At 57.3% G+C, this 112,980-nt stretch carries 108 protein-coding genes and 1 pseudogene (1 of these 109 running past the window's edge); 60 read left to right on the top strand and 49 right to left on the bottom strand.

The genetic code is table 11. From position 1 onward, the window contains the following. Positions 1-250: 250 nt before the first annotated feature. The gene (locus AVCG78_RS03125; protein WP_071204578.1) at positions 251-859 is read right to left on the bottom strand and encodes a glycoside hydrolase family 19 protein; all 609 of its coding nucleotides are present in this window, start codon (positions 857-859) and stop codon (positions 251-253) included. A gap of 239 nt (positions 860-1,098) precedes the next feature. Between AVCG78_RS03125 and AVCG78_RS03120 the strand changes: the two genes are divergently transcribed. Next, positions 1,099-1,242 (top strand): hypothetical protein, encoded by a 144-nt coding sequence (locus tag AVCG78_RS03120; RefSeq protein WP_174089652.1) that lies wholly within the window; start codon positions 1,099-1,101, stop codon positions 1,240-1,242. Here the strand turns inward: AVCG78_RS03120 and AVCG78_RS03115 are convergent, their stop codons facing one another. The 5 genes and pseudogenes from AVCG78_RS03115 to AVCG78_RS27445 all read right to left on the bottom strand — a co-directional run. Next, complete coding sequence (locus tag AVCG78_RS03115; protein WP_409065490.1) at positions 1,243-2,490, bottom strand: DNA-packaging protein; 1,248 nt, start codon at positions 2,488-2,490, stop codon at positions 1,243-1,245. It lies immediately after the preceding gene. A gap of 243 nt (positions 2,491-2,733) precedes the next feature. Then, positions 2,734-3,276: a hypothetical protein gene (locus AVCG78_RS03110; protein ID WP_071204579.1), complete on the bottom strand. Its 543-nt coding sequence runs from the start codon at positions 3,274-3,276 to the stop codon at positions 2,734-2,736. Between the two features lie 668 nt (positions 3,277-3,944). After that, positions 3,945-4,373 carry a Cu(I)-responsive transcriptional regulator gene (gene cueR / locus AVCG78_RS03105; RefSeq protein WP_071205405.1) on the bottom strand — a complete coding sequence of 143 codons (429 nt, stop codon included), beginning with the start codon at positions 4,371-4,373 and terminating at the stop codon, positions 3,945-3,947. Positions 4,374-4,788: 415 nt separating this feature from the next. Beyond that, positions 4,789-5,841, bottom strand: a complete 1,053-nt coding sequence (locus AVCG78_RS03100) for a hypothetical protein (RefSeq protein WP_015915370.1) — start codon at positions 5,839-5,841, stop codon at positions 4,789-4,791. A 96-nt stretch (positions 5,842-5,937) separates the two neighbouring features. Continuing rightward, positions 5,938-6,108 (bottom strand): annotated as a pseudogene (locus AVCG78_RS27445) (YcgN family cysteine cluster protein); the annotation flags it as partial. 231 nt (positions 6,109-6,339) lie between these two features. Between AVCG78_RS27445 and AVCG78_RS03095 the strand changes: the two are divergent. After that, complete coding sequence (locus tag AVCG78_RS03095; RefSeq protein WP_071205404.1) at positions 6,340-7,437, top strand: hypothetical protein; 1,098 nt, start codon at positions 6,340-6,342, stop codon at positions 7,435-7,437. A gap of 144 nt (positions 7,438-7,581) precedes the next feature. Here the strand turns inward: AVCG78_RS03095 and AVCG78_RS03090 are convergent, their stop codons facing one another. After that, positions 7,582-8,061: a YcgN family cysteine cluster protein gene (locus AVCG78_RS03090; RefSeq protein ID WP_015915368.1), complete on the bottom strand. Its 480-nt coding sequence runs from the start codon at positions 8,059-8,061 to the stop codon at positions 7,582-7,584. Between the two features lie 241 nt (positions 8,062-8,302). On the opposite strand from AVCG78_RS03090, the gene AVCG78_RS03085 reads away from it, so the two are divergent. The 7 genes from AVCG78_RS03085 (at position 8,303) to AVCG78_RS03055 (ending at position 17,224) form a co-directional block, all read left to right on the top strand. Next, complete coding sequence (locus AVCG78_RS03085; protein WP_139191495.1) at positions 8,303-10,420, top strand: transglycosylase domain-containing protein; 2,118 nt, start codon at positions 8,303-8,305, stop codon at positions 10,418-10,420. 204 nt (positions 10,421-10,624) lie between these two features. Then, on the top strand, positions 10,625-11,179 hold the full coding sequence (locus AVCG78_RS03080; protein WP_081355381.1) for a phage tail protein: 555 nt from the start codon (positions 10,625-10,627) through the stop codon (positions 11,177-11,179). Between the two features lie 4 nt (positions 11,180-11,183). Next, positions 11,184-12,845, top strand: coding sequence for a hypothetical protein (locus tag AVCG78_RS03075; RefSeq protein WP_071205406.1), 1,662 nt, complete (start codon positions 11,184-11,186; stop codon positions 12,843-12,845). Positions 12,846-13,404: 559 nt separating this feature from the next. Beyond that, a complete protein-coding gene (locus AVCG78_RS03070) occupies positions 13,405-14,430 on the top strand; it encodes a hypothetical protein (protein ID WP_174089650.1) in 1,026 nt (341 codons plus the stop codon). Positions 14,431-14,764: 334 nt separating this feature from the next. Continuing rightward, entirely contained in the window at positions 14,765-15,355 is a 591-nt protein-coding gene (locus tag AVCG78_RS03065; RefSeq protein ID WP_071205401.1) for a DUF1214 domain-containing protein, read from the top strand. Then, positions 15,348-15,899, top strand: a complete 552-nt coding sequence (locus AVCG78_RS03060) for a DUF1254 domain-containing protein (RefSeq protein ID WP_071205400.1) — start codon at positions 15,348-15,350, stop codon at positions 15,897-15,899. Before AVCG78_RS03065 ends, AVCG78_RS03060 begins: the two co-directional genes overlap by 8 nt. Positions 15,900-16,126: 227 nt before the next feature. Then, positions 16,127-17,224, top strand: coding sequence for a helix-turn-helix transcriptional regulator (locus tag AVCG78_RS03055; RefSeq protein ID WP_071202904.1), 1,098 nt, complete (start codon positions 16,127-16,129; stop codon positions 17,222-17,224). A gap of 142 nt (positions 17,225-17,366) precedes the next feature. On the opposite strand, the gene AVCG78_RS03050 is transcribed toward AVCG78_RS03055, so the two are convergent. Together AVCG78_RS03050 and AVCG78_RS03045 are read right to left on the bottom strand one after the other, a co-directional pair. After that, entirely contained in the window at positions 17,367-17,792 is a 426-nt protein-coding gene (locus AVCG78_RS03050) for an exopolysaccharide production repressor protein (RefSeq protein WP_071202901.1), read from the bottom strand. A gap of 641 nt (positions 17,793-18,433) precedes the next feature. Then, positions 18,434-18,622 carry a hypothetical protein gene (locus AVCG78_RS03045; RefSeq protein WP_071202899.1) on the bottom strand — a complete coding sequence of 63 codons (189 nt, stop codon included), beginning with the start codon at positions 18,620-18,622 and terminating at the stop codon, positions 18,434-18,436. Between the two features lie 425 nt (positions 18,623-19,047). Here AVCG78_RS03045 and AVCG78_RS03040 point away from each other — a divergent pair, with 425 nt between their 5' ends. Continuing rightward, positions 19,048-20,094, top strand: a complete 1,047-nt coding sequence (locus tag AVCG78_RS03040; RefSeq protein ID WP_071202897.1) for a hypothetical protein — start codon at positions 19,048-19,050, stop codon at positions 20,092-20,094. A gap of 71 nt (positions 20,095-20,165) precedes the next feature. Here the strand turns inward: AVCG78_RS03040 and AVCG78_RS03035 are convergent, their stop codons facing one another. After that, positions 20,166-20,522, bottom strand: coding sequence for a DUF1491 family protein (locus AVCG78_RS03035; RefSeq protein WP_071202895.1), 357 nt, complete (start codon positions 20,520-20,522; stop codon positions 20,166-20,168). 61 nt (positions 20,523-20,583) lie between these two features. After that, positions 20,584-21,216 (bottom strand): TetR/AcrR family transcriptional regulator, encoded by a 633-nt coding sequence (locus AVCG78_RS03030; protein ID WP_071202893.1) that lies wholly within the window; start codon positions 21,214-21,216, stop codon positions 20,584-20,586. Between the two features lie 179 nt (positions 21,217-21,395). On the opposite strand from AVCG78_RS03030, the gene AVCG78_RS03025 reads away from it, so the two are divergent. The 4 genes from AVCG78_RS03025 to AVCG78_RS03010 are packed head-to-tail and all read left to right on the top strand — an operon-like array spanning position 21,396 to position 28,005. Next, entirely contained in the window at positions 21,396-22,469 is a 1,074-nt protein-coding gene (locus AVCG78_RS03025; RefSeq protein WP_015915358.1) for an efflux RND transporter periplasmic adaptor subunit, read from the top strand. Between the two features lies 1 nt (position 22,470). Further along, complete coding sequence (locus tag AVCG78_RS03020; protein WP_071202891.1) at positions 22,471-23,565, top strand: efflux RND transporter periplasmic adaptor subunit; 1,095 nt, start codon at positions 22,471-22,473, stop codon at positions 23,563-23,565. Beyond that, the gene (locus AVCG78_RS03015) at positions 23,562-26,672 is read left to right on the top strand and encodes an efflux RND transporter permease subunit (RefSeq protein ID WP_071202890.1); all 3,111 of its coding nucleotides are present in this window, start codon (positions 23,562-23,564) and stop codon (positions 26,670-26,672) included. The genes AVCG78_RS03020 and AVCG78_RS03015 overlap by 4 nt, the downstream gene beginning before the upstream one ends. Before the next feature lies 1 nt (position 26,673). Beyond that, on the top strand, positions 26,674-28,005 hold the full coding sequence (locus tag AVCG78_RS03010; protein WP_081355378.1) for an alpha/beta hydrolase: 1,332 nt from the start codon (positions 26,674-26,676) through the stop codon (positions 28,003-28,005). Positions 28,006-28,071: 66 nt separating this feature from the next. Here the strand turns inward: AVCG78_RS03010 and AVCG78_RS03005 are convergent, their stop codons facing one another. Continuing rightward, positions 28,072-29,148 carry a peptidoglycan-binding domain-containing protein gene (locus AVCG78_RS03005; protein WP_234665082.1) on the bottom strand — a complete coding sequence of 359 codons (1,077 nt, stop codon included), beginning with the start codon at positions 29,146-29,148 and terminating at the stop codon, positions 28,072-28,074. Between the two features lie 37 nt (positions 29,149-29,185). Beyond that, complete coding sequence (locus AVCG78_RS03000) at positions 29,186-30,946, bottom strand: ATP-binding protein (RefSeq protein WP_234665083.1); 1,761 nt, start codon at positions 30,944-30,946, stop codon at positions 29,186-29,188. A 470-nt stretch (positions 30,947-31,416) separates the two neighbouring features. Between AVCG78_RS03000 and AVCG78_RS02995 the strand changes: the two genes are divergently transcribed. From AVCG78_RS02995 to AVCG78_RS02985, 3 genes are all read left to right on the top strand, one after another. Next, positions 31,417-31,881 carry a DUF5330 domain-containing protein gene (locus AVCG78_RS02995; RefSeq protein ID WP_071202884.1) on the top strand — a complete coding sequence of 155 codons (465 nt, stop codon included), beginning with the start codon at positions 31,417-31,419 and terminating at the stop codon, positions 31,879-31,881. Between the two features lie 124 nt (positions 31,882-32,005). Beyond that, on the top strand, positions 32,006-32,419 hold the full coding sequence (locus AVCG78_RS02990; RefSeq protein ID WP_071202882.1) for a SufE family protein: 414 nt from the start codon (positions 32,006-32,008) through the stop codon (positions 32,417-32,419). A gap of 23 nt (positions 32,420-32,442) precedes the next feature. Beyond that, a complete protein-coding gene (locus AVCG78_RS02985) occupies positions 32,443-33,540 on the top strand; it encodes a hypothetical protein (protein ID WP_071202880.1) in 1,098 nt (365 codons plus the stop codon). Between the two features lie 60 nt (positions 33,541-33,600). Here AVCG78_RS02985 and AVCG78_RS02980 read toward each other — a convergent pair whose 3' ends face one another. After that, positions 33,601-34,302, bottom strand: a complete 702-nt coding sequence (locus AVCG78_RS02980; protein ID WP_174089646.1) for a TetR/AcrR family transcriptional regulator — start codon at positions 34,300-34,302, stop codon at positions 33,601-33,603. A gap of 287 nt (positions 34,303-34,589) precedes the next feature. Here AVCG78_RS02980 and AVCG78_RS02975 point away from each other — a divergent pair, with 287 nt between their 5' ends. Continuing rightward, complete coding sequence (locus AVCG78_RS02975) at positions 34,590-36,302, top strand: CocE/NonD family hydrolase (protein WP_071584861.1); 1,713 nt, start codon at positions 34,590-34,592, stop codon at positions 36,300-36,302. Between the two features lie 97 nt (positions 36,303-36,399). Here AVCG78_RS02975 and AVCG78_RS02970 read toward each other — a convergent pair whose 3' ends face one another. From AVCG78_RS02970 to AVCG78_RS02960, 3 genes are all read right to left on the bottom strand, one after another. Next, positions 36,400-38,343, bottom strand: a complete 1,944-nt coding sequence (locus AVCG78_RS02970) for a MacB family efflux pump subunit (RefSeq protein WP_071202874.1) — start codon at positions 38,341-38,343, stop codon at positions 36,400-36,402. A gap of 3 nt (positions 38,344-38,346) precedes the next feature. Continuing rightward, a complete protein-coding gene (locus tag AVCG78_RS02965; protein ID WP_139191254.1) occupies positions 38,347-39,564 on the bottom strand; it encodes an efflux RND transporter periplasmic adaptor subunit in 1,218 nt (405 codons plus the stop codon). Between the two features lie 524 nt (positions 39,565-40,088). Beyond that, complete coding sequence (locus AVCG78_RS02960; RefSeq protein ID WP_071202870.1) at positions 40,089-40,277, bottom strand: hypothetical protein; 189 nt, start codon at positions 40,275-40,277, stop codon at positions 40,089-40,091. A 60-nt stretch (positions 40,278-40,337) separates the two neighbouring features. Between AVCG78_RS02960 and AVCG78_RS02955 the strand changes: the two genes are divergently transcribed. Continuing rightward, entirely contained in the window at positions 40,338-41,006 is a 669-nt protein-coding gene (locus AVCG78_RS02955; protein WP_071202868.1) for a hypothetical protein, read from the top strand. A gap of 84 nt (positions 41,007-41,090) precedes the next feature. Here the strand turns inward: AVCG78_RS02955 and AVCG78_RS02950 are convergent, their stop codons facing one another. The 3 genes from AVCG78_RS02950 to msrB form a co-directional block, all read right to left on the bottom strand. Beyond that, positions 41,091-41,936, bottom strand: a complete 846-nt coding sequence (locus AVCG78_RS02950; RefSeq protein ID WP_156601504.1) for a DUF6456 domain-containing protein — start codon at positions 41,934-41,936, stop codon at positions 41,091-41,093. Next, positions 41,929-42,294 carry a helix-turn-helix domain-containing protein gene (locus AVCG78_RS02945; RefSeq protein WP_071202865.1) on the bottom strand — a complete coding sequence of 122 codons (366 nt, stop codon included), beginning with the start codon at positions 42,292-42,294 and terminating at the stop codon, positions 41,929-41,931. Before AVCG78_RS02945 ends, AVCG78_RS02950 begins: the two co-directional genes overlap by 8 nt. Positions 42,295-42,814: 520 nt before the next feature. Then, a complete protein-coding gene (gene msrB / locus AVCG78_RS02940; RefSeq protein WP_015915342.1) occupies positions 42,815-43,240 on the bottom strand; it encodes a peptide-methionine (R)-S-oxide reductase MsrB in 426 nt (141 codons plus the stop codon). 425 nt (positions 43,241-43,665) lie between these two features. Here msrB and AVCG78_RS02935 point away from each other — a divergent pair, with 425 nt between their 5' ends. From AVCG78_RS02935 to AVCG78_RS02900, 8 genes are all read left to right on the top strand, one after another. Further along, complete coding sequence (locus tag AVCG78_RS02935; protein WP_071202863.1) at positions 43,666-46,044, top strand: putative monovalent cation/H+ antiporter subunit A; 2,379 nt, start codon at positions 43,666-43,668, stop codon at positions 46,042-46,044. Beyond that, positions 46,041-46,460, top strand: coding sequence for a Na+/H+ antiporter subunit B (locus tag AVCG78_RS02930; protein WP_071202861.1), 420 nt, complete (start codon positions 46,041-46,043; stop codon positions 46,458-46,460). The genes AVCG78_RS02935 and AVCG78_RS02930 overlap by 4 nt, the downstream gene beginning before the upstream one ends. Beyond that, positions 46,460-46,837, top strand: coding sequence for a Na+/H+ antiporter subunit C (locus AVCG78_RS02925; protein WP_070167786.1), 378 nt, complete (start codon positions 46,460-46,462; stop codon positions 46,835-46,837). Before AVCG78_RS02930 ends, AVCG78_RS02925 begins: the two co-directional genes overlap by 1 nt. 50 nt (positions 46,838-46,887) lie before the next feature. Next, complete coding sequence (locus tag AVCG78_RS02920; protein WP_071202859.1) at positions 46,888-48,492, top strand: Na+/H+ antiporter subunit D; 1,605 nt, start codon at positions 46,888-46,890, stop codon at positions 48,490-48,492. Next, complete coding sequence (locus tag AVCG78_RS02915; RefSeq protein ID WP_071202857.1) at positions 48,489-48,962, top strand: Na+/H+ antiporter subunit E; 474 nt, start codon at positions 48,489-48,491, stop codon at positions 48,960-48,962. Before AVCG78_RS02920 ends, AVCG78_RS02915 begins: the two co-directional genes overlap by 4 nt. Beyond that, positions 48,959-49,387 (top strand): cation:proton antiporter, encoded by a 429-nt coding sequence (locus AVCG78_RS02910; protein WP_409065469.1) that lies wholly within the window; start codon positions 48,959-48,961, stop codon positions 49,385-49,387. Before AVCG78_RS02915 ends, AVCG78_RS02910 begins: the two co-directional genes overlap by 4 nt. Beyond that, positions 49,387-49,752 (top strand): monovalent cation/H(+) antiporter subunit G, encoded by a 366-nt coding sequence (gene mnhG, locus AVCG78_RS02905; protein WP_071202853.1) that lies wholly within the window; start codon positions 49,387-49,389, stop codon positions 49,750-49,752. Before AVCG78_RS02910 ends, mnhG begins: the two co-directional genes overlap by 1 nt. 413 nt (positions 49,753-50,165) lie before the next feature. Further along, on the top strand, positions 50,166-50,597 hold the full coding sequence (locus AVCG78_RS02900) for a MucR family transcriptional regulator (RefSeq protein WP_015915334.1): 432 nt from the start codon (positions 50,166-50,168) through the stop codon (positions 50,595-50,597). Between the two features lie 228 nt (positions 50,598-50,825). On the opposite strand, the gene AVCG78_RS02895 is transcribed toward AVCG78_RS02900, so the two are convergent. Then, positions 50,826-51,905, bottom strand: coding sequence for a helix-turn-helix domain-containing protein (locus AVCG78_RS02895; RefSeq protein WP_071202851.1), 1,080 nt, complete (start codon positions 51,903-51,905; stop codon positions 50,826-50,828). Positions 51,906-52,069: 164 nt separating this feature from the next. On the opposite strand from AVCG78_RS02895, the gene AVCG78_RS02890 reads away from it, so the two are divergent. Continuing rightward, the gene (locus tag AVCG78_RS02890; RefSeq protein WP_071202849.1) at positions 52,070-52,807 is read left to right on the top strand and encodes a hypothetical protein; all 738 of its coding nucleotides are present in this window, start codon (positions 52,070-52,072) and stop codon (positions 52,805-52,807) included. Here AVCG78_RS02890 and AVCG78_RS02885 read toward each other — a convergent pair whose 3' ends face one another. Beyond that, positions 52,808-53,314, bottom strand: a complete 507-nt coding sequence (locus AVCG78_RS02885) for a GNAT family N-acetyltransferase (protein WP_071202845.1) — start codon at positions 53,312-53,314, stop codon at positions 52,808-52,810. 575 nt (positions 53,315-53,889) lie between these two features. On the opposite strand from AVCG78_RS02885, the gene AVCG78_RS02880 reads away from it, so the two are divergent. After that, positions 53,890-54,621 carry a Crp/Fnr family transcriptional regulator gene (locus tag AVCG78_RS02880; RefSeq protein WP_071202843.1) on the top strand — a complete coding sequence of 244 codons (732 nt, stop codon included), beginning with the start codon at positions 53,890-53,892 and terminating at the stop codon, positions 54,619-54,621. 101 nt (positions 54,622-54,722) lie between these two features. On the opposite strand, the gene trhA is transcribed toward AVCG78_RS02880, so the two are convergent. Then, a complete protein-coding gene (gene trhA / locus AVCG78_RS02875) occupies positions 54,723-55,373 on the bottom strand; it encodes a PAQR family membrane homeostasis protein TrhA (RefSeq protein WP_071202841.1) in 651 nt (216 codons plus the stop codon). Positions 55,374-55,744: 371 nt separating this feature from the next. Between trhA and AVCG78_RS02870 the strand changes: the two genes are divergently transcribed. Continuing rightward, a complete protein-coding gene (locus AVCG78_RS02870) occupies positions 55,745-56,122 on the top strand; it encodes an MAPEG family protein (protein WP_015915328.1) in 378 nt (125 codons plus the stop codon). Between the two features lie 27 nt (positions 56,123-56,149). On the opposite strand, the gene AVCG78_RS02865 is transcribed toward AVCG78_RS02870, so the two are convergent. Together AVCG78_RS02865 and AVCG78_RS02860 are read right to left on the bottom strand one after the other, a co-directional pair. Next, on the bottom strand, positions 56,150-56,467 hold the full coding sequence (locus AVCG78_RS02865) for a TraR/DksA family transcriptional regulator (RefSeq protein ID WP_015915327.1): 318 nt from the start codon (positions 56,465-56,467) through the stop codon (positions 56,150-56,152). A 40-nt stretch (positions 56,468-56,507) separates the two neighbouring features. Further along, a complete protein-coding gene (locus AVCG78_RS02860) occupies positions 56,508-56,918 on the bottom strand; it encodes a universal stress protein (protein ID WP_015915326.1) in 411 nt (136 codons plus the stop codon). 257 nt (positions 56,919-57,175) lie between these two features. On the opposite strand from AVCG78_RS02860, the gene AVCG78_RS02855 reads away from it, so the two are divergent. Further along, positions 57,176-58,060 (top strand): VOC family protein, encoded by an 885-nt coding sequence (locus AVCG78_RS02855; RefSeq protein WP_071202839.1) that lies wholly within the window; start codon positions 57,176-57,178, stop codon positions 58,058-58,060. A gap of 3 nt (positions 58,061-58,063) precedes the next feature. On the opposite strand, the gene AVCG78_RS02850 is transcribed toward AVCG78_RS02855, so the two are convergent. Both AVCG78_RS02850 and AVCG78_RS02845 read right to left on the bottom strand, forming a co-directional pair. Continuing rightward, entirely contained in the window at positions 58,064-58,843 is a 780-nt protein-coding gene (locus AVCG78_RS02850; RefSeq protein ID WP_071584859.1) for a polysaccharide deacetylase family protein, read from the bottom strand. A 164-nt stretch (positions 58,844-59,007) separates the two neighbouring features. Beyond that, positions 59,008-60,630 (bottom strand): FAD-dependent oxidoreductase, encoded by a 1,623-nt coding sequence (locus tag AVCG78_RS02845; protein ID WP_071202836.1) that lies wholly within the window; start codon positions 60,628-60,630, stop codon positions 59,008-59,010. Positions 60,631-61,443: 813 nt separating this feature from the next. Between AVCG78_RS02845 and AVCG78_RS02840 the strand changes: the two genes are divergently transcribed. Beyond that, entirely contained in the window at positions 61,444-62,544 is a 1,101-nt protein-coding gene (locus AVCG78_RS02840) for an AI-2E family transporter (protein WP_071584858.1), read from the top strand. A 45-nt stretch (positions 62,545-62,589) separates the two neighbouring features. Here AVCG78_RS02840 and AVCG78_RS02835 read toward each other — a convergent pair whose 3' ends face one another. Beyond that, positions 62,590-62,979, bottom strand: coding sequence for a DUF930 domain-containing protein (locus tag AVCG78_RS02835; RefSeq protein WP_015915321.1), 390 nt, complete (start codon positions 62,977-62,979; stop codon positions 62,590-62,592). A 237-nt stretch (positions 62,980-63,216) separates the two neighbouring features. On the opposite strand from AVCG78_RS02835, the gene AVCG78_RS02830 reads away from it, so the two are divergent. After that, positions 63,217-65,346 carry a S9 family peptidase gene (locus AVCG78_RS02830; RefSeq protein ID WP_409065489.1) on the top strand — a complete coding sequence of 710 codons (2,130 nt, stop codon included), beginning with the start codon at positions 63,217-63,219 and terminating at the stop codon, positions 65,344-65,346. Positions 65,347-65,635: 289 nt separating this feature from the next. Here AVCG78_RS02830 and AVCG78_RS02825 read toward each other — a convergent pair whose 3' ends face one another. Continuing rightward, positions 65,636-66,124, bottom strand: a complete 489-nt coding sequence (locus tag AVCG78_RS02825; protein ID WP_139191252.1) for a fascin domain-containing protein — start codon at positions 66,122-66,124, stop codon at positions 65,636-65,638. A gap of 305 nt (positions 66,125-66,429) precedes the next feature. Continuing rightward, on the bottom strand, positions 66,430-68,631 hold the full coding sequence (locus tag AVCG78_RS02820; protein ID WP_071202830.1) for a multicopper oxidase family protein: 2,202 nt from the start codon (positions 68,629-68,631) through the stop codon (positions 66,430-66,432). Positions 68,632-68,926: 295 nt separating this feature from the next. Between AVCG78_RS02820 and AVCG78_RS02815 the strand changes: the two genes are divergently transcribed. Beyond that, positions 68,927-69,808, top strand: a complete 882-nt coding sequence (locus AVCG78_RS02815) for a branched-chain amino acid aminotransferase (RefSeq protein WP_156582896.1) — start codon at positions 68,927-68,929, stop codon at positions 69,806-69,808. A gap of 18 nt (positions 69,809-69,826) precedes the next feature. Here the strand turns inward: AVCG78_RS02815 and AVCG78_RS02810 are convergent, their stop codons facing one another. Further along, positions 69,827-70,750: a GGDEF domain-containing protein gene (locus tag AVCG78_RS02810; protein ID WP_071202827.1), complete on the bottom strand. Its 924-nt coding sequence runs from the start codon at positions 70,748-70,750 to the stop codon at positions 69,827-69,829. A gap of 256 nt (positions 70,751-71,006) precedes the next feature. Here AVCG78_RS02810 and AVCG78_RS02805 point away from each other — a divergent pair, with 256 nt between their 5' ends. The 3 genes from AVCG78_RS02805 (at position 71,007) to AVCG78_RS02795 (ending at position 72,791) form a co-directional block, all read left to right on the top strand. After that, positions 71,007-71,360 carry a YkgJ family cysteine cluster protein gene (locus AVCG78_RS02805; protein ID WP_071202825.1) on the top strand — a complete coding sequence of 118 codons (354 nt, stop codon included), beginning with the start codon at positions 71,007-71,009 and terminating at the stop codon, positions 71,358-71,360. Positions 71,361-71,623: 263 nt separating this feature from the next. Continuing rightward, positions 71,624-72,226, top strand: coding sequence for a superoxide dismutase (locus tag AVCG78_RS02800; protein ID WP_071202823.1), 603 nt, complete (start codon positions 71,624-71,626; stop codon positions 72,224-72,226). Positions 72,227-72,320: 94 nt separating this feature from the next. Beyond that, a complete protein-coding gene (locus AVCG78_RS02795) occupies positions 72,321-72,791 on the top strand; it encodes a GNAT family N-acetyltransferase (protein ID WP_071202821.1) in 471 nt (156 codons plus the stop codon). Here the strand turns inward: AVCG78_RS02795 and AVCG78_RS02790 are convergent. Further along, on the bottom strand, positions 72,778-73,257 hold the full coding sequence (locus tag AVCG78_RS02790; RefSeq protein WP_143049399.1) for a winged helix-turn-helix transcriptional regulator: 480 nt from the start codon (positions 73,255-73,257) through the stop codon (positions 72,778-72,780). The genes AVCG78_RS02795 and AVCG78_RS02790 overlap by 14 nt on opposite strands. Positions 73,258-73,303: 46 nt before the next feature. On the opposite strand from AVCG78_RS02790, the gene AVCG78_RS02785 reads away from it, so the two are divergent. After that, positions 73,304-73,918 carry an FMN-dependent NADH-azoreductase gene (locus AVCG78_RS02785; protein ID WP_071202819.1) on the top strand — a complete coding sequence of 205 codons (615 nt, stop codon included), beginning with the start codon at positions 73,304-73,306 and terminating at the stop codon, positions 73,916-73,918. Between the two features lie 72 nt (positions 73,919-73,990). On the opposite strand, the gene AVCG78_RS02780 is transcribed toward AVCG78_RS02785, so the two are convergent. Next, positions 73,991-74,491: a GNAT family N-acetyltransferase gene (locus AVCG78_RS02780; RefSeq protein WP_071202817.1), complete on the bottom strand. Its 501-nt coding sequence runs from the start codon at positions 74,489-74,491 to the stop codon at positions 73,991-73,993. A 131-nt stretch (positions 74,492-74,622) separates the two neighbouring features. Between AVCG78_RS02780 and AVCG78_RS02775 the strand changes: the two genes are divergently transcribed. Continuing rightward, entirely contained in the window at positions 74,623-75,456 is an 834-nt protein-coding gene (locus tag AVCG78_RS02775) for a metallophosphoesterase (protein ID WP_234665084.1), read from the top strand. Positions 75,457-75,517: 61 nt separating this feature from the next. On the opposite strand, the gene AVCG78_RS02770 is transcribed toward AVCG78_RS02775, so the two are convergent. Then, the gene (locus AVCG78_RS02770) at positions 75,518-75,682 is read right to left on the bottom strand and encodes a hypothetical protein (protein ID WP_174089634.1); all 165 of its coding nucleotides are present in this window, start codon (positions 75,680-75,682) and stop codon (positions 75,518-75,520) included. Here AVCG78_RS02770 and AVCG78_RS02765 point away from each other — a divergent pair. Further along, positions 75,654-76,103, top strand: coding sequence for a c-type cytochrome (locus AVCG78_RS02765; RefSeq protein WP_060718977.1), 450 nt, complete (start codon positions 75,654-75,656; stop codon positions 76,101-76,103). The genes AVCG78_RS02770 and AVCG78_RS02765 overlap by 29 nt on opposite strands. Positions 76,104-76,173: 70 nt before the next feature. Further along, entirely contained in the window at positions 76,174-77,088 is a 915-nt protein-coding gene (locus tag AVCG78_RS02760; RefSeq protein WP_139191246.1) for a c-type cytochrome, read from the top strand. 58 nt (positions 77,089-77,146) lie between these two features. Here AVCG78_RS02760 and AVCG78_RS02755 read toward each other — a convergent pair whose 3' ends face one another. From AVCG78_RS02755 to AVCG78_RS02745, 3 genes are all read right to left on the bottom strand, one after another. After that, a complete protein-coding gene (locus tag AVCG78_RS02755; protein WP_071202813.1) occupies positions 77,147-77,638 on the bottom strand; it encodes a hypothetical protein in 492 nt (163 codons plus the stop codon). A 703-nt stretch (positions 77,639-78,341) separates the two neighbouring features. Beyond that, on the bottom strand, positions 78,342-78,614 hold the full coding sequence (locus AVCG78_RS02750) for a hypothetical protein (RefSeq protein ID WP_234665085.1): 273 nt from the start codon (positions 78,612-78,614) through the stop codon (positions 78,342-78,344). A gap of 101 nt (positions 78,615-78,715) precedes the next feature. Further along, on the bottom strand, positions 78,716-79,204 hold the full coding sequence (locus AVCG78_RS02745; RefSeq protein ID WP_071202811.1) for a GNAT family N-acetyltransferase: 489 nt from the start codon (positions 79,202-79,204) through the stop codon (positions 78,716-78,718). A 435-nt stretch (positions 79,205-79,639) separates the two neighbouring features. Here AVCG78_RS02745 and AVCG78_RS02740 point away from each other — a divergent pair, with 435 nt between their 5' ends. Then, positions 79,640-80,242 carry a hypothetical protein gene (locus AVCG78_RS02740; protein ID WP_071202807.1) on the top strand — a complete coding sequence of 201 codons (603 nt, stop codon included), beginning with the start codon at positions 79,640-79,642 and terminating at the stop codon, positions 80,240-80,242. A 30-nt stretch (positions 80,243-80,272) separates the two neighbouring features. Here the strand turns inward: AVCG78_RS02740 and AVCG78_RS02735 are convergent, their stop codons facing one another. Next, a complete protein-coding gene (locus AVCG78_RS02735) occupies positions 80,273-81,076 on the bottom strand; it encodes a class I SAM-dependent methyltransferase (RefSeq protein WP_071202805.1) in 804 nt (267 codons plus the stop codon). Between the two features lie 227 nt (positions 81,077-81,303). Between AVCG78_RS02735 and AVCG78_RS02730 the strand changes: the two genes are divergently transcribed. The 7 genes from AVCG78_RS02730 to AVCG78_RS02700 all read left to right on the top strand — a co-directional run bounded on the left by AVCG78_RS02730 (position 81,304) and on the right by AVCG78_RS02700 (position 87,068). Continuing rightward, positions 81,304-82,392 (top strand): ABC transporter substrate-binding protein, encoded by a 1,089-nt coding sequence (locus AVCG78_RS02730; RefSeq protein WP_156601510.1) that lies wholly within the window; start codon positions 81,304-81,306, stop codon positions 82,390-82,392. 163 nt (positions 82,393-82,555) lie between these two features. Beyond that, positions 82,556-83,707, top strand: a complete 1,152-nt coding sequence (locus AVCG78_RS02725) for an ABC transporter substrate-binding protein (protein WP_071202801.1) — start codon at positions 82,556-82,558, stop codon at positions 83,705-83,707. Beyond that, a complete protein-coding gene (locus AVCG78_RS02720; RefSeq protein WP_071202799.1) occupies positions 83,707-84,786 on the top strand; it encodes a FecCD family ABC transporter permease in 1,080 nt (359 codons plus the stop codon). The genes AVCG78_RS02725 and AVCG78_RS02720 overlap by 1 nt, the downstream gene beginning before the upstream one ends. Next, on the top strand, positions 84,780-85,535 hold the full coding sequence (locus AVCG78_RS02715) for an ABC transporter ATP-binding protein (RefSeq protein WP_071202797.1): 756 nt from the start codon (positions 84,780-84,782) through the stop codon (positions 85,533-85,535). Before AVCG78_RS02720 ends, AVCG78_RS02715 begins: the two co-directional genes overlap by 7 nt. Before the next feature lie 193 nt (positions 85,536-85,728). Further along, the gene (locus AVCG78_RS02710) at positions 85,729-86,220 is read left to right on the top strand and encodes a hypothetical protein (protein WP_071202795.1); all 492 of its coding nucleotides are present in this window, start codon (positions 85,729-85,731) and stop codon (positions 86,218-86,220) included. 168 nt (positions 86,221-86,388) lie between these two features. Next, a complete protein-coding gene (locus tag AVCG78_RS02705; RefSeq protein WP_041696325.1) occupies positions 86,389-86,643 on the top strand; it encodes a type II toxin-antitoxin system Phd/YefM family antitoxin in 255 nt (84 codons plus the stop codon). Beyond that, positions 86,640-87,068: a hypothetical protein gene (locus tag AVCG78_RS02700; protein WP_139191244.1), complete on the top strand. Its 429-nt coding sequence runs from the start codon at positions 86,640-86,642 to the stop codon at positions 87,066-87,068. Before AVCG78_RS02705 ends, AVCG78_RS02700 begins: the two co-directional genes overlap by 4 nt. A gap of 31 nt (positions 87,069-87,099) precedes the next feature. On the opposite strand, the gene AVCG78_RS02695 is transcribed toward AVCG78_RS02700, so the two are convergent. Then, the gene (locus AVCG78_RS02695) at positions 87,100-88,302 is read right to left on the bottom strand and encodes an ROK family transcriptional regulator (RefSeq protein ID WP_071202793.1); all 1,203 of its coding nucleotides are present in this window, start codon (positions 88,300-88,302) and stop codon (positions 87,100-87,102) included. Between the two features lie 399 nt (positions 88,303-88,701). Between AVCG78_RS02695 and xylF the strand changes: the two genes are divergently transcribed. The 3 genes from xylF to AVCG78_RS02680 all read left to right on the top strand — a co-directional run bounded on the left by xylF (position 88,702) and on the right by AVCG78_RS02680 (position 92,189). Further along, positions 88,702-89,742: a D-xylose ABC transporter substrate-binding protein gene (gene xylF, locus AVCG78_RS02690; protein WP_071584855.1), complete on the top strand. Its 1,041-nt coding sequence runs from the start codon at positions 88,702-88,704 to the stop codon at positions 89,740-89,742. Between the two features lie 330 nt (positions 89,743-90,072). Beyond that, on the top strand, positions 90,073-91,386 hold the full coding sequence (locus tag AVCG78_RS02685; protein ID WP_071202789.1) for a sugar ABC transporter permease: 1,314 nt from the start codon (positions 90,073-90,075) through the stop codon (positions 91,384-91,386). A gap of 17 nt (positions 91,387-91,403) precedes the next feature. After that, positions 91,404-92,189 carry an ATP-binding cassette domain-containing protein gene (locus AVCG78_RS02680; RefSeq protein ID WP_071202787.1) on the top strand — a complete coding sequence of 262 codons (786 nt, stop codon included), beginning with the start codon at positions 91,404-91,406 and terminating at the stop codon, positions 92,187-92,189. Between the two features lie 25 nt (positions 92,190-92,214). Here the strand turns inward: AVCG78_RS02680 and AVCG78_RS02675 are convergent, their stop codons facing one another. Next, a complete protein-coding gene (locus AVCG78_RS02675) occupies positions 92,215-93,087 on the bottom strand; it encodes an undecaprenyl-diphosphate phosphatase (protein ID WP_070149978.1) in 873 nt (290 codons plus the stop codon). A gap of 342 nt (positions 93,088-93,429) precedes the next feature. On the opposite strand from AVCG78_RS02675, the gene AVCG78_RS02670 reads away from it, so the two are divergent. Next, the gene (locus tag AVCG78_RS02670; RefSeq protein ID WP_071202785.1) at positions 93,430-95,247 is read left to right on the top strand and encodes a HAMP domain-containing methyl-accepting chemotaxis protein; all 1,818 of its coding nucleotides are present in this window, start codon (positions 93,430-93,432) and stop codon (positions 95,245-95,247) included. A 435-nt stretch (positions 95,248-95,682) separates the two neighbouring features. On the opposite strand, the gene AVCG78_RS02665 is transcribed toward AVCG78_RS02670, so the two are convergent. From AVCG78_RS02665 to AVCG78_RS02655, 3 genes are all read right to left on the bottom strand, one after another. Then, positions 95,683-96,621 carry a hypothetical protein gene (locus AVCG78_RS02665; RefSeq protein ID WP_071202784.1) on the bottom strand — a complete coding sequence of 313 codons (939 nt, stop codon included), beginning with the start codon at positions 96,619-96,621 and terminating at the stop codon, positions 95,683-95,685. Beyond that, entirely contained in the window at positions 96,614-98,065 is a 1,452-nt protein-coding gene (locus AVCG78_RS02660; protein ID WP_139191242.1) for an AAA family ATPase, read from the bottom strand. The genes AVCG78_RS02665 and AVCG78_RS02660 overlap by 8 nt, the downstream gene beginning before the upstream one ends. Before the next feature lie 386 nt (positions 98,066-98,451). Next, positions 98,452-100,035 (bottom strand): helicase HerA-like C-terminal domain-containing protein, encoded by a 1,584-nt coding sequence (locus AVCG78_RS02655; protein ID WP_071202780.1) that lies wholly within the window; start codon positions 100,033-100,035, stop codon positions 98,452-98,454. Positions 100,036-100,324: 289 nt separating this feature from the next. On the opposite strand from AVCG78_RS02655, the gene AVCG78_RS02650 reads away from it, so the two are divergent. From AVCG78_RS02650 to AVCG78_RS02625, 6 genes are all read left to right on the top strand, one after another. Beyond that, entirely contained in the window at positions 100,325-100,714 is a 390-nt protein-coding gene (locus AVCG78_RS02650) for a hypothetical protein (protein WP_071202778.1), read from the top strand. A gap of 210 nt (positions 100,715-100,924) precedes the next feature. Then, positions 100,925-103,111, top strand: a complete 2,187-nt coding sequence (locus tag AVCG78_RS02645; protein ID WP_071202776.1) for a methyl-accepting chemotaxis protein — start codon at positions 100,925-100,927, stop codon at positions 103,109-103,111. Between the two features lie 244 nt (positions 103,112-103,355). Continuing rightward, positions 103,356-105,506, top strand: a complete 2,151-nt coding sequence (locus AVCG78_RS02640) for a methyl-accepting chemotaxis protein (protein ID WP_234665086.1) — start codon at positions 103,356-103,358, stop codon at positions 105,504-105,506. A gap of 261 nt (positions 105,507-105,767) precedes the next feature. Further along, positions 105,768-106,361, top strand: coding sequence for a hypothetical protein (locus AVCG78_RS02635; RefSeq protein ID WP_071584852.1), 594 nt, complete (start codon positions 105,768-105,770; stop codon positions 106,359-106,361). 234 nt (positions 106,362-106,595) lie between these two features. Next, complete coding sequence (pyrE, locus tag AVCG78_RS02630) at positions 106,596-107,132, top strand: orotate phosphoribosyltransferase (RefSeq protein ID WP_071202770.1); 537 nt, start codon at positions 106,596-106,598, stop codon at positions 107,130-107,132. Positions 107,133-107,323: 191 nt separating this feature from the next. Continuing rightward, the gene (locus AVCG78_RS02625; RefSeq protein ID WP_071202768.1) at positions 107,324-107,857 is read left to right on the top strand and encodes an AAA family ATPase; all 534 of its coding nucleotides are present in this window, start codon (positions 107,324-107,326) and stop codon (positions 107,855-107,857) included. On the opposite strand, the gene AVCG78_RS02620 is transcribed toward AVCG78_RS02625, so the two are convergent. The 4 genes from AVCG78_RS02620 to AVCG78_RS02605 all read right to left on the bottom strand — a co-directional run bounded on the left by AVCG78_RS02620 (position 107,850) and on the right by AVCG78_RS02605 (position 111,323). Further along, complete coding sequence (locus AVCG78_RS02620) at positions 107,850-108,242, bottom strand: response regulator (RefSeq protein WP_071202766.1); 393 nt, start codon at positions 108,240-108,242, stop codon at positions 107,850-107,852. The two genes, AVCG78_RS02625 and AVCG78_RS02620, sit on opposite strands and share 8 nt — an antisense overlap. Positions 108,243-108,411: 169 nt before the next feature. Further along, entirely contained in the window at positions 108,412-109,464 is a 1,053-nt protein-coding gene (locus AVCG78_RS02615; RefSeq protein ID WP_071202765.1) for a sensor histidine kinase, read from the bottom strand. A 308-nt stretch (positions 109,465-109,772) separates the two neighbouring features. Then, complete coding sequence (locus AVCG78_RS02610; RefSeq protein ID WP_071202763.1) at positions 109,773-110,702, bottom strand: DUF4238 domain-containing protein; 930 nt, start codon at positions 110,700-110,702, stop codon at positions 109,773-109,775. Positions 110,703-110,900: 198 nt separating this feature from the next. After that, positions 110,901-111,323, bottom strand: coding sequence for an organic hydroperoxide resistance protein (locus tag AVCG78_RS02605; RefSeq protein WP_015915272.1), 423 nt, complete (start codon positions 111,321-111,323; stop codon positions 110,901-110,903). 183 nt (positions 111,324-111,506) lie between these two features. Here AVCG78_RS02605 and AVCG78_RS02600 point away from each other — a divergent pair, with 183 nt between their 5' ends. Further along, positions 111,507-111,950 carry a MarR family winged helix-turn-helix transcriptional regulator gene (locus AVCG78_RS02600; RefSeq protein ID WP_071584851.1) on the top strand — a complete coding sequence of 148 codons (444 nt, stop codon included), beginning with the start codon at positions 111,507-111,509 and terminating at the stop codon, positions 111,948-111,950. Between the two features lie 94 nt (positions 111,951-112,044). Here AVCG78_RS02600 and AVCG78_RS02595 read toward each other — a convergent pair whose 3' ends face one another. Together AVCG78_RS02595 and AVCG78_RS02590 are read right to left on the bottom strand one after the other, a co-directional pair. Then, positions 112,045-112,758 (bottom strand): L,D-transpeptidase, encoded by a 714-nt coding sequence (locus tag AVCG78_RS02595; RefSeq protein ID WP_041696321.1) that lies wholly within the window; start codon positions 112,756-112,758, stop codon positions 112,045-112,047. Positions 112,759-112,951: 193 nt separating this feature from the next. After that, a protein-coding gene (locus AVCG78_RS02590) for a L,D-transpeptidase (RefSeq protein WP_071202761.1) crosses the window boundary here: on the bottom strand, positions 112,952-112,980 show its 3' end. Its footprint extends 805 nt past the window's final position; 29 of the gene's 834 nt are visible here — the last part of the coding sequence; its start codon lies off the right edge, out of view — the gene reads right to left on this strand; its stop codon occupies positions 112,952-112,954.

Genomic DNA, 112,980 nt, shown 5'->3' with positions numbered 1-112,980 from the left:
GCTCTTGCCGCTTCTCTCCATCCTCTGGAGAAAAAATTGGCCTCTGGGGAAAGTTGGCCTCTCGGGAAAATTAGCGGAGAGAATAAGGAAAGCGCCGCAGCGTTTATGGTTTCCTCTCCCCAGCGGGGAGAGGTCCGCTGAGCGTAGCGGAGGCGGGGTGAGGGGGAACCCAGCACGCAAAGCTAAAAGTGACGGGTACTATGTCGCCTTACAAAACCCATGGCGCTTTCATCCACGCTCTCAGCAAACCTCACCCCAACCCCGCAAAGATCACCCGCCCATACCCAGCGACCAGTTCCGCCCGGTCCTGCCCATTGACGATGCGCCTGGCGCCGGTCCAGTCGCTTGCCGTGGCGGTGAAGACATCGCCAAGCCTAACGCCCGAAAACAACCCGTCGCGCATGCCGACCACCAGAATATCCGCCGCCGTCGCCCTATCCAGGGCGCGGGCCGGCTCGGCGACAAGATCGACGCCCAGCGCCACCGACATCGCCTGATAATTGCGCTTATGGGTGATCTGCACAAAGCCCCGGCCAAACCAGCTCCGTCCCGCCTCGTCCGGCCGCCAGTAAGGCGCGCTTACCTGGGGCAAGCGGCCCGCTGCATAGGCGCGCTCCAACCGGTCGATGGCCTCGGCATCGGTTTTCGCCAGCGTTTCCCGCAGGGGCTGAAAACGACCCGCCGTTTCATGAAAAGCTGTGGCCAGCACATAGGCGATATGGCGGTGGTCGGTCAGACCATGGCGCGCGCAGCCCGCCAGAATGGCGTTGATGCCCTGCACCTGAGCCGTGCCGAGCCGCCCGCCACACAATTCACCGCGGATCCGGTTGAAGAGCGATTGCAAAGCTGTGGTGTTCATAAACTGCCAATTCCCCTTAAAATAGCAGGGCTCAGCCGAACGCGGCGAGATTGAACCCAAAAAATGCTGGGATTTAAATCGGTTAAACAAAATTCAATCGGTTCAGGCCATGTCACGAGATATTTACAAAGATTTAAGCTTGTGGAACTTTCCGCTCCACCGCTGGTTATGAGCGGCACAGAGCAACAAGCCCTGCCGCGCCATGACGGGCGCCGGGCGGTTAACACAGGAGACATGTGATGGACGCCAAGAGCAGCAGCCAGATCAGCAAGACGATTGCAGAGGCCAGCCGGACCATTCCTGCCCATATCGTTGAACGCCTTGAATCCGAATGGCGCCAGATGCGTCAACCTTCGGCACCGTCAGCGCCTGCGACCAAATAATTATAGCGTGCGAATGCGCGGCTCGCCCGCGCATTCCAGAAGCAGCGCGGTCAAAGCCCAGACCAGCGCATCGAGCCTATCCGGCGACCGGCCATTCGACAGGCCCTCAGGGCCGAAATCACACATTTGATCTTCCAGATCGGCAAAACGGGCTGCGTGAAAAACGCGGCCCTGTTCATAGAGAGCCGCCACAGGCTCGGCCCGCAAAAACTTGCCACGCGTCGCCCGCACCATGCGCACCGGCAGGTTGGCATCGACGCTTTTCAACAGCGCCCCAACCATTTCCCCGCCCTGATTGACCTCCGCCACCACCCGGTCCGCCTCGAACCGGCGAAAGGCCCGCACCACAGCGGTCGCCCAACTGGCCGGGCTTTCCCCCGTCACCGAACAATCAGCCAGCACCACTGCCCGGCCAAGCCGATCAAGACCGGCGACAACGATGCCGCAGACCGATTGCGCACCCGCCCCGGAGGGCGGATCGACGCCGACGACAATGCGGTGCAGCGGCTCACTGAGCCTGACCGTCAACTGCTCCAGCCGGTCGCGCCGCCACAGCGCATCCTCCCGGTCCTCTATCAGTTCACCATCCAATTCCTGACGGCCAAGCCGCGTGCCACCGTAACGGGCCTGCAAGGCCTCGATAAAGCCGGGCGCGAGATTGCAAGCATTCCCGAAGGTGGAAAGCCGGGTCAGCCGCGTGCCGGGGTCCGCCAGCAACCGTTTCAGGATCGGCACCGGACGCGGCGTGGTGGTAATCACCTGGCGTGGATCATCCCCCAACCGCAGGGAAAATTGCAGCATGTCGAAGGTCTCCTCGGCATGTTTCCATTTGGCAATCTCATCGCACCAGGCATAGTGAAACTGCGGGCCGCGCAGGCTCTCCGGGTCTTCAGCGGAAAACATCTGCGCCATCGCGCCATTCGGCCAGACCAGCCTGCGCCGGGAAATTTCCACTTCCGGGCGTTTGTGGCGGGCTATACGGGCAATGCCCGACAGTCCATCCACCATCACCTCGCGGGCATCGCCCAGGGTTTCGCCCACCAGTGCAATCCGCACAGCGGATTTTTCACCAGCCGAGGCGATCTCATGCACCCATTCGGCTCCGGCCCGGGTCTTGCCGGAACCGCGTCCGCCCATCAGAAGCCAATTGCGCCACGCCCCCTCGGGCGGTGCTTGCAACGGGTGCCGCAGCAAGGCCCAGCTACGCGCCAACCGTTGTAAGGCCGCAAGCTCCAGCCCCTGCATCATATCAACGCCGTTATTTCCATCCGCCTGACCAGCTAGAACCGGAGAATTATGGCCCTGCCGCCCGCTGATCGTCTGCGCCAGCAGCGATCCTTCATCGCCCAGCGCCGAAACCGTGTCACGCAGGTTTTGCATCTCCCGGCGCAGGGCGGATAAACCATTGTTTTCGGCCTGCGATGCCGCCAGAAGCGCGGCAACCGATATGCCCGCCGACAGCCGATCCGAACGTCCTGTCACCTGCGGCCCTCACGCTGTTGTCTGAATTGGCTGCTCGCTTGTCGCGCCCGGGGGGCCAGTTGCAGCAAGACTTTCCGCTTTCCACCGCTCAAACAGCAGGCCCGCCTTGGCCTCCGCCTGGGTTTCCACCAGCGCCAACAGCCGGGCCTGGACGACATCCAGCGTCTCGGTCTCGCCCGCCCGCTCCTCCTCGGCTTCGCGGTCACGGACCAATTGCCGTTGCAGCGCATCGATTTTTTCCAGCGTGCGGACAATCACCGACATGGCTTCGGTCGCCGCCTTCAGATCGGCACGGGCGAGCTTTGCCGCCGCCTCATCGCCCCCCTCCATCAGCGCCGCCGCCCCTTCGCGCAACAACCGGAACTGCTCGAATTGCGCCGACATTTCCCGCGTCAGCTCATTGAGCAGCCCGGCATAATGATCGCTCAGGGCAGTAAGATCCGCAGCCTTGATTTCCAGCCCGTCATTGAGGGTTAACCCATGCCGGTCGCAGGCAAAGGACAGCGCTGGTAAAGGCCAGCAGCCGTAAAGCGATATATCGAAATCATCCATGATGAATATCCTCCCGGCAGGCGAGGCTCCCATCACAAGGAAGGAAAACCGCCACAACCAGAGTTAAAACGCTGTAAATGTATGAAAGAGAACGTAAAAAATCGAACCGGAAGGACCGAAGCCGCAGATTTCCAACCGTAGACAAAACCTAACAGAACACCGTCACGGCGTCAATGCTTATTTTCCTATTTAGGTTTTTTTTCTTATTTTTAATTGTGACGAAGACAGCAGTCTTCCACAATCGGAGGCTCACTTAACGCCCAATCAGCCTATGAGAGAAGAGTGGTGAGACCCCGTCCGGTTCAATTTCACAATTGCCGGTTCTAGCGCGGTGCATTTTGTAAAATGCCAAAGGACGCTGTAACTCTTTAGAACTGCTGTGTTTATAGGCTCAGGCTGTTGAATCCGCCCCTCGTGAAGACACCACAAACCGCACAACAGAGACGCACGGGTCTGTCTGGTTCAGCATACAGCCGACTGAGGTCTTGATTGACGGCCGGTCTTGCGACCGGCCGCCCGCCCCATTCCCCCGCCCCCAGGGTTCAGGTGCGTCCGACAACGGGTCTTGTCACCCGTATTTATTCTGCCGCCAGTCAAGCACATTGCGGCAGATATAAAGCAGACAACCACAGCGGATAAGGCTTTCGTCTAACCCGTTATGCCGAGGCTCAGGCCTCTTCCATTTCCACCTTGCGGCTATTGTGCGTGGGAGAACCACCGAGCTTTTCCAGGATCGGGCAATCCGGGCGGTCGCCCTGCTCGCAGTGATCAACCAGGTTTTTCAACGTGTCGACCATGGCCTGCATGGCTTCCATCTTGTCTTCGAGTTCGCGCAGATGGTTCATGGCCACCTGGCGCACATCATCATTCTTGCGGCCAGAGTCGCTCCACAGCGCCAGCAGCCGCTCCGTTTCCTCCAGGGAAAACCCGAGGGTCCGCGCCCGCCGCACAAAGCGCAGACGGTGGACTTCATTTTCGCCATAGACCCGATAATTGCTTGAGGTGCGCCGTGCCGGCAAAACCAGCCCGATTTCCTCATAGTAGCGGATCATCTTCGCAGAAACGCCGGAGGCTGCGGCGGCTTCTCCGATATTCATGAGCTTGTCCTTCCTGGTTGCAAGCAGAAATAGTAAAATATCCAGCTCGCGACGTTTTCAAAATTGCATTCTAGCCTTTAACTATCAATATCGGCAGAAGTAAATAACCAAAAAAAGTTACATCGAACTCACACATTTTTACGTGAATGACAGCAAGAGCCCGGCGTCTGCGGCTCGAATTGCCAAACACTCCTCATGCCTGCAATTTCACCGAAAGCGTATCGCGGTCCGATACATTCGCGTGCCGGAACGATACAGGAAATAGATCAGCAAATATAAGATGACGATAGTACAGCCCGCAGTCTGCGGAACCGCTATATAACCAATCACAACCTAAGGTGCAATCCTCAACCGAGGCGATGGTGCAAAAATCCAGCGGGCGTGCCGAAGCTGAAGGGCCAGCAGAAGCAAGGCGTCAATCCGGCAATATTTCAGAGAAATCGAAATCATCGCGATAGAGATCGAAACTCGCCCTGATCCGATCCTTGACACGCTGAGGCAATTGGCTGCCCCGACCGCTGACACCCTTGTTGAACCGGGCATGACCCGTCTGGATCGTCTCGGAAAACACCTCGGACAGCTTTGCGGAATCGAGGAATTCCGACCCGACAAAGGCGGCGATCCTCTCGGCCAGACGCTGCTTGTTGCCGAGAAAATCCTCCTCGTAGGAGACCCAGAGCGGCTTGACCAGACCAAGCGCTTCGCAGCGTTTCCAGCTCATGAAGAATTGTAGATACCAGGCACATTGGCGATCCACCAGGATCAGATAGCGCGTCTCGTCGTCCAGCTCACAATAATTGGATGGCAAGCCGTCGCTGAAATAGATCGCATCCTTATCACGGGTCGCCGCCCATTCCTGCTGCTGCTTGCGCATCATGTCATCCAGACTGACCAGACTGTCATAGACATTGCGGTAGGTGACGATCGGGCGGATATTGTAAAGCTCAAGCTGCTGGCAAAGATAGGGCGTGCATCGCAAATGATGCTGCGCCACATAGCCAAGGCCATTATTGCCGTATTGGATCAACGCCAACTCGTCCGTTTCCTGCTCACGCAGGGTAATACCCATGGAAAAAGGCGTTTGCGGCGACAAGGCGGACGACATCAGCACCGCCATCGGCACATTCAATACTTTCATCAGGCTCTGACCGATGAAGGTGGAAGCCGATTTTGGCAGACACGCCACCAGAACATTCGGCTGATGCGCTCGCGAGGCCGTCAGCCGTGCCCGCATGAGAGCCTCGCCGAGTTCCGGCACAGAAATCGCCAGACTGTCGGCTGCGGCATCGCTCATCTTTGGCACATAGAACGGATGCGCCAGCGAGAACACACCCGAAATCGCAAAAGCATCGGCGGGATCGGTCCGCCGGAGGAACTCATCGAATTTCCGCGACACCCATTCCGCGTCGGGCACCGGGGCCGCTTCGCGAACAAAGCTTTTGACAAGGGACCAGTCCAGTCTCGACATAGGCTCTCCAATGCACCGAAACGGTTTCAATCGAGATGAAATTATAGTGTAAAACTTGTACGAGACTTACTCTAAGGATAGATCCTCAGATAACGGTCAAGGCGCATCCCCGGCCACTGTCAAAGGCCAATCGCAGAGATAATCCTCGAAATCCTCGACAGAAACATGCTCTTCGTTGACCGTGCGGCCCCGGGCGGAAATACCGGCCTGATGGACGGTTTCAGGGTCGCCCGAAACCAGCGGATGCCACCAGTAGAGGTCCGGCCCTCGTGGACGAGGTTGTAAGCTCCTGCCTGGCGCAAGCTTCCTCAGTCAGCTTTACACCATAACGTTTTCGCCCCTTGCGAATAACCCTTTGGTACAGACACACCCCGGTGCACCGACGCATTCACTTCAGTCATGCTCTCATGCACCAAGCTTTTGTTTATGCGTCGATATATCCAATTCGGCCAAAGCCTCCGTTTGGATAGACGCAGCAGGATAAGGACAGGTTGCAGCATGGAACATGCGGTCGGCATCCGGACGAATGACAAGGCAGGTTTGAACCTGGAAGACACGCTGGGCCAGACGCTAGCAGACATCTCCACCCTGGCGCCGCGCGAAGCACTAAGCCTGGGAATGGATTATCTGTCCTCCGTACCGCCAAACCGGGCTCTGGAAGTCGCCGCGGCCCTTTGCCATGCCAATCCGTTCTTTCTGCCCGCCGTAAGCGATGGCGACGCCCAGGGTCTGAAGCTGTCGACTTCCCAACTTGCCGAATTGACATTTCGGGCGAGATTGACGGCAAGCCGGGCCAGACAGCCGAATGTTCTGGTGGCCTGTGCGCCCAAATCGGCCTCGACGTTCATTTCGATGGCGTTGGTGCAGGCACTGGATATCCCCCTGGTCAACCTGGCACTTCCCAGCTTCACACCCGGCAGCGGCTCTGCACTGGGAGGCAATCTGCGCTCGCAGGAAACCGATGAGCTTGCGCTTATGCGGCATGGATTGAACGGCCGTGGCTATGTCGCCCAGCATCACATTCGATGCACGCCCTATCTGGCCCGCCAGATGACGCTTTACAACATCCGCCCTATCGTCACTGTCCGTAATTTCTTCGACACGCTGATCAGCCTCGATGATATGTTCCAATCCTGGCGCGCTTCCAACCGTCCGGTCGACACCATTTTTTTTGATGACGGCCTGCCAAGCAATTACCACCACCTGCCCTTCGAGGAGCGGCTTGAGATGCTGGTTGCGGCTCAAGCGATCTGGTATGCGCAGTTTCTGCTGAGTTGGCAGCGATGCGAAATGCTCAATCTGGTCAAGCCGCTATGGGTTTCCTATGAAACGGATTTCCTCGGTGACAAGGCGGTTCTGGCTGATCGGATCGCCACCTTCACCGGAGCGGACAGCCAGGCGGCTCAGAAAATCACCGAGGCGCTGGCCGACAAGCGTGACGGTGAACGCAAGCGGATCAATCAGGGCATCGCGGGCCGCGGAGCCGAGGTGCCGGAAAATATTCGTCGGCAGGCGATGGCCATTTTCGACCGCTATGCCGTCAATGGCGACCTGACACTTCTGACCGGACCGGTGGCAGCCAAGACGGCAGTCTAGTGGAATGAAATTGACATTTGATACCCCCTTGCCGCACCCTCGAGGATCAAATGTCAAAATTATACTAAGAGTGCATCGATCCAAACGAAGGCTTCAGCCGAGTTTGGAAAAAAGTCCGTCTGCTTCTGTCGTCATTTCATGCCCCTATTGGTCGCCAGATTCTTCGGCCTGCAAGAGCACCGTCATAGGCCAGTCACAGAGATAATCCTCGAAATCCTCGACAGAAACATGCTCTTCGCTGACCGTGCGGCCCCGGGCGGAAATCCCGGCCTGATGGACGGTTTCAGGGTCGCCCGAAACCAGCGGATGCCACCAGTAAAGGTCGCGCCCCTCATGCACCAGCCGGTAGCCGCAGCTGGGCGGCAGCCAGGCGATGTCCTCGACCTGATCTGGCGTCAGTTGGATACAATCGGGCACGGTGGCCTGCCGGTTGGGATAGTCCTTGCACCGACAGCTTTCCCCATCCAGCAGACGACAGGCAACGGAGGTGAAGACCACCTCACCGCTTTCCCAGTCCTCCAGCTTGTTGAGACAGCACAGGCCACAGCCGTCGCAGAGGGCTTCCCACTCCACAGTGTTCATCTCATCAAGGCGCTTGGTCTTCCAATAGGGTTCGCTGGTCATCATGCCCTTGGCCATCGGTCGGATGCGAGCACCCAATCCGCGGCAATCTTATAGATTCGTTAAAAGTTAAGTCGCATATGATCCATTGGCTGGGATATATCGCGATCAACGCAGACATGGGCGCAAGCTTGGCGCCTGTCAAGCGTTGCATGTGAAGCGTTGCATATGCCTACAGCATCCCCGGCACTCTACGCCTATGATATTGTAGCAGATCATCTTAAGGCTCGGCCCCGGAACCGCCATGCAGAAGAAAAAGCGGCATATCTTTCTCAAACTCGACGCCTGGCTGGATTCCACCTTATGGAATACCGGCTTCCAGGCCGCCGAATTCTGGGAAGAAACCACGATCTTCTTTCGCCGGTTTCGGATGCGCGGCTGGAAGAAATGGCTGTTCGAGGCCCTGGGCGAAGCGATGACGCTGGGAACCGCCGGTGCCGTGGTGATGCTGGCGCTGGCCATGCCCGCCTTTCAGGAAACGGTCAAGGATTGGCGCAATCGCGGCGATTTTGCCGTCACCTTTCTGGATCGCTACGGAAATGTCATCGGCCATCGCGGCATTATCCATGAAAATTCCGTGCCGTTCGAAGACCTGCCCGACAATCTGATCAAGGCGGTGCTGGCCACCGAAGACCGGCGGTTTTTCGATCATTTCGGCATTGATTTCATCGGCCTTGGCCGGGCGCTCAGCGAAAATGCCAGAGCTGGCGGCGTGGTCCAAGGCGGCTCGACGCTCACCCAGCAGCTCGCCAAAAACCTGTTTCTCACCAATGAGCGCTCCATCGAGCGCAAGATCAAGGAAGCCTTCCTGTCGTTATGGCTGGAGGCGAACCTGACCAAGCAGGAAATCCTGTCGCTCTATCTCGACCGCGCCTATATGGGCGGCGGCACATTTGGGGCGGCGGCGGCCTCGCAATTCTACTTCGGCAAGAGCGTGCGCGACGTCAATCTGGCCGAGGCCGCCATGCTGGCGGGCCTGTTCAAGGCACCGGCCAAATATGCGCCGCATGTCAACCTGCCCGCCGCCCGTGGCCGCGCCAATGAAGTGTTGAGCAATCTGGTGCAAAGCGGCTTCATGAGCGAGGGCCAGGTGATTGCCGCCCGGCGCAATCCGGCCACCGTGGTCGACCGGGCCGAGCGCGAGGCACCGGACTTCTTTCTCGACTGGGCGTTTGACGAGGTGCAACGCATCGCCTCCCGCTTTCCCGAACATTCGCTGATCGTGCGCACCACCATCGATCCGGGCCTGCAAAAAGTCGCCGAAACCGCTGTCAGCAATACGTTGCGCGAATATGGCGAACAATATAACGTTAAGCAGGCCGCCCTCGTGACGCTGGAAAACGGCGGGGCGGTGCGCGCCATGGTCGGCGGACGCGACTACGGCGAAAGCCAGTTCAACCGCGCCACGCGCGGCCTGCGCCAACCCGGTTCCTCCTTCAAGATCTACACCTATGCGGTGGCGATGGAAGCGGGCCTGACCCCGGAGACCACCATTGTCGATGGTCCGGTCAATTGGGGCAATTGGAGCCCGCATAATTACGGCAACAGCTATGCTGGGCGCATTACGCTGACGACCGCGCTGGCCAAATCGATCAACACCGTGCCGGTCCGCCTCGTCAAGGACCGGCTGGGCGTTGATTCCGTCATCCGCATGGCGAAAGCCATGGGCGTGGAAACGCCGATCCGCAAGGATGTCACCATTCCGCTCGGCACCTCGGAAGTCACGGCCATGGACCAGGCGACGGCCTATGCCGTGCTGCCATCCGGGGGCCTGCAATCACGCCGCCATGGCATTGTCGATGTCAGAGACTATCGCGGCCATGTGCTCTACGATTTCGACCGTGACGAACCAGCCCCGCGCCGGGTACTGACCGAGCAGGCCGATAACTACATGAACCAGATGCTGACCAAGGTCCCCTATATCGGCACCGGCCGAAAAGCCGCTCTCGATGGCATTCTCACCGCTGGCAAGAGCGGCACGACGCAAGCCTATCGCGATGCCTGGTTCGTCGGCTATACCGGCAATTTCACAACCGCTGTCTGGTTCGGCAATGACGATTACACCTCCACCAACAACATGACCGGCGGCTCGCTCCCCGCCATGACCTTCAAGACCATCATGGACTACGCCCATCAGGGCGTCGCAGTGCGGCCAATCCCTGGCGTACTGGAACCGGCGACCGTAGCCGTAAAGGCCCCAGCACCGGCCAAGGGCGAACCAAAGGGGACAGCCCCCGCCCCGCCCGAATTCGTCCGCCCGCGCACGCTGTCGGTGGAAACCACCGCCCTGCTACGCCAGATCGGCACGATGCTGACCGAGGCACAGCCGCTGGCACCGGGATTGCGGGCGGCGCTGGATTAAGGGGGCCAAGTCTGCTGCCGAAATATAAGTAAGTCCGTCTTGAGATGGTAATCGCTTAACCGTTGACCCTAAATTACGGCGCGCAATCGCGATTGCGCCTTTCTCCTGTATTGACAAAAAAAAATGCAGAAATAAAGTTATGCATAGAATCAATAATGTATCAAAACAAAATAATTTCACAACTCAATCTCAGGATCGTTAAACATGTCCTACAATTATGTTCCTGTCGGCGCTATCGTTGCAGTCCTACAGAATAGCAGCTCGCCGTCGGATAGATGGCTTTATTGCAATGGCAATACTTTCGATACAGATTTATATCCTGAGTTGGCGAGTCTTCTTGGGACAAACGTTCTTCCTAACCTGATAGGCTTAACGATCATTGGTGCTGGCATAAACACAGCAGGAACGACCTATGCTCAATCTTCCCAATACGGCAACGAAACCGTAAAACTATCACTAAGCCAGATGCCATCTCATACCCATTATGGCTGGGGAGAAAATGCGAACGCGACTACAGGCCTGGGCTTCGGTACATCGAGCAAGAATGGTTATTATGGCAACAACCAACATGATAGCGACAACTACCTGTACGCCGCTACTTTCGCTGGCGGCATTGGCACGAACAATATCCCCGTAACATATAACGATAATGGTACGGAAGTTTCCTCGACAACATCTTCAAGCTGGACCGACAACCAAGCCTTCAGCGTCATGCAGAAGTCCTACGCCATCAACTACTTCATTTTTGGTGGAGCTTGAACTTATGTTTCGTGCACAAGACCCCTATTCATATAGCGTTACAAGACCTCTTTATTTAACGGATGGTAACAGCGGTTACAAAGCAATTGGCATTATTTCTATAGATTATAAAGTATCTCTTTATAATGACGTACAGGTTCTTACACAAGATTCTTACTCACAGCCCAGAAATCAGCAATTTATTCTCACGTGTTCGCAAAGAGTTATCATTAGAAATCCTTCATTTTACTCAATGAATCCCATCCAAATACCCGTGGGTGCCTCAACCAACGCGACAGAAGAGAAGTTTGAGAACTACCCAGTCTTGATATCGGCCTCAATGAAGATTGAGGATAGTGAAGGCGGCACCCCCGACGGCATCACCGTAAATCTCGTAGACTATTCCCCGGTAACGGTGAACACCGCAGTTCAAACCACCGCATCATCGGCACAAACAAATGGAACGAATTCTGCCACATCCAGCACCACGGGTAATTCCTATGCCCAGTCAAGCACCTATGGCGTTTCCGTGACAGCAGGAATGAACTCGGGAGAGACCGCATCCTATGAGTATTCCACGACCCACACGCGCGAAAACTCGAATACGGCCAGCCTGGGAACCAGTTCCGACAAAGAAGCATCAAGCGGAGAATCGATGAGCATCAAAGACTGGGGCTCCTATGCCTTGGTCTCACCTACAACCGGTTTGCCCACTTGGATTTTCGGTCAGGAATATCCGTGGAACTCAATAGAATGCCGGTTTGGGGACACGGGCGAATATAATGAAAACAATTCCAGCCAAATAGCAATGCAAATTTCGGCTACAATGGCTTCCAATCTTTACGATGGTAGTTTTCTATATCCCCCCAGCGAACTGTCGATGTATGGCATAAACTTCGTCATGAAATCATGCTGGCGATTGTATGTCGATTACGGGGCCTCAACCACCATTAACATCGAGAACGACCTCAAATACTATTCAGCGTCGCACTATCTAGAGGGTGATGGCCCGGTCGTTTACATGGATACTCAGGCCGCAAATATATATGCCAAAAATCAAACCTCAGACGCTACCGTATCCCCCTCGATCACGACGACACTGGACCTGAATATTATGGGTCTCGACCCCATTGGCGTAAATAGTCGCGCCGCAATCGTCGGATTCATTCCCACCCGGTTTATCCCACAGGCGATATCGTCGCAGGTCACGAAAGGATTCCGGACACTCGCCACCACAAACGACCTGATGATCGATGACACCACCGAATATCCGGATGGGAGCACGTCTGGCTTTACCACATCGCAAACTTGTTTAACGATGGAATGGAGCTCATCTCAGAGCTTCGCCTATCAACTTACGCTATATTTTAAGATCATCGACACGGTCAATGAATATACCCTCTATCTAAAGCACTGGAAAACAAACAATACGGGTGTTGTTCTGTCTATCATCATTAATGGCGACAATGATAATGTCATTCGAAAATATGTCGATGCGACAGAAGCAGAAGGCGGGGAGGATAATATGCTTTCCATCGCATTGCGAAATCTCGACTTCTCTTCGGTAGAATATCACGACTATTTGCAACTTGGATTAAATTCGGTCTCGATTACGGCTCAGCCAATGGATGATGCGTGGGACGATAGCGGTTATCAGGTCAGAGCCATATCGGTGGAGAAGCGCTAGAATATCGGACCGAAAGTTAAGAATCGATTTTCGGATAAATCCGATGCGCGAACAAAAACTTAGAGCATCGTGCTGACTGTTGTTTTCTGCATGATGCTCTAGTGCATCGATCCAAACGGAGGTGACAACCGAGTTTGGAAAAATCGATGCATAAACAAAAGACTAGTGGTTTGATTGTGGCATTTGCTACCATATACAGCACCCTCGAGAGCAAATGTCACAATCATGAAAACCACTAGCAAGTCTATGATTCTAGTGGAATGAATTTGTCAAAGCCTTAATTATAAAATGACGAATTCAAAACATTTAGTACAACATAAAACCGCTACGACTATAATAATCAATAAATCGGGATAGAAATATTGTTTTTTATATTAATAAAAATCACATGACCATCAAATCAGATAATGCTACCTGCACATTTCACCAATCATAAGCGCTTTGATCAATATCAGCGGGTCAATTTGACGTTCTCTCATAGTTATTTTACTAAACCAGCATTGCCGGGGATTTAATAAATATTAGGATTTTAATTTACAATAAAATACTAGAGGACAAAATGCCTGCGAACGAAACATACGAAATAACAAGAGACAATACACTCACACCTCAACAACGATCCGCTCGATCATTTCTGCCCGTTGGACATAAAAAAGGAGAATTACGAGGTAGATCAGGAAATAAAACTATTAACGGATATAATACAGGTTTCCATGAAGGTGCAGTAACAACATCACTCTACAGAAAACTACACGAACTCCCTGACAATAGGGGAATCAATGGAAATGTCCGGCAATGGTTACTAAAACATGCAGATGGCTTCAGATCCGACACTGCCCAGACCATTTTATCTATACCAATAAACAAGGTTGTAAGCGACGTTGATGGGAAACCAATACTCGCTGCCGGACACCCTGGCTCCAATATTAAACAAAGCGGGAAAAATTTCGCCCATGAACTTCTTAACGAAAAGGTTATTGAACTTCTTAAAACTCGTGATAAAACTCCCGGGCTTACAGAGGAATCAGTTGTTACGATTATGGGCGCGATTATGCTTGCATCAATCGCACCCGGTGAGGTGGCGAGAACTCTGAATACCTCAGAGCTGACAGCTCGGCATGTGAAACAAACTTGGGAAGAGCGAAGAAACGAAGCCAAACTAGGCCTAAATAAGCAGCTCGAAGCTTTAAACCGCGCCGAAAGGGCTTTTGTTTCGTTGCATGCAGGGAGTTTTCTCGGACGCTTGGGTCGCACGCTTGCTACAAACAGGGCTAGTTCTCCGCTAAGAAACACTAGAGCGCCAGATCCGCGTGAAAACGGGGTGCAGGGCGGAGGGCTGGATAGAAATAGAAATAGAAATAGATTTAAAGATCCGAAACGCGCTCTTCCCGGAATTGAGCAATTTCCCTATTACCTTACAGAGAACTTTCGAACCGAAAAAGCGACATCTAGTGAAGAAGACGGCGCGGGCAACTCCTCTTCCCTTGGAAAGCGCTCTCGGAGCCCTACCCCAAGGGGTAACACGCGTACGAAACGCTCAAAACCGAACAACCTAGGGAGTGCCGTGCGTTCGCTCAGCCCATAACGGCAAAGAACAAATTAGCGACAGAGACCGATTATACTAAGTCTCGAAGATGCTGACGCCTCCTCGCCGTGCAGGGGCACCGAGTATCTCAAATGCATCAAGTGCTTGAGATAATCCAAAAAGGAACACCAGGAGTCATCTTCAATCCCTCTTAGTATTATATGTATTATACGCCCCTTGCTGATTACGGCTCTTGCGCATTTCAAATCGAAACAGCGCCTCTTCGACCACCCCACCGAGGGTCCAGCATCAATCCTGCACCACCCCCGCCATTTCCCTGCCCTGAATTGAGTGCTACCGCTTCTCCAACAATCAACAGGGTTCGAATCATCGCGTGCTCAGGGTTCCGCTTCTTGTCGCCATTGCGCTTGCCATTGCTTTCGGGCTTGGCATCCAGTCCACGCTGATGGCGCTGAATGCCACGGTGGGCTTTGGCGAGATCGAGATTGATGGCTGGCGGGCGTTTCCGCAGGCGCAGACCGCCGATGCTGATCCTTATGCGCGCTCGCACCGGGCCAAGGCCGGGCGGTTGTTGCTGGGCAGCGCCGAAGGGCTGAGTTTTATTGCCACGACCGATACGAACGGGCGCAAGCTGAATACACGCTGCCGCTACCGGCTGGCGGGCACGGTGCCAATGGCGCGCTACTGGACGCTTTCTGCCAGCCGCCCGGATGGAACGCTCCTGCCCGTCTCACCCGACCTGCCGGGGGCGCTGAACTCGGTTACGACGCTGAAAAATCGGGATGCCAGCATGGAGATCACCATCGGTTCGCAAGCAGCGCCCGGCAATTGGCTGGCCATTCCCGCAGGAAGCGAAGATCTGATGCTCAACCTCACTCTGCTGGACACGCCGGTCGCGGGCAATTCGGGTCTGGTGACACTGGCCATGCCGCATGTCGAACAGATCGGATGCGGCAATGCGTAAGCTGATCTACGCCATTCTTGTCGGCCTGGTCGGGGCTGTGGTTCTGCATATCGTCATCATCCTGGCGCTGCCGCATTTCACCGGCAAGGATGCCTATACCCGCGTAACCATGGAAGGCCCGCTGTTCAAATTCTATAGTCTCGACAGCCGGGCGGACCGGGCGGGGCTTGCCAATGGCGATCCCTTCCTAAAACTCGCCGCCTGCGCTTTCGATGTCAGCGAGGCGCCGGTGCATCTGACAGCAGAGGGCAGTGTTCCCTTTTGGTCGGTGGGTATTTTCGACCGCGATGCCAATGAAGTCTACAGTATGAACGACGCTACATCCGTCGAGGGCAAGCTTGACATTATTGTCGCCACCCCGGCCCAACTCGCCCGGCTGCGCGCCACGGCACCCGATGCGCTTGCCCAGACCATACTGGTGGAAATGCCGGAAACCCAGGGCTATGCCGTGTTGCGCACCCTTGTGCCTCAAGCCAGCTTCGCGCCCGATGCACAGGCTTTTCTTACAAACGCCGGTTGCGATCAGACAGCTATAGATCCATAAAGTATTTTCGCAATCGAACAAAGAGCGACAACACTTTGGCGCGCATGTTTTCTTTATAACATTCAATTAAATCTAAAATTTTCTTCTTTCCAAGCGATAAAAAATTAAAATATTCAATTATTTTGTTTTTCGACTTAAAATCTGATAATGTTATTCAGTAAATTGACTGGCATTGCTTCAGAAAGACATGTTTGCTAAACATAGCAATATTAATATGTGAGATTGCTATGCCGGAAACTATCATAGATTGCATTTACGAAGCGGCCGCTGAACCGGCGGCCTGGGAAAATGCGCTGGACCGCTTGGCGCATCTTGTCGGCGCGGAAGGCGCCCTGCTTGTCAATATCTCCGACGAGCTCATGCCCTTGATCACGACGCCAGGGGTGCGCGAGCTTTATTCTGATTTTTTCAAACAGGGCTGGACTGCCGACAATATTCGCACCAAAGCGCTGCTGAGCGCCAGCAAGTCGAAATTCATCAGCGATGTCGATCAGTTTTCGCATGAGCAGATGCGCGATGAGCCACTTTACCGGGATTTTCTCTGGCCGCGCGGCTTTGGCTTTGCCGCTGGCGTCAGCTTCGATCTTCCGCAGGAGAAAATCATTGCAATCTCGATTGAACGAAAGCGTGATAGCGGTCCCATCGAAGAAAAACATCTTGATCTTCTCAACAGTGTCGGCCGGGACCTGCGTCGCAGCCTGATCCTTGCCTCCCAGCTTGAATTCAAGGCGGTCGACAACAGTCTGCGGGCATTGCAGCTGGCGCGGCTGCCCACCGCCGCACTGACCGCCAAAGGCAAGATCCTGGGGTGCAATACGGTGTTTGAAGCAGGCAATCCAAGATACGCCATTTCGGCCTTCGACCAGTTGCGCTTTCTCCATCCCGCAGCACAGGCAAGTTTTGAAGCCAGTCTTGCCGCGGGTATGGCAGCTGGCGCCAGCCGGGACGAGATGCAGGGCGCTCAATTCGCCTGCCCCGGCCAGCCGGGCCTGCCGCCGGCGGTCGTCTATCTCATTCCCGCCGCCCGGTTGAATGTCGGATTGTTCAGCCCGGTCAGCTTTTTCATCATTCTGGTCCCCCTCAGCCGTAGCAATGGCCTGACCTCGGAGATGATCCAATCCCTGATGAATTTAACGCGCGCCGAGGCGCGTTTGACGAAACTGCTTCTGGATGGAGAGCCTCTGCGCGATGCCGCCCAGGCCCTTGGGATTCAGCTGGAAACCGCCAGAAGCCAGATAAAAACCGTACTGGCCAAAACCGATATGGCCCGGCAAACCGACCTTATTGCCGCTCTGACTTCGCTTCATTCACTGGAAGCGGATTGAGGGTCTTACATCCTCCTTTGTGCGGCTTCGACACTGGAAACCGCTTTAAAAGGACGTCGGCACTTTGTCATTCTGATTCCGCATCACCAATGCCCGGAAAAGCCCCTTCATACCTGTCACACCTCACAGGCATAGACCAGGCTCAGGCATTGTCCGCCCTCTCGGCAAGCGTCAGGTCGCGACCTGCGCACTGATCCTTTTGTGTACGACCATCACGGGAGGCTTGACTGTTTTGAAGCGTGGCAAGGCGCGCCTTCACCCGACGCATGACAAGATAGACAATCGCGATGAAATAGACGCTTTGAAGAATAATTGCCGCAACAACCGTCCTGATGATTGTGGCCGCGATGAGCCCTGTCGATTGGTAATTATAGATGGCAAAACCCAGCAAGACGACACCCATTCCTGCAAACACCCGTGGCGCATACATCATGCTGTCACGATCGGGCGTGCCCGCCAAATCCTCGTCGTAGGCTTCCCGTCGATTGTTTCGAGACAATTCTGTCTTCTTCTGGTCCAATTGTTCCGCGTGACTATATCCAAGCGCAGACTCTGTATCTTTATGCATCAAATGCCCCACTTGAAATAATGTTGTTTATTTCCAACAACGTTTATCAACCATTTTTGGGTGCTTTAAACATCCCCCAAATGGGGTAGGCGGAATTATTACTCAAATATCACGATCGCATACAAAACAATCTTTGGTAGAATTGCAAAATAAAATACATATTTTAAATTTTTGGACCATTCTTAAACAAAGCAGACATAGGCATCTCAGGGAAACTATGGTTGCACAACTATTGCGTATTCTCTTAAAGCGCGTCCGCTCCAAAAAACAAACTTACCCAACAGAATTGGCGGTATTAGCGCATCTTCTGCACAGTCGATAACGTGAAGGATGCCATAGAGCGTTCCGGGGAATGCCTGGAAAAACGGCCCGGATTTCCTGATTGCCCTGCGCGCTTCATAGAAAAGCAACCGAGCTCAGCCAATGACATTGAATCCATGTGATTGCCTCACTGGTCGCAATAGCCAACAGCCAATCGATCTCACTCCACGGGGAGGAAGAGCCGCATCACGGGAACACACGCCTTATACCAAGTCTTGAAGACGCTTACGCATCCTCGACTTGAAAATATCTCAAATGCATCAGAGGCTTGAGATATTTTCACAGGGAATACGAAGAGTCATTTTGAGCGAGTCCTCGTATTACCCCTCGTAGGGATGCATGTCCTGCGCTGGCCGCTTGCCGGTGAGCGAGGCGGCGCCGATCAGCAGAGGTTCGGTGCGGGTATAGCGCACGCCGGTAAACAGCAGGATACGGGCCTGTGTCGGTGCGGGGGTGCGGTTGACGGGCTTCTGATCCAGCCGGTCTTTCAGTTTCACGATGTCAGCCATGCTCGTCTCCATTTGGGGTAGATGAGACGGATGAAGAGATCGATTTCATCCTGCCCCGGCAAAGGGGCCAGCACATCCAGCCTTGCTGTTTTGGGCAGCAAAGACAGGCATTCTGCGCTTTTCTCCAGACATGAGGGGTAAACAGCCATCCTCATGAAAAGTTGCTTTTATACTGAAGAGCTTCCCGTTTTCCGGGAACCCTTGCTGACATTTCCGAGTAAAAGCGATGCCGCTGCAACGCTCACGCAAGGATATGCTGCTTTATCAAAGTTTCCTTATTAAACACTGTCGATGGTTAACAGCTTGCTAACGATTACCGTCTATTTTGACCGAATTGGTATTGCGTTGGGACGGGTAATGTCGTGGATCATCAATTTCGGGCGTTGGAAAATCCGAGGATCGGCCGCAAGAAGGACGTGGTTTTAATGGCCACCGTTTCCAGTTTCGAAAGCCTCGAACATCCCCGCAAGGCCGATCTCCGGCAGTTTGCCCTGCTGTTCCAGCCCTTGTTTCAATACTCCTCCGAAGAGGCCCGGCGCGACGCCGTGGCGGCGCTATCGCAATCGCCCAATGTGCCGGAAGCTGTGGCATTCTTCATCGCCAGTCAGCCGCTCGCCATTGCCGCGCCATTCCTGATCGCCTCGCCCTGTCTGTCGGATGAATTGCTCATCACCATCGCCTGCACCCAGGGCATACACCACGCCCGCACCATCGTGCGCCGCGAGGCTTTGTCGCCCGCCGTCATCGATGCACTGGCAGGCCTGCGCTTCATCGACCCTCTGCCCGAGCACGCCCAGCACGTGGACAACGAGGATATTGTCCAGGACATGATGGAAGCACCGCCCCGCCCCATTCGCCTGAGGTCCGACGCGGGTGCCGAACCCGAAAACATGCCCGCTATCGACCCTGAGGATGCGGCGGAAGAACAGACGGTGGCGCAGAATCCAGATCAGCTCTCCGTAGAGAAGCAGGAACAGGATCCGACATACAATTCTACAAGGGCACAACGCGAGGAAGCCTTGCGCCAGACCTTGAAGGCGCTGGATCGTCACCTCAACCGCCAGGAGCATGATCGCCTGGGTCGACGCAACCTCAGTTCCGTGCAGGCGGCTCTGCTGGTGCGGTTTGCCCGTGAAAACGAAGCAGGCAGCTTCGCCACGGCCTTGGCCGATGCGCTGTCTTCAAGCCGCTGGCTGGCCGAGCGTATCCTGCTCGACACCTCCGGCCAGCAGCTGGCCACGACGCTGACCGGCCTTGCCATGGCCATTCCCGACATGATTTTCATACTGACCCGCCTCTACCCGCATCTCAACCAATTGCAGCAGGGCGAACCGCGCGTCGCCAGACTGATCGCGGCGCTCGACGGCAGAGACTGCGAAAAGCGCATTGATGCATGGCTGAGGGCCGACCGCTATACCTATCAAAGCAGTCAGAGCGACGTCCAACCAGTGGCGGTGTCGGCTTCGCGTTGAGACTATGTCCGTGAAAAATGGAACCCGATTTTCCTGAAAAGACAGAGGGCAGCAATAAGCCTGGCCGCCCTTCAGCTTCTTTCGCCAACGAGCGACAAAAGACCATCCAACTGGTCGATCTCGATTTCCACCAGCCATAGATCCGGGTCAAAACGGCGCTCGCGCTCCATCAGGGCCGCAACCTCGCTGGCATCGACCCTGTCCAGGCGGCGCTCGAAACGACGGTCGCCTGACATTTCGGCATCATCGTCTTCAATCAGGCTTTGCGGGGCTGGAGCATAAAGACTTTCCAGGCCATCGCGAAACCGCTGGCGCAGGAAGATGGCGCCGGCTTGGTCCATGCCCTTACGCTCCACAGCGGCAAAGCCGCCGGCGGAAAACACACGGCGGATGATGGCGGCGACGAAAATATCGGAGCGAAGGCGCATCCCGCTTTTCTATAGACAGGATTGACGGAAAGAAAGGCATTCATCGGGGCAGTCGGGATTATTAGCCCTTGCCGCGCATCAGGGTCTGCATCACCATATCGATATGGGCTTCCATGTAGGCCTTTTGGTCAAGTGGTCTGCGTTGCGCAAACAGGATTGACCAGAGATTGAAGTGGATGACCGGCCCAATCAGAACATCGGGAGCGGAAACGGCCGGGCCTGGCAAAAATTCGCCGGCAGCGACGCCCCCCTCCACCAGCATGCAGACCGTTTTCAACAGAGGCGCAACGAATTCGTCGTAATGCCTGTCTACAATATGGGGAAAGCGGGTCCCCTCACTCACCGTCAGACGCAGGAGTTCGCTACACTTGCAATCACCAGCGATCATCTCATAGGCCATGCCGATCATCTGCCTCAATCGTTCGGCATAGCTGCCCTCCAGTGTTTCAGCAGAAGCACGCAATTGGGACAACGGCAGCGACATCTGCCGGATGCTCTCCTCGAACAACACCTCTTTTGACGGAAAATAAAGATAAACCGTGCCCTTTGTAATGCCGAGCCGCAGAGCTACATCTTCCACACGCGTCGCAGAAAAACCTTTGTCCAGAAACTCTTCAAATGCAGCTTCCAATATTTCCTGCGGGCGCCTCGCTTTCTGCTCGGCCCGGCTGATCGTTTTCAATCGCTTTGCCATGACCATTTTCCTTGAGGTTTGAGCGAGCGGACTTGCGTGAGGCGACGGAGCGAAAGCACCCGCATTACGCTTTCAATTCCTATACCGGTAACTATCGCTCCGGCAACTATATTGACTAACCGTACAGTCATTGATATCTACTCGAAACGACCCGTGAATGCAATGGTGGGGACCTCACAGTGCGGTTACAAACGACTTTATCCGGACTGGCTTGCGTCCTGCTCGCTTTGTGTCTGGCAGGCTGCAATGAAAAGACCGAGAGCCAGTCTTCACCGCGCAGTGTCACGGTGACCAAGGCCCAAACCGCGCAATACCAGCCCTCGGTGGAAATCTCCGGATCGGTGAAAGCGCGGGTGCAGTCCGACCTGTCGTTCCGTACCGCAGGCCGGGTGATCGAGCGGCATGTCGATGTCGGCGACCGGGTCAAGGCGGGCGACGTCCTGGCACTCCTCGACAATACCGAGCAGAAGGCTGATATCGCCGTTGCCCAGGCCGGGCTGGAATCGGCCCAGGCAACGATGCGCCAAAAGAAATTGGCCTTCGACCGCTACAAGGTACTGATCCAGACCAACACCATTGCCCAATCCACCTTCGACCAGGCCCGCGAGGATCTCGCCACGGCTCAAGGCTCGCTGCAAACCGCGCAGGCCAATCTGGCCACCGCCCAGGATGCGATGACCTATACGGAGTTGAAGGCCGATGCCGACGGCATCATTACCTCGCGCAGCATCGAGGTGGGACAGGTGGTTTCGGCGGCGCAGGCGGCCCTGACGCTTGCCCATGACGGACCGCGCGATGCCGTATTCGATATGTTCGAAGCGTTTTTCCTGGAAGGTGCGCCGTCCGATACCGTCGAGGTCTCGCCGATCGGCGGCCGCGCCAATCCCCAGGACGGCAAGATCCGCGAAGTCTCTCCGGCCATCGACACCAGCGCCGGCACCATCCGTATCAAGGTCGCCCTGCCCGCGGACACGCAATGGTCGCTCGGCACGACTGTCGTCGGACGGTTCCGCGCTCAGCCGCAGCAGGGCATCGTGCTCCCCTGGAGCGCCATGGCCTCGGCCAATGGCCAGCCCGCCGTCTGGGCGGTCAACACCGCCGACAGCTCCGTCAGGCTGCGCAAAATCGACATTGCCCGCTACCGCGTCGGCGATTTCGTGGTGGCATCCGGCGTCGCGCCCGGGGACATCATCGTCACCGACGGCGGCAAGTTTCTGACGGACGGCCAGGTCGTGGCCTTTAAGGAAAAGTGACATGCGCCTCTACCGTCCAATCATCACCCTTCCCTTTCTGCTTGCCCTGACGCTCGCCGCCGGTTGCAGCCAGGAGGACGACCAGCAGGCCACCGGGCCACGTCCTGTCCGCTCGATGACCGTCAAGGCCGAACGCCTGTCGGGGGTCAGCTTTGCCGGCGTGGTCCAGGCGCGGGTCGAAACCGATCTTGCCTTCCGCACGCTCGGCCGGGTGATCCTGCGCAAGGCCGAAGTCGGCGATCTCGTTCACAAGGGCGACGTGGTTGCCGAAATCGATCCGCTGGCGCTGCAATTTGCCGTCAACAGCGCCGAGGCCGACCTGCGCAATGCCCAGGCGGCCTTTGAGAATGCGCAGATCACCGAAAAGCGCCGGCGCACGCTCGCCACCATCAATGCCGGCAGCGTCGCTGATTTCGAAGTGGCCGAACAGGGCCTGAAATCGGCCCAGGCAAGTCTCGACCAGGCAAATGCCAAGCTGGACAAGGCCCGCGAGCAATTGGGGTATGCGCGGCTTCAGGCGGAATTTGACGGTGTCGTCACGTCAGTGTCCGTCGAAGTCGGCCAGACGGTGACCGCCGGGCAGACGGTGATGAAAGTCGCGCGGCTGGACCAGCGTGACGTGATCGTCGATGTCCCGGAAGGACGGATCGGCGCGCTGAAGGAAGGCACGAAGTTCAACGTGGCGCTACAGCTCGATCCCACCAAGCAGGCCATCGGCACGCTGCGCGAAATCGGCCCGGAAGCCGATGCGGAAACCCGCACCCACCGGCTGAAAATCGCCATCAACGACGCTCCCGAGGTGTTTCGTCTCGGCGCCGTGGTGACCGCGACCGCAAGCCGTGATGAAGAGGACGGCGTCATCCTGCTGCCGTTGACCGCCATCCTCAGGAAAGACGGCGCAACCGGCGTCTGGGTGATCGATCGGGCCAATGCCACGGTCGCCCTGCGCAAGGTCGTCCTTGATGACGCCACCACAGACGGCAACCGGGTGAAGGTCCTGTCCGGATTGAAGGAAGGCGAGCAGGTTGCCGTCGCCGGCGCCAACCAGCTTGCCGAGGGACAAAAGATCAAGACCGATGAGGAGCCGCGCCCGTGAAGAAATTTAACCTGTCGGACTGGGCGCTCGAACATCGTTCCCTCGTCTGGTATTTCATGATGGTGTTTTCGCTGGCCGGCGTGCTCGCTTATATCGGCCTTGGGCGTGAAGAAGACCCGTCCTTCACCATCAAGACCATGGTGATTCAGGCCCAATGGCCCGGCGCCTCCGCCCAGGAAGTCACCCAGCAGATCACCGACCGGATCGAGAAGAAGCTGCAGGAACTGGAATCGCTCGACTATACCAGGTCGATCACCACGGCGGGCCAGACCATCGTCTTCGTCAACCTGTTGGATACCACCAAGGCCCGCGACGTGCCCGCCACCTGGCTGCGCGTGCGCAACATGGTCCAGGATGTCCAGGGCGACTTTCCCTCCGGCGTCGTCGGGCCGTTTTACAACGACCGTTTTGGCGACGTTTACGGCAATATCTACGCCTTCACCAGCGATGGCCTGACCCATCGGCAATTGCGCGATCTGGTCGAGAGCGCCCGCACCAAGCTGCTGACTGTTCCCAATATCGGCAAGGTCGACATTGTCGGCACGCAGGACGAGGCGATCTACCTCGAATTTTCCACCCGCAAGATTGCTGCCCTCGGCATCGACCAATCGGCGATCATCGCCACGCTTCAGGCCCAGAACGCCGTCACCCAGTCGGGCTTCATCGATGCCGGGCCGGAGCGGATCGCGCTTCGCGTCGGCGGGCGCTTCATTTCGGAAGACAGCCTGCGGTCGATCAATCTCAAGGTCAACGACCGGTTCTTTCCGCTGACCGATGTTGCCACCATTAGCCGTGGCTATGCCGATCCGCCGACCAGCATGTTCCGGGTCAATGGCAAGCCGGCAATCGGCCTTGCGATCGGCATGAAGGCTGGTGCCAATCTGGTGAATTTCGGCAAGGCGCTGGACAAGACCATGGCTGGCGTCATCCAGGACCTGCCGGTCGGCGTTTCCGTCGATCGGGTCGCCGATCAGCCGGCGGTGGTGGAGGAAGCGGTTTCCAGCTTCACCCATGCGCTGTTCGAGGCAATCGTCATCGTGCTGGCCATAAGCTTCATCAGCCTTGGCCTGCGCGCCGGACTGGTGGTGGCGATCTCGATCCCGCTGGTTTTGGCGATCACCTTCCTGTTCATGCAATATGCAGGCATATCGCTGCAACGCATCTCGCTCGGCGCCTTGATCATCGCGCTCGGGCTTCTGGTCGACGATGCGATGATTGCCGTGGAAATGATGGTGGCGCGGCTGGAAGTGGGCGATAGCCTGCGCAAGGCCGCCACCCATGTCTATACCTCGACCGCCTTCCCGATGCTGACAGGAACGCTCGTCACCGTCGCCAGCTTCATCCCGGTCGGGCTAAACAACAGCAATGCGGGCGAATTCACCTTCTCGCTGTTCGTCGTCATCGCCGTGTCGCTGGTGGTGTCCTGGGTGGTGGCTGTGTTGTTCACGCCACTTCTGGGCGTCACCATGCTGCCGAAGACCATGAAGAAGCATGCCGACCACAAGGGCTGGTTTGCCCGGCTGTTTGCCAGCATGCTCCACTTTTGCCTGCGCTGGCGCTGGCTGACCATCGTTGCAACGATCGGCGCCTTCGCCCTGTCGCTCTATGGCATGACCCATGTGCAGCAGCAATTCTTCCCCAGCTCCGACCGCCCGGAACTGATCGTCGACTGGAACCTGCCGCAAAACAGCTCCATCGACGAGACCAACCGGCAGATGGCCAAGTTTGAACAGGAGCAATTGGCCAACAACCCGGATATCGACCATTGGTCGACCTATGTCGGTCGCGGTGCACCGCGCTTCATCCTGTCGTTCGATGTGCAGCCTGATGATATCACCTTCGGCCAGATGATCATCGTCACCAAAGGGCTGGACGTGCGCGACAAGCTGCGCCAACAGTTCCAGGCCTATCTCAGCCAAACCTTTCCCGGCACCGATGCCTATGTGAAGCTGCTGGATATCGGACCTCCGGTCGGCAAGCCGGTGCAATACCGCGTATCCGGTCCCGACATCCAGAAGGTGCGCGATTATGCGGGCAAACTGGCCGCCATTGTCGGCACCCACCCGCTACTCACCAATATCGCCTTCAACTGGTATGAGCCGGCCCGCGTGCTGAAGGTGGATGTGTTGCAGGACAAGGCCCGCCAGCTGGGCGTCACCTCCGAAGACATCGCCCAGACCCTCAACAGAGTGGTCGAAGGATCGACGGTCACCAAGGTCAGGGACGACATCTACCTGATTGATGTCGTCAGCCGTGCCGAAAAGAAGGATCGCGGTTCAGTCGAAACCTTGGTCGACCTGCAATTGCCAAGCAGCAACGGCCAGTCTATCCCGCTGTCGTCGGTCGCCACCTTCCATTACGAACTGGAGCAGCCGACCATCTGGCGGCGCGACCGCATGCCGACGATCACCATCGAAGCCGCCGTCAACGGCCCCACCCAGCCCGCGACCATCGTTACCGCGCTGAGCGGCAAGGTCACCGAATTCGCCAAGGCGCTTCCGGCAGGCTATGCCGTCAATATCGGCGGCGCCGTCGAGGAGAGCAACAAGTCGCAAGGGCCGATCATCCAGGTCGCACCCCTGATGCTGTTCATCATGGCAACGCTGCTGATGATCCAGTTGCAGAGCTTCCACCGACTGTTCCTGGTGTTTTCCGTCGCGCCGCTGGCGCTGGTCGGTGTGGTAATCGCGCTTCTCACCAGCAACGCGCCTCTTGGCTTCGTGGCGCTGCTCGGCGTGCTCGCGTTGATCGGCATCTTGATCCGAAACTCTGTCATCCTGGTGGTGCAGATCGAGGACCTGCGAAAATCGGGCGTTGCGGCCTTTGCGGCGGTGGTCGAGGCAACCGAACACCGGATGCGCCCGATCATGCTGACTGCCGCCGCCGCCACGCTGGCGCTGATCCCGATCTCGCGGCAGATCTTCTGGGGACCGATGGCCTTTGCCATGATGGGCGGCATCGTCGTCGGAACGGTGCTGACACTGCTGTTCCTGCCCGCGCTCTACATCACCTGGTTCCGGATCAAGCCGGAGAAAAACCCGGCGCACGACAAGCACGTCCCCGATGCCCATGCTCCCGATAACAATGCTATCGGAGCTGAGAAATAGGATGCCGACTCTCGGCTGGCGCAAGAGCGGGAAGCGGGAACACGCCCGCTCTCCCTTGAACCGTGGTTATGCCCTCGCGCCTTCCCCATCGGCATGCAGGCCGGCAAGGTCCAGTCCTGCTTTTGCCGCCGCGTTCCCCTTACTCATCGTTCTCGTGCTGGGTGGCTGCGCGGGCCGGCCAGAAAGCGTGCTGAAGCCCGTTCCCGTGGCCAGCGATGCCAGCCAGGTCAATATGCTGGTGTTTACCACCCGCCAAGCGGCGGATGATCCCGGTATCCTCTATTCCGGCGATCGCGGCACAGCGATCTCAGTGAATAATGTGGTCGTTTCCATCCCCCCGGAGCGCAATCGCAAGGTGGGTGAAGTGCAGTGGCCTTCCCGTGTGCCCCCCAACCCGGAACATGATTTCGCGGTGCTGAAGGCCGATAAAGTCCCGACGGAATCCGAGGCTTTGCAGTGGTTCAACGCGACCCGGAACAAGAAACGTCAGGCCGTGATCTTCGTGCATGGCTTCAACAATACGTATTCGGATGCGGTTTTCCGCTTTGCCCAGATCATCCATGATTCCGGCACGGACGCATCCCCGATCCTGTTCACATGGCCGTCGCGCGGCAGTGTGTTCGACTATCTCTACGACAAGGAAAGCACCACCTATTCCCGGCGGGCGCTGGAAGACCTGATCCTGCAAGCCGCGAAGAACCCTAATGTCGGCGATGTCACGATTATTTCCCATTCCATGGGCGCATGGTTGACCATGGAAGCGTTGCGCGGCGTGGCGATGCGCACTGGTGGGGTTCCAACCAAGGTCAACAACGTCATCCTGGCTTCGCCGGATATCGATGTCGATGTGTTTCGTCGCCAGTTGATCGAAATGGGCACGAAACGTCCACATTTCACCGTCTTCACCTCTAACAAGGACAAGGCGCTGTTCGTATCGCGGTGGCTGTCGGGCGGCGTCAGCCGGGTCGGCGGCATGAGCCAGGCCGATCTACAACCGCTGGCCGCCGACATGAAAGTGCTCGGCATCACCGCCATCGACACCAGCAGCGTCGATAGCCACGATCCGCTCGGCCACACGGCCTTTGCCGACAGTCCGGAGATCATCCGCAATCTGGGCAAGAACATCGCTGGCCAATCCATGGAAGGTGGCCAAACCACTTTGGGCGATCGGGTCGGGCTGGTGGCGATCGGCACAGCCAATCTGGCCGGTTCGGCAGCCCGTACCGTTGTCACGGCTCCCATGGCAGTGATCAGCAGCGATGCGCGTCAATCGCTCAAGCAAGAATTTTCGTCGGGGCAGAAACCGCTGATCAACGGGAAAATCGCCTATTAGAGTTTACTTTTGGAAAGTGGAAACGGGTTTTGCGTTAGGGCATACGGAAAAGCTGGAGAAAGCCGCTTACAAGGCGCCGATGGATTTCAGCTTTTTCAGCACCGCCATATTCGGCTCACCGGTTTCCGGCAGCCTGTAATGGCGCTCGAAGTGGCGGATGGCAGCCTTGGTCTTGTCGCCAGCCACCCCATCGACGCTGATATCGGTATAAGCGATATTGATAAGGCCGCGCTGGATATCCATGATCAGGCTTGCTTCCCCGCTTGCACCCGTCGCGATGGCATCATCGCCACCGGTCGAGGCAAGGCTGGTGGCGGCAACGGGCGCTTGCGGCACCGGCGCATTTGCCCTTGTGCCGGACTGGGGTTTGCCGGAAGAAACGGCGGCGGTCGACACGGGTGTTGCCGTGGGCAACCGGGCGGGCGCGGGCCGCACAGGCGCGGACTGCGCGGTGGTGACGGTCTTTTCCGCATTGCGAATGGCTGCGGCCACGGGATCGATGGCATCATCCGCTGTCGCCGTGACTTGAACTGGCCGTTCCATAGGGCGCACTGGGGGCGCACTCCCCTTGGGGGCCGCACCGGCCTTGGGGTCAGCACTCCCTTTGGGGTCAGCACTGGCGGGTGATTTCTGATCGACGCTCATCGCCGCCAGCAGGTCATCGCTGGGCGCGCCGGTAACGGACATGCCGATCCGCCGCTGATAAGCGCTGATTGCCGCATCGGTTCGGGGGCCAAGTTTGCCATCGGCGGCGCCATCGTAAAGCCCCAGCCGAATGAGCTGCGCCTGAATGCTGGCAGTCAGGGGATCGGCACCGGTATCCGAGGCCGGCACCACACCTGTTGCTGAACCACCGGCGCCGGGCGCTGTGCTGACAGGGGTGTTTTCCGCTGTCTGGCGCTGGATACGGAACGTGGTGACATCATCAGGGTCGGGTTTCAGGGAATGGTTGCTGTTCAACCCCAGCATGGCGGTGAAATCATGCGGATCTCGGGTGCGCAGGAAGGGAGATGGATGCCGTCCCGGCTGATACCAGAACGCATTGGCCGCAACGAAACCCATGACCACGACAAAGCCGACCGTGCTGGTGAACCGGGCTGGATTGCGCGCACAAAGGCGCATGGACGCTCGAGCGGCCATCATCAGAAAACCCGGCTCCTTGCGGGCCGGTTTTCTTTTATCAGGCGATTTTCGCTTTCGCGTCGTCATTCACATCCTTTTGCTGGCCCATCCTTTGGCCCGGCTGCCCGCTACCCTGCTGCTCATGCGTTTGTCCCGCACCCTCTTCAAAACAGACCTCATCCATCTGGTGCTGCCGCGACGATTGGGCAAGCCCCACCCTGTCGCTTCCCAAGGTCTCGCTCTTTGAGCCATCGAGCCTCTCGCGAGCAGGCTGCCTTTCACTGACGGGCAAGCGTGGCGGAAATTCGATCTGACGGCTTTCGCCTGTGGATTGAACCCGGGCAATGCCCGATCCGTCGATTGGCAGGGTGATGGAAACCACCGTCCCCTCCCCCTCACGGCTCGTCAACAGGAATGTGCCACCATGCAGGGCAACCAGCCCCTTGACCAGCGACAGGCCCAGGCCAACGCCGTCGAATTTCCTGTTATAATCACTGTCGACCTGGACGAAAGGCTGGCCAAGCAGAAGGATGCGATCCTGGGCGATACCGATACCCGTATCGCTGACAGAGATCACCAGATCCTTGCCGAAACGTGCCGCATCCACGGTGACAACACCACCCGGCTCGGTGAACTTAATGGCGTTACCAACAAGATTGATCAGGATCTGGCGCACAGCGCGTGGATCGGCGGTCAGCTCGCTCACATCGCGGCCAATGCGGCTGGTGAGCTTCACGCCCTTTTCCTGCGCCTGCAAGGCCAGCATGTTTTCACAATCATGAATGGCCTGCGAAAGCGAGAACGGCTCCACCAGCAATTCGTAGCGCCCGGCCTCGATGCGGCACATATCGAGCATGGTATTGACGACCGACAGAAGATGGCCGCCGGACTGGCGGATCAACCGCACATATTCCCGGTGACGCTCATCTTCCATCCGGCCAAAATAATCACCCATCAGAATGTCGGAAAAACCGAGTATGGCATTCAGCGGCGTGCGCAATTCATGGCTGACGGCAGCGAGAAAGCGAGATTTGGCTTCATTGGCCGTCTGCAAATCGGCATCGAGCTTGACCAGCCGCTGCGCCATCTGCTGTTGCTCACGGCAATCCAGCATCTGCACGAAAATCCCGGCAATGCCACCGCGCTCGTCGCGGCGCACGGCCATGTCGAGCCCAACCGCCATCAGCGTGCCATCGGCAGCCTCGTCGCTCGTGGTTTCGCCAAGCAGGTTTTCGCCGTTAGAGCCTTCAGAATGGGCATTGGTGGGGCGGGCAAGCCGCAGCTTCACACGACCGATATCCTCGCCCTGGCGCAGGGCGTCAAAGGCACGCACAAAGGCGATACGGTCGGTGACATGCACCTGATCGATGAAAGGACGGCCGAGCGGATTGCGCAGGAAAGGCAGGAAATCGCGGGCATCGCGCCCGCCGACGGTTTCTACCCGCGCCTGGGCATCCAGGGTGAAAACCATGCCGGGAAACAGCGAAAGATCGATAGAAGCACTCGTGTCCAGGGAATGGCGGATAGCCGGCTGGCGAGAAGACAGGCGCGCCAGCCACAGGGCGGCGACCACGGCAATCAGAAACAGGCCGGCAACAATGGCAACGCCGAGCGGCAGGGCAACAGCGATACCTTGAAAGAAGGAAAGGGTGAGCGGCACGAGGACCAGAGCGGGCAAGCAGGCCAGGACCACGCAACGTGCCGCCGCAACTTCGGCGCGAGACGGCGAGGCTTCCGCGCCGATGCGCGTCACCACCAGGGTCACGGCTTCGTCGAGAAGGGTCTTTGCCCGATCAGCGATTTTACTCAATACCAACACGCCAAATTTCCGCGACTTGCGGTCCTCTTTACTGACCAAACAATAGAGGTCGCCGCCTTAAGGAAAAGATAAAGGGAAAGCTGCAAAACCCGCCTAAACCGGTGTTTCCGTCTCGGAAAGGGACAGGGGTCAGAAGCTTTCGAAAACATGGTTAACGTGGCGTAAGCAACGGATTTTGCATGTTTTTCCGCATCACGTTAATATCTGTGGCATCAGGTGGAATGAAAAAGCCCGGGAACAGAAGGGTTCTGCCGCAATTATGCTTAATCTCAGTCGTTAAACTTTGACTAGAATGTGGTTCAAATGCGGAAAGATCGCATTTTATGAAAATACGCAGAAAATCCGATTATGTTTTGCAAAGCGATATTTCCGCGCGAATCATAGTCTGTTTCGCAGCAGCCCGGTCATTCGACCGGCGCAACCGACGCGACAGACGAAGAAATGTCGCAGAACGAGACGGATAAGCGGTCATGTGGTTTCTGATCAAGGGAGCATTCTGGTTTACGCTGGTATTGGTCGCCCTGTCCTATCTGGGCGGCGCGCCGCGTGACGGTTCGGCATCTGCACCGCAATTCGAGCTGGCAAACGCCGTTTCGGCCGCATCTGGCGCTTATGATTACGTTTCCGGCCTCTGCGGCGAAAAGCCCGATGTCTGCGTCAAGGGCGGCCAGACACTTCAGGCCATCGGAATCCGGGCGCGTGAAGGCGCGCTGGTCGCTTATCAATTGCTTAACCGTCAGTTCGGCACCGGAGAGGATCATCAGGCCATCAGCGTCGATGCGGCGCCAGCCCATGGCAGCGTCAAGGAAGCGGCTATCGCCACCCCTGCTGCTGCCAGCGAAGACCATATGGTCACCGGTACGGTCTCTGCTGCTGGCAATGGCGTGCCCCTGACCATCACCGTTCCGAGACCAAGGCCGAAACCCGCAGGTTGAGTGATTTTTAACGGCGCAGCCGGTTCATTTCCACATGGGAAAGGCCTATATGGCCTCAAGCGCTTCCAAAGCCATCACCGGAAGTCACCTAAAACACCCGAAAAACCGCCTGGATGACCCTCCCATGACGCCCATCGACCAGATTATCGACGACTTTGCCTATCTCGACGATTGGGAAGACCGCTACCGCTACGTGATCGAACTGGGCAAGGCCCTGCCGGACCTGCCGGAAGAGCAACGAACCGCTGACAACAAGGTCAAGGGCTGCGCCAGCCAGGTCTGGCTGGTGACGAAGGCGGGCGAAGGTTCTGACCCGATCCTGACGTTCGAAGGCGATTCCGATGCCCATATCGTCAAGGGCCTGGTCGCCATCGTGCTATCAGCCTATTCCGGCAAGACCGCCTCCGAAGTCGCAGGCTTTAACGCCCTCGACCTGTTCGGCAAGCTCGGCCTGATCGAACACCTCTCCGCCCAACGCGCCAACGGCCTTCGCTCCATGGTGGAACGGATCAGGGGCGAGGCTGTGGCGCGGGTCTGAGACAATATCGGAAGGTGCGAGACATGGGGACAGCATCGCGACTAGGGCGCATGGGGCGAAATTTCGTCGGTCTGCTGATTGCGGCGCTGATCCTTCTGATTGGATATCGCATCGCTATACCGGGTCTCAATTCCGAGCGGTTTGCCATGATGACCAGCCAATCGGCCATGGCCTCATCGCGGTTTTCCATCCTGGCTCTTGGAACGGGTCCTGTCGTCACTGCTTTCGCCTATGTTGAAATTCTGCGCCTTTTCCTCTTCAGCTTTGTCGGTTGCCGGAATTGGGTGCGCAAGAGCCGGGCCTTCGCACTCTTGCCGGCGGTGTGTGCTATAATAATATCCGGTTTTCAGGCCTATGGTGTTGCAAGCGCTCTTCAGAGCTACGCAGAGGTAACTGATAGTGTTTTCGTCCCCATCGCCATTGCTTGCCTCGTCGGCGGCACCGCGGCGGTGATCGCCTTGATAAACAGAACAGAGCGAGAGGATATCGGTGGTCTATGGCTTTTACTTGCTGTCAGCGCCCTGCCTGACTTGATACAGTCAACCTTTCAAAGTCTCGAACTGGCCTATGTCGGTGCTCTAGCCTTTTCCGATTGTTTTATACTCTTGGGCATCGCAGTCCTCGCTATAACGCTGGCCACCTTTGCGGTTCTCGCCCTATCGAAATCCATGCCAGCCAATAGACGAGAGCTGTTGTCTCGTTGGCATCTGCTACTCTGGCCGCCGATCCTTGCCAGCATAGCGGCGAATTATCTCTGGATGGTGCTGTTTTCCCTGACGCCGCAACTCATGCAGGCCACATTAACCGAAACCTATTTGGGCAGCAGCGGTCTAATAGCGATCTCCGTCACCTCCATGATGGCACTCGTCACCCTCGTCTATGCCCGAATTCTCAATCGGGACGCCCGCGACAGGAATGAACCGACTCTCTCTCCTGCCGTAGTGATAACGATCATCTTGATTCAGGCCATATTGTTCGTCGGGCTTCAAATCCTATTGCCGCTAGTCTACCCGCAAGTCGGCCTGACAGCATCGAACCTGCTGATCGTCGTGACCGTGCTGATGGTATTAAGCGGGCTTGCGAAACCAAATCGACTTCAAAGTCATTTCCCTTCAGGCTGATCCGGACCGTATCTGCTGCTACCGCCCCCACTTCAACTCAACGGTCCTATGAGATGTGCTCTACGCAACAGCACCGGCCGATGCGATTGCCAGTTCGAATTCGGCCGGCAGTACGCCGACTGCGGAACGGATGATCATTGCCAGAATATCTTTCAACGTCTGTTCCCTGCGGTCCTCAGGTTGGAGGAAGAATGCCATTGTACCCTGACCTGCCAGAACGTGCGAAATGGTGATGGAATGGGTGAAAAACAGCAGGGATGCATCCTGCCGGTGGACCAGTCCCAGGTCCATTCCTTCCAAGAGCAGCGGCACCGTCGCATCGTGGAAAGGATCGATCAGCGAGACTTTCACCTGTTCCTGACGCGGGCCTTCCTGAACCATCTCCTGGAGAATGAACAGGCCATAATCCGGCAGGTCGGCATTGAAACGGATGAAGGCAGCATAGAAATCCGCCATTCTCTGAGAATAGGCCAAAGGGGCCGCCGAAATGGCCTGCAAGGTGCTGATGCAGGGCTCAGCGCTCAACTTCATGCGTTCGAGGCATGCCTCCCATAGGGCGGCTTTTGAGCCGAAGTGATAATTTGCCAGCGCAATATTGACCCCGACCTGCCTTGCCAGTTCCCGCAAATTCACCCCGTCAAAGCCCTGGCGGCCAAAAGCATGAATGGCTTTCAAGAGAATTGCCTCGCGGCCAACCTCCGCTCCCAACCGGGGCCTGCCGACCCGGGTCGGCTTTATCTTGGCGGGTTGTTCGTCGCTCATGGTCATCTCTGCTTTATCGATGATGCCGTTGGTTGATCTTTTGCCCCGTGACCGAACAGGGCGTCAATGATGATTGCCAATAAAAAATTAAACACCCGTTGCATTATTAGGCAAATGGCGTAACGTTTGGGTGTTTCATGTCGTGAGCAGATCAGCACGATGCAGGACATGACATGGCGGTCACTGGGAGGAGGCCGGACCCTGAAGCCATGGCTTTTCATTGCCCGAAAATCGGGCCAGCAATGGGGGTCAGCAGCAGGAAGACCGGCACCATATGGAGGAAAATTATGAATATTATCAAAAATTTAGACGGTATCGACGTTATCTTCAGAAAAGCGGTGGTCGATGAGAACTCCGCCAATTATCGGGTGGATGAGCGCAGCTTCCTTCTCAAAAAGGGCAGTACCCACCGCGAAGGCGGCATGCCGCTGAAGTCGGATGTGCTGGTGGAACGGGATGTGGCCGTGACGCTGCGCGACGGCGTGACGATCCGGGCGGATCTGTATCGTCCGGTCGAAGAAGGCCAGTATCCGGCCATTATCGGCTGGAGTCCTTATGGCAAACGCGGCGGCGCCCTTAACAACGATCTCTTCGGGCATCCGACGCGCATGGATGTGCCCGTTGACTGGGAGGATGGACTCAATAAGTTCGAAGCCCCGACACCCGCCTATTGGGTGGCGCATGGCTATGTGATCATCGCGCCGGACAGCCGCGGCGCCGGTAATTCCGAGGGCGACATCCATGCCTGGGGACGCCAGGAGCCGGAAGACGAGTACGATCTGATCGAATGGGCTGGGCAGCAATCCTGGTCCAACGGTAAGATCGGCCTGACAGGCAATTCCATGCTGGCGATGTCGCAATGGTTTGTCGCCGCCCTGCGCCCCCCGCATCTGGCCGCCATTGCTCCCTGGGAGGGGGCATCCGATATCTACCGCGATACCGGTTGCCGAGGTGGCATTCCTGAATTTATTTTCTCGGAAGGCATATTCGGACGGCTATGCGGTCACGGTCTGGTGGAAGACATTCCTGCCATGACGGCAACCCATCCGCTGCTTGACGACTATTGGAAAACCAAGATCTCTGGCCTCGAAAACATTGATGTTCCCGCCTATGTGGTGGCTTCCTGGACCAATCTCCTGCACACGGGCGGCACATTTCGCGGCTGGTCATCCATTTCATCGACGGAAAAATGGTTGCGGGTCAACAATACCCATGAATGGACTGATTATTTCAACCCTGAGAATGTTGATGATCTGCGCCGCTTCTTTGATCGCTTCCTGAAAGATATCGATAATGGCTGGGAGGCCACGCCGCGCGTCCGCCTGTCTGTGATGGACCCGGGCAACCGCGATACCGTCAACCGCAGCGAGGCCGCCTTCCCGCTCGCGCGTCAGGTCACCAAAGCGCTTCACCTTGGGCTGAAGGACGGCAAACCTGTTTTGACCCACGAAAGCCAGGCTGAGGCCGCCAGCCTTTCCTACGATGTCGCGGACAAGGAAGGCGTGGCCTTCTCCATCACCTTCGACGAACTGACCGAGCTCACCGGTTTCTTCAACCTGAAGCTCTGGGTGGAAGCCGAGGGCAATGACGACATGGACCTGTTTGCCTTCGTCAGGAAGCGCGACAAGAATGGCATTGTTCAGGGATGCCACGTGGTGACGGACCGCACCCATGTCGGCCCCAATGGCCGCCTGCGCGTCTCGCTGCGGGCCACGGACCCCGAACGTTCGACCGAACTTGAGCCGTTCCTGCCTTATGATAGCCCGGGCAAGCTGAAACCGGGGGAGATCGTGCCCGTCGAAATCGGCTTCTGGCCTTACGGCATCCGCTGGCAACCGGGCGAAACACTGGAACTGGTGATGACCGGAACCGATCTGCTAATCAGGCCGGAATTCCCGCAATTGCCGCCTATTCCAACCCTCAACAAGGGCCGCCATATCATCCACTTTGGTGGAGACTACGGCTCGAAACTGCTCGTTCCCTACATTCCCGGAGCGTGACCAAAAATAGCAGCACGAAGAGTAGCAGGACGGCCCGCCAGCCGGTCCGGCAAGAAGGCGGAGCTTTTCTTTTGCCCCGCCTTCTCAATCCGTCTTCTCAATCCTTTGACAGTGCCGCCACCGGATCGAGCCTTGACGCATTGCGGGCGGGCATGAAGCCGAAAACGAGGCCGATCAGGCACGAGCAGCTGAAGGCTGCCACCATGGAGGTGGTGGAATAGACCAGCTGGAAATCCTTGACCAGCAGGCTAAAGAGAAAGCCGATCGACAGCGCAAAACCAAGACCGAGGCCGCCGCCGATCAGGCAGACCAGCACGGCCTCGATCAGGAATTGCTGGAGAATATCCTGGCGACGCGCCCCGACCGCCATGCGCACGCCGATCTCGCTGACCCGTTCGGACACCGAAACCAGCATGATATTCATCACCCCAATGCCGCCGACGATCAGCGAGATCACTGCAATCGCCGCCACCAGCAACGTCAGGGTCTGAGCAGTGCTGACAATGGTCTTGCGGATGTCGTCGGTGTTGAGGATGAAGAAGTCTTGTTCGCCGTGGCGGCCAGCGAGAAAGGTGGTAACGGCGCTTTCGGCCACGGAACTATCGACGCTGTCGTCCAACCTGACGGTAATGCTGCGCAGCGACAGATCGCCAAGGAACCGGGCCTGGACACTGCTATAGGGCAGATAGGCCTGTAGATTGGAGTTCGAACCGAAGCCGCCTTGCTGGGCCTCGATGACACCGACGATCCGCACCGGCACATCGGTCAGGAACACCGTATGGCCAAGCGCCCTGGCCGAATCGTCGCCAAACAGCGCCTTTGCGGCATTCTGGTCGATCACCGCCTCCTGGGTCATGGCGACGACACTTGCATGGTCGAACAGCCGCCCGGCCAGCAGCTTGGAACCCTTGGCGGTGAAATACTGATCGCCGACGCCGTTGACCAGCACATTGGCGACGGTGGCGCCATAGCGCACCGTGCCTGAGGTAGAAACGGTCGGGGTTACGGCAGAAACATAGGAGAGCCGGGCCAGCGCATCGGCATCCCCGACCTTCAGCGTGGTGATCTTTCCTGAACGGGTATCTCCAAACCCTTTGCCGGGGAAAATCTCCAGCGTATTGGTGCCGAGCCCGTTGATGTTGGAGAGCACTTTCTGCTGGGTGCCAGCCCCAAGCGCCACCACTGACACCACCGAGGCGATGCCGATGATAATCCCCAGCATGGTCAGGAAAGTGCGCAGCCGATGCGAGGCAAGCGCCCTGACCGCCATCATGAAGGCTTCGCCCAGCCGGTCGAGACCGGGGAAACGATGCGGCCTGGCCGTGGATGGCAGGGTATTTTCACGCACCAGCACCGGCTTGTCCTGGCGGCGGTCGGCAATGATCTCACCATCGGCAATCTCGATCACGCGTTCCGCGCGCGCAGCAACGCCCGGATCGTGGGTGACGATGATGATGGTGCGGCCCTCAGCGTGCAATTCGTCGAGAATGCGCAGCACTTCCTCGCCGCTATGCTTGTCGAGCGCGCCGGTCGGTTCATCGGCCAGGATCACCTCGCCGCCATTGATCAGCGCGCGGGCGATGGACACACGCTGCTGCTGACCGCCGGACAATTGCCCCGGCCGGTGACGCAGCCGTTCGCCCATGCCCAGCCTTTGCAGGATTTTGGTCGCCCGGCTGCGGCGGTCCGAAGGCGAAATCCCGGCATAGATCGCTGGCACTTCCACATTGCCAAGCGCCGTCAGATCCGAGAGCAGGTTATAGCGCTGGAAGATGAAGCCGAAATGCTCACGCCGAAGCGCCGACAGCGCGTCGCTGTCCAACTGGTCGGTACGCTTGCCATCGATCTCATACGTGCCGCTACTCGGCCGGTCGAGCAGGCCGAGAATATTCATCAGCGTCGATTTTCCCGACCCTGATGGCCCGATGATCGAGACCATTTCGCCGCGATTGATGCTGAGATTGACACTCTTGAGGACGGCGACATCCTCCTCCCCGGAGCGATAGATACGGGTGAGATTCTTCAGCTCAAGCAGGGCCATGAATCACATCCCCCCGGGCGGCGGCCCAAAGCCCCCAGGTGCCGATCTGGCGGAAGGATCGGCTTGGCCGATAACGATCTTCTCCCCTTCGCTCAAGCCCGATTTCACCTCGGCATTGACCCCGTCATTCAGGCCGATTTCCACCGGTCGAGTGACAATCGTATTATCGGCGCCCACGACCCGCAGACTGGCCTTGCCGGTCTTGACGCCGGAGCCGAGTGCCGAGGCCGGCACCGTCAGCACATTCTTCGCCGCGCCAAGCACGACATGCACTTCCGCCGTCATATAGGTGCGAAACCGCCCATCAGAATTATCGACGTCCAGGATGCCGTTATAATAGATGGCCGAGGACGATGTGCTGGAGGAACTGCTGGACGAGCTGGAACTGGACGAGGTCGAGACGCTGCTATCACTGGTGATCGATTCCGGCGCGGGCTCGATGGATTTCAGCACCGACTCGTTGCGGACGGAAGGTTGGCCGAGAATGTTGAAATAGACCGCCTGCCCCGGCCTGACATTGACCACATCGGCCTCGGAGATTTCCGCCCGCACGATCATCTGGTTCAGATCGCCCAGAATAACGATGGTGGGTGCCGATTGCGTGGCATTGACGGTCTGGCCCTGCTGGTTGACCACGGCCAGAACCGTGCCATCCATGGGCGCGGTGATGCGGGTATAGCCGAGATCGGCCTCGGAGGTTTCCACGGCGACTTCAGCCTTGACGATCTGCGCCTGAAGGCTGTCGATCTGCGCCCTGGTCTTGTCGCGGGTGGCAACCGCGCTTTCAAGATCGGCCTGGGTGCCGGAATTGCTGGCCCTCAGATTCTGCTGGCGCACCAGCGCCAGTTCGGCGCTGACCAGGGTCGCCTCGGCCTCTTCCTTCTGGGCCTTGATATCAGCCAGCGAGGCTTTTGAAGTGCGCAGGTCGTTGACCTGGGTGACCGAGTCGATCTCGGCGACCAGGCTGTCCTTCTTGATGGTGTCGCCAACCTTCACATGCAGGGCCGTGATACGACCGGAAACCTGGGCGCCCACCGCAACCAGCCGGGACGGCTTGAAGATGCCGGTGGCAAGCACCGTTTCCTCCACATCCCCCCGCTTAACCGCCGCCAGCAGCAGCCCATCGGTCGGATTGGCGTCGGAACGCTTGAACAGAGTGAAGCCAACGGCGGCAAGCACCAGAACGACGATGACAACGACTGCGAACAGTTTACGCGACACTATGATCCTTCCTTCAGCAGTGTGAACCGCTGGAATTTCTGTCTCCGGTCAAAACGCCTCAACCTGATTTTATCCAAATCTTCCAAAACGTTAAAAAATGTAAATCCCGTTCTGGACGACGATAAACTTATAAGTGCTGTTAAGTACCGATAATCCGAGGGATCGAAAAGTGTCAATCAGCGCAAGGATTAAACTTCGGCAACAAATGGCGAACCCAAACATGTCGGACAGGGCCCGTATCAAGGGCCGATCGCGCCAGAGCCCAGAAGGGAGAGCCCTTCCCAAGCAAAGCGAAGGCAGGGTGAGAGGGAGCCCACGCTAAATCATCGCGTCCTGTGAAATTGAACCCAGAGCTTCTCTCTTCCACAGTTTCCGATTGTATTTTATGGAAAATCAGCTTCCACGCCTCCTAAGGAAAGCTCTCAATCAAGGCAGATTTTCTCAATGCAGAGATGCGAATGATCAGCTTGGCGCAAGGCAACAGGTTATAAGTTATACCTATTCACTTGCACGGCATGACGCCGTCATGAATGCGACAGGGCTACGCCCGCTGCGCTGCATTTTGGAATGCCACCGGTCCAGGATACGGCTTTTTGCAGCAGGCGTTCCCAGTCTTGACTGATCATATCTTCACCGATCATGCGCCCAGCGCCGGCAATTATCTCCGGCCAAAGTGAGGCGGTCGCATTTTCAGTGGTTGCGTAACCGGCCATCGACCAGACCCGGTTTCAGGACAGACGCAGAATGGCACGGTCGCACACGGAGAGAGGTCCATGCAAGTTTCTAGCAGCAATGCATCACAATCTACCTATACATCGAGTTCATCAAAGCAAAAATCCAGCAGCGGCAGCGGTGGTCTGTTCGATTCTCTGTCGGGCGGCAGCAGCAGCAGCGGCAGCAGTAGCGATGACACACTGCTCAACGCGCTCTTCGGTAGCGATAGCACCGAGGAGACGGATGAGAGCGATACAAGCGAAAGCGTATCGACCGATCCCTCCACGTCGTTCGAGGCATGGCTGTCACAGCTGACCTCGGCAACAGCGGCCAACGGCGACACCACTTCGGACGAAGACAAGGACGCAGAAGTCACCGCCGGTTCTTCGGACTCGACAAGCACTGAGTCGCAATCGACCACAGCCAGCACATCGGGCACGGATGCCGCCACCGTTGAAGACGATCTCCTGTCGCAAGTGTTCGCAGTGCCGTCCGCCGGCGCTTCAACAGGCGCTAGCTCGACGCAGACCTCCACGTCATCGACCTCCTCGACAGAGGACACCGATAGCGCCACCGCATCGTCGTCCACTGACAGCAGCGATGACAGCGATACCGACATGTCGGATGAAGATCTGCTGGCCCAATTGACGAACTATGATGGCAACCTCAGCTACTTCGCTGATCAGTTCATCAATCAACTCGATCTGCCCGGCGGCGGAGCCGCTTAATAAGCCCGGTGGCGGAGCCGCTTGATAAGCCATGGAGATGCTGAGGCATCCTGGCTTTGAACACATTCCGGCTATCTCAAGTGTTTAAGGCCTTGAGATAGGCGGACGATAATCGCTTTCCCCCCAATGGCGAAGGCCGGACGCTGTCCTTGCCGGTGGTGGTGTATAGTGACGAGCCAGCGCCAGAAGTGCTGTCCGCAACATCAGTTTGGCCGAGCGGGCCGGCCATTGTCGCTCTCGCTCCACGGCTTCAAGACCCTTGGCAAAACAGCAGATATCCAGAGCGACGCCTGACAACTCCGGCCCCAAAGCCGTCAGTGCCTCACCGACCCGCAGCCGTGCGGCAAGCGCGCTGTCGGTCAGATCCGGCCCGGATGGCCGGGCGCCTTTGTGCTTTTGCGCCAGGCGCGGCTCAAAGGATGCGGTGATGCGTGGCTGTAAATGACCGCGCTCGAAATCCGCCGCCAGCCGCTCCCCGGCGGCAACCGCTTCCGGTGGCAGATAGGGCTTGCCAGTCCGGTCCCGCAGCCGGACCACCGTCGAAAACGGCTGGTCATCCAGATTGCGCCGTACGGTAGAGCGGCTGCCATCCGGCTCCACAAGGGTCTCGGTCGCCCTCTCCCCATGCTGGCCCGTAAAGATTTCGTCCTCCCGCTCGGCCATCGCCCGTTTCAGGAAGCTTTCCGCCTCGCCAGTCGCGGCGAGCGCATTGCCTTTGCGCCGAACCAGACCATCCGCCAGCGCCTTGTGCAACAGCGCATCGGGTACGCGGCCCAGCAGCACGCCATCCTGAGCCCGCAGCAGCGCGGTTTCGCCGGGACCGGCTGGCTCCAGCAACACACCCCGGCTTGCCAGCCGCAACAGCCGCAGCAACGGCTTGGTGCTGCCTGATACCGGATTTTGCGGCGAATGAGCTGCGGGCTTACGCATCGCGCCCGTCCTTGGCCACCGTCGACAGCACCGCGACGACCCGTTCCAAAACGCCGAGAAACTGGTCGAGGGCCGCATTTTCGCGTCGGTCCTCAATGACATGGCAGGCATAGGACACTGTGCTTCGGTCATAGCCGAAGGCGCGGGCGATTTCCTGTTGTGGCAGGCTCAGCACCACATGGCAGAGATACATGGCGATCTGGCGGATATGGCAGCGCTGACGGCGGCGCCCGGCATTTACGAGACCCGGGCTCTGAAAAACCACAAATATTTCCTCCGTAACCCTGGCAACGGAATGGCACAGAACCCGGCTGGAGGCTTTGACCGGGACAGGATGTTCAAGCGGCATTGCTGACATGATAACGTCTCCCTTTATAGGATTTTATTCATATCAACATCTGCAATCCCTGTGAACGTATATTCACGTCGCCAAAATTCTACCCTTTGTTTTCATTATTATTTTTATTGAAACCCACAGGCGCATTCAGGATTATTTTCCACGCTGCCGTGAGTTTTACCCTGCTAATTCAGGGGGATTTTATGGAAACAGGTGCAATATACAAACGTGCCGCGCATCCTGTTGATACGCGGCACGATCAACCATCGGTATCTTGCATAGGCGCTTTTGCTCGAACGCAATGCGCTTATGCGACATGACATTCATCTCGCAACGAATCGTGTCACAGTCTGTTCAAGAATTGCTGCTGGCCTGGCGAAAATGGTGATTTCGAGAACCGGAACGGAGCGTCCTTAACCTACGTGAGTACAAGCATTCCAGGAAAAGTGCGAAGCGGTTTTTCGTTTGGAAATGCGAATGCAGCAAACAAGCGGAGAAATTGCCATTTGCAGACGGCCAGCGGCTATTCTTGGACGGACTGTCAGGGCTTTTGCTCGAACACCATGGAATGACCATTGATGCAATAGCGCAGGCCGGTCGGCTTGGGACCATCGGGAAACACATGGCCAAGGTGACCACCGCAAGTGGCGCAGCGGATTTCGGTGCGCACCATGCCATAAGCCGTATCGCGATGTTCCGTGACGGCGTCAGGCTTGACTGGCTCGAAATAGCTCGGCCAGCCGCAACCGGCATCGAATTTGGTATCGGAGTAAAATAGCGGCGTGTCGCACCCGGCGCAGCGGTAAAGGCCCGGCTCGAAATTATCCCAGTAAGGACCGGTAAAGGCCCGCTCCGTGCCGTGTTCGCGCAGGATCCGATACTGGTCCGGCGTCAATTGTTCACGCCACTCGGCCTCGCTGCGCGCTGCTGCGGGCTTTTCACGGCTGTCGATGCTGTCCTCGCTCATGAGACCTCCTCGTTTCGCTATCCTGTTCGGAGTTGACCCTATAGATAGTGTTTTGTCCCGGTGCTGCAAGTCGGACGACCAAGTCAGACAGGCGACGATCAGACAGGCGACAATCAGACAAGGGCGAGCCAAACCGCAGGACGTGTCGCCAGCTTTTCCGACGATGGTTCATCCTGTCGTATTTGTGAATATCTCGAGCCTCAATTGAATGGGAACGTTTTGCAAGGTCTTCACGCCATGAATGCGTGAGCACCTTCCAGATCGGGTAGAAGAATGACGACGCCGATTTGGGGTGGTCGTTCCGGTTGAAATCCTTATATTCGCCAAGCAACCGCCAAATCAGGCAGAAACCGGCCAAATCAGGACAGAATCAGCGCCGTAAAAACCGGGAGGCTGCTCGTCGGTCGCAGACAACAGGAGACGAAATGATCGCTCATGCCGCCGGTGTGACGCTGCTGGCTTTGGTCCTGCCATTTCTGGCTGCCTGTCTGGCGCCCTGGCTGGTACGGCGGCTTGGAAGCCGGGCGGCGTGGGTTCTGGCGCTTCTGCCGCTATTATCCTTCGTGCATTTCCTTGGCTTCCTGCCGGAAATCACCAATGGCGAGGAAGTGACGGGCGGCTATGCCTGGGTGCCGAGCTACAATGTCAGCTTTTCCTGGTTTATCGATGGATTGTCCCTGACCTTTGCGCTGCTGATTACCGGCATCGGCACGCTGATCCTGCTCTATGCCGGCGGCTATATGAAGGGTCATCCGCAGCAGGGCCGGTTTCTGTCCTTCCTGCTGTTGTTCATGGGCGCCATGCTGGGCGTGGTGATGTCAGACAGTTTCCTGATGCTGTTCATCTATTGGGAACTGACCTCGATCACCTCCTTCCTGCTGATCGGTTTCGACCATGAACGCCCGGCTGCGCGCCGTGCCGCGCTGCAAGCGCTGGTGATCACCGGCGGCGGCGGCCTTTTGCTGCTGGCCGGTTTGATCCTGCTGTGGAACGTGTCCGGCGTCACGCAATTGTCGATGCTGATGCATAGCAACAATATGGTCACCGCCAGCCCCTTCTACCTGGCGATCCTGCTGCTGGTTCTGGGTGGGGCGTTTACCAAATCGGCGCAATTTCCCTTCCATGTCTGGCTGCCCAACGCCATGGAAGCGCCGACACCCGTCTCGGCCTATCTGCACTCCGCCACCATGGTCAAAGCCGGGGTCTACCTGCTGATGCGCTTGCAGCCGGTGCTGGGCTCCACACCGGCCTGGGAAATATTACTGCCGTTTTTCGGCGGCATCACGCTGATCGTCGGTTCCGTCATCGCCGTGCGCCAGACCGATCTGAAGCTGATGCTGGCCTATACCACAGTCGCCTCGCTGGGGTTGATGGTGATGCTGACCGGCTTCGGCTCACCGCACGCGCTGTCGGCCGCCGTGCTTTATCTGGTCGCCCATTCGCTGTTTAAAGGCGCGCTGTTCATGGTGGCCGGGATTCTCGACCACGAAGCGGGCAGCCGCGACCTGACCAGGCTTGGCGGGCTGGCACGGGCCATGCCGGTTACCTTCACGGCGGCGCTGCTGGCCGGGCTGTCCATGGCCGGACTGCCGCCGCTGTTCGGCTTTCTCGCCAAGGAAGAGATCTATGAGGCGCTGGCAGGGGGCAATCTTCGCGCCCTGCTGTTTACCGCCATCGCCGTGATCGGCAATGCGCTGATGATGGTCGTCGGGTTGGCGCTGGCCTTCAAACCGTTTCTGGGGCGCGTGGCGACCAGCCCGAAACCCGCCCATGACGGCCCGGCTCTACTGTGGCTGGGGCCGTTGGTGCTGGCCTTGGTCGGACTGGGTGCCGCAATATTTTCCGGGCTGTTTCACCAGGCGATTTCATCGCCGATGGTCAGCGCCATCACCGGCAGACCGGTGACGGTCTCCATCGGCCTTATCCCGCATATCGGCGTGCCGCTTGCCCTTTCGCTGTTAACCATCACCATCGGCTTGGTGCTGTTCATGCTGCTCGACAGGCTGCGCCGTCTGGTCGCAAGCCTGTTGGAGACGCTCGGTCCCGGCCCCGATCAGGGCTTCGACTACCTGATCGCCGGATTGGTGCGGCTCTGCTTTCGCATCACCAATGTTCTGCATGGCGGGCGGCTGGATGTCTATGTTACCGTGACACTGATTGCTATTGCCGCCGCTTTCCTGGTGCCGATGATGTTGTTTGGCGAGGCGCCGTCCTGGCCGGAGCTGCCGGAGCGGATCGAGCTGCATGAAGCTGCTTTCCTGCTGATCGCGGTGGCCGGTCTTTACGGCGTATTGCGGGCTGCCAACCGGCTGGACGCCATCGTCGCGCTCGGCATCCAGGGCTTTGCGATCTCGGTGATCTTCCTGCTGTTTGGCGCGCCGGACCTGTCCTTTACCCAGTTCATGATCGAGACGCTTTCGGTGGTGATCCTGGCGCTGGTGATGACGCGGCTGAAACTGCATCCTGCCGATCATCGGCCCCTACCCCAGATCCTGCTGGACGGCACGGTGGCGCTTGCCGCCGGAACCGGCCTGACGCTGATGCTGCTGAAGGTGACGCAAATCCCCTTCGACCCGACCCTAACGGAATTCTTCAACAGCTATTCCAAAGTCATCGCCCATGGGGCCAATGTGGTGAACGTTATCATCGTCGACTTCCGCGGCGTCGATACCATGGGCGAAATTGCCGTGGTGATGATCACCGGACTTGCCATTCTGGCGCTGATCCGGCTGCGCGCGCCCAAGCCAACGGCTTCGCCGTCCGGGGTGGGGCATGAAAGCCATGAGGTGGGAGAGCGCTCATGAACAGCTTGATCTTTCGCACCGTTGCTCCCGTCGTTACTGCGCTGATGCTGCTGTTTTCGGTTTTCGTATTGCTGCGCGGTCATAACGAGCCGGGCGGCGGCTTTATCGGCGGGTTGATTGCCGCCTCCGGCTTTGCCATCTACGCCATGGCCTTCGGCGTGCAGGCCGTGCGCCGTGCCCTTTACGTGCATCCGCTGTCGGTTGCGGGTTTCGGCCTGCTGATGGCCTGCCTGTCCGGCTTCGTCTCGGCCTTTGCCGGTGTGCCGTTCATGACCGGGCTTTGGATCACCCCGCATATCTTCGGCGTCGATGTGCCGGTCGCCACCGTCACCAGCTTCGATATCGGCGTCTATCTGGTGGTGGTCGGGGCGATCACCTCGATTGCGCTGGCGCTGGGCGAAAGGGAGAATGACTGATGGAAGCGATTTTTTCCCTGCTGGTCGGGCTGTTTGCCACGACCGCCTTCTACCTGATCATGTCACGCCATATCGTGCGGGTGCTGCTCGGCATCGTATTGCTCGGCAATGCCGTCAATCTCGGCCTGTTCACCGCCGGGCGGCTGACCCGCGAAGTGCCGCCAATCATGATGAAGGGTGAGGACGTCCTGAGCATGGCCGCCGCCAATCCGCTACCGCAGGCGCTGATCCTGACGGCCATCGTGATTTCCTTCTCGTTCTTCGCTTTCCTGCTGGTGCTGTCCTACCGCGCCTACCAGGACCTCGACACCGACGATACCGACGACATGCGGTTGGCCGAACCGAAAAATCCGCCCTTGCCGCCGCTTGATTACTGAGGATTTTCCGGCAACACCAATGCTCTGAACTGAAAGACCAGAATAACCGCATGGCCGCTTCAACCATCACTGCCGAGGCTCTCGACGCCGCTCTCAAAGCCGCTTATGTGCAGGCGCCGACCACGTTTGCGCAGTGGCTGCCCATCCTGCCGGTGGCCCTGTGTCTGGCCGGTGGGGCCGTGGCCTTGATGCTGCGTGATCGCACCCGCCTTCAGCCGATGATTGCCCTTCCCACCCTGGTCCTGCTGGTGCTGATCGATCTGGCGCTGCTGGTAAAGGTCATCAAGGATGGCCCGCTGACGGTGATGATGGGCCGCTGGATGCCGCCCTTCGGCATTGCCTTCACTGTCGATATCGTCGGGGCGCTGTTTGCCCTGACGTCTGCCATCGTCGCCTTGGCCTGCGGCGTCTATGGGCTGACGGATATCAATACCTCCGGTCGCCGCTATGGTTTCTATCCGTTTCTTCTGGTGCTGATGGCCGGGGTTTCCGGTGCCTTTCTGACCGGCGATATCTTCAACCTCTATGTCTGGTTCGAAGTGCTGCTGATCTCGTCTTTCGGCATGCTGATCCTCGGTTCCGAGCGTGAACAGATCGATGGGGCGCTGAAATATGCGGTGCTCAACCTGATCGCCACCACGCTGTTTCTGATCACCATCGGCTTTCTCTATGCCAGTTTCGGCACGCTCAACATGGCCGATATCGCCCGCAAGGCCGATGGTTTGCGCGATACCGCCCCGCTGATGACGCTGACCACGCTGTTTGCCCTGGCCTTTGCCATGAAAGCCGCTGCCTTTCCGCTGAATTTCTGGTTGCCTGCCTCCTATCACACGCCGCGCATCGTGGTGTCGGCGCTGTTTGCCGCCCTGCTGACCAAGGTCGGCATTTACAGCCTGCTGCGGGTCGTGGTGATGCTGTTTCCGATTGAGCGCGAGGCGCTGAGCCTGGTGCTGGGGGTGATTGCCGCCGCCACCATGATTCTGGGTGCCGTAGGTGCCCTCGGCCAGTCTGACATCCGCCGGCTGATGGGCTTTATCGTCATTTCCGGCATCGGCATCATGCTGGCCGGCATCGCCATTGGCGCGGTGCAAGGCATCAGCGCGACAATATTCTACGCCATGCACTCGATCATGCTGATGGCGGCGTTGTATCTGGTGGTAGGCCAGGCCGGGCGGATGACTGGCAGTTTTGCATTACAGGACATGTCTGGCCTTTACCGGGCAGCACCGGGCTTTTCCTTTCTGGCGCTGGCGCTGTTTTTCGCCGCAAGCGGCCTGCCGCCGTTTTCCGGCTTCTGGCCAAAGGTCATGCTGCTGAAGGCGGCGCTCGATATCGGCGCCTGGTGGATGGCTGGCGCAATCCTGTTGTCCGGCTTCCTGACCACGATTGCGCTGGCCCGGGTCTTCCTGCTGGCCTTCTGGCGCACCCAGCCAGCCAAGGGCGAATCAGAGGGGAACACCAACCAGGCCGGACCAGAGATCCTTACCGCGCCAACGCGCTCAGCCCTTGCCCCGATGCTGCTGCTGGCGGGCTTTATCATCTGGTTCGGGCTGTTTCCTGAAAAGCTGATTGCACTCTCGCAGGACGCAGCGGTCGGGCTTGTCGATCCATCGGCCTATATCACCTCGGTCTTTCCCACGGAGGCGCGCCCATGAGGCTGTTGATCCTCAACCTGCTGATGGCCATCATCTGGGTGGCGGTCACCGGCAGCGCCAGCCTGCATAATCTTCTGTTTGGTTTTGTGCTGTCGCTGGCGGTGGTCGGGTTGCTTCGCGAGCAGATCGGCGGCGTCTCCTATCTCAACAGAGCGTGGCGTATCCTGTCTCTGCTGCTGCTGTTTCTCAGCGAGTTGGCCAAATCCGCCTGGAAGGTAACGATCATGGTGCTTTCGCCAGGGCTCGATATCAAGCCCGGCATTTTTGCCTTTCCGCTCAGCGTCGAGCGCGATTTCGAAATCACCCTGCTGGCCAATCTCATCACGCTGACGCCCGGCACCCTGTCGGTGGATGTGTCTGAGGACCGAAAGATCCTCTATGTCCACGCACTGGATTGCAGCGATCCGGATGCGGCCCGGCGCGACATTGCCGAGGGATTCGAGCGTAAGATCCGCGAGGCGTTCCAATGACACCTTCAGACATGACAGCCGCGCAACTCCTCGTCCATCATGCCTGCAATGGCGGGCTGCTGTTGCTGGCCATCGCCTTTTTCCTGACCGTCTACCGGGTGATGCGTGGCCCGACCCTGCCCGACCGGGTGATCGCGCTGGACATGCTGGTCGGCATCGTCATCGGCTTTATTGCCGTCTTCGCGATCAAGTCGGGCTATGTGCTCTACATGGATATTGCCATTTCACTCGGCCTGGTCGGGTTTCTGACAACCATAGCTTTTGCGCGATTCATCCTTGTGCGCGGCGTGATTGGCGAAACACCGGAAACCGAGCCGGCAATTCGGGCGGCAGCCGAACAATTAGCTGTGGAAAAGTCTCGAATGGAGCGCAGGCGCAAGCGGAGTGGTACAAATAAGCACATGTCCCAAAAGGAAACAGATTAATGGAAATGGCGGCTTCGATTTTAACATCTGTATTGATTCTGGGCGGTTCTTTTTTTGCGGTGATTGCTGCAATCGGTCTTAACCGCTTGCCGGACCTGTTCACCCGCATGCATGCAGCCTCCAAGGCCGGAACGGTGGGATCGGGCCTGCTGTTACTGGCAATTGGCGTCAATTCCGCAGATTTGTCGGTTTTTGCACGCGCCTTTTGCGGGTTTTTCTTCTTTGTACTGACAGCGCCGGTCTCTGCCCATCTGCTGGCTAAAGCTGCGCGGCATGTCGGATACCCTCTGGCCCAGGCGACCGTACTCGATGAAATGAGCAACGGTATTGGCAACGGCAAGAAGGACTTAGTTAACAAATTATGAATGAGACCGTTCTAAAAGTATCATAAGAGCAGAGTGCCATTCATATTTGATCTGATCTACATTCTTTCACGCACAAGAATTAGGATAAATAGGAACTGGACATTTTTCCCGATGTTGATAATTCATTAAAAGGACTATTTGGATCACTGAACCGTTTTCAATTTCGATCTAGTTCAAAAGCAGCATGTATTTAGCCGATACAACCGCCCGGGTTGTAGACCAAAGGCGGACAATGAATTTGGAGACTAGTTTTGGGTTAATGGCGTAAATATCTAATATAACACTGCCATCCTGGCTGGCTGGCAGTGGATTTTATGTGGGGGTATCACGCAAACCAGTCGAACTGGTTTGAATTCAGTGTCGGCGGTGGGTGGCAAACGAACCGTCAGGCAGACATATGACAGGAGAAAAAAATGAGTGAAACGGCATTTGGATCGTCAGGAAACGATCTTCTGGTCGAACTGACGGCAGATATCGTTGCAGCGTATGTCAGCAACCATGTTGTACCAATCGGGGACATCAGCCACCTGATTTCGGATGTGCATACTGCATTGTCCAATACATCCTCACCGGTGCCAGTGGTATCCGTGGTCGAAAAGCAGAAGCCTGCCGTTGCCGTTCGCAAGTCGATTCAGGGCGACCAGATCATCTGCCTGGAATGTGGTGGCTCGTTCAAGTCGCTGAAGCGTCACTTGATGACCCATCACACCTTGAGCCCGGAAGAGTATCGCGAAAAGTGGGATCTTCCTGTCGATTACCCGATGGTTGCGCCCGCCTATGCGGAAGCCCGCTCGCGTCTCGCCAAGGAAATGGGCCTGGGGCAGCGCCGCCGCCGCGCCAAGTAATACCAATTCGAAGATGCGTGAGCATCTTCGAATTGGTATTCATGCCATTCGATAGTCAGACCTCAATTCCGTGGGCCTCATAAGGCTTGCGGAATTTTGCTTTGTGATTGCTGATATCAGCCCGATCCCGGCGAATAGCCTTTGGTTGGCTTTGCCTAGAGGCTTTTGTTTTCGTTTGTCTTGTCGAGAAAACCGGTTTCCACTTTTCCGTGACAAACTCTAGCGCGACTATGCACACGCTTGTGCTATCGTCTCCTGCCGTCGCCAGGCACTGGGACTTTGTCCCGTGACCCGCAGAAACTCTCGATTGAAATTGGACTTGGTCATAAAACCGGCCTCAAAGACGATGCTGGTAATCGGCTCATCGCTCTGTCGCAGCAGTTGGCAGGCCTCTGTCACGCGGTGATTATTGACATACTGCGAAACACTCATGCCATGCACCCGGTTGACGGCATTCGACACGGATCTGGCGGGAAGGCCCAGGCGACGCGCCAACCGGCCAAGGTTAAGGTCCACATCCTTGTAGAGCTGTTTTTCCACCATCATCGCCGCGAGCGCGATGGCAATCCGCGCGTCCTCCTCGCTCGCGGGTCTCGGCATCGGCTTGTCGCCAGCCCGCTCCTCTTCGCGCCCATTGTCAACTGAAGGGTCTCCCTCATCTGAAGAAGCGCCACTTTCGGCCAGTGATGCAGCAAAGCCAAGCGCCAGAAGGATCATGGTCATGAAAGCCGAAACAATAGTTGCCGCATGACGGCCACCGCCAAAGGCAAAATCGAGGCTGATGACGACATCGGCAGCCGCTGAGGCCAGCAGCGACGCTGCCATGCATTGCAGAGCGCGGTAGGACCGAAGCGCCCCGTCCAACCGCGAGGCCGTCAGCCCATCCGGCCCCAGCCGCGCCAGCCAGAGCAGCGCCAGTCCATAGGCCAGGAAGGTGAGGATGATGATGGCATCGATTGGCCCACCGCCGACGCCGTTCAGCACCAGCACGATGACAGCCGGCAGGGCATGCAGCCAATCAATATGCGAGAAACCACGATCCTGCCGATCCGCACGGCTCGAGGTCAGGCTGCGAAAGGCCAGAAAGCTCAAAGGCGGGATGACCGTTCCGAGAACCGACATGGCCGGCATGACCAGCATCATGCCATAGCCCCAGCGCAAGCCGACCAGAACCGATTGGACCGCCATCACCGCCAGCAGCAGCAGGAAAGGCCTCGCGGAGGCCGGAGCGTCCTCCTGCCGCAGCATACGGATCAATAGGGTCACAAGCAGCAGGGCGACGAAAAAGGAAATCGGCAGGAAGATCATGGGACAAAGATCATGGAACAAGGATTTTTGAGCGGGTGCGTAATGTATTTCAGTGGCACTTATACCCCCGATCATGATCGGCGACGACCCGAAACGTGTTTCAGGTCGCAGCATGACCTCCTTTGGCAAAGATTGGCGCATCGCAACCCATTGGAGTGAACCTCATGAAAAAACGTGTGATCGTGCTTGGCATTGCCGCAGGACTTGTCTGCATCGCCGCCATGGATCGGGCCATGGCGCTATGGCGGCACGATGTGCCGATTGGCACGCCACTTGACCTGTCAGCCATCTCCAAACTGCGCGTTGATGGCGCCGCCAGCCTGATTTCCGTAACCACTGATCCAGACAGGCCGCTGACGGCCACCCTGACAGGCGAGCGAGACGGCTGGGGCTCGCTCTGGCAATCTGGCTGGCATGCCCGCGACTGCTCCGACAGTGGCCGTATGCATATCGATAACGACACCCTGGTTGTCGATGTCGCCGACATGTCGCGCTATTTCGATTGGTCGGATTGCACCATAAAGCTCAAGGCCAATCTGCGTCCGCAATCTGCGGTGCTGATCCGCCAGAAGGCCGCCCGCATTGGGCTTGACGGCGATTTCTCGATCGTCAATGTGCGGGCCGATGCTGGGGATTTCACCCTGGACGGCCATGCCAGCACGCTGGATGTTTCAGGCGCGGCGCTGCGGGTGCAGGCGTTCTTCAAGACCATCAGCAAGGACGAAACCATCCTTCTGTCTGGCCGGATGATGGACGCCACCCTGCGCTTCCTCACCCCCACATCGATCAGCTATCTGGTCGAGGCCACCGCCTCCTATATCGACAGCGCCCTGCCCAATACGCCGGGCGCCCACCCCGCCATTACCATTCGCGGTGAGATGGTGCGGGCCAGGATCGAGTAGTCAACGCGCAATCATCAGTTCCATCGCCGCCAGATCCAGCCAGCGGCCGAATTTGGTGCCGACCTCGCGGTGGATGCCGACCAGGCGGAAGCCGAGCTTTTCATGCAGGGCAATCGAGGCCGCGTTTCCGGCCTCGATGGCGGCGATCATCACATGCACATTTCCGGCCTTGGCGCGCTCGATCAACGCCTGCATCAGCGCCTTGCCAAGCCCTGCACCGCGATGATCCTTGTCGATATAGACAGAGTGCTCAACCGTATGGCGATAGCCATCGAAGGCCCGCCAATCGCCATAGGACGCATAGCCCGCAACGCGGCCATCCACCTCAGCGACAAGAACCGGAAAGCCTCTGGCCCGGCGCAGTTCCAGCCAGACACGGCGATTGTCGACATCGATCAGCGCCTCGTTCCAGATGGCGGTCGTATGCTCGACGGCATGGTTATAAATCTCGACAATGGCGGCAAGATCCGCTTCGGTGCCGTCGCGGATGACGTGCTGTGTGGTCATGAAAAGCCCTGAAACAGACATAGGATACGCACAGTCCTAACGCAGAAAACCGTGCACGGAAATAGGATTTGTCGTCTTCAATGACCCCTCGTATGGCGCTCCCGACAAGGGCCTTTCCACAACGGGTCAATGCCCCAACTCGAAATGGAAGAACGGTTCAAATTCAACCTTTGGGATATGGCAGTCATTTGACTGAGCCAAAAACAATAGCCCAAGCCTTGATGTAGCTTTTGCGAAGTAAACATCGTCCTTGCGATATGGGCGGACGCTGTTGTAAAGGATCTGAGCTCGGATAAAGGCTGATATCACAGTGAAAGGTCGATCTTGCGTCGAGATTTTCCGCAATGTGGTATCGAATTTTGCAAATTTTCGCTCTTCTTCCGAAAATGTAAAGAAACGTCAAAAAACTACGCGCGTTATTCTCTTTGGAATGGTTTTTTCGGAAATGGTTAGTGTTGGCTTCCACAATGAATCGTTCGATCATGCAGCGCCGTACCAGCGAAAATTATCCTTTAGACGTTCCTAAACAGTGATAAAAATCAGTTCTAATTTTCCTCCTTGCAAGAATGTAACACATGAGCCTTTCTTCGCCCGCTAGCCGACCGCCACTCCAAATCAGAGCAACGCCTGTATGGTCGCCGCAGCGAGATGAGAACGCGGAACATATCGTCCTAAGCCCAGATGAACAGTACGAACTTGGGCGACTGGGAGAAATCATAGAGTATCGCACGGCGAAATTAGAGATATTGTCGCAAAGTGAACCCGCAGATTTCCTCTATTTGCTTATCGAGGGAGTCGTTCAGGCCTGTCACTCGCTGAAGGATGGCCAACGGCAGATCGTGGCGTTTTACTGGCCAGGCGATATCTTTGGTCTGGCGGAAAAGGGACTGTACGTTAACTCCTCAGAGGCGGTAACACCCTGCTCCGTATACCGCTTTCCGTTCCGCAAGCTGGAGAAATTCCTTCTGGAACATCCGAGGATTCAGCAGGGTTACTTCGTCAAGGCGGTCCACGAAATTCGTACCGCACAAAGACACACCATCACAATCGGACAATTGGAGCTGCCACAGCGCTTAGCTGCGTTTCTAGTAGATTGTTCGGATCATGATCGCTATTTTGACCGTGAAAGCTCGACCTTATCGCTTCCGATGTTGCGCTACGATATTGCGGACTATCTTGGGACCTCAGTAGAAGCAGTGTCACGTACTTTTGCGCTGCTGGAAAAAAACGGCCTCGTCCAGCGAAAGGGGCCAAGGAAGCTCGAGATAAGCATGAAGAAACTGATCGACTTTTCAGGTATCGGCTGAGGGACTGGCGCATTACCGAAGCGCGACGAAAGTCGCTGATCTCCGAGAGGCCAACATGATATCGCCAACTCTGACTTTCTCGGCTATACAACCGCGCCGCTTCAAGACCCGATGGCGGTAACCACGGCGGAATAATGCACGGCAGCCGCAGCCACAACGAAACCGTGCCAGATGGCATTTTGAAACCGCAGCCTCTCCCAGACGTGAAAGATCACCCCTGCGGAATAAAGAATGCCGCCAGTAAAGATCAGTACCATGGTGACAGGCGGCAGCCGCTCGGAAATCGGCTCCAGCGCCAGCACACCGCTCCATCCCATGGCCAGATACAGCAGGATGGCCAATCGGTCGTAGCGGCCAGGATAGCGGCATTTCAGGAAGATACCGGTGATCGCCGTCAGCCAGATGCCGATCAACAGACAAAGAATGGCCGGTTCATCGGCGCCGCGTTCCAGAAAAGGTGTATAGGTGGCAGCGATCAGCACGAAAATCGCCGAATGATCCAGACGCCGCAGATAGGTCTTGAAGGTCGATCGCGGCCACATATTGTAGGTGAAGGAACAGCCGAGCGCCAGCACCAGGCCAAGGCCATAGATCCAGCTGGCGGCAATCTCGCCAAAGCTGGTAAACACCGTGGCATAGAAAATCAGCGCCGTGACACCAACCAGCGCAAACACCACGCCGACACCATGCACAATGCCATCGGCCAGCAATTCGTGAAAATCATAGTGTCGCCCGAAGCGGAACTCTTCCATCGTGATGATCAACCCAAGAAATTAAAATATCTGCCGACAGCATAATCGAGAATGATTGCCAGATAATGTCGCCTGTCTCATCGTCTTCATATAAGCCTGATCAGCCTGACGATCCGGTCAAATTTATGTCTATGACGGCCACATACCGCAACCTGGAGTGATCATGATGCGTCAACTCTATCGTGTTGGCAAGACCGCCAATTGCCGCTCTTCGATCGACCATTGCAGTTTCAAGGCCTGGACTATCTGCGCCGAACACCCAGGCCGGAGCCGTCATCAACCGGGCTTAAACCGTTTGCGGATAAAGCTGTCGGACCGTTCCCGGCTTCGTCCGTGAAACCGCCGTCCTCCCACCCTGACAGGAAGCATCCATGCGCTTTACAGTCCTTGCCACGTTCATGGCGCTGATCGCCTATAACTGGTTCTTCATCAAGGTTGCCCGGGCGCGCCAGCAATTTGGGGTCAAGGCACCAAAGATGACAGGCGATGAGAATTTCGAGCGGATTTACCGGGTTCAACAGAACACCGCCGAGCAATTGGTGTTCTTCCTGCCATCGCTCTGGCTCTTCGGCTTTTACCTGTCCGACCAGTTGGCCGGGTTGCTGGGCCTGTGCTGGACAGGCGCACGGGTGCTCTATGCCGCTGAATATTATGCGGATGCCAAAAAGCGCGGTCCTGGTGCGCTGATTTCCTGGGTCATTGCCTTTCTGCTGCTGATGGGCGGCACGGTGGCAGCATTGCTGCAATAGCCGGGCCGCGCCTGTCTGCACGTCTGTTCAGGCTGGGGCGCAATCCTGGCAAAAGGGCGTGGCGGGCAAAAGGGCGAGCCGCTCGGGTGCAATTGCCGCATCGCAGGTTACGCAGCGTCCGTAGGAACCGGCCTCCATGCGGGCCAATGCCGCCTCGATGCCGCGCAGCTCGTTTTCGCCCGCCTGCCCCAGGCTTTCCAACACTTCGTCATTTTCCGATTCGATAGCACGCTCGGCGCTTTCGGCGCTGCGCTGCTCCGACAGGTCACCGGAAATTTTTCCTAACCGGCTGGAGAGTTCCAGCCGCCGTCCGAGCAGCGTCTGCCTATATCCATCCATGTCCATGATTTATCTCCTCAAAATGTGAAACGCCTCCCGGATACGATTACCGGTCGACAAGTACCGCGCATCGGGCGTGGCGCACGACGCGGTCGGCAGTCGCCCCGATCAGGTAGTTGGAAAAATCCGGGATATGCGAAGCGATAATGATCAAGTCGGCCTTTTGCTCCGCCGCGACCGCCAGAATCTCATGGGCGGGCGAACCGACCCGCAATTGCGTCGTCACGCCAGGCCCAACCGAAGCCGCCAGCGCGGCGAGTTTCGTGCGCCCCTCCTCCACCGCTCCATCAAGGATGTCATGCGGAATATCGATGGCGAGATAGGATGGCAGGTGCTCGACCACGGTCAACAACACGATCTCGCCACCAGCATCCAGCAGGCTCTGGGCTTTTCGCAGGATCTTGTCGCCTTTTTCCCATTGCGCGATGTCCACGGGAACGATGATCTTTCTGTACATTGCCCTCTATCCTCCTATTGCCAGCGTCTTCGGTCTTGAACCGCTTTGCCGACAACAACCTGCGCGCGTCTTGCCCCTCGCGCATTGATCCCAATCAAGCCTGGAAATCCGTCAGGATTGAACGATGGCAACGCCACTGTTCAGCATTATCGAACGATCTTTCGCGTATATGCGCTCTACATGAAACGAAAGGCAGGCTCTATCTAGGAAGCAAGACGTTCCCAGCGCCCTCGCGCCAACCTATCGGACCTGCCGTCATGGATGCCCATCATTCCCCAAGCTTTGCCCTGACCCGCCCGATCCATATCGGACGGGCGCATCTGGTGGTTGGCGATCTGGCCATGGTGTCCAGCTTCTACCGGCAGATCATTGGTCTCGCCGTGCTGGAAAGCACAGCCAGCGGCATGGTGTTGGGGGTGGGCACGACGCCGCTGCTGACGCTGACCACGAGGAGCGATGCGGCCATGGCGCCGCCCACGGCAGCCGGGCTGTTCCACACCGCTTTTCTTTTGCCGAGCCGCCAGGCGCTGGCGCAATGGCTGCGCCATGCTGCCCATTCCGGCGTTCAGTTGGACGGTGCTTCCGACCATCTGGTCAGTGAGGCGATCTACCTGTCCGACCCGGAAGGCAATGGCATCGAGATCTACCGCGACCGCGACCCGCAGGAATGGACCTATCAATCCGATGGCACGGTCGGCATGGCCACCCTACCCCTCAGCCTGCAAGAGCTTTACGACAGCGCCACGGATGAGGCATGGACCGGCCTGCCCGAAGGCTCCAGCATCGGCCATATGCATTTGCAGGTCGGCAACGTGCCGGAGGCAGACCGGTTTTATGAGGGTGTGCTGGGTTTGAAGAAAATGGCCACCTATCCCGGCGCCAGCTTCTTCGGCTCCGGTCAATACCACCACCATGTTGCCGCCAATATCTGGAACAGCCGGGGCGCAGGCCCTCGCCTCGCGGCAATGACCGGCCTTGCCGATTACTCCCTAACGTTTAACGATAGGGATGCGCTGCAAAAGGCCCTGGCGACGCTGGATGTGCTGGAAATTCCGGTGACCCTGGGCGCCGAAGGCCACCGACTGACCGATCCCTGGGGAATTGGTCTGACTTTGAATTCAGTGCCGTCCATATCTGGATAAATGTCAGTTGACCGGCGGGCCTTTGACCGCCTCAACCGGACCCGCCTCGCTCAAATGCACAAACACCACACCCCTTGCCTTCAGGGCCTTTAAACCGGCGACCACGCCTTCACCAGCGGCGTGGGTGGGCTGGTTGATATGGGCGATCAGCACGTCACCGTTTTTGGCGTGGGCAAATTGCTGCTCGGTCTGTTTGGCACCCAGCAGTGAGCCGGAATCACCATTGATGGAAAAGCCGCCAATCTGGTAGCCCATCGCCTTGATTTCGGCGATAGCGGAGGGGGAATACTTGGCCGTAGCATCCCGGTACCAGCGCGGCGGAGAAAATCCCGCGGCCCGCATGGCGTCCGCGCCGCCGGTCACTTCCCTGGCAACGGCTTCCGGCGATCCGGCGGCAGCGATGCCATAGACGGTCGTCGGATAATCCACCGCCGGGATGTGGTTTTCGCCGTGGTTTTCCACCTCGAACAGGTCCGGCCTGGATTTCAGCACAGCGACAGCCTGCGGATTGGACCGGATCCAGCGACCGGTGACGAAAATCGTCGCCTTGATATTGTCATCCAACAGGGTGGAGAGAATGCGCATATCGGTCTTGCCCATACAGGCATCCAGCGTCACCGCAACCTGCACCAACCCTTTCGGGGCGGCATGAATATGCAGTTTCGGCTCGATCAAACCATCCGCAGCGGCAAAAGCAGGCTGTGCTGCCCCATTCAGGAGCATCGACCCCAGTAGCAGTGATGACAGGTAAATACCGATCCGGCGGACATCCAAAACAACCATGACACTCTTCTCGCGCCTGCCAACCAGATGGCCGTGATACCAAGGCCCTCATTCCAAGGTCTGGGATGCTGCATCCTGCCTTGAAGAAAGCGTTTCGGGAAAAACGCTTCTATCGTGCTGCCGTCAAGAGAATTTTATCGATGGAGCGGCTCGCTGGCCTTCCCTCACGACCTCTGAAGGTTGAAAGCCAGCGCCTGGCTGTTGGGATCACGCGGCAGAACCGAGGGCTTGGCGCCCGGTGGGACGTAGAGGCTGGAAATCAGCTCATCATAGGACACGTCCTGAATATCGGCGCGGCTGACGGCGACCAGCGCGGCAGCGGCACCTGCCGACTGTCCTGTTTGCATCAGGCTCATTTCCATGCGGATCGCCCCGAAGGCCTCATGGGTAGCGCTGAGCGCGAAGATCGACATCAGATTGGTGCATTCCGCCCGGCGCGGCACGATGGCCGACAGCGGAATGGTGAAGATCCGGTCAGCGCCGCCAGCCTCAGCCTCGAAATTGCCCTCGTTCCAGACACTGAGCGTCGGCGTACCGAGCATGTTGACCGTGGTACGGACGATGCGCTGGGTATGGTGGCTGTCACGCTTGTAGGACCCGGTGGAAATCGTGTTGTTGTCGCGCAATTCCTGGTCGTCGGCAGCGGTCACGTCGTGGCCGGTCATCTGATGGTCAGACACCATGCGACGGGCTTCCCGCACATAGAGCTGATAGGGCCAGTGCGCCTCGTCGTTTTCGTGCGGGTCCTGATAATGCTGGCCGTCCAGTCCATAATCAAGGAACACATCGCGCAGAGCGCCCGGCATGCGCGCGTCCTTGTGGTATTGGAGCGCGTAAAACAGGCCCCGCGTCCAGCGCTCATGGGCTTTCCAGATCTTTTCACGCATGCCGTAATCGGCCTGGGGATAGCCCCAGGAGCCGCCGATATAATCAGTGGAAACGGCACCGCGATTGTTGATGTCGAAAATGCCGTTGCCAAGATCGTTATGCAGAAGAAACTGCATCTTGACGGCGTTTTCAGCATCCGCGAGCTGGCCGCGCTCGCCAAGCGCCTTGATCCAGCGGAACAGCAATTCATAACGGGTCGGATCGAAGCCCGGCGGCGGTGTCGAGGGCAGATCCACCCTGCGGGCCGGATCGCGCGTCATGGTCATGCGGAAATTATAGGCCTGCACAGCCCGGTCGCCCGCGCCAACTTCCGGGGAAGGATAATTACGGATGCCCGGCAAAAGCCCGCTGGCGGCCACACCCTCGGTGACGAAAGGATCGACGCCGACCTGACCGATCACCCGCTCGAAGCGGCGATGCAGCTGGAAATTATGATTGTCGCCCCAGGAATCCGTCCGGGTTCCGCGAAAACCGTTCAGCACATTGTCGCCGTCCTGCGGCTCGCGGCCGACAGTCCAGGAAACGCCTGACGCGGCCATCAGATCGCCTTCATAGCTGGCGTCGATGAAGACACGGCCATTGAACACCTGGCGGTCAACCGTTTCCATCGCATCGATCCGGGGTCCGGTCTTGGCGACCCGCAGCACACCACGGCTTTTAAACACCGGAATATCATATTCGCGCAGCAGTTTTTCAAACACGGTCTGGGCAAACCGGGGCTCGAAGGAGAACCGGTCGTCGGCCACCTGGGCCTCTTGATTGATCCTGGAAATCACATGGCGCGCCAGACCGCCGAAGGCGCTGCCGGCCTCGACATCGGTGCCGCCAAGCCCGCCCGACATCATCCCACCGGGATGACGTTCACGCCAGCCGCCAACAATTGCCACGGTTCTTCCCATGACTTTTGCCTGTATGGCAGCTGTAATCCCGCCGCTGGTCATTCCATAGACAATAACATCATAGGTCGCTTGCTGTGCAAAACTTGGTCTCAACGCAAAAAGACTAGCCGCTCCAGCAACAAACACTCGACGACCCATAATGAAACGCATAGTCATCCGCCTTGTACATATTATTTACTCTATCAATGTATTGGAAACCGCGCCAAAAAACACATATTTTCAGTTGCATTTTTTGTTTTTCCAACCCTAATACAAATCTTGGTTTTTACACTTTTCAGACACTTTTATTGGGTGCATCTCTATTTTTTTGGAGCAGTTACCTGCCAGTGTCAGGGTTTTTTTGTTTCGGATAGTTACAAAAACCTCCATATCTCCATGGATGCAGACTCAAAATGCCGATTTTTCGTAGACCCCTGTAATAATAGTGGATTTTACGAAAGGAGGCTGACGCTCGCGGCTGCAACCCGTGATTTAGCGCGTATATCGTGCAGAGACCCGACCTGTTCCGATCACCTGCCCCAAATTGATACAACCCTTGAATCCCGCAATTCGCACCAAAGTGGCGCAAGCAAGGCAAAATCTGGGCGGAACCACTGCCCGTTCTGCGCGTTAATTCGCGATTGCTTGTCAAAATGAGTTTTGACAGCGCTCTCGGATAGAGCATCCGACAGCTGCGCCAAATGACGACATGGCCCTCATCCTGATGGCAATCCGAAGAGATTATGTAGTAAATATAACGTGTTGCGGCTTTACACCCTCCTGGTGCCGATATGGCTGCACACAACACTGGTACCGACAGGGGCGTTAGCGGACATGATGGATGACACGGTGAAGCGGCGAATTTTACAGCCGGCAGAAACCCGGCTGGGCCGGCACCGCAAGACGGCGCTGGAACTGGCTCAGGCCTGGGCGGTGATCGGGCTCTTCCTGATTGTGGCAATTGCCGCGCTGCACTACGCAGGCACCATACTTATGCCCCTGACGCTTGCGGTTGTGGTCGGCCTTATCCTGGGTCTGGCAGCAGACCGGCTGGAGGCACTGGGTGTGCCGCCGATGATGAGCGCCGTGCTGCTGACCACGGCGCTTTTCACGCTGGTGACGATCATTGCCAACACGCTGGCAGGACCGCTGATGGAACTGGCGCAGGACATCCCCAGCATTGGCCAGACCATGATGGATCGGTTCACACCCTATTTTCAACGCTTTCACTGGCTGCATCTGGACAGGCTTGCCAGCGGCAACGGTCCTATCAACCTCGACAAGATGCTGGAAAATGGCGGCGGCATTCTCTCGACAGTGGCAAGCCAGGTGACGCCCGCCATCGTCCAGACATTGATTTTCTTTGCCGCATTGGTGCTATTTCTGGCCGGGAGGGTGTCGATCCGCAAAACTCTGATCGTCTCTTTCCGCGACCGCGCTCGCCGGCTCTCGGCCATCCGCAGCATCAATGCGATTGAAACGGCGCTGGGCTTCTACTTTGCCACCGCGTCAGTAATCTACGCGGGCGTCGGCTGCTGCGCGCTGCTGATTGCCTGGGTTGGCGGGCTGACGCTGCCGGTACTCTGGGGTTTTTTCGCCTTTCTCTCCAGCTTCGTGCCTTTTCTCGGCGTCACCGCCATGACCTTTGCGCTGGCCGTGGCCGGAATACTGACCCATAGCAGCCTGCTGTTTGGCCTGCTTCCCGCCATCGCTTTCTTCACTGTCCATGCGCTGGTCGAAAATCTGGTGACGCCAGCCGTGATGGGACGGCGTATGGAGATCAACGCCTTTGGCGTGTTCGTCGCCATCATCTTCTGGACCTGGGTCTGGGGCGCGGCGGGTGCCATGCTGGCCGTGCCTCTGGCGCTGATCGGCAAGGCGATCTTCACCGAACTGGCGCCCCATGCGGCACCGAAACCGAAACTACCGGGGTGACAGGGCAAAAAGGGTGACAGGCGTCACCCCACGGCTCATCGCTCGTCAATTATACAAGTAATATTTGCTCCAGCTTTCCTTGGGCACCTCGGCGCCCACCTGATAGCTGAAATTCTTCACGTCCAGGCGCTGGTTGCCGGTCTCGCACTGGTATTTCAGCCGATACCAGTGGCCCTTGCTGCGAAACACCGCGCCCGGCGCCTTCAGCCGGTTGCCATCGGCCTTGGTCTGGGCGAACGTATAGGCGATCACCTTGTCGGGCGAATAGGTCTTGGAGTCCTTGCCGATCCGGCTCATCGCCTCCATGTCGCAGCGCTGTTCCAGCCGCTCGGCCGGCGACAGCGACTTGAGCTGGCGGGTGGCTGCGGCGTCAAGCGCAAAGGCCGATTGCGCAAAAACCATCGCCAAACCACCCCCTAAAATCATCAATCGCATATAGAATTTCCTAACAGATACCGATTCGGCGGAATGTATTGCCTGACTTCTGGCGAAGCCAGCACTCAAAACGTGCATCCCGCATTTGTGATCGGCTTCCTCTGTCGCTGGCACCGGCCATGGCCGGGACCACCGATTTCTGCTTGATCGGTGGTGGGCGGACGCCTATCTCTCATGCAACACATCCTACGTAACACCGGCCTTATACCAAACCCCGCCTATGCCAAAAAAGCGAGATTGCTCTTGTCTTCATCCTCAAAGTCCCTGTTTGCCAACCTGCCCGCCGCCCCCACAGTCCAGAAGAAACCGCTGAGCGACACCCGCCACGGCATAACCCGCATTGACGACTACGCGTGGCTGCGGGCCGATAACTGGCAGCAGATGTTCAAGGATACCTCGATCCTCGACCCTGAGATCCGCGCAGTTCTGGAGGCCGAAAACATCTATATGGACGCGGCCATGGCCGATACCAAGCCACTGCAACAGCAGCTGTTTGCCGAGATGAAAGGCCGGATCAAGGAGGATGACAGCTCCATCCCGATGAAGGACGGTCCTTATGCTTACGGTTCGGCGTTCGTGACCGGTGGCGAGCAGCCGCGCTATTTCCGCATTCCACGCGACGGCGACCCGAAGGACGAGAGCCTGCGCGAATTGCTGCTGGATGGCGACAAGGAAGCGGCGGGCAAGGATTATTTCCGCCTGTCCGGCATCGACCATAGCAATGATCACACCCGTGGCATCTGGGGCTATGACGACAAGGGGTCGGAATATTACACGCTGCGCATCCGCGATCTCAAAACCGGCGAAGATCTGGCCGATGTGCTGGACAATACCGCTGGCGGCGGCGTCTGGGCGCCCGATGGCAAGAGCTTTTTCTATACGCTTCAGGATGAAAACCACCGTCCGTCCAAAGTCTTCCACCATATTATCGGCGAACCGCAATCCTCCGACCGGCTGGTCTATGAGGAAAAGGACCCCGGCTTCTTCATGGGTGTCGGCGGGTCGCTGCTCGATGACTTCATCTATATCGACATCCACGATCACGAGACCTCGGAATACCGGCTGCTCTCCACCAAAGATCTGACGGCAGAACCTAAGCTGGTGGCTGAGCGCGAGGAAGGCGTCGAATATTCGATGACCGAGGGCGGCGATGTGTTCTACATCCTGACCAATGCCGACGGTGCCCAGGATTTCAAAATCATGGAAGCGCCGGTTGGCGCGCCGGGCAAGGACAACTGGAAAGACCTCGTTCCCCATGTGCCGGGCCGTCTTATCCTGTCGCATATGGCCTTTGCTGGACATCTGCTGTGGCTGGAACGCCGCGATGGCCTGCCGCGCATCATGATCCGTGACCGCAAGACCGGTGAAGAACACGCTATCGATTTTGCCGAGGAAGCCTATTCGCTTGGTCTGTCAGGCGCTGCCGAATATGATGCCACCGTCATCCGCTTTTCCTATTCGTCGATGACGACGCCCAGCCAGCTCTATGACTATAACATGGTGACGCGCGAGCGGGTGCTGCTGAAAACCCAGGAAGTCCCCTCAGGTCACAAAGCCGAGGACTATGTCACCCGCCGGGTGTTTGCCAAGGCCCATGATGGCGTCGATGTGCCGGTCACGCTGCTCTATCGCAAGGACACGGCGCTTGATGGCTCCGCCCCCTGCCTGCTTTACGGCTACGGCGCTTACGGTGTGACCATTCCGGCTGGTTTCAACACCAATTGCCTGTCGCTGGCCGACCGGGGTTTCGTCTATGCCATCGCCCATATCCGCGGCGGCAAGGACAAGGGCTTTCAATGGTATGAAGACGGTAAAATGGAGAATAAGGTCAATACCTTCAAAGACTTCATCTCCGCCGCCGATCATCTGGTGAAAGAAGGCTTCACCGCCTATGACAAGATCATCGCCGAAGGCGGCTCCGCTGGCGGCATGTTGATGGGCGCCGTCGCCAATATGGCACCGGAAAAATTCGCCGGCATCATCGCCGCCGTCCCCTTTGTCGATGTGCTCAACACCATGCTTGATGATACCCTGCCGCTGACCCCGCCGGAATGGCCGGAATGGGGCAACCCGATCGAGTCAGAAGAAGAATACCGCTGGATCGCCGCCTATAGCCCCTATGACAACGTAGGCAAAAAATCCTATCCGCCTATTCTCGCCCTTTCTGGCCTCACCGACCCCCGCGTCACCTATTGGGAACCGACCAAATGGGTGGCCAAACTGCGCGAAAACGCACCCGATGCCGGGCCATATCTGCTGAAAACCAACATGTCCGCCGGCCACGGTGGCAAATCCGGGCGGTTTCAGCGGCTGGAAGAGGTGGCGTTTGAATATGCCTTTGCGGTGAAAGTGGCGGGGAAGATGTGAGAGCGATCTCAGATCACTAATAATCCGCTTCCTACAGCGCCGTTCGCCATATATGGCGCACAAAGGTTCGCTGTCAGTCCTTATATTGTTGCATAATTGCTAAACAGAATGAGCGCCCGCAGGTGAGAACAGGCGGACGCTCTATACATGTAGACTTTATTCGATTTACTGACAGCGACAGCATCGGACCGAAAAGTGGAAACCGGTTTCTGTACGATGCTCTAAATTGCGTTGCTTACAGCCGATTGTCCGACCACCGCGTTAAGTGCCGCATGTCAGTCCGAATTCCTTATTTTGCAGCATCGACGATGTGGAATTTCTCCCAGGGACCGACACCGATCTGAGCATTAACTTTTCCGGAACCTGCATCTTCGAATTTGGTGACACCCGAGCCGTCAAGGCGAAGATAGATGCCCGGGAACGCCTTTGACTGGATAGCGACGGTACCATCGGCCTGCGGAACCAGAACGAAGTGTTCATACGGGCCAGGAGCGCCTGTCTGGCCATTGACAAGACCACCGCCCTCATCTTGGCCGTAACTGACATTGCGACCATCCATCCGAAGGTAAATCTCTGGAAACTGGCTGGAACGGATAGTTACGCTGCCATCGGCGACAATATCAATATGAAAAGCCTCCCAGGGACCGGCATAGAACTGGCAATTCGCCGTACCAACGCCTTGTCCATCCGGCAAAACATGACCTTGCCCATCATAGCGTAGAAAGACGTGAGGAAATGCAGCCGAACCAATGTTTTTAAGAGTCACTTGAACCTCCAAAATCAGAAACAGCGCCTAAAGTCTGGCGCGATGCTTCGATAGCAGAGCGGTCTATGGATTTCTACTTTTAATGGATTTTTTAATACTATGCAACCAAATTTGGCCGATCATCATTCGGTGCTTTTTCAGCATCTATTGCCGTAGTGACTTCGATACAGCTGCCACCATCAATTCCCGCAGGTGGATGTTTGATCCCGGTTTCTAATGGTGCATTATTGTCCCTCTACTAAAATGAAACATTTCCGCCATCCCGAAGGACGGCGGAAACAGTTTGTCGCATCAATTCCGGTTACCAGAGCGAAGGTCTACTTACTCTCTGGTGAACTTCCGTGATGATGCGCGTTTGCCAATCCGCCCGCACCGTCAGGCAAACCGATGGAGACGTTCTGCATCATGCCCTGGTCTTCATGGTCGAGGATGTGGCAATGCAGGACGAATTCGCCGATATAGCGTTCATAACGGGTGCGGATGAAGATGCGGTAGACGCCTTGCGGCTTGGCGGCCTCGGGAGCATCGGGGATCGACTTGCTGCTGAGATCGCCGTTCAGCCAGGCGGCATCAACCGCTGTCAGCGGGTTGTTGACATTGCTTTTGATCCAGAGCGTATCCTTCCACACACCTTTCAGTCCAGCATATTGCGAATCCGAATTCTCCTTTCCGTCTGTGACCGGCCCGCTGACATCGTTGCCAGCAGGATCGAGAATGCGGACGATCTGGAAGGGATTGACGTGGATATGAAAGGGATGACTGACGAAATAGGAGCGTAACTCCCATTCCTGCGCTGTCCCCAACACCAGTTTGCGATCAACCACATTGGGATCGTAAGCCTTGGCACCGTCTGGCACATAGACGCCGACATCGTTTTGCACGACATTGAAATTATTGCCGACCTGGAAGCCGTTAGGCCCGTTGCCGCCCGCGCCGAGATTGATGAAGAACACCAGATCCTGCTTTGGTTGGCCGGCAACTTCTTCGTCGGTAACTGTCGGATGGGGAATGAATTTCGTCAGCTTCAGCTCATCGTTCAGATCAGCGACCACCGTCTTGGCGACATCAGGCGTGTAGAAGGCCTTGGCGTTGGCGATCAGCTGCTTTTTAATGTCAGCAATCGGCTCACCCGCTGCTGGCGCGCCCTTGCCCCCTTTGACCCGGACGAAGCCGAGAACTGAGCGGGCCTGCTGGGTGCGTGTGACCGAATCGGCGGCGTCGGTTGGCGGATTGACGATGCAGTAAAGACCGTCTTCCGGGAAATTTACCAGCAGATCGTTGCGATAGCCGGGTTGCAGGGTAACATCCTTGCGCACCTGACCTTGCTGCATGGTGAGCCCGTCGGAAGCCGCAACGACATACGGCACCGGCTGTCCGGTGCACAGGTCAGTGGCGAACCGGTCTTCCCCATCCGCATCGGTGCTGCGCTCCCGCTTGAAGAAATCCGTGGTGTTCATTTTGCGGAACTGGACCTGGATCGTGTTGCGCACGCCCGCATGCACCAGCCGCCAGCGCTCGGTCTTGCCAGTTTCAGCATTGGCGAACACCGGCCGCACCCGGCCATTGACCGTCGTGAACCGGCCGGAATCATCCCAGCTTGAGGGCGTGAACTGTTCGTAGGAAATCACCTCGCCCACTTCGCCCTTCTCGCAGGTCCAGTCGATGACATAGCTTCCCTTCGTCGGGTCGTTGGGATCGGGGACAAATTTCTGCTTCAGCTTGCGGTCCTTCGTCAGGCAAGCATAGGGGATCTGCTCGAACACCAGCAGCCTTTCGGGAAAAGGCTTTACCAAGGTGTCGAGGTCGCCATTGGTCTTGTCTGTCGGTGGGCGGTCGCCGCGAATGATCAGCGCGCCCGCCATGCCGCTGCCGACCTGCAAGGCGGTGGAGCCATGGCGATGCGGGTGATACCAGAATGTCCCCGCCGGATGATCGGCTGGGATATTATATTCATATTCAAACTTCATGCCCGGATTGATCGACAACAGCACATTGTCGCTATTGCCGGTCGGGCTGACCCACAGGCCGTGGCTGTGAAGATTGGTGCCGTTGAAGCAATGGGGCACATCCACCGATGTATCGCTGGATGTGCAGGACGGGTCGGGCGGCAGTTGGTTGTCCAGCCTTACCCGAACGGTGTCGCCCGGCATGGCCTCGATGGTTGGCGCGACAAAGGGATGGTCGCGATCGACATTGATGCCCTGGTAACTGCGCAGAAGGACGGTGTCGAAAGGGTTATCCGGCGGCCCACCCGGTTTGCGTATCCTGCCTTGCGTGTAGGCCACCTTAAGGTCAAGCACCTGTTCGCGCCCGGCATGGGGCAGCGGCACCGTGGATGGTGGCACCCGGTAAAGCGTACCCTTCGGCGCAACAGTCGATTGCCCCAGCACGGGCGGATTGCCGAATGCTTCTTCTGCGGCAGGGGGGCTTGCACCCTGCGGGGCATCCTGCGCCAGGGCTGGGCCTATCGGGCTAATGAAGGCGGCGGCCAAAAGGCAACGCCATCGAGCACTTTGCATGAAATCTCCTTAAGAAAAACAAGGGAATCGCGAAAAGCTACACTTTCTTTAAGTAGCAAAAAAAGCAAACACAACTTTGATGACAGAACACCAAAGCCATCGATGAACCCTGCAATGACTGATCGTCATCCCATTGTATTTATGGAGACATTTCGCAAGACGCGCCGTCCGTCCGAGACCCGGTTGACCGACCGGCCATTTTTGGGGGCAAGTGCTGCATGCCCTTTGCATTTTCTCCTTGACGTTGCGCAGTGCAGCGGTTCTTTTGCCGCGACACCCGATCTGGAGACTGAGAATGACCGTCGATACCACCCCGCGAACCCCCACCTGGACCTATGTCGATGGCGAATGGCTGTCGGGCAACCCGCCGCTGATCGGGCCGACATCGCATGCCATGTGGCTGGGCTCGACGGTGTTTGACGGGGCGCGCTGGTTCGACGGGATCGCGCCTGACCTCGACCTGCATTGCCAGCGGATCAACCGTTCGGCTTTGGCCATGCATATGCAGCCGACCATGAGTGCCGAGGAAATCGAGCGGCTGGCACGTGAAGGGGTTGCAAAGTTCGACGGTAAGACCGCAATCTATATCAAGCCGATGTATTGGGCTGAACATGGCGCGCCGGGCTCGGTCGTGGCACCCGATGCCGCCTCCACCCGCTTTGCGCTCTGCCTGTTCGAAGCGCCGATGCACACCGCCACGCCGCACACGCTGACCGTGTCTCCCTTCCGCCGCCCCTCGCCGGAATGCGCGATGACCGATGCCAAGGCCGGCAGTCTCTATCCCAATTCCGGCCGGATGATTCTTGAGGCGCGCGCCCGCGGCTTCGACAATGCTTTGGCGCTGGACATGAATGGCAATGTGGCGGAAACCGCCTCCTCCAATATCTTCATGGTCAAGGACGGCGTGGTGTTCACCCCGATCCCCAACCGCACCTTTCTGGCGGGCATCACCCGGTCACGCGTCATCACCCTGCTGCGCCAGGCGGGCTTCGATGTGCAGGAAGTCACACTCAGCGTCGCCGATTTCCTCGGTGCCGACGAAGTATTCACCAGCGGCAATTATTCGAAGATCGCCCCGGTTTCGAGGCTTGATGGCCGCGATTACCAGGAAGGCCCCGTGACCCGCAAGGCACTGGATCTGTATATGGATTGGGCGCGGTCCGGCAGCGATATGTGAGCCACGGATAGAATTGCTTCATCCGTTCTCCCCCTGGTCGAAGCGAACCAGGCGACCGCGACCTTGGCTCTTGGCGCGGTAAAGGGCAATATCGGCGGCGCGCGTCAATTGCGCCGTCTGCGTTCCATGATTGGGAAACAGGCAATAACCAAGGCTGATGCCGAGGGATAAGGACTTGCCTTCGAAGACCACTGGCTGGTCGGCGCAAGCGATCAGCTGCTGCGCAAGCCTTTCGGCGTTGGCGGCTGGCGCATCGTCATCATTGCAAAGAAAAAGAAATTCATCGCCGCCGAGCCGGGCGGCGAAATCGTTGCGGCCGAGGACGGCGCGGAAGCGGCAGGCCATTTCCTGCAACACCGCATCGCCAGCGGCGTGGCCATGGGTATCGTTAATGACCTTGAACAGATCGAGATCGCCAATCAGCACCGCAAACCGGCCCCTGCCCTCGTCCTTGATGGCCGTCAACCGATCGAGCTGGGCCTCGACGCTGGCGCGGTTAGCAAGGCCGGTGAGAATATCGTGACTGGCAAGATAGGCCAGCCGACGTGCCGCGACGATCTGCTCGGTAATATCCTGCTGCACCGAGAGGATCATCCGGTCTTCGATCATCCGGTCTTCCACCGCAATGATCCGGTCGCCGATTTCAAGCTGGTCCCGGCATAGACCGCCATTGTCGACAAGACGTTCGACCAGGGTTTGAAAATACCGGGCCGGATCGGTATTCCAATGGGCGAGCGCCCCGGACTGGACAAGATCGCTGAAGCCACCCGCCGGGGCCAGATGCGCGGCATAATCGTGCAATGTCCGAAACGGCTTGTTGGCAAACAACAGGCTCCCGTCCAAACGCATCAGGGCGACGGCCACCCCCATATTCTCCATGGCAAGCGTCATCGCCTCATAGTCTCCGATGTCGACCCACGGCGTGATGGCATTTTCTTCCATTGATAACCCTCAAGAGCAGGCGCGCATGGTAACCTCCATTCCCTAACCTTTGGTTGTTTTAGCGTGTATGAATTCCAGCAAACTCCCTCATGGCTTCCTTCTGCTTTTTTGGCCAGAAACAATTCCGCTCCTCATGCTTTTGCGCTAGAGTTTGCAGGGAAAAGTGGAAACCGGTTTTCCCGAAAAGACAAACGAAAACAAGAAAAGCGTGAGCCTGTCTGGTTCAATATGAACCTGACAGACTCTAAGACAAATCATGCTGGAAACCTCACCGCCCGAAATTTTCGATTGCCAGACCTGCGGCGCCTGTTGCGCCTATCAGGCGGATTGGCCACGCTTTTCATTGGAAAGCGATGAGCAGCTGGCGAAAATCCCTGAGACATTCGTGGCCGCAGATCTGAGTGGCATGAAATTTGAGGTCGATGCGGCTGGCAAAGGCCGCTGCGCGGCGCTGACCGGCGACCTTGGCAAGCATGTCGGCTGCGGGGTTTACGACGTCCGACCCCAGGTCTGTCGTGATTGCATGCCCGGCGATCCCGAATGCAAGATTGCCCGCAAAGCGCTCGGCTTCCCCGTCGACGACCTGCCGGAACCGGATATTTATGACTGATGACAGGCTTCGCCTGTTTGCTTTATTGTGTTTCGGTAGCGGTTAAAGCTGGTGCCATTACCATCGGTAACGGGCAAGAATCGAGGCTCTCGGGGAAGCTCCGGACAGGTCTGGAACATTATACCATCCAAGGGATTAACCGAGGAAGGAAACTTCCCTAGGGGGAGCGAATTTACCATTTCGCAGGTTGCCTCTTGTGCCCCGCAATCCTATGGTCCGCTCGCTCACGATTTCCATACTCGATGCCAAGAGGAGATTTTATCATGGCTTTCGAACTTCCCGCACTTCCCTACGCTTACGATGCACTCGGCCCCTTCATGTCGGCCGAAACGCTGGAATTCCACCACGACAAGCATCATCAGGCCTATGTCACCAACGGCAATAATCTGCTGAAGGATTCGGGTCTTGAAGGGCTTTCGCTGGAGGAAGTCGTCAAGCAGTCCTATGGCAAGAATGTCGGCCTGTTCAACAATGCCGGCCAGCACTACAACCATGTGCATTTCTGGAACTGGTTGAAGAAAGACGGCGGCGGCACCAAGCTGCCCGGCAAGCTGGAAGCAGCGATTGCCTCCGATCTCGGTGGCTACGACAAGTTCAAGGCCGATTTCATCGCCGCTGGCACCACCCAGTTCGGCTCCGGCTGGGCCTGGCTCTCCGTCAAGGACGGCAAGCTGGAAATTTCCAAGACCCCGAATGGCGAAAACCCGCTGATCCATGGCGCATCGCCCATCCTCGGCGTCGATGTCTGGGAACATTCCTACTATATCGACTACCGCAACGCCCGCCCGAAATATCTGGAAGCCTTCGTGGATAGCCTGATCAACTGGGATTACGTGGCCGAGCTTTACGAAGCCGCCACCAAGTAATCGGTAATAACAGACTACAGACGACAATAAGGCCCGGCGGCTTGATGCGCCGGGCCTTTTTCATGGAGCAGACCCTCAAGCCGTGCAGGAAAAAATGATTGAATTCACAGGGATGTCCGAGGAGGACTACAGTCGCTACCTCAATTATTTCATTGCGGATTACGCTGCCGAAATCGCCCTCAATTATAACGTCGCCGAGGGCGAGGCGTTAAAACGGGCAGAACACGAGATCGCTCAAAGCCTGCCGCACGGCCCGAAAACACCGGGTCATGCATTGCTTAACATTGTTGACAAGCAGCAGCAGGCGATCGGCTATCTCTGGTATCGCTTCGACGAGACGGCGAAATCCGTGTTCATCCTTGATTTCTATCTTTTCCCGACCCATCGCGGCAAAGGCCAGGGCAAACAAGCCCTTGATGCCCTGGAAACCCTGTTGGCGGAGGAAGGATATCGCGAGATCAGGCTGCGGGTCGCTAGCGACAATGACCGCGCCCGGCATATCTATGAATATGGTGGCTTTCGTGTCACCGGCGTCAACATGGCAAAGCAGATCAGGGCTTCCTGACGCCTTGCTTCTTTGCCGCCTTGTCGAAACTGTCGCGGGCCTTGGCAATACAAGCATAATTGTCGAAGGCCCAGTGGCCAAGCGCCTCGATCGGCTGGCGCAGCGATTGGCCGAGATCGGTCAATTCGTAATCCACCCGGGGCGGAATGGTGGGAAACACGGTGCGCTTCACCAGCCCATCCCGCTCCAGTCCGCGCAGGGTCAATGTCAGCATGCGCTGGGAAATGCTGCCGATACGCCGCTTCAACTCGTTGAAGCGTTGCGGGCCGCCAGCCAGCATCATGACGATCAGCACGCTCCATTTGTCGCCGATGCGGGTCAGGACACTGTTGACCGCCTCGCAGCTGCTGCGCTGGTTGACCGCTGCCATGGATACCTCCGGCGCGGCTGTCGGTTCGGATGTGGTTACATTGATGTGCCCGAGTTCCAACTCTGTGCCTCCTTGCGCCCGATTGGCAGTTACCATAAGTGTGTCGGTATTGATTTTATACCACAAGGAAAGGTCGATGACCATGAAACTTCTGCATCTCGATTCCAGCGTGCTTGGCCCCTATTCTGTCAGCCGCGACCTGTCGGCGTCGATTGTGAAGACCCTCAGCGAAAAGACCGCTGGCCTCGACGTGACCTACCGCGATCTGGCCGCCAATCCGCTTCCGCATCTGTCCGGCCTGACGCTGGCGGCTGCCATGGGCAATTACGATGCCAGCAATGACGAAGCCACCAAGGCCGATCTGGCGCTGGGCGGCGAAGTGCTGGAACAGTTCCTCACCTCCGACGTCGTCGTCATTGGCGTTGGCTTCTACAATTTCGGCATTCCGAGCCAGCTGAAGGCCTGGATCGATCGTATCAGCGTTGCCGGCAAGACCTTCAAATACGGCGCTACCGGTCCTGAAGGCCTGTGCGGCGGCAAGCGTGTGGTCGTTGCCATCTCGCGCGGTGGCATCTACAGCCAGGGCCCTGCGGCTCCGCTCGAACATGCTGAAACCTATCTGAAGGGCGTCTTCACCTTCCTCGGCATCACCGATCTGGAATTCGTGATCGCCGAAGGCGTCAACATGGGCGAAGAAGCCAAGGCCGCCGCCGTCAAGGGCGCCAAGGATTCGATCGCGACCCTGAAGGCCGCCTGATCAGCTTGAAATAAGGTCAAATGAAAGGCGCAGCGGCATCCCCGCTGCGCCTTTGTTTTATGGTGCCACGCTTCATTCTGACACCTTGGCCCAGCGCTCATGATCGCGCCATTCTCCGCCGATTTTCAGATAGCGCCTGGAAAAACCTTCCTTCTCAAAGCCGCACCGCGCGACAAGCGCAATCGAGCGCAGGTTTTCCGGCTGGATATTGGCCTCGACCCGGTTCAAGCCCACCTCCGTGAAGGCATGGGCAATAACCGCGCTCAGCGCCTCCGTCATCAATCCGCGCCCGGCAAAGGCAGCCATGCCGTAATAGCCGAGATAGCAGCTTCTGAAATTGCCCAGCACGATCTGACTCAGGGTAAAGACCCCGACCGCAGCGTGACTGTCTGACTCTCGGGCAATCAGGCCGATCATCGCACTGCTGATCGTCTGGTTGAGATAGGCCTCGAAACCATCGAGATCGGTGAAGGGCGCCGCCCAGGGCGCATGGTAATCGCGGCTGGCCAGATTGGCCGCCACCAGATCGGGGCCGTCAGCGCGGCAGATGCGGGAGAGTGTGATCGATGACATGAGAGCACTCCAATGAAAGTGCGCCGATGTATTCTCCCGTCATCCACAGTGCAAGCCCGCCGCCGTCATGCTGCTGTTATAGCCGGGGCATAATTCGACGATAAATGAAACCGACCGCGATGCGCACTCCCATGCCCAAACTTCGTCTCGGGCTGATCGCCGATCCGCAATATGCCGATCTGCCGCCCAACCTGACCGCCAACCGCTATTATGCCTTGAGCCTCGCCAAGATGCAGGCGGCTATCGACGTGTTCAACGAACAGACGCTGGATGCTGTGCTGCTGCTGGGCGACCTGATCGACCGGGATTTCCGCAATTTTGCCCCGGCCCTGAAAGTGCTGGAAGGTCTGCGCCATCCGCTGATCACCCTGCCCGGCAATCACGATTTCGCGGTCTCCGACGCTCAAAAGCCGATGGTGCGCGACGCGCTGGGCATGCCCGCCCCGTACTTCGACCGGGTGATCAACGGTATCAGGCTGATCTTCACCGATGGCTGTGAAATCTCCACCTTCTCGGTGGCGCGCGACGATCCCGCCAGGGAAGTGGCAGTGCGCCAGCTTCTCGCGCTGAAGGCAAAAGATGCGGCCAATGCCCAGGACTGGAACGCCGCCATCAGCCAGCCGCAGCTCGACTGGCTGGAAAGCCGCCTGACGCTAGCGCATGCCGCAGGGGAAAAGGCTATCGTTTTCGGCCATTATCCGCTCCATCCCTTCACCGACCACGCCCTTTGGAATGCGCAGGAGGTGGCCGACGTGATTGCCGCAGCACCCGCTGCTATCGCCTATATCAACGGGCATGACCACCGTGGCGGCTATGGCCTGATCGGCGATACCCATTTCATCACCCTGAAAGGCATGGTGGATGGCGAAGAGGACACCGCCTTTTCAATTCTGACCCTTGCGACAGACGCGCTTAGCCTTCAAGGCTTTGGCCGCGAGGAAGACAGGCTCTTGCCGATCAGGTGACACGGCGATTGAAAGGGTTGCTGATATGATTGTTATATCAGATATTTAACCATCGCAAACATCACTCTCTTGTGACTTTATTTGCATTTTGATTTACCATCAAAATGCGGTGACCGAAATTGAAGAGAATATCACGTGTGAAAAACGCCGCAGGTTCGGCCATCAACAGGAGAATGACGATGATATCAGGGCTTGGCATGAGGAAGCTTGCAACCATGGCCGCCATTGGGCTCTGTCTTGGCGCCGGCCTCAGCAGCGCGGTCAGCGCCGCCGATGAGCCGCAGGTGGTACGCGCCGGAATGATGAAGAAAGTCGGCGGCGCTATGGGCCAGCTGGCCGCTATCGCCAAGGGCGAAAAGCCCTATGACGCAGCCGTGGTCAAGGCTTCGCTGACCACGATGGAAGAGGTTGCCAAGGCCTTCCCGGAACAGTTCCCCAAGGGCTCCGAGACCGGCTTCAACACCGAGGCTAGCCCGAAGATCTGGGAAGACCCGGCCACGTTCAAGACCAAGGCCAAGGCGCTTGAAACTGCCGCCGCCACGCAGCTCGCCACCCTGCCCGCTGATCAGGCTGGCGTTGGCGCAGCTTTGAAGAGCATTGGCGGTACCTGTGGCGATTGTCACCAGACGTTCAGGCTGAAGAAATAATTTCATCCCATGAAGAGACCCGTCCGGGCCACCCGGGCGGGTTTGATATATAAAGAAATTGGGGATGAGCATGGCTGGAACGGCAAAATTCGGTATCGCTGCGGCACTCGTCTTGGGTGTAGCACTGGTCGGCACCTACGTATTTGCCGTGGCACCGCACCGCCAGCCCGCTACCGTCTGGGCCGCAACCACGGCACCCGACCTTACCAATGGCAAACGGATGTTTTTTGCTGGCGGCTGTTCCAGCTGCCATGCGGCACCCGGTGCAACCGGCGATGCGCGCCTGTTGCTGACCGGCGGCGTGGCGCTGAAAACCCAGTTCGGTACCTTTCACGTTCCCAATATTTCGCCGGACCCGAAGGCCGGGATCGGTCAATGGACGCTGGCCGAATTTGGCGATGCCGTCACCCGTGGCATCGGCCCTTCCGGCGAAAACCTTTATCCCGCCTTTCCCTATACATCCTATGCGCGGATGAAGCCGCAGGATGTAGCCGATCTCTATGGCTATCTGAAAACCCTGCCCGTCAGCAGCAATGTCGCGCCCCCGCATGAGCTGGGCTTTCCCTTCAATCAGCGCATCGCGCTGACCGGCTGGAAACTGCTGTTTCTAAACGATAAACCCCGCGTCACCCTGGCCTCTGCGGATGCGCAAGTCCAGCGCGGCCAATATCTGGTCGAAGGCCCCGGCCATTGCGGCGAATGTCATACGCCCCGCAACGTGATCGGCGGGCTGAAGGTGGATCAATGGCTGGCCGGTGGACCGAACCCGGAAGGCGAAGGCCGCATCCCCGATATCACCCCCGGCTCAGACAGCATGGGTAAATGGTCAAAAGACGAAATCGCCAGCTATCTGGAAACCGGCTTCACCCCCGATTTCGACAGCGTCGGCGGCTCGATGGTCGAGGTTCAGAAAAACCTCGCCGAACTGCCCGCCGAAGACCGCGCAGCGATTGCCGCCTATCTCAAGGCCATTCCGGCAAAGTGAGAAGGCGAAAAGTAGGAACAGGTTTTCCCTGACAGCCACTCTCTTTTGCCAAGCTGGGCTATTCTGTCGCGTCAGGACTGGTACCGTGTGCGCTTCGCTGATCGGCTAGGAATTGCCGTGCCCGCCGAAGGGCAACCTCCGGATCGGACCCACGGTGATAGTCCTCCAGAATGATCTGGGTGATCTGTTGCCGGATGTCGCTTCTACCCAGGTCTGCCCAGGCGGCCACGGAACTCTCTTGCGGATTGAGCAAACGGCGGGCGTCTTCCAGCCGGTGCTGAAGATTGGTGGCAGCATCGAGCAGCATAAGGTCTATCGTGTCGCCGGGTTCGGGCATATCCGCCGGTTCCGGCTGCAAGCGTGATACTGCCGAAAGAGAAGCGCTCCCGGAATGGACTGGAATGTCCGCAGTCTTCTGCCTGTAGCGCAGCAAAAGCGCCAGCACAGTCGCCGCGAAAACCGGTGGCACGACGATAACAAGGGCTTTCACCCAATCGGATGTCGATTGCCATGTATCGAAAAGATCAGCCCAGACATTGTAATCCGCCATTGTCCATTCCTCCCACGCCGGAAAACGAGCGATCACCAGAGTTTGCAAACTCTGGTGATCGGGGAGTAGAAAAGTCGCAAACAGACGACCGCCTCGACCTTTAAGCCGAAGCTCTGGACATACGCCGAGACCTCCCCGACCATAGAGATGGTGGAGAGTGGGATCATATAGACATGACCCACCGCCTCAGCCACAAACCTATGGCTGAGGGGTGTCATTTAACGACCGACACTGGCCGCTGTTTGAGAGGTTTTCTAAGCCCCAAGACCGGTTCGTTACAACCGATCCCACCCTTGTCTTAGCGCATAACGGGTGAGAAGGAAAAGAGGGAATTGGTGGTTTTTACGGGGAGGAAAACTGTCACGCTGTGCTGGGAGGACACCCCCCTCTGTCCTGCCAGCGTTCGTCATTTGAAACGATTCACTGGATCGTTTCATCGGCTTTGCCGACCACTCCTGACCCCACCTCAAGGGGGGGAGATCGGAAAGACGCTACCGCCCGAGCCAGAGGATAAAATTGCGATTTCAATCTCTTACGAAAGATAATGTGAAGCGAGCCGCCAGCTCCGGGTCGATCTCCCCCCTTGAGGGGGAGATGCCTGGCAAGGCAGAGGGGGGTGAACCACGGATAAAAAAGAAAACCTCACGTCCTGTGGTGCGCGCGACGCTGCAAGCATATCAGGACGCGCCCGACATCGCCTCTGTCAATGCTGCGAAACCGGGTTTCTCGACCATTCCTGCAACGTTGTCCTGATCAGCACCAGCGCCGCATGGCGGGCCTGATCGCGCTCGGACGGATCGACAATACCGGCAAGCCGCGCCTCAAATGCACCCACGGTTTCGCGCACCCAGCGATGTAGGGCCGGGTCGGAATACCGATCCAGCAGGCTGCGGATAGCGCTTTCTATCCGCCGGTTTTCCATGGCGAGCGTCTCAGCCCTTGTTTGGTCGGTTTTCTTGAGCATTGCCGAAGTCATGCGATATCGTCACTTTCACCTTCTTCAAGAAGGTCTAATATAGAAGGCCGGGCTTGCCCCAGGCATGCCGTTTTCGGCCTATGAATGTCGGGTAACGGATGTCAGGCCAGCGCCTGAATATAGCGCATGCCGGTCACCGGACGGGCGGAGAAGTCCATCTGCTCGTAGAAACGATGGGCGGCGAAATTGCCGGTGGCGGCGGACACCGAAAGGTAATCGCAGCCGGACTGGCGCGCCACGTCACGGGCGCGGGCAATCAGGTGCTGGCCGATGCCATTGCCCCGCTGACCGTCACGCACATAGAGATGCAGCATTTCCATGCCGCGCTTGCCTTCATTGGCCCTGTAAAGCGGCATCAGGATGGCATAGCCGATCAACTGTTCACCGCCATCGGCCACAAGTGCTGTGATCCACGGCATGGGGCCGAACAGGTCGCGTTTCAGCGTTTGCGGGGTCATGTCGGAGGCATCGCCGTGATGGGCGGCCAAGGCCGCGATCATCTCGTTCAACTCCGGCAGGTCGCCGGGCTGGGCATTGCGAATGCTGACCATTTCAGGTCTTGGCAGGGTAATGTCGCTATCTTCAGTCATGGCTGCTTCCCTCTTGAAATACCGCCGTCAGGGAAGCTTGTGCAAACAACAAGGCCGCCTGACGGCGGCCTGTTGACATGGTGATCTGTCAGGCCGCCGGCTACCGGTAGGCCCAAAAATACGTGCAGGAAATGGTTGTGCGCGTGTCGATCATGTCGCCATTAAAGCGCTTGCTTAGGGCAAATGTCAACCTTCGACCTCGTCTTCGTTCCGCAGCTGCAATGGCCACGGGCCATCAACGCCATCTCGTGCCATTCTTCTGACCTTCCAGATACACTTCTTTAGATTGCTTTATTCAATTACGCAATCTTAAATAGATTTTTGTGTTTGTATCGACTTTGCCGCTAAGCCGCTGGAGAAGTCACCCTATCTCAGACATCGAAAAGCCAAATTTGAAGAAATGTCTGTCGTAAACAGCAAGCGGATTCAATCTCTATGACAGGCTTTCAGCAAGTCATCCTCTTCCTCATGGCATCCTTTGCTGTCTATCTCCTGGTGCAGCCCTTTGTGAACAACTGGGGGCAGACGCCCCGCAAACGGGTCTGCCTGTTCAGGGACAAGTGGAGTTTTTCCTTCTATCTCAATATGTCTACGACGAAAAAAGGCAAATTGATCTATACTTTCTCTGGCATATTCGACGGCTCTTTCTCGCGTCGGATCGAGCCACAACATATGAAACTGCTGATCGAGAAGATCAGAATACTCCGCGACGACATCGAGACTGGGTCATATTACGTCAGCCGACCCTATCAAGCAAAAATTGGTGACAATAAAAGGGGAAAATTATATTTTGGACCCACATTCACTGTGTTCAAGCGGTACGGGTTCGTCAGTTACCTGAGCGAGGAAAACGAACAGAAATATCATAACGACCTATTCGATATCTTCATCTGCGATGCACCAAAGGGTCATTTCGCGGTTTTCAAACCACTGGGCGTTCCTGAAATTTCGCCGCTGATCCGGTTTTCCCTGCTGGACATGAAGAAGACCTGCGAACAGGTTCTCGAGGCCTTCGAGAAGGATTTTGCCGAATCCTGAGTGATTGCCTCGGCAACACCGATCACAGCCTCACCGCACTGCGCAGATCGCATAGCGATGCTGGGTCGCCCGCTCCAGACCCTTCAAAAACCCAAAATTGGCCCGTTGCGCCCGGTTGATGGCGCGCAAGTCTGTATCGACAGTCACGGAGGAAAAACCGGCCTCTTTCAGCAGAGCCACCACGGCATCCGCCCTGGCGCCTTGGGAAAAATACACCCGCGAGAGAATGCTCCGGTGAGTTTCCACCAGCGACGATGCCGGGCCGTGATGGGCGACGGTTTTGCCGATGCCAAGGCGTGACGCCAGCTTGGCCAGCAGGCCGGTCAATTTGGCAAGCGGGCTGGGATTGACGAAATCGCCATCAACGATCAGCAGCTTGCCGCCGGGTTTCAACACACGGTGCCATTCCCTAAAGGCTGTGAGCGGATCGACCAGCGTCCAGACCAGATGACGATTGGTGATGGCGTCGTAGCTTGCCTCCGCCTCCATGGTGTTTTCGGCGTCGCCGATCAGGAAGCGGATATTGCGGCCACGGGATTTGGCCTTGGCGCGGGCGCGTTCCAGCATCGGTTCAGCCCAATCCATGCCGGTCACTGAAAACCCGAGATCATCCAGCAGATGCGAGACGACGCCAGTGCCTGACGCCAGATCCAGCACCTTGCGACCCTCGCCAGCGCCCAGATGTTTACGGATCAGCGCATGCCAGGCGCCGCGCTCGTTTTCGGAAAAGATCTCGTGGCCCGGCTGGCTGTCGAAGGTTTCGGCGCGGGCCGACCAATAGGCCTTGATCTCGTCTTTCAGGTTGTAATTCTGTTGCATTGCCGTCTGCGTCATGCCCGCAAAACCCCTCAAAATCTCTGGAATTCTTCTAAAAGATATTTCTTGACTGTTAAAGTCATAAAAACATAAATCCACGGCGAAACACTGTGTGGGCATTGAAACAGAGATCTGGTGGGGACGCCATTCCGCTTTCGTGCTCGCACAACAGAAAATTATATTTGGAGGCAAACGTGTTCAACGTTCATGGGGTGGCTTGCGCAGCCGCATTTTCGCTCGCGCTGATGTCCGGCGTGGCAGTCGCCGGCGAGATGGTGAAGATCAAGGATATTACCGGTCGTGAGGTCGAGGTCAGCGTGCCGGTAGAGCGGGTGATCCTCGGTGAAGGACGGCAGATCTATTTCACCGCCGCCCTCGATACCGAAACACCGTTCAAGCGTATCGTTGGCTGGCGCGACGATTTTAAGAAGGCCGATCTGGACGGATACAATGCCTATCTGGAAAAATTCCCGGACATGGCAAAAATCCCGACCTTTGGCGGCATGAAAGACGGCACGTTCGATATCGAACAGGCCGTGACGCTGAAGCCTGACGTGATCATCATGAATATCGACGCCAAGTCGGCGACCGAGGAAAGCGGCTATATCGAAAAGCTTGCCAAGGTCGGCATTCCCCTCGTTTACGTCGATTTCCGCGAAAAGGCCATGGAAAATACCGACCCGTCGATGCGGCTGATTGGCAAGCTCTATGGCAAGGAAAAGCGCGCCGAAGAGTTCGTTGAGTTCCATGATGCGCAGATCAAGCGCGTCACCGAGACGCTGGCCAACGCCAAAGACCTGAAAAAGCCTGTCGTGTTCATGGAACGCGCCGGTGGCTACAGCGACGATTGCTGCATGTCGTTCGGTAACGAGAATTTCGGCAAGATGGTGCAGCTCGCCGGTGGCGTCAACATGGCCGGAACCATCATTCCCGGCACGTTCGGCACCGTCAATCCCGAGCAGATCATCGCCTCCAACCCCGATCAGGTGATCGTGACGGGCGCCAATTGGGAACTGTATGTCCCCGGCGGCAAATGGGTTGGCGTTGGCCCCGGTGCCGACAAGGCACTGGCCGAAAAGAAGCTGGCCGACCTGATGAAACGCCCCGCCTTTACCGATATCAAGGCGGTGAAGGATGGCAATGTCCATGCCATCTGGCACCAGTTCTACAACAATCCCTACCAGTTCGTCGCCGTGCAGCAGATTGCCAAATGGCTGCATCCAGAGCTGTTTGGAGATCTGGACCCGGAAGCGACTTTCAAGGAATTGCATGAGCGCTTCCTGCCAGTGCCCTACCGTTCCGGCTATTTTGTCTCGCTGAACACGGGTCTCTAGAGTTTGTCAGGGAAAAGTGGAACCCGGTTTTCCCGAAAAGACAAACGAAAACAAAGAAGTTTAGAGACTGTCTGGTTCAATCTGAACCTGACAGACTCTAATATTTTCAAAGGCTTCCGGCGGCTGGCACTTGTCGCCGGAATTTATATCAAGAGGTTTGTTGATGACTTTCAGGATGATCATGCGGGCGCTCGTCGCCCTTTTGCCGTTTATGGCCGCACCTGCGCTCGCCGCCGAGATTACCGATGTCGCTGGCCGCACGGTAACACTCGACCTGCCCGCCAAGCGGGTTCTGGTCGGCGAAGCCCGACAGATCCACACCATCGCGGCGCTGGCCGGGGACAAGACCTTCGACACCATTGTCGGCTGGCGCGACGACATGGTGAAGAAAGACCCCGACAGCTACGCCGCCTATGTCGAGCGCTTCCCTGAGATCGCCAAGCTGCCGCAATTCGGCTATCTGCCGCAGGGCGGCTTCAGCCTGGAAGCAGCGATTGCCCTGCATCCCGATGTGATGACGCTTAATCTGGAAGTGTTACAGGCGGCGCGGGAAAGCGGGCTGGAGGAAAAGGCGGCAGCGGCGGGCATTCAGGTCGTCTATGTCGATTTCCGCCTCGATCCTGACAAGAATACCGAGAAATCCATTGAAATCCTCGGCCAGATTTTTGGCGCAGAAGACAAGGCGAAAGAGCTGATCGCCTATCGCCGCCAGCAGATTGCAATTGTCACCGACCGGCTGGCCGCTGTGAAGGACCTGAAACGACCCAACGTCTTCATGGAACGCGCGCCGGGCAATGATGCGGAAGGCGGCTGCTGCCGCACCTTCGGCCCGGCCAATTTCGGCCAGATGATCGATATCGCCGGTGGGCATAATATCGCCTCCGACATCATCTCCACCACCTTTGGCGAAATCAGCATCGAACAGCTGATCGCCTCCGATCCGGCCCAGATCATCGTCACCGGCTCCAACTGGCTGGCGGAATCCAAGACCAATCGTTTCGTGCATGTCGGGCGGGGTGCCGATCCCGAAAAGGCCCGCGCCAAGCTGCAAACCCTGATCGAGCGCACCGGCTTCGACGGGCTTGCCGCCGTGCGCAATCGCCAGGTCCATGCCGCGTGGCACCAGTTCTACGGCGTACCCTATGAATTTGTTCCTATCCAGCAATTCGCCAAATGGTTCCACCCGGAGCTGTTTGCCGATCTTGACCCTGACCGGACCTTCCGGGAATTTCACCAGAAATTCCTGCCAGTCGCCTATAAGCCGGGCTATTTCGTCTCAATGAACCCGTCGGACGACGAAAAAGGATCAAACTGATGACTGTTGCCATTGAGAGCGCCGCTGAGGTGCAGGGTGAAGGAAAGGGGCGCAGCCAATATCGCGCGCTGACCGCCCGGCGCGTCACCATTCTCCTGTGCCTGCTGGCGGCTCTGGCCACAAGCGTTGCCGTTGATATGGCGCTCGGACCGGCCCGCTATACGCTATCCCAGGTGCTGTCGGCCATTTTCACCCCCGATAGCGTCTCAAACCAGATCCGGGTGGTGATCTGGGATATCCGCATGCCGATTGCGCTGATGGCGGTCACCGTCGGCGCCTGTCTGTCGCTGGCGGGAGCGCAGATGCAGACCATTCTGGCCAATCCGCTGGCAAGCCCGTTTACCCTCGGCATTTCGGCTGCCGCCGGTTTTGGGGCGGCGCTAGCATTGGTCGGCGGCATTGCCGTGTTTCCGGCCGCCATCGAATTCATGGTGCCGATCAATGCCTTCCTGATGGCGATGCTCGCCTCGCTATTCATCTATGGCGTCTCGACCATGCGCGGCGTGACGGTGGAAACCATCGTGCTGCTCGGTATTGCGCTGGTCTTCACCTTCAACGCGCTGCTATCGTTGCTGGAATATCTGGCCTCGGAACAGGCGCTGGCCGCCGTGGTGTTCTGGACCATGGGCAGCCTGACCAAAGCGACCTGGATGAAGGTTGGCGTAACGCTGGCCGTGCTGGTTATCTCGGTGCCGCTGTTTGCGCGCCGCGCCTGGGCTTTGACGGCGCTGCGGCTGGGCGATGACAAGGCAGCCAGCCTTGGCGTCAATGTCCGGGCGCTCCGGCTGGAAACTATGATGCTGGTCAGCCTGCTGGCCGCCATTCCTGTGTCCTTTGTCGGCACCATCGGTTTTGTCGGTCTGGTCGGACCGCATATCGCCCGCATGCTTGTGGGTGAAGACCAGCGGTTCTTCCTGCCCGGCTCTGTCATCTGCGGGGCCTTGCTGCTGTCTGTCACCTCGGTCGTCTCGAAAATGCTGATCCCCGGCGCCATTCTCCCCATCGGGGTGATAACCGCGCTGGTCGGCGTTCCCTTCTTCTTCTCGCTGATTTTTACCAACAGGAGGCGCGCATGGTAAGCCTGAAGCTCGACCGCGTCGGCGCCCGCTATGGCCGCGCCCAGGTGTTTGAAGACATCAGCACCGATTGGCTGACCGGCGGCGAAATGACCGCGCTGATCGGCCCGAATGCGGCGGGCAAATCCACCCTGTTCAAGCGCATTGCCGGGCTGATTTCCGGCCCCGGCGTGGTTGCCGTGGAAGATGTGCGCGAAGGCTACCGCCCGATCTGTTACATGCCACAGGATACCGGCGCCAATGCGGTGCTGACCGTCTATGAAAGCGTGCTGCTGGCCGCCAAGCAAGGCGGTGGCTGGCGGGTGGCCGATGGCGAACTCAACGATATCGACCGGATTCTGGCCGCTCTGCGCATCTCCGATCTCGCCTTCCGCGACCTCGGCGCGCTGTCGGGCGGCCAGCGGCAATTGGTGGCGATTGCCCAGGCGCTGGTGCGCAAACCCGAAGTGCTGCTGATGGACGAGCCGACCTCGGCGCTCGACCTGTTCCGGCAAATCGAAGTGCTGGACTTCATGCGCAAGATCGCCACCCGCGAAGGCATTGCCGTGCTGATCGCGCTGCATGACCTCAACCATGCGCTTCGCTATTGCAGCCGCACCCTCGTCATCGGCGGCGGCAAACTGATCGCCTCAGGCCCCACCGAAGACGTCATCACCCCCACCCTGCTTCGCGACGTCTACCGCGTCGATGCCCGCATCGAGGCATGTAGCCAGGGGCGCTTGCAGGTGATTGTCGATGGGGCTTTGGTGTGACAATTCAACCATCGGGTGGAATTATAGAGCAGATATAAAGCGCGACAGCGAATGAGGGCTGTCACGCGTTCATTCGCTGGTGGTAACCCAGCGCTCATGCATGCCTGCGACGTCTGTTATCGATCTTTTTGAGTGGCAATATCGAGGCTGAGACTTTGACCGCCCTCCCCCAAGAGCCGAGGTAGGAGCGGAAATGCAGTTTTTCACGTTAGAATGGGCGACAGGCGATCAGGATGACGGCGATCCGGTCGCAGAATACAGCCAGTTTCTGAGCACCCTGGACAAAGACAGCGCCGTTTACACATTCGCGACATCGGTCAGTTTGAATGATGCGATTATTGAACATGCCGTTTTCGAGCAGGCTTCGAAGAGGCTCAAGCTGGTTCTCCTGACCGGAGATCTTCAAATTGGTTATTGGCGGACGGAAATCCAATACACCCATGCGACAATCATGGGGCGGGAGATCCTGGTCGAGGCCCTGCATGAGCATCCCTCGGAAATATGGTATGATGAGTTCTTCTCCAATAGCGATCGGCTGTCGCATGGCTTTTTGCTGGTGCCGCGCCGTTTATCCGATGGCCTCAGCCAGGAATTCAGCGTCCAGTTCACCTCATTCAGTTACAAGCAGCATGCGGTGGCGAACAGAGAGACCACCCCTCCCGTCACTTGCTTTGAAATTCGGTAAATCCTTTGTACCGAAAGAGTGTGCCGCACTGTAGGTTCTCTGGAGCACAGTCACGTTAAATAAGCCGATTATCGAGTTGCGGCTGGCTGATCGACCGAAGTTCTATCGACTCTCATTGACATTTTGCGCAAATTACGTATTTTACACCTTTATTAAAGGAGACGGGCCATGGCAGATGCAATGCGGGTATCCGCGACCCAATTTTCCCGTCATTTTGCCCAGTATCAGGATGAGGCCCATGCTGCCGGGGTGATCGAGATCACCTCCCATGAGCGGGTGATCGGCGGTTATCTCAGCGCCCGTGAGCTGGAACATTATCGGCATTTGAAAAAAATGGAACGGCAGGTCGTCACCTTCAGCGAATTCGACGAGGACATGCTTGCGGAGCTTCGGGACACCGAATGGGGCGTCATCTCTAAGTGACCTATCCGGACCCTATTCCTGGTCTTGTCGTTCGTTACAATTACCTCTTGCGCAAAGACGAGTTGAGCGGATTTACGATTGGTGACAAGGATCGACCTTGCGCTATAATCTTGTCGTCCAAGAAAACTGGCTTGGTGACGGTTATCCCGATCACGCACTCTCCTCCCGAATCGGGAGAAGAACATCTCTCCATCGAAATCCCCTCCGATATTTGCAGGCAATGTGGCCTTGACGATAGCGGGAATTACATTCGTCTCGGTGAGACCAATCGATTTTTATGGCCTGGAATCCATCTGCGTAACCTTCCATCCGCTCCATCCAGAGTGGATTATGGAATGCTGCCGAAAGCGTTTTTTGAAGAGGTGCTGGCGCGCATCATCGATATGGTTGAAAAGCAAATGGTCAGTGTGACCAAGCGGGGCTGAACCTGCTGGGCATTTGGGAGGCTGCTACGCCTCACCCACCCCCAAACAACCGCTCATCAATCGCCCTCAGCGCATGATCCACATGCCCCTCCTGCACCAGATCGGCCTCGTCGCCAACTAGGCTGATCGGCGGGGCGCCGTCGAGGCGGACTTGCAGGGATTGGGCAAGACCCTCTTCTATGCCCTGCGCTAGCAGGTCATAATAGCGGGTGCCGGGGCCGGTGATGATGACGGGGAGCGTTTCGTGGAGGCTGAACACCCGTGACAGGCCCTGGCCCAACGCCAGCCCTGCCTGGCGGAAGGCATATTGGGCCATGCGATTGCCCTGACGCGCCGAGAGGGCGATTTTATCCATCTCGGTAATCGGCACAAACTTGGCGGGAATGGTATCGGGCCGCACTTCAAACGCCATGCGCAGAATGCCGTAGAAGCCGGCGGAGGCCTCGATACAGCCGCGCGCGCCGCAGCGGCACAACTTGCTGTCGGCGGTATTGAGCATATGGCCGAAATTCGGGGCGCTGACCGCCACCGTTCCATCCGGCATCGGCCTTGCAATACCAAGGCCGATGCTGTGGCCGAGCGACAGCGCGATCAGGCCGCGAAACGTGCCATCCTGGGCATCCATACGGCGGCTGAGACCGTGGGCCACCAGCAGGGTCTCGTTGCTGAGCAGAGCCATGGCCTTTTCGAAATCACCAAGGCCCGCCTTGAGGTCAAGCGGTTGCTGGCCGAATACTGGTGTCCAGAGCAGTCTTGCGCCGCCCGCATCGACAATGCCTTTGGAACTGACAGAGAGAACGGCGACCTTTTCCGGCTCCAGTTTCGACCGGCTGGCCAGACGGGCAAGGTTGCGGCCTAGCCCTTCGATAAAGCCTGCCGCAGACACATCAAGCGGGCGCTGCTCCTCGAAACGGTCCATCAGCTTGCCGCGAAAATCCGACAGGGTGTAATTCAGCCGGTCGGAGGAAATCCTGACCGACATCACATAAGCAAAATCCCGGCGGCGCGACAGGGCGACACGCGGTCTGCCCCGTGCGCCAGCAATCTGCTGCTCATGTCGCTCGATCACACCGGCCTGTTCCAGCTCACTGGTAATGGCGGTCACTGTTGCCGAGGCAAGACCGGTCACGGCGGCGATCTGGGTATGGGACATGGCCTGTTCCACCCGCAAGGCGGCGAGAACCAGGGCCGAATTCTGGCGGCGGATCTGTTCGGTGCTGGATTTCATCAGCATCGATGCGCCGACCTGTTCCTGTTTTCTGTCATCTCTGCCTGAACCACATGCCCCTCCCAAAGCATCTGTTTCACTGCAACACCCAAACCCTTCTGGGTCATCCTGAACCAGCAGGGTCTGATTTTTCTATGACCCATTTGTCATTTTGGGAAAAGCGCTGTTCCTTTCCCCCTGGGCAAACTCACAGGTGTTGCAGGTCCCGCCCCATGCACCCGTTTATGCTCACAACAGGCGTATTGACAGGGTGAATTTCTTCTGCCAGTTATTTTCTCGACTGTCGAGAAAAACAATCGTCTGGCTTGAAAGAGCCTGATGATTGGGGAACAGAGGCAGTTTTCTGGCAGCGTGGCGGCGGACGAGGAGGTCTGCCCGCGCTGCCTTCACCTGGGGAGGTTTACAATGAAATCCGTTTTGAAACTGATGGCAGTGGCTGCCGTCATGACGTCCGCCTATGGTCCTGTTCATGCCAAGGATCTGGTGGTTGGCGTGTCCTGGTCCAACTTCCAGGAAGAGCGCTGGAAGACCGATGAGGCCGCAATCAAGGAAGCACTGAAGGCGCATGGTGCAAAGTATATTTCCGCCGACGCCCAGACATCCGCCGCCAAGCAGCTGACCGATATCGAAAGCCTGATTGCGCAAGGCGCCAACGCACTGATCGTGCTGGCGCAGGATTCGAGCGCCATCGGCCCGGCCATCGAAAAGGCTGCGGCTGAAGGCATTCCTGTCATCGGCTACGACCGCCTGATCGAGAACCCCAACACCTATTACATCACCTTCGACAACAAGGAAGTCGGCCGCTTGCAGGCCAAGGAAGTGATGAAGGTCAAGCCCACAGGCAATTACGTGTTCATCAAGGGCGGCTCGACCGACCCGAACGCCGATTTCGTGTTCTCCGGCCAGATGGAAGTGCTGAAGGATGCCATGGCCAGCGGCAAGATCAAGAATGTCGGTGAAGCCTATACCGATGGCTGGAAGCCGGAAATTGCCCAGAAAAACATGGAGCAGTTTTTGACCGCCAACAACAACAAGGTCGATGCGGTCGTCTCGTCCAATGACGGCATGGCGGGCGGCGTTGTCGCAGCGCTGGAAGCACAGGGGCTTGCCGGTTCCGTACCGGTTTCCGGTCAGGATGGCGACAAGGCGGCGCTGAACCGCGTGGCGTTGGGCACCCAGACCGTCTCGGTGTGGAAAGACAGCCGCATGCTGGGCAAAAAGGCCGGTGATGTGGCCGTGGCATTGGCTGGCGGCAAAAAACTCACCGACATTCCTGACACCACCAAATTCAAGGGTGGTAGCAAGGGTGTGGAAATCAACTCGCAATTCCTGACACCGCAGGCCATCACCAAGGACAATCTCAACGTTGTTCTGGATGCCAAGTGGATCACCAAGAGCGAGTTGTGCCAGGGCGTGAAAGCCGGAGCCGTGGCGGTCTGCAAGTAAGGGCGATTGGGGGCCGCGCAGCGGAAACATGCGCTGCTGTGTGTGGCTTACCCCCCTCTGCCCTGCCGGGCATCTCCCCCTCATGGGGGAGATTGGATAGAGTTAAATGCTCATTTCCAATCACCCGTCGCTAAACCCAAAATGCCGAAATGAAATGAACTGCTAGGGATAAACCGCGAGTCGATCTCTCCCTTGAGGGGGAGATGTCCGGCAGGACAGAGGGGGGTACCCCGCACACCGCCCATCAAACGCATCCCATACGCGCCACCAACGCTGGCACGCAAGCGGCCCTTAGCGCAGACCCAAAGGTCATAGAGGAGTACCCGATCCATGGTGGATCACACACTTGGCGCAGCATCCAGCAGTGCGCGTCCGTCAACGGTCAGTCCCTGGCGGCGGTTTCTGAACGCTACCGAAATCGACACCCGGTTGATGGGCATGGTGGTCGCGCTGCTGCTCATCTGGTTCGGCTTCCATATTCTGTCGGATGGTCTGTTTCTGACCCCGCGCAATCTGTGGAACCTATCGGTCCAGGCGGCGTCGGTCTCGGTCATGGCCACGGGCATGGTGCTGGTTATCGTCACCCGCAATATCGATCTGTCCGTCGGATCGATCCTGGGCTTTGTCGGCATGATGATGGCCGTCACCCAAACCAAGTTTCTGCCGCAGCTGCTCGGCTACGACCATCCGCTGATGTGGGTTTTGGCACTGTCGCTCGGCATTGTCATCGGCGCAGCAATCGGGGCGTTTCAGGGCGCGATCATTGCCTTTCTCAACGTGCCGTCCTTCATCGTCACGCTCGGCGGTCTGCTGGTCTGGCGCGGCTGCGCCTGGATGGTGACGAGCGGTGCGACCGTCGCGCCGATGGATACCCGTTTTCGCCTGATGGGCGGCGGTGCGGATGGCTCGATTGGGGCCACCGCCAGCTGGGTGGTCGGGATCATCGCCTGCGTATTCATCGTGTTGTCGATCCTGCATTCCCGCCGTCAGCGCAAGCGGTTCGGCTTTCCGCTAAAGCCGATCTGGGCTGAATATTTCATGGGACTGATCGGCTGCGGTGCGGTGCTTGGCTCCGTCAGCGTGCTCAACAGCTATTACATGCCGGTCAATCTGGCCCGCAAATATGCCGAGGCCAACAATATCGCCTGGCCGGACAGCGGGCTGGACATTTCGCTGGGTATTGCCATTCCGGTGTTGATCGCGCTTGGCATTGCCATGGTCATGAACTTCATCACCAACCGCACAAGGTTTGGCCGCTATGTGTTTGCCATTGGCGGCAATCCGGAAGCTGCCGTGCTGGCGGGCATCAAGACCCGCTGGGTGACAGTGCGGATCTTTGCGTTGATGGGCGCGCTCTGCGCCATTGCCGCAGCGATTTCCACCGCCCGTCTCAATGCCGCCACCAATGCGCAGGGCACGCTGGACGAGCTTTACACCATTGCCGCAGCCGTGATTGGCGGCACATCGCTGGCCGGCGGGGCCGGCACCATTGCCGGTGCGGTATTGGGTGCCATCGTCATGCAATCGCTGAATTCGGGCATGGTGCTGCTGGGCATGGATACGCCGCTGCAAAGCATCGTCATCGGCATGGTGCTGGTCGTCGCTGTCTGGCTGGATACGGTTTACCGCGCCCGCACCCGATAAAAAGCAGGAGAAACGTTATGACACAACAGAACACGCCTCTTGTGGAAATGAAGAATATCTCCATCTCCTTCGGCGGTATTCATGCCGTCGATGATGCCTCGGTGGATCTTCACGCAGGCGAAGTCGTCGCCCTGCTCGGCCATAACGGTGCGGGCAAATCGACGCTGATCAAGATCCTGTCGGGCGCTTATAAACGCGATACCGGCGAAATCCTGATCAATGGCCAGCCAGCCGACATCAACAATCCGCGTGATGCCAAGCGCCACGGCATCGAGACCATCTACCAGACACTGGCCGTCGCCGACAATGTCGATGCCGCCGCCAATCTCTATCTGGGACGCGAGCTGCGTACCCCCTGGGGCACGCTGGATGATGTCGCTATGGAGGCCAAGGCGCGTGAGGTGATGGGGCGGCTCAATCCGAATTTCCAGCGATTCAAGGAGCCGGTGAAAGCCTTGTCAGGCGGCCAGCGGCAATCGGTGGCCATAGCCCGCGCCATCCTGTTTGATGCCCGCATCCTGATCATGGATGAGCCGACCGCAGCGCTTGGTCCTCAGGAAACCGCCCAGGTGGGCGAGCTGATCCTGCAACTGAAAAAGGAAGGCATCGGCATTTTCCTGATCAGCCATGACATTCACGATGTCTTCGATCTGGCCGACCGGGTGTTCGTGATGAAAAACGGCAAGGTGGTCGGCCATGCCCGGACGCAGGATGTCACCAAGGATGAAGTGCTGGGCATGATCATCATGGGCAAAGTGCCGCCGGGTGCCGTGCCTGGCCCCGGCGCGATGCAGGTGGTTTGAAGGCCCCGGATTACGAGGCCCAGGTTTAGGACGCCATGCCGGAGGCGGCCGCCGCCAGCAGGACCACGCCCAGAATGATCCGGTAGATCACGAATGGCCAGGTGGAGAAACGCTCCAGAAAGCGCATCAGACCCCAGATCGCGATGAGCGAGGAGATGCCACCGGCCACCAGGCCGACACCCAGCAGCGCCCAGCCATGGCTGTCCAGCGCCAGCTTGTGCAATTCCCAGACCTCCTTGAGACCAGCCAGAAGAATGGCTGGCAGGCCGAGCAGGAAGGAAAAGCGCGCTGCTTCCTCACGCTTGAAGCCCAGCGCCAGCGCCGCCGTCATCGTCGCGCCGGAACGCGACACACCGGGGATCAGCGCGCCGACCTGGGCGATGCCGACGAGAAGAATATCCAGCGGGCGGATGCTGGGCAGGTCGCGGCGATGTTTGGCCAGAAGCTCGGTGGCGGCCAACAGCCCGCCCATGACCAGACAGGCCAGCCCCACAGCCCAGAGGCTACGCAGCGGCGAACCGCAGCTGTTCAGCGTATGCGACAGCGCCAGCCCGGCGACGATGATCGGCAGCGTGGCGATCAGAATCCACAGCACCAGCTGGAAATCGAAATTCTCGAAGTCGCGGCGTTTCACGGCGCTGATCGAGCCACTGGCCAGTCCGTAAATATCGCGCCAGAAATAGCTGATCACGCCGACCAGCGCCGCCATCTGCATGGCGGCTGAAAAGGCAGCGCCCGGATCGGGCCAGCCCAGCAGCGCTGGCACCACCCGCATATGGGCCGAGGACGACACCGGCACCAGTTCCGTCACCCCCTGCACCACGCCTAGAAACGCGGTCTGGATAAAACTCAGATCGACAAAGCCCGTTGCCGAACCCACCACGCATGCATCCGCCATCTTTCTATCCCTTGCCTTGCCCGCTCATTGCCCGTTCTGGCATCAAACGTCAGGTGGTTTGAAACCGTGACCATGGCATAAGCAAGACAGTATATCGCGGGATCGTGACAGAATACCGAAAACAGTACTGCAAGTACGCGATTTGCGTTGGCTTTAGCCTCTCAAGACGAGAGCGTCTTTTGCCCTTCTATTTTTACGGGAAAATCAAAGCGTTGGCTGGGGTTTTTGACATTATTCAACATTATTAATATTTAAACCTATTTGCCATAACAATCGCGGCTGGCAATATCCCAATGGTAACCCTGCAAGAAAGCGGGCCGTGCGGCTCCGGAGATTTAAATAATGCGCATCTCTCTTGGCCAACTTCTCATATCACTGTTCGCAGTCATTCTTCTGGTCGTGGTCGGCCAGGGCATTTATGCGGTGACTTCGCTGAACACCATATCGGTTGGGACCAATCAGATCGTTGATAAGCGGGTCCCCTCCTTCATCCTCATGGGGCAGATCAATGCCGACCTGGGCGATATCCGCGTTGCGCAGAGCAATTATCGCAGCGCCGCCACACCTGAGCAACGAGCCATCTTTCTGGGATCACTGAATCAGGCCTATGACGCACTCGCGCAGTCTAGAAAGCAGTATGAGCCGCTGATCGTCGACAAAGAAGACCAGGCGCTTTACGACACCTTCTCCAAGGATTGGGCCAAGGCCGAGCAATTGTGGCAGAAGGTCAAGACATTGACGGATAGCGGCAGTGCCGATGAGGCAAAACAGCTGTTTCTGGGAGAATCCCTGGCGACCTATGCCAAGGCCGGTGACGATATCCAGGCCGCTGTTGACGATCTGGCCAGCAACGTTAAAGACGAGGGCGCCTCCAACGCTGAGCAAATTTCCCTGGCCACGACCGTGACCTATATCGCTCTTGCTCTGGCGTTCAGCATCGGCATCGGTGCGGCACTGATCAGCAGCCTGCGGGTCGTGCGTCCCTTGAAGCATATGACGGACACTATGCGGACCTTGTCTTCCGGCGATACCAGCGGCAGCGTGCCGTATATGAGCCGCAAGGATGAAATCGGCGCGATGGCCGCAGCCCTTCAGGTGTTCAAGGACGGCATTCTCCACAGCCGCGCCCTGGAAGCCGAAGCTGCCAACAACCGCCAGAAGGCCGAAGCCGACAAGCTGCGCCTTCAGCAGGAAGCCGAAGCCGCAGCACAGAAGAAGTTGCAGGAAGCCACCGCAGGTCTGGCATCCGGCCTGAAGCGCTTGGCCGCAGGCGACCTCGGGTTTGAACTGAACGAACCGTTTGCCCCGGAATTTGACGCTCTGCGCCTTGATCTGAATACCGCTGTCGCCCAATTGGGCAGCACGATTGCAACCGTTGCCACCTCTGCTAACGCTATCAGCGATGGCTCACGCGAAGTCAGCCAAAGTGCGGACGACCTTTCCAAGCGCACGGAACAGCAAGCCGCATCTCTGGAAGAGACCGCTGCCGCACTCGACCAGATCACCGTCAATGTCAGCAATTCCTCAAAGCGTGTCGAGGAAGCACGTGGCGTGGCCAAGGAAGCCAATAGCAGCGCGGTGCATTCAGGCCAGGTGGTTGGCGAAGCCATCAGCGCCATGCAGCGCATCGAGCACTCCTCCAACCAGATTTCCAATATCATCACCGTCATCGATGAGATTGCCTTCCAGACTAATCTTCTGGCCCTGAATGCAGGCGTTGAAGCCGCCCGTGCAGGCGAAGCGGGCCGTGGCTTTGCCGTGGTTGCCACCGAAGTGCGCGAACTGGCGCAAAGGTCGGCCAAGGCCGCGCGCGAAATCAAGGAACTGATCAACAAATCCACCCAGGAAGTGGAAAACGGCGTGCGTCAGGTTCAGGAAACCGGCGACGTGCTGAAAGCCATCGAGCATCACGTCACGACGATCAACGGCCTGATGGACGCCATCGCCACCTCCTCGCGTGAACAATCGGTCGGCCTGTCGGAGGTCAATACTGCCGTCAACCAGATGGACCAGGTGACCCAGCAGAACGCCGCCATGGTGGAAGAAACCAGCGCCGCCAGCGCCAACCTTGCGCAGGAGAGCGTGCGCTTGCAGCAACTGGTCTCCCGCTTCATCGTTCCCGGCGGATCGAGAGGCTTCGACAACCGTTATGCGGCGTAAGCAGGCGTGAGGGGGTTGGCTGGTTGGTGAAGGGTGGATGGCTCCTATCCTCCCTTCCTTTTTGAAAAATTGGGGGGAGAAGGTGCAGTAGGCGGATGAGGAGGCGAAGCTGGGGTGACGATTGCTGTAGGCTGGATCTCTTTGGGAAATGAGGTTGCAAGCGCCCTTATGCTCGCTTTGGGGCCGAGAGGGGGCTGACCACAATCAGTAAGACGGCGCGTAAAGCGGACCTCGTCACACAGATATGTCTCAATGTCGCTCTCAGCCTATCGTCGGCATTAGAATTGTCCCTATGCAGAGTGGCGGCATTCGCCGAAGCAGAAAATTAGGTTAAGGGTCCCGCCTCGGGTATAAGGACGTTCGATATATGCGACATTCCGGACCTTCGAATGCGTTCGTCGAATTGATGACGCGGACGGCTCCATGTCATCAGCACTACCCGAAATTGATTATCGCGACGAGTTCATCGATTGGACGGCGCTCATTAGAGTCAATTTTGGACAGCCAGCCGTGGTAAAAGCGAAGTCTTTCGTCTCTACGTGAAAATGCTAATTCCTCACAAACTTTGGTGCTAAGACCTTCACCTTTAAGCAGTGCGCCCACCGTTGCCCAGATTAGATCTTCTCCGAGATGTCCATGTGCCAAAAGATGTATGTGGGCGTTGAAATTCGCTCTAATCTCAGACGCTAATTTGTTCACCTTTTCAATGAATTCTCCGGCATTTTGGATGCCCCGAGACTCCAAAGAGTCTATCATACCATGAGCAATCTCAACACCCTCGGTGAAGATAAAGTGATCTACAGAAAATACCCCACCACATCTATTGATGATGCTTCGCTTTTTGGATTCTAGAGAAAAAGACGCAGCTAAAGATACTATTGAGGGAAACCATCGAATCAGCGCCGATTCCACTTCGTGCGAGTGAAGACCGCACCCAAAATGCTTTATATATTCAAGGATAAACTCCAACCTGAAGCCATAATTTTCTACTGAGTGTCCTAGTGTTTGAAACTGGAAATCTCCAATACGCGTATGTTCCACCCAGTTGGTTACAGATACACAATCGTCTTGTGACGTTAATCCGTCCCATTCACGATCAGTAATCATTATAATGCGGCCTGAAGACTTTATATCCGCGGCGAAGGAACTCCAGAGAGAGATAAGTTTATCTTTATTACCTAATCCCGAAAAATCATCGCCAGAGATCATGTCAGCGGTGTCGACAACTACATCCCGAGAACCGACGCAGCTTTCTATAAAAACCCGCTCTACGAGCGACTTATCGTATTTACCCTCCACAATAACCGTTTTAGGACTGCGGAGTTGGATGCTTATTTCGTAAGCATCAACGGACCAAGCACTTCCCTCACTCACTATCTCCTCCCAGCAAATCCTCATCACTCAATTCGTCGCTCGAAGCCTCGAATACAGTTGGGCGGAAGAAAAGAATGCTTTTCTTGTGATCAGCTCCAACCTCGGGCGAGTGCGTACAGGCAATAATCTGCCTATCTGGATTTTGCTTTATTAGTTCTTTTAAAATATGACGTTGCCAATCGACATGCAAAGAAAGCTCAGGTTCGTCTATAAGAAGGCTTCCTGGTGTCACGGATGAACGACTCGCGGCGAATAGAATCGTAGCGATCTGACGTTCACCGGAAGACAAGGCTCGAACGGGATATGACTTTCCTTGGTCAGGATAGATCCTTACTCGTTCCCCCCTTGAAGCCCGTCTATTAGCTGGATCTCCGTCGAATCCAACTCGAAGTTCCTTGCCGTCGAGAAAAGTATTGACTGCGGCCTCGAAGTCTACGAGTGGCTTGTAAGCTTCTTCGCGAGTTTCTTTCCTGGTTTTAAGTAGTTTACGATAGATTTCGAGGACAGAATTATATTTAGTTCCTTCGCGTCCGGCTGCCCGAGCTATGTCAAGAAGGCGGTCGTAGGTCTTGCTGGTTCGGTCTGATCGGGTTTTTAACGTCTCATCATTAAGGAGATCGCTGATGCTCGAAAGGATATCATTTTGGCTTCCTACGTCACCATCTGAAGTCAAGCTTTCGGGAGACGTCGTGTTTCTCTCTAATAGGATTGCTTCGAAAATATCGAGAAAAGCTTGTTCATACTGGTCCTGCTCCAAACGGCTTGTTCTGATATTTGCGCTGCTCCATTCTTCTGATAGGCCTTCGGCGACATCAGCGATTGATGGATATCTGATGACTGGAACCATTGCGCCAAACCATGCACGGCAACGTATCGTTTTCAAAGCAGTATTACGCGCTGCAAGATCCCGGGAATAATAGGTGTTGCTTTTTACAGCGCCTCTAGCCTGAATTAATTCCTCAATCCTGACGAGTTCATCATAGTTCGGCCCGCGAGCCTCCTCAGTACTTGCTCCATAAATCTCTCGTGATCTTTCGAGAACCGAACGAAACGCCGGCAAATAACATGACCTGCCGCCAAAAATCTTCCGAATTGTGTCGCCAACATCTCCCAGCGCCAGCTTCTGGTAGTTCGATTGCGTCGTTTCTACGTGACCTCCGTAGGAGAATACGGCATCTCCATCCAGCGAGACAGAGACGATCCCTTCATTTTTATTAAGTATTAGGATATTACCACTATTACTCTCTATTATTATTTCAGAAAAATTTAGATGGTAAAATCTATAAAGATCGCCATCTGAAATATTGGCTATGATATGTAGTAATGTAGTCTTTCCCAGACCATTCTTTCCATAAATAATATTGAGATCTGGATTCAAAGAAACATCAAATGATATTCTTCCATGAAGGCCCTTAACCGCAATTCGGCGTGTGAAATTTTCCATCCCGAAATCACCCCCCCTTAATTTTATATCTTTCTTAGCCAAGGAATTATGGCATAGCAACCATTGATTGCTTGCACTATCCACTTCTCGGGCGCCTCAGTGCATTCGATGAGCTGATTGTCGCCGAGAACCAGAACAACTTCGCGAGAAGGAAACGATGATATGCAGAGCGCGATTTGACAGAGCAGGGCAAGGTAGTGCACTTCTCTCACTCGGATTCCAGCCCTTAACAGAATTGTTGCTACATCACGATGAAAGGCCGCTTTTAGGATGCTCGATTAGGAACTAAAATTTCCGAATTGAAGGCGCAAGGCCCAAGGCGCGCCTATTCAGTGATCAAACCTCTTGCCCACTCCCACCAAACAGCACCCACCAAATACCCCACCCTACCGCTTCAAGCTCCCCAAAATCCCCCGCACCAGCGCCCGGCCGAGCTGGTTGGCGACCTGGCTGGCCAGGGAGCGGGCAGCGCTTTTCATTGCCGCTTCGATCACCGTTTGGCGTTGGCGGCCGGGGGGTGCGGTGCGGTCAGGCACTTGGCGGGTGGTGGTGGTTTTTTGCTCTGGTGCTTCATCGCCAAAGCCCGGCAATTTCCAGCGGCTGGCGGCGCTGGTGCCTTCGGCACCGTCATCGGTTCTATCGTCGGCCCCGCTGCGTCCAGCAGCTTTTTCGGCCCGTTCCGCCAGGATTTCGAAGGCCGAGTGCCGGTCTATGGTGCGATCATAGAGGTTCGCCATCGGGCTGGCGCCGATGATTGTCGCCCGTTCGCTGTCGGTCAGCGGGCCGATGCGGGCGGAGGGCGGGCGGATCAGGGTGCGCTCCACCATGGAAGGCACGCCTTTGCCCTGAAGGGTCGAGACCAGGGCCTCACCGGTGCCGAGTGCCGTAATCGCCTCTTCGCAGGAAAAGGCCGGATTGGGCCGGAAGGTTTCGGCGGCGGTCTTTACCGCCTTCTGTTCGCGGGGCGTATAGGCGCGCAGTGCGTGCTGCACCCGGTTGCCCAATTGCGCCAGAATGGTTTCAGGCACATCCAGCGGATTTTGCGTGACGAAATAGACCCCGACGCCCTTGGAGCGGATCAGCCGCACCACCTGCTCCACCCGCTCGACAAGAACTTTCGGCGCATCGCGAAACAAGAGATGCGCCTCATCGAAGAAAAATACCAGTTTGGGCTGAGCCATATCGCCAACTTCAGGCAGTTCCTCGAACAGTTCTGACAGCAGCCAGAGCAGGAACGTGGCATAAAGCCGTGGGTTCATCATCAGTCGGTCGGCGGCCAGCACCGAAATCGTCCCGCGCCCATCCGGCGCAACCCGCATGATATCCTGGATCGACAGCGCCGGTTCGCCGAAAAACTGGTCGGCACCCTGGCTTTCCAGCAGCAGCAGCGCCCGTTGCAGCGAGCCAACCGAGGACTTGGAGATCAGCCCGAATTGGCCGGACAGGGTGCTGGAATTTTCCGCCATATAGCTCAGCAGCGCCTGCAAATCCTTGAGGTCCAGCAGCGCCAGCCCGCCCTCATCGGCGATTTTGAAGGCAATGTTCAGCACGCCCTCCTGGGCTTCCGAGGCCTCCATCAGCCGGGCCAGCAGAAGCGGCCCCATTTCGGCGATGGTGGTGCGGACCCTGTGGCCCTTTTCGCCGTAGAGATCCCAGAAGGTGACCGGAAATTCCTCGAAGGGATAGGGCGAAAGCCCGATCTCCTCAGCGCGCTTGATCAGGAAATCCTTGGCCTCCCCCGGCGCGGCGATGCCCGACAGATCACCCTTGATGTCGGCGCAGAACACCGGAACACCCGCACTGGCGAACCCTTCGGCCAGGATTTGCAGCGTCACGGTCTTGCCGGTGCCTGTCGCGCCGGTAATCAGGCCGTGGCGGTTGGCAAGTTTCAGATCCAGATATTCCGGTGCGTTGAACGCATCATCCGGCTTGCGGCTGGCACCGAGAAACAATTTTCCATCTTCAAGCATCGCGTCACATCCCCTCGACACGCTTCCACAAAGCCAGCACGGCGCGTCTTATCAAACACATAAGCGCTGCATGGTCTTCTCCCTCAATCGGTTTCGACTGAAGGACGTGTACAATCGCCGAATGCCCCTTCGGTCATGCACTTGTTGTTCTTAGCAGAATATGGAACATCCTCAACTCCGTCAGCGGTTTCACACGGCTTTGAGCAGATTGAAGGCGCTTGCCGCTTGAGTTTGCGGCCTGAGTAAATTACGTTGACGTGAACGTCAAAAAACCTTTGAGGAGCATCCCATGAGCGAATTGGTCACCCGCATTTCCGACAATGTCGGCATCGCCCCGGACACGGCGGAAAAGGCGCTTGGCATGATGCTGGGCTTTTTGCAGCGCGAAGCCGATGACGGCGCGGTAGCCCGGATGATCGAAGCCATGCCCGGCGCGCCTGAACTGGTGGCCATGCACAATGGCGAAGGCAACAGCGGCGGCCTGCTGGGTGGCCTGATGAGCGCCATCGGCGGCGGCGGCATCATGGGTCTCGGCCAGCAATTGATGAGCCTCGGGCTTGGCATGGGAGAAATTTCGGCACTTGCCAAGGAAACCATGGCCATTGCCCGCGAACATGCCGGTGACGAAGTCGTGGACAAGGTCGTGGCATCCGTCCCGGGCCTTAGCCAGTTCGTCTAAGACGGACCTGTCATGCTCTCCTTGCAAATATCTCAAGCACCCGATGCGTTTGAGATATTTGCAAATCCTTCAAAGCTGGGCGCAGGTGCATCCTTGCCATCCGTGACGCTATTTCGGCAGGCTATTTGGATTTGAACACCGAACATTAGCATTTATTTAGAAAATCAAAGATATGGTTCCGCAGGCCTTACAACCAATCGGAGTCATTTGATGAAAATGCCAGTGCAATCGGTTTCAGCAAAGCTCCTGCTGGCGGCAGGAGTCGTGATAACGATCTCTCTGGGCGGCTTCTCAATTGTCGGCATATTCGCTACCAAAACGCAGCTGAGCGACAATATCGTCGCTGTGGCGACGCAAAAGGCCGAGCTTGCCTCCAGGCAGGTAACCGCAGATATTACCAATGTGGTTTCCTCAGCGACCAGCGTCGCGGCCAGCCTGTCTGGATTGATTGAAAACGGCGCAGGCAGCCGCGCCGATGTCATCGCCTCGCTGAAAAACATTCCGCCCCAATATCCAAGCATGTTTGGCGCATGGATGACCGAATTGCCTGAGGTCCCCGCGGATCTCAAGCTGCAGGGCGCTGAGGGCACCAATAAACAGGGTCTGTTCACGGCCTATTGGACCAAGGACGACAGCGGCAAGCTGGGATTTTCCACCTGGGAGATCAAAACCACCGATCAATGGTATGCCGAACCTCTGGCAACCGGCAAGAGCTTGATCACCCAGCCTTATATCTCGACCACCGGTCAGTTGCTGACATCGGTATCCTTGCCGGTAAGGGTGAATGGCAAGATTGTCGGCCTGGCGGGCGTCGATATCAAGCTGGACGATCTTGCCGCGACAATCAGCGCTTTGCGGCCCTTCGAAGATGGCCGCATCATGCTGCTGGCCGATAACGGCAAATGGCTTGTGAATGCCGACAAGTCGCTGATGATGAAGGACTATGCCGATACCGGGGCCGCCGAGGTCAAGGCGGCGCTTGCCGATGGCAAGACGCGCGTCATCCATGGTCTGCCGGATGGCGCGACACGCATTGTCTTTCCCTTTACCAGCCCCGGCATGAACAAGACCTGGGCCACCGTGCTGGACATTCCGGAAAAGACCTTCACAGGCCCGATCAAGGAACAGATCATCGCCATATCCTCCAGTTGCCTGATCATGCTGACGATCGGTCTGTGCCTGATTTATTTTGTCTCGACGCTGATCGTACGCCGGCCATTGGCAAATGTGGTGGCAGGTGTGCGTGTGATGGCCGGTGGCGATTACGATAAACCGATTGCCGGAACGGAGCGTCACGACGAATTTGGCACTTTGGCGACAGCACTCGACCAGTTCCGACGGGAACTCTCCAATGGCCTGCGCGTGCAGCAGGAGCAGGATTCCCTGCGCAAAAGCGTGGAACAGGACCGGGAACGCCAGAGCGCGCTGGAAAAGGCCAAGGCCGAAGATTTGCTGCAATTTGTCCGGCAGGTCCAGGCTGGATTCGATGCCCTGGCAGCAGGCGATCTGACCGTGCGCATGCAGGACAATGTCGCACCGGAATTCGAATCCATCCGCCAGAATTTCAACACCTCAGTGGCAAGCCTTGAAGAAGCGATCGGCGCCGTTGTTCACGCAATTGGCACGATCCGGTCCGGTCTTGGCGAAATCTCGGCCGCCTCCAACGATCTGGCGCGGCGCACCGAACAGCAGGCCGCATCGCTGGAAGAAACCATTGCAGCACTCGGCGATGTGTCACGCGCCATCGACGGCACAGCCGATGGGGCTGGCCGGGCGCAGACCGTCGTCACCGCCACCCGCGACAATGCCGCCAAGGGCGGAGACATTGTCTCCCGCGCCATAGAGGCGATGACCGCCATCCAGGGCTCATCCGAAAAGATTGGCAATATCATCGGCGTCATCGACGAAATTGCCTTCCAGACCAATCTTCTGGCCCTGAATGCCGGGGTGGAAGCGGCCCGCGCCGGGGAATCCGGCAAGGGTTTTGCCGTGGTGGCACAGGAAGTGCGCGAACTCGCCCAGCGCTCCGCCAATGCGGCCCGCGAAATCAAGACGCTGATCTCCACCTCCAGCGCCCAGGTGGAAACCGGGGTCCATCTCGTCAGCGCCTCGGGGACCTCGTTGCAACAGATTGTCGACCAGGTCGCCAATATGAGTTCGACAATCACAGACATTGCCAATTCGGCCCGCGAACAGGCTACATCGCTGCGCGAAGTGACGAATGCGGGCGATGTCATGGACAAGGTTACCCAGCAGAATGCCGCCATGGTGGAAGAAACCACCGCCGCAGCCCAGAACCTTGCCCAGGAAACCGAAAATCTTGCTCATATGGTCCGGCGTTTCCGGACCAATTCCGCCAATTCCAGCCAGCCCCAGCGCTACGCCAAGGCGTCGTGAGATTGGCATCAGGTATTCGTCCCTAAGGTAAGCAAATAGATGCCGCCGGATGACTCGGCGGCATTTCGCTTTCACGGTTTCGCGAGTGGAATAATTTTTTCACAAAAAAGGTGGGTGCGGTGCAGCAATGCAGGTCCGGCCTTAGACTTTCGTTAGAATCTCTATGCAACCTTAGCCTAAATTCGGCAAACCGAGGGGGTTGGTTGCAATGAGTATGCAGGTAAGGACTGTTTCAGGAAAACTAATGCTGGCGGCAGGCGCCGCGATGGCGGCGCTCATTGCGTCCTATACGGCATTTAGCGGCTGGGAAACCAGCAAGCGCGTAAATGACCAAGTGGTGGCGCTGGCCTCCGAAAAGGCGGCATCGGTCGCCAATCAGGTCGCCGTGCAGATCACCGATGTCGTCTCCGCCGGAACCAGTGTGGCCGGCAGCCTGTCCGGCCTGATCGAAAACGGCTCACGCAACCGCACCGACGTGATTGCGCTGTTGAAAGGCGTACCGACCCATTACAAAACCATGTTCGGTGCCTGGATGACCGAAGTGCCGGAAGCCCCGCAGGAACTGAAGCTGCAAGGCACCGAGGGCAGCAACAAGGTCGGGATTTTCGCCGCTTACTGGACCAAGGATGATAGCGGTAACCTGGAATTTTCCACCTGGGTCACCAAGACCGCCGACCAATGGTATGCGGAACCCTTGTCAACCGGCAAGGGGTTGATTACCCAACCGTATATTTCCACCACGGGCAAGCTTTTGACCTCGGTTTCAACCCCCGTCGTCGTCAAGGGCAAGATCATCGGTCTTGCTGGCGTTGACGTCCAACTGGGCGATCTTTCCGCCTCGATCAGCGCCATGACACCGTTTGACGGCGGTCGGGTGATGCTGGTGGCCGATAACGGAAACTGGCTGGTGCATCCCGACAAGGATACGCTGATGAAGCCCTATGGCGATACGGGTGCCTCCGATGTCAAGGCCGCCCTTGCCGATGGCAGGATGCGCATCCTTCACGGCCTGCCGGATGGTGCGACGCGGCTGGTCTTTCCTTTCACGGCGCCGGGCATGAACAAGACCTGGGCGGCCGTTCTCGATGTTCCCGCCAAAACCTTTTCGGAACCGGTCGTCGCCCAGGTGACCTCCACGGCCATCAGCGGGTTGATCCTGCTGGTCATTGCCCTGGTGATGATCTACGGCGTTTCCATCCTGATCGTGCGCCGGCCGCTGGGCGACGTGGTGGCCGCCGTGCGCCGCATGGGCGGTGGCGATTACCAGACGGAAGTGACCGGCAAGACCCGCAGCGACGAATTCGGCATGCTGGCCTCGGCCCTCGACAGCTTCCGCCTTGATCTCGCCAATGGCCGGTCCGTGCAGTCGGAACAGGAAAAGCTCAGGGCCAGCGTCGAGAGCGACCGCGAGCGCCAGACGGCGCTGGAACTGGCCAAGGCGGAAGATCTTCGCCATTTCGTCCAGCAGGTCCAGGCAGGCTTCGACGCGCTGGCCGCAGGCGACCTGACTGTGCGGATGAACACCCATGTCGCACCGGAATTCGAGGCGATCCGCCAGAATTTCAACACCTCGGTCGCAGCGCTTGAGGACGCGATGGGCTCGGTGGTCTCCACCGTCAGCACGATCCGCTCCGGCCTTGGCGAAATCTCCGCCGCCTCCAACGATCTGGCACGCCGCACCGAACAGCAGGCCGCCTCGCTGGAAGAAACCATTGCCGCACTGGGCGATGTGTCGCGCGGCGTCAACGGCACCGCCGAAGGCGCAGGCCGTGCGCAACATGCCGTTACCGCCGCCCGCGACAATGCCGCCAAGGGCGGCGACATTGTTGCCCGGGCCGTGGAAGCGATGACTGCCATCCAGGGCTCATCGGAAAAGATCGGCAACATCATCGGCGTCATCGATGAGATTGCCTTCCAGACCAATCTTCTGGCCCTGAATGCCGGTGTGGAAGCCGCCCGCGCCGGTGAAGCCGGTAAGGGCTTTGCGGTGGTTGCCCAGGAAGTGCGCGAACTCGCCCAGCGTTCGGCCAATGCCGCCAAGGAGATCAAGGCACTGATCTCCACCTCCAGCGCGCAAGTCGAGACCGGCGTCGGCCTCGTCACCGCATCCGGTGCCTCGCTGAAGGAAATCGTCGAGCAGGTGGTCGAGATGAGCACCACCATTACCGACATCGCCAACGCCGCCCGCGAACAGGCGACCTCGCTGCGCGAAGTCACCGCCGCTGGCGACCAGATGGACAAGGTCACCCAGCAGAACGCCGCCATGGTGGAACAAACCACCGCAGCGGCCCAGAGCCTCACCCAGGAAACCGAACACCTCGCCCAGATGGTCCAGCGCTTCCGCACCAATGCCGGAGGCTATGGCCAGCAGCAACGCTATGCGATGGCGTCTTGAGGTGAGGAATGAAGTAGGGGGGTGGCTGCGCTGCCCCCTGCCCTCTTTGCGTCGCCTCGCATAGGGTATTAAAGACAGGCTCATACACCAAGCCGGATGAGCGGAGTCCAAATGATACTCACATCGGCGAAGTCGATTTTTGGTTTATAACTTTCAACAAAAGATGTTTCTTTGCTTCCAAGCCAATTGCAGAAACGGCCTACGGCACCGTGCAGAAAACCGGCACCACTTTTCCTAAGGCAAACTCTAGGAGATGCCGACATGCAAGAACTTCTCGATGCTCAAAGGCAGATGCAGTTGGAGGCAGACGAAGTTGTTCGGGTCCTGGACCTGAACGCGCTTCTCAGAGAAATCGGCCGCCCAACCCGTGTCGGCAGTTCCGCTATGGGGCTGATGGTCCGGCGAGACATTGACATAACAGTGGCCTGCGATTGTCTGGATAATAACGCACTCGCTGCATTTGCAGGCATAGCAGCACGCCTGATGCAAATAACCGATTATGTCGTGGCCGTTCGTTTCCGAAATGACACCGGAAATTGGAACATAGAACCGGAAAAATATCCTGACGGCTTATATCTATGGCTGTCAGTCCGAATGACGGACGGGACCGATTGGACACTGGATATTTGGCTGGTTGACATGCCAGAAAAACAACCGGACCTGAACCACTTAAAAACCTTGCTACCCCGCCTGTCAGATACGGACCGCGCAGTCATTCTACAAATTAAACAGGTCCTGGCTGAGAGAGATAAAACCCTGCTGAAAATTCCAAGTGCATTGGTCTATGAGGCCGTGATGGATCATGGCGTGCGGACGTTTCAAGAATTTGAAAAATGGTACAGCGACAATCATTAAACATGAGAGCTGTGGCGATCCCAAATGGTGCAAATTCAACAACGACGGAGATCAGAGTATCGGCACTTGCCTAGAGCATTTTCAGGAAAAGTGGAAACGCTCCAGCACCCGCAAAGCTAATCTCAACATTGAACTCAAGTGATAAGGGCGCATCTATCTATCAACTTGCGCTTGTTGCATGCGCATAATCGGTGTAGCCATCCGGCATTTGCGACAGGTTTAGAGAGGCCGAAAATGACTGGAAATGCGCCCTCCCCATTGGCGGAACTCGCCAGACAAATAGCAGCCACGGCGACCCTTGAGGGCGAATTCGTGTTGCGCTCCGGCCAGGTCTCCAACCGTTACTTCGATAAATATCGCTTCGAGGGAAACCCGGTTCTCTTGAGAGAACTGGCAAAGGCCATGGCCTCCCTGCTTCCCCCCACAACCGAAATCCTTGCTGGTCTGGAACTCGGCGGTATTCCGCTTGTCACCGCGATTTCGTTGGAAACAGGACTTCCCGCCGCCTTTATCCGGAAGGAGGCAAAAGCCTATGGCACGTGCCGCGCGATAGAAGGACAGGATGTCCGGGGCCGCCGGATCACCTTCATAGAGGACGTGATCACCACAGGCGGCGCCGTCGCCGACGCGCATCGATTGGCCTTGGCAGAGCAAGCAGACATTCTTGCCGTCGTTTGCGCAATCTGGCGGGGGAACGGCAGTCCTCATATCACAAACGCGCCTGAGCTTGCGGTATTGCCGGTTTTCACCGCCGCTGATCTGGAGAAGTGATCCAGGACCTTGGACCGGTCAAGGCCCGATCCAGGCCAAGACTGACCCTCTCCGCTTTGCGGTCATGGAGGCGCCAATAAATTGCACAACCTGATGTGCCAGTTCTGGCTTGTATGAAACTGAACCGAAGCAGCAGCCGGACGATGTTTCACAACAGTCACAGCCGCACGGATGAACGAAGGGACGCAGGCATGGGCCAGCGCAATATTCTGATCGAAGGCGTTTCAGGAACCGGCAAGACCTCCGTTGCCACCGAACTGCAACGGCGCGGCTACCATGTCATCCACGGTGATCGTGAACTGGCCTACCAGGGCGACCCGCAAACCGGTGAACCGCTGGATGCGTCCACACTGGCGCAGGGTCTTGCGGATGTAGCTTTCGGACACAGGCACCACCTGTGGAATATCGACAAGGTCAAAGCGCTGATTGCCGACCACAGCCACCCGATCTCCTTCTTCTGCGGCGGCTCCCGCAATTTCCCCCGGTTTATCGAGCTTTTTGACGGAGTGTTCGTTCTCGACGTCGATCAGCACACCCTTAAAAACCGGCTGGCCAGCAGACCCGAAGACGAATTCGGCGGAAAGCCAGAAGAGCGGGATCTGATTATGCGGCTGCATGCGACGAAGGAAGACATTCCGGCGAATGCGACGATTATTTATGCAACGGTGCCGGTTGAGGCGGTGGTCGAGGCGATTTTGCTGGAGATAGAGGAAGGCTTCAGGTGATAGTGGCGTGTGGATCCTCGCTCAAAAGCAACTGTGCCATTGCCTCGGTAATGGTCAGTTCGTCGTAGGGCTTCGAGAAGAAGCGGCTTCCGCCAGGCAGCATGCTCTCCTCGAGAATGGCAGCACCGGATGCGATGATCAGCTTCACCGGCGGCCACCGATCACGGATGTAGTGGGACAATTTGATACCGTCCATCGTCCCCGGCATCTGAACATCGGTGAACACAAGGTCAATGTCGTCTCGCGATTCGAGGATGCGGATTGCCTCGTCAGCGTCGCCAGCCTCCAACACTTCGTAGCCCGCCGATAGGACAAGATCGATGGCACCCATTCTTATCAATGGACTGTCTTCTACGACCAGGATAACCGGTCTGCCGTTCTTCATTGTTCACTCGATCTATGAGGCTAGCCACAATGCTGCGGCCTTTAGAGTTTGTTTTCGGAAAAGTGGAAAGCAGTTTTCGAAAAATACGATGCGAAAACAAAATTTTATGCGTTCTACAATGCCGTTTTTCTGCACAACACCTTTAGCGTTTTGGGGAGCCGTTTTGTTCCTATGCCGCTGGCGAAAAGTCAGACTGAAGGTCCGACGCTTCCCGATGACTGATTGTAACCACCGTACCTGGCTCCGCGCTGCTCAACGTAATTTCACCGTTCATATTTTTAACGAGGGCTTCCACAATACCCGTCCCCAATCCCGCCTTGGGTGCATCGCTGCCCACCGGCATTCCTATACCGTTGTCGGTAATGGTAAGCGCCCAGTCCTTGCCCGCCGACCGATAGTCAATGACGATCATCCCGGCTCGCCCGTCTGGAAAGGCATGTTTGAGGGCATTGATCACCAGTTCGGTTACGACGAGCCCCAGACTTACGGATGCGTCTGCATCCACGGTACTATCGTCAACCGTCACCTGGATCGATAGCCTCTCGGGGTCGGCGATCATCGATGCGCCGAGGCTTTGGCACAGTTGCGTGAAGTAGGCACCGAGTTCAACGCTGCTGCCGGGGGATGCGGAAAGCTGCCGTTGCAGCGCGGCGATGGACATGATGCGTTGACGGGCATCGTGCAGATGTCCGCGTGCCTCCTCCGACTGAACGCGACGTGCGCTCTGCATCAGGACGCTGGCGATGATCTGCAAACTGTTGGCGACCCTATGCTGGACCTCCTGCAACAGGATGGCTTTGTCGCGCACCAGATCGTCTTTCAGGCGCGCTTCGGCGCGCATGTCGGTCACGTCGGTTATGGCGAGAAGCAGACGAATATGGTTGAGGTCGCCGTCATCGAGCGTTCGTGCATTGACGACCAAACGCCGCGTTTTATGGTTTGGTCGCTTCAGATCGATCTCGTAGGCATCCACGTTTACGCTGCCGGTAGCAGTCGCCATCAGCAGCGACTGAAGCCTGGGCATCGCCCATTCGCCGCTGCCAAGGTCGCCGAGGCGTTTACCGGAGGTGGACGTGGGGTCGATTTCGAACGCCCGACAGAACGATGTGCTTGCCGCAATAATTCTAAGGTCGTCCGACAGAAACAACAACGGTTCGTTGGAAGACACCACCACGGCAAGCGTGCTCGCCGCTTCAAGATGGAGTGTCGGTATCTTTGGCATGAAAAGGCCCTCTAGGGCCGAAGACTTGCGGAGCAAGCCATGACTCGGCAGGCAGCGTCGGAAAATCGATGAGGTCAAGTCCAACGCTGTCACTGTAGCACGCCAGACGCGGGGCTGTTGCATCAAATCGCCCAGCGTGAGCGCAACACTGCCAAAGGGTTAGGGATAAGCGCGCTTTTCGGTGATACAATATTGGCTGGTCCGTTGATAGGAGCCGGGCTGCGCGAGGCACGGTGTGGCCGTGTGTCAGTCATTGGCCCGAAGCGGACAAGTCAAAGCTTCTTGGGCGGATAACCCTCAGTGGCGGCCTACATATCCTTGTCAATTATCCTAACTACGCGCTGCTTGTCGAAGAAACCGTGAGCGATGCGACGCTGGGGATTGGTTCCAATCCATCTTTTTACGAAGGTTGTCTGGCTACGGTCAGCGGCATAGACAAACCCGCCGGAACCCTCAACGACCTGTTTGTTATAGTTCCTGACGACAGCATTAGGTGTCATCCTTTGAAGGTTGTTCATGGTCGGGATGTTCCGCGCGGCAAGAAAGAGCTTAGTAGGCCCGATTGCGAGCGCGATATGCCCGCCTGTCTGTTGGAGTCCGTTTGTGCGGATGACGGGTCGATCCGACGTTAGTAGCTTCTGGTTAGCGCCACTCACATCCCTTACGCACCAGCGCATCTTCTTCACAAAGTTTAGCACGTTCTGATGATTGAAGAGGTTGAGGTACGCCCGGAACATCGACTTCTCTTCTGCAGCGGGTGTCATCAGCTTGATTTTGTCAGCCAACGTCGCTGGCTCGCCCGGCTCTCTCGTCTCCTCATAGGCAAGCTCCCAATGCGCGGGCACATCCACCACATAGTTAAGCCAGTTCTCTCGCATCAGCTCTAAGTCCTCCGGACACCTGATAAGCAAGCCGACGATATACTGAGCCCACGCCTCGCGGAAGTTGTCCTTGCATATCGTGCGACCGCTGCCGAGGGCATGCATTGCCTTCTCGGCAACAGTGTCGGCTGGCGCAAAGAACTCCTTCTCGATGTCTGCTGCCTCCTCAGCTGGCACGCTATTCATGGAGTAAAGCTTACTAAGATAGCCCGTCGATTTAGGTGAACCCTCCCGGATATGCAGACCATTTTCCGTCAGCTTGTATATCGTGAGCAGGCCGTTTGTCGTCCATCGTTTCGTATAGAATTTTGGGATGTAATGGTGGGCATCGGCGGTGTTTTGAATCGGCTGGCTCATGCCAAGATTATGCACCGTTGCGTTGCAGAAGGAAGAGCCGCACCTGTTAACCCACAGCTAGATTATTAGTGCGTATTCGCCGCGATGACTGCTCTTGTCGCAAAGCGGACCTCAAGAGAGTGACACGCTTACCCCTCCCCCAAACGACGAAAGGCCGGTCCCGCCAGACCGGCCTTTCGCCTATCCTTTACCCCAGCCTTAGGCCAGCGTAGCGGATACTTCTGTTGCCGTGCGCATGGCGTGGCTGTAGGGGCAGACAATGTGGGCGGCGGCGACGAGCTTTTCACCGGTTTCGCGGTCGATGCCTGGCAGGTCAACGCTGATGGAGACTTCGATGCCGAAGCCGGTGCCGTCTTCGCGCGGGCCGATACCGACCGTGGCAGTGACCTTGGCGTCTTCAGGCACCTTGACCTTCTGCTGGCCGGCGGCAAATTTCAGCGCGCCGAGGAAGCAGGCGGAATAGCCAGCGGCAAACAGCTGCTCGGGATTGGTGCCGGTGGCGCCATTGCCGCCCAATTCCTTCGGCGTCGTCAGTGTTACATCCAGAACGCCGTTTTCGCTGACGGCGCGGCCTTCGCGACCACCGGTTGCAGATGCCTTGGTTGTGTAAAGAATAGCCATGAGAGTCTCTCCTTTTTGAAAACTGGTCGTTTTGGTTGGTTCAAGGCCGGAACATCCGTGCCAGCCGCTGCGTCTGCATTCTTGGTATCACACAATTTAATTGCACGCAATTCTTTTTTGCACATTGCATTTTTATGACAAGGCTGGGAGAATGTGTTCTCACCTGCATGAAGGATAAGGCCGATGGACAAGACGGATCTGGTGCTGGACAAGCAGCTGTGCTTTGCGCTTTACGGCGCATCGCTGGCACTGACGCGCACCTATAAGCCGCTGCTGGAGCCGCTTGGCCTGACCTATCCGCAATATCTTGTGATGATGGTGCTGTGGGAAACCGACCATCTGGCGGTCAAGGCGCTGGGTGAGCGGCTGGGGTTGGACAGCGGCACGCTGTCGCCGCTGTTGAAGCGGCTGGAACAGGCCGGCTACGTCACCCGCCAACGCCAAAGCCAGGATGAGCGACAGGTGACCGTTTCGCTCACCGCCACAGGCGCTGCCCTACAGGACAAGGCTCTCGGCGTGATGGCGGCCATCGGCTCGGCCACCGGCTGTAGCCTGGAAGAGATCGCGGCGCTGCGCGATCAATTGCAGGATTTGCGCGGCAAGCTGAATGCGGGTGTTTGTCAGTAAAAATTGGAACCTAGTTTTCCCGAAAAGACAAAGGAAAACAAGGAAATTGAGAGTCTGTCCGGCTCAATCTGAACCCGACAGACTCTCTTGATCTCTATTGCAGGACGATGATCCGCGCCTTGTTCGGAACCCGGTCATAGAGGTCGATAATGTCCTGGTTCATCAACCGCACACAGCCCGACGACATCGCCTTGCCGATCGAGTTCCATTCCGGCGAACCATGCAGGCGGTAAAGCGTGTCCTGGCCGTTCTGGAAGATGTAGAGCGCGCGCGCGCCCAGCGGGTTCATCAGGCCCGGCGCCATGCCGCCATTGGCGGAGGAATATTTGGCCAGTTGCGGTTGGCGGGCGACCATTTCATCCGGCGGCGTCCATTTCGGCCATTTCTGCCGCCACTGGATCACGCCTTCGCCCTGCCAGGCAAAGCCCTCGCGGCCAATGCCGACGCCGTAGCGCATGGCCGTGCCGCCCTGTTCCACCAGATAGAGGAAGCGGTTGGGCGTATCGACAACGATGGAGCCTGCCGGATAGCCGGTCGGATCGCTGACCCGCTGGCGATAGTAGCGCGGCGGAATCTGCTGGTATGGAATGGCCGGAATCACGAAGCCGCCATCAACCACTTCGCCATACATGGCGTCCAGTTCCGGCGTGGATGGGGCCATGGGGCCCGTGGGCTGCACCATGCCGCCCAGCGACCCCTGTTCATACACCGGAGGGCGATAGGACGAGGCGCAACTGGACAGAAGAGCTGCCGCTCCAAGGCCGGAAAAAGAAAGAAAGGCACGGCGGGAAAAATCGGGGCTTGTCATATACGGTGGTACATCCTGCTGGTCAGCAGCGCACAAACGCACGCTACGCGGTTTTGTTCCGCTAGATCCTATCTACAGGGAATTACCCGAATTTCACCGCCAATAGCGCACACACACGTTCACATTTGCGCCATTGCGTGTCGTTCCGGCAACAGGCCGATAGGCAGAGCCTCAACCGTGGCAGTCTATAGCCTTACATCACCACGATCTCGGCCTTGTCCC

The organism is Gillisella vitis (genome assembly GCF_021559775.1).
Lineage (GTDB): Bacteria > Pseudomonadota > Alphaproteobacteria > Rhizobiales > Rhizobiaceae > Allorhizobium > Allorhizobium ampelinum.
The sequence above is the reverse complement of the archived record's forward strand: the minus strand, read 5'-3'. Positions and strand labels throughout refer to the sequence as shown.

Bases quoted from the DNA above. Each gene is read 5' to 3' on its own strand.
- AVCG78_RS02710 (WP_071202795.1), top strand. From the start codon at position 85,729: ATGCAGTTTTTCACGTTAGAATGGGCGACAGGCGATCAGGATGACGGC.
- AVCG78_RS02885 (WP_071202845.1), bottom strand. From the start codon at position 53,314: ATGACCACACAGCACGTCATCCGCGACGGCACCGAAGCGGATCTTGCC.
- AVCG78_RS02695 (WP_071202793.1), bottom strand. From the start codon at position 88,302: ATGCTGATGAAATCCAGCACCGAACAGATCCGCCGCCAGAATTCGGCC.
- pyrE (WP_071202770.1), top strand. From the start codon at position 106,596: ATGACTGGAAATGCGCCCTCCCCATTGGCGGAACTCGCCAGACAAATA.
- AVCG78_RS02745 (WP_071202811.1), bottom strand. From the start codon at position 79,204: ATGACTGAAGATAGCGACATTACCCTGCCAAGACCTGAAATGGTCAGC.
- AVCG78_RS02970 (WP_071202874.1), bottom strand. From the start codon at position 38,343: ATGGCCCTGCTTGAGCTGAAGAATCTCACCCGTATCTATCGCTCCGGG.
- AVCG78_RS03120 (WP_174089652.1), top strand. From the start codon at position 1,099: ATGGACGCCAAGAGCAGCAGCCAGATCAGCAAGACGATTGCAGAGGCC.
- AVCG78_RS02980 (WP_174089646.1), bottom strand. From the start codon at position 34,302: ATGAGCGACGAACAACCCGCCAAGATAAAGCCGACCCGGGTCGGCAGG.
- AVCG78_RS02820 (WP_071202830.1), bottom strand. From the start codon at position 68,631: ATGCAAAGTGCTCGATGGCGTTGCCTTTTGGCCGCCGCCTTCATTAGC.
- AVCG78_RS02735 (WP_071202805.1), bottom strand. From the start codon at position 81,076: ATGACGCAGACGGCAATGCAACAGAATTACAACCTGAAAGACGAGATC.
- AVCG78_RS03010 (WP_081355378.1), top strand. From the start codon at position 26,674: ATGCCGACTCTCGGCTGGCGCAAGAGCGGGAAGCGGGAACACGCCCGC.
- AVCG78_RS03055 (WP_071202904.1), top strand. From the start codon at position 16,127: ATGCCGGAAACTATCATAGATTGCATTTACGAAGCGGCCGCTGAACCG.
- AVCG78_RS02755 (WP_071202813.1), bottom strand. From the start codon at position 77,638: ATGGCGGATTACAATGTCTGGGCTGATCTTTTCGATACATGGCAATCG.
- AVCG78_RS02610 (WP_071202763.1), bottom strand. From the start codon at position 110,702: ATGAGCCAGCCGATTCAAAACACCGCCGATGCCCACCATTACATCCCA.
- AVCG78_RS03020 (WP_071202891.1), top strand. From the start codon at position 22,471: ATGCGCCTCTACCGTCCAATCATCACCCTTCCCTTTCTGCTTGCCCTG.
- AVCG78_RS02650 (WP_071202778.1), top strand. From the start codon at position 100,325: ATGAGCGAATTGGTCACCCGCATTTCCGACAATGTCGGCATCGCCCCG.
- AVCG78_RS03045 (WP_071202899.1), bottom strand. From the start codon at position 18,622: ATGGCTGACATCGTGAAACTGAAAGACCGGCTGGATCAGAAGCCCGTC.
- AVCG78_RS03100 (WP_015915370.1), bottom strand. From the start codon at position 5,841: ATGTCGAGACTGGACTGGTCCCTTGTCAAAAGCTTTGTTCGCGAAGCG.
- AVCG78_RS02865 (WP_015915327.1), bottom strand. From the start codon at position 56,467: ATGGACATGGATGGATATAGGCAGACGCTGCTCGGACGGCGGCTGGAA.
- AVCG78_RS02770 (WP_174089634.1), bottom strand. From the start codon at position 75,682: ATGGCGGCCATGGTTGCAAGCTTCCTCATGCCAAGCCCTGATATCATC.
- AVCG78_RS02625 (WP_071202768.1), top strand. From the start codon at position 107,324: ATGGGCCAGCGCAATATTCTGATCGAAGGCGTTTCAGGAACCGGCAAG.
- AVCG78_RS02595 (WP_041696321.1), bottom strand. From the start codon at position 112,758: ATGACAAGCCCCGATTTTTCCCGCCGTGCCTTTCTTTCTTTTTCCGGC.
- AVCG78_RS02675 (WP_070149978.1), bottom strand. From the start codon at position 93,087: ATGGCGGATGCATGCGTGGTGGGTTCGGCAACGGGCTTTGTCGATCTG.
- AVCG78_RS02930 (WP_071202861.1), top strand. From the start codon at position 46,041: ATGAACAGCTTGATCTTTCGCACCGTTGCTCCCGTCGTTACTGCGCTG.
- AVCG78_RS02790 (WP_143049399.1), bottom strand. From the start codon at position 73,257: ATGGTAACTGCCAATCGGGCGCAAGGAGGCACAGAGTTGGAACTCGGG.
- AVCG78_RS03040 (WP_071202897.1), top strand. From the start codon at position 19,048: ATGGCCACCGTTTCCAGTTTCGAAAGCCTCGAACATCCCCGCAAGGCC.
- AVCG78_RS03090 (WP_015915368.1), bottom strand. From the start codon at position 8,061: ATGACCAGCGAACCCTATTGGAAGACCAAGCGCCTTGATGAGATGAAC.
- AVCG78_RS02705 (WP_041696325.1), top strand. From the start codon at position 86,389: ATGGCAGATGCAATGCGGGTATCCGCGACCCAATTTTCCCGTCATTTT.
- AVCG78_RS02655 (WP_071202780.1), bottom strand. From the start codon at position 100,035: ATGCTTGAAGATGGAAAATTGTTTCTCGGTGCCAGCCGCAAGCCGGAT.
- AVCG78_RS02850 (WP_071584859.1), bottom strand. From the start codon at position 58,843: ATGGTTGTTTTGGATGTCCGCCGGATCGGTATTTACCTGTCATCACTG.
- AVCG78_RS02640 (WP_234665086.1), top strand. From the start codon at position 103,356: ATGCTGGCGGCAGGCGCCGCGATGGCGGCGCTCATTGCGTCCTATACG.
- AVCG78_RS02645 (WP_071202776.1), top strand. From the start codon at position 100,925: ATGAAAATGCCAGTGCAATCGGTTTCAGCAAAGCTCCTGCTGGCGGCA.
- AVCG78_RS03085 (WP_139191495.1), top strand. From the start codon at position 8,303: ATGCAGAAGAAAAAGCGGCATATCTTTCTCAAACTCGACGCCTGGCTG.
- AVCG78_RS02920 (WP_071202859.1), top strand. From the start codon at position 46,888: ATGGCCGCTTCAACCATCACTGCCGAGGCTCTCGACGCCGCTCTCAAA.
- AVCG78_RS02660 (WP_139191242.1), bottom strand. From the start codon at position 98,065: ATGGAAAATTTCACACGCCGAATTGCGGTTAAGGGCCTTCATGGAAGA.
- AVCG78_RS02760 (WP_139191246.1), top strand. From the start codon at position 76,174: ATGGCTGGAACGGCAAAATTCGGTATCGCTGCGGCACTCGTCTTGGGT.
- AVCG78_RS02915 (WP_071202857.1), top strand. From the start codon at position 48,489: ATGAGGCTGTTGATCCTCAACCTGCTGATGGCCATCATCTGGGTGGCG.
- AVCG78_RS02740 (WP_071202807.1), top strand. From the start codon at position 79,640: ATGACAGGCTTTCAGCAAGTCATCCTCTTCCTCATGGCATCCTTTGCT.
- AVCG78_RS02725 (WP_071202801.1), top strand. From the start codon at position 82,556: ATGACTTTCAGGATGATCATGCGGGCGCTCGTCGCCCTTTTGCCGTTT.
- AVCG78_RS02945 (WP_071202865.1), bottom strand. From the start codon at position 42,294: ATGTCAGCAATGCCGCTTGAACATCCTGTCCCGGTCAAAGCCTCCAGC.
- AVCG78_RS03125 (WP_071204578.1), bottom strand. From the start codon at position 859: ATGAACACCACAGCTTTGCAATCGCTCTTCAACCGGATCCGCGGTGAA.
- AVCG78_RS03095 (WP_071205404.1), top strand. From the start codon at position 6,340: ATGGAACATGCGGTCGGCATCCGGACGAATGACAAGGCAGGTTTGAAC.
- AVCG78_RS02670 (WP_071202785.1), top strand. From the start codon at position 93,430: ATGCGCATCTCTCTTGGCCAACTTCTCATATCACTGTTCGCAGTCATT.
- AVCG78_RS02895 (WP_071202851.1), bottom strand. From the start codon at position 51,905: ATGATCTTCCTGCCGATTTCCTTTTTCGTCGCCCTGCTGCTTGTGACC.
- AVCG78_RS02870 (WP_015915328.1), top strand. From the start codon at position 55,745: ATGCGCTTTACAGTCCTTGCCACGTTCATGGCGCTGATCGCCTATAAC.
- AVCG78_RS02890 (WP_071202849.1), top strand. From the start codon at position 52,070: ATGAAAAAACGTGTGATCGTGCTTGGCATTGCCGCAGGACTTGTCTGC.
- AVCG78_RS02960 (WP_071202870.1), bottom strand. From the start codon at position 40,277: ATGGCCGGTTACGCAACCACTGAAAATGCGACCGCCTCACTTTGGCCG.
- AVCG78_RS02815 (WP_156582896.1), top strand. From the start codon at position 68,927: ATGACCGTCGATACCACCCCGCGAACCCCCACCTGGACCTATGTCGAT.
- AVCG78_RS02785 (WP_071202819.1), top strand. From the start codon at position 73,304: ATGAAACTTCTGCATCTCGATTCCAGCGTGCTTGGCCCCTATTCTGTC.
- mnhG (WP_071202853.1), top strand. From the start codon at position 49,387: ATGGAAATGGCGGCTTCGATTTTAACATCTGTATTGATTCTGGGCGGT.
- AVCG78_RS03050 (WP_071202901.1), bottom strand. From the start codon at position 17,792: ATGCATAAAGATACAGAGTCTGCGCTTGGATATAGTCACGCGGAACAA.
- AVCG78_RS02750 (WP_234665085.1), bottom strand. From the start codon at position 78,614: ATGACTTCGGCAATGCTCAAGAAAACCGACCAAACAAGGGCTGAGACG.
- AVCG78_RS02845 (WP_071202836.1), bottom strand. From the start codon at position 60,630: ATGGGAAGAACCGTGGCAATTGTTGGCGGCTGGCGTGAACGTCATCCC.
- AVCG78_RS02615 (WP_071202765.1), bottom strand. From the start codon at position 109,464: ATGCCAAAGATACCGACACTCCATCTTGAAGCGGCGAGCACGCTTGCC.
- AVCG78_RS03060 (WP_071205400.1), top strand. From the start codon at position 15,348: ATGCGTAAGCTGATCTACGCCATTCTTGTCGGCCTGGTCGGGGCTGTG.
- AVCG78_RS03110 (WP_071204579.1), bottom strand. From the start codon at position 3,276: ATGGATGATTTCGATATATCGCTTTACGGCTGCTGGCCTTTACCAGCG.
- AVCG78_RS02955 (WP_071202868.1), top strand. From the start codon at position 40,338: ATGCAAGTTTCTAGCAGCAATGCATCACAATCTACCTATACATCGAGT.
- trhA (WP_071202841.1), bottom strand. From the start codon at position 55,373: ATGGAAGAGTTCCGCTTCGGGCGACACTATGATTTTCACGAATTGCTG.
- AVCG78_RS03005 (WP_234665082.1), bottom strand. From the start codon at position 29,148: ATGATGGCCGCTCGAGCGTCCATGCGCCTTTGTGCGCGCAATCCAGCC.
- AVCG78_RS02950 (WP_156601504.1), bottom strand. From the start codon at position 41,936: ATGCGTAAGCCCGCAGCTCATTCGCCGCAAAATCCGGTATCAGGCAGC.
- AVCG78_RS02910 (WP_409065469.1), top strand. From the start codon at position 48,959: ATGACACCTTCAGACATGACAGCCGCGCAACTCCTCGTCCATCATGCC.
- AVCG78_RS02925 (WP_070167786.1), top strand. From the start codon at position 46,460: ATGGAAGCGATTTTTTCCCTGCTGGTCGGGCTGTTTGCCACGACCGCC.
- cueR (WP_071205405.1), bottom strand. From the start codon at position 4,373: ATGAATATCGGAGAAGCCGCCGCAGCCTCCGGCGTTTCTGCGAAGATG.
- AVCG78_RS02985 (WP_071202880.1), top strand. From the start codon at position 32,443: ATGGGGACAGCATCGCGACTAGGGCGCATGGGGCGAAATTTCGTCGGT.
- AVCG78_RS03115 (WP_409065490.1), bottom strand. From the start codon at position 2,490: ATGATGCAGGGGCTGGAGCTTGCGGCCTTACAACGGTTGGCGCGTAGC.
- AVCG78_RS02990 (WP_071202882.1), top strand. From the start codon at position 32,006: ATGACGCCCATCGACCAGATTATCGACGACTTTGCCTATCTCGACGAT.
- AVCG78_RS02800 (WP_071202823.1), top strand. From the start codon at position 71,624: ATGGCTTTCGAACTTCCCGCACTTCCCTACGCTTACGATGCACTCGGC.
- AVCG78_RS02835 (WP_015915321.1), bottom strand. From the start codon at position 62,979: ATGCGATTGATGATTTTAGGGGGTGGTTTGGCGATGGTTTTTGCGCAA.
- AVCG78_RS02605 (WP_015915272.1), bottom strand. From the start codon at position 111,323: ATGGCTATTCTTTACACAACCAAGGCATCTGCAACCGGTGGTCGCGAA.
- AVCG78_RS02620 (WP_071202766.1), bottom strand. From the start codon at position 108,242: ATGAAGAACGGCAGACCGGTTATCCTGGTCGTAGAAGACAGTCCATTG.
- AVCG78_RS02810 (WP_071202827.1), bottom strand. From the start codon at position 70,750: ATGGAAGAAAATGCCATCACGCCGTGGGTCGACATCGGAGACTATGAG.
- AVCG78_RS02730 (WP_156601510.1), top strand. From the start codon at position 81,304: ATGTCCGGCGTGGCAGTCGCCGGCGAGATGGTGAAGATCAAGGATATT.
- AVCG78_RS03070 (WP_174089650.1), top strand. From the start codon at position 13,405: ATGCCTGCGAACGAAACATACGAAATAACAAGAGACAATACACTCACA.
- AVCG78_RS02840 (WP_071584858.1), top strand. From the start codon at position 61,444: ATGATGGATGACACGGTGAAGCGGCGAATTTTACAGCCGGCAGAAACC.
- msrB (WP_015915342.1), bottom strand. From the start codon at position 43,240: ATGAGCGAGGACAGCATCGACAGCCGTGAAAAGCCCGCAGCAGCGCGC.
- AVCG78_RS02880 (WP_071202843.1), top strand. From the start codon at position 53,890: ATGAGCCTTTCTTCGCCCGCTAGCCGACCGCCACTCCAAATCAGAGCA.
- AVCG78_RS02855 (WP_071202839.1), top strand. From the start codon at position 57,176: ATGGATGCCCATCATTCCCCAAGCTTTGCCCTGACCCGCCCGATCCAT.
- AVCG78_RS02685 (WP_071202789.1), top strand. From the start codon at position 90,073: ATGGTGGATCACACACTTGGCGCAGCATCCAGCAGTGCGCGTCCGTCA.
- AVCG78_RS02995 (WP_071202884.1), top strand. From the start codon at position 31,417: ATGTGGTTTCTGATCAAGGGAGCATTCTGGTTTACGCTGGTATTGGTC.
- AVCG78_RS02935 (WP_071202863.1), top strand. From the start codon at position 43,666: ATGATCGCTCATGCCGCCGGTGTGACGCTGCTGGCTTTGGTCCTGCCA.
- AVCG78_RS02860 (WP_015915326.1), bottom strand. From the start codon at position 56,918: ATGTACAGAAAGATCATCGTTCCCGTGGACATCGCGCAATGGGAAAAA.
- AVCG78_RS02805 (WP_071202825.1), top strand. From the start codon at position 71,007: ATGCTGGAAACCTCACCGCCCGAAATTTTCGATTGCCAGACCTGCGGC.
- AVCG78_RS02975 (WP_071584861.1), top strand. From the start codon at position 34,590: ATGAATATTATCAAAAATTTAGACGGTATCGACGTTATCTTCAGAAAA.
- AVCG78_RS03075 (WP_071205406.1), top strand. From the start codon at position 11,184: ATGTTTCGTGCACAAGACCCCTATTCATATAGCGTTACAAGACCTCTT.
- AVCG78_RS02780 (WP_071202817.1), bottom strand. From the start codon at position 74,491: ATGTCATCGATCACACTCTCCCGCATCTGCCGCGCTGACGGCCCCGAT.
- AVCG78_RS02600 (WP_071584851.1), top strand. From the start codon at position 111,507: ATGGACAAGACGGATCTGGTGCTGGACAAGCAGCTGTGCTTTGCGCTT.
- AVCG78_RS02720 (WP_071202799.1), top strand. From the start codon at position 83,707: ATGACTGTTGCCATTGAGAGCGCCGCTGAGGTGCAGGGTGAAGGAAAG.
- AVCG78_RS03080 (WP_081355381.1), top strand. From the start codon at position 10,625: ATGTCCTACAATTATGTTCCTGTCGGCGCTATCGTTGCAGTCCTACAG.
- AVCG78_RS02635 (WP_071584852.1), top strand. From the start codon at position 105,768: ATGCAAGAACTTCTCGATGCTCAAAGGCAGATGCAGTTGGAGGCAGAC.
- AVCG78_RS03035 (WP_071202895.1), bottom strand. From the start codon at position 20,522: ATGCGCCTTCGCTCCGATATTTTCGTCGCCGCCATCATCCGCCGTGTG.
- xylF (WP_071584855.1), top strand. From the start codon at position 88,702: ATGAAATCCGTTTTGAAACTGATGGCAGTGGCTGCCGTCATGACGTCC.
- AVCG78_RS02775 (WP_234665084.1), top strand. From the start codon at position 74,623: ATGCCCAAACTTCGTCTCGGGCTGATCGCCGATCCGCAATATGCCGAT.
- AVCG78_RS02680 (WP_071202787.1), top strand. From the start codon at position 91,404: ATGACACAACAGAACACGCCTCTTGTGGAAATGAAGAATATCTCCATC.
- AVCG78_RS02765 (WP_060718977.1), top strand. From the start codon at position 75,654: ATGAGGAAGCTTGCAACCATGGCCGCCATTGGGCTCTGTCTTGGCGCC.
- AVCG78_RS02795 (WP_071202821.1), top strand. From the start codon at position 72,321: ATGATTGAATTCACAGGGATGTCCGAGGAGGACTACAGTCGCTACCTC.
- AVCG78_RS02900 (WP_015915334.1), top strand. From the start codon at position 50,166: ATGAGTGAAACGGCATTTGGATCGTCAGGAAACGATCTTCTGGTCGAA.
- AVCG78_RS02715 (WP_071202797.1), top strand. From the start codon at position 84,780: ATGGTAAGCCTGAAGCTCGACCGCGTCGGCGCCCGCTATGGCCGCGCC.
- AVCG78_RS03030 (WP_071202893.1), bottom strand. From the start codon at position 21,216: ATGGCAAAGCGATTGAAAACGATCAGCCGGGCCGAGCAGAAAGCGAGG.